Raw genomic sequence first — 85,371 nt, 5'->3', positions numbered from 1 at the left:
TCGAAAGTGACCCTGACGACCAGCCGACCGACGTAACCGAGGAGCACGCCATGAAGGAGAACCTGTCGGGCGCCATCTGGCGCCTGGCCATCTTCTTGGTCGTGTGCACCCTGGGCCTGGTCGCGATGCTGGCGATCTTCGCGCAGCTGCGGTTCGGCAACGAGATGCCGTACAAGGCCAGGTTCAGCAACGTGTCCGGGCTCGAGGTCGGAAACTTCGTCCGCATCGCGGGCGTCGAGGTCGGCAAGGTGAGCAAGATCTCGGTCCAGGACGACGGCACCGTGGTCGTCGACTTCAGCGCCGACAACACGGTGGTGCTGACCGACGGCAGCAAGGCGGTCATCCGCTACCAGAACCTCATCGGCGGCCGCTACCTGGCGCTGCAGGAAGGACCCGGTGGCACACGGCAACTCCGGCCCGGCGACACCATTCCGCTGGGCCGGACGTCGCCGGCGCTGGATCTGGACGCGCTGATCGGCGGCTTCCGCCCGTTGTTTCGCGCGCTGGATCCCAACCAGGTCAACACCTTGTCCAGCGAACTCATCAAGGCGTTCCAGGGCGAGGGCGCAACGATCAGTTCCGTTTTGGCGCGCACCGCCGCGCTGACCAACGCCCTGGCGGACCGGGACCGGCTCATCGGGCAGGTCATTCTCAACCTGCACACGGTGTTGGGCTCGCTCGGAGACCAGAGCGCCCAGTTCGCAAACACCGTCGACTCGTTGTCCCGGCTCCTGGAAACGCTCGCCGACCGTAAGCGAGACATCAGCAGCGGGATCGCCTACGCCAACGCCGCGGCCGGTTCGGTCGCCGACCTGATCGCGAAAGGCCGCGCGCCCCTGGCGAAGATCCTCGGCGAGGGCGACCGGGTGGGCGGCCTGATCATGGCCGACCGAGACTATTTCGACGACTTCCTCAACACCCTGCCGGATGCCTACCAGATGCTGAACCGCCAGGGCCTCTATGGCGACTTCTTCAGTTTTTATCTCTGCGAAATGCTCTTCAAGCTGAACGGCAAAGGCGGGCAGCCGGTTTACGTCAAAGTGATCGGCCAGCCCTCGGGGAGGTGCACGCCGCGATGAAGTACTTCTCCGAACGCAATCCGCTGGCCGTCGGCGCGATCGGTGTCGTGGTCGTCGCAGGCGTGGTGGCGGTGTCGCTGACCTACGACAAGCTGCCCTTGTTCAAATCGGGCAGGCAATATTCGGCATACTTCGCCGAGGCGGGCGGGCTGTTAACGGGTGCCGCCGTGCAGGTTTCGGGTCTGAAGGCGGGCACGGTGGACAGCATCGCGCTCGACGGCCCGCGGGTCCTCGTCACGTTCGAGGTGGACAAGCACATCCGGATCGGGGATCGCAGCGAGGCATCGATCAAGACCAAGAGCCTGCTGGGCGCCAAGATCCTCGAGATCACCACCCGCGGCGACGGCAGGCTGTCCGGGCCTATTCCGCTCGAGCACACCCACGCGCCCTACCAGCTGCCCGACGCGCTCGGCGACCTCGGCGCCGCCATCAGCGGGATCGACACCAACCGGTTGTCCGAATCACTGGCGGTGCTGGCGGACACCTTCTCCGACACCCCCGCCGACCTGAAGATGGCGGTAGCCGGCGTCGCGCGGTTCTCACAAACGTTGAGCGACCGCGACACGCAATTGCGAAATCTCTTGGCCAACGCCAACAAAGCCACCACCGTGCTGAGCGAACGCAGCGACCAGATCGCCCGTCTGGTCACCGACACCAACGCCCTGCTCGTCGAGTTGCAGAGCCAGAGCCGCGCGCTGGACCAGATCTCGGGCAACATCGCGGCGGTGAGCCGGCAGATCAAGGGGCTCATCGCCGACAACCGCCAGACCCTCAAGCCGGCACTGGACAAGCTCAACGAGGTCTTGACCATCGTCGACAACCGCAAAGAACGAGTGCGGCAGGCGATCAGGAAGTTCGATGACTATGCGCTGTCGCTCGGCGAATCGATGTCCAGCGGTCCGTGGTTCAACTTCTACATCGCCAACCTGATCCCCGGTCAGTTCATCCAACCGTTCGTCGACGCCGCGTTCTCCGACCTGGGCCTGGACCCGAATGTGCTGCTGCCGTCGCAACTCACCGACCCGCAGGTCGGTCAGCCGGGAACACCGGCCCTGCCGGTGCCGTTCCCGCGCACGGGTCAGGGCGGCGATCCGAGGCCGAACCTCCCGGACGCGATCACCGGCAATCCCGGTGATCCGCGCTACCCCTACCGTGAGCCGCCCCCCGCGCCGCCGCCGGGCGGACCGCCGCCGGGGCCACCACCGCTCGCCCCGGGGCAGACGGCCCCACCCCCGGCGCCTCCTTCGCCGTCGCCGGTATTCGTACCGGCGCCGGGTGAGTCGCCGTCGCCGCCGAAAGCCGGTGAAAGATGAACCGCCACAACGCCAGGATCGCCCTGGCCGCCGCGCTGATGCTGACCTTCCTCGCCGGTGTCGCGGCGGCCTGGCACTCGTCCGCGGTGAGCCGCACCACCACGGTGGTCGCCTACTTCACCAACAGCAACGGCATCTTCGTGGGCGACGAGGTGCGCATCCTGGGTGTGGCGGTCGGTCACATCAAGAAGATCGAGCCGCAACCCGAGCGCGTCAAGATCACCTTCTGGTATGAGGCCCGATACCAGGTGCCCGCCGACGCCAAGGCCGTGATCCTGTCGCCGTCCCTGGTTACCGCGCGGGCGATTCAGCTGACCCCCGCCTACACCGGCGGACCGCGGATGCAAGACGGCGCCGTGATCCCGCAGACGCGCACCGCGGTCCCGGTGGAGTGGGACGATCTGCGTCAGGACCTCGAAAAGCTGACCCAGATGCTGCAGCCGACACATGGCGGCCTGAGTCCCCTCGGGTCGCTGGTCACGACCGCCGCGAACAACCTGCGCGGCCAGGGAGTGTCCATCCGCGATACCATCGTCAAACTCTCCCAAGCGGTTTCGGCGCTCGGCGACCACAGTGACGATCTGTTCAGCACGGTGAAGAACCTGTCGATTCTGGTTTCGGCGTTGCAGAGCAGTGGTGACCTGATGCGGCAGCTGAACCAGAACCTGGCGTCGGTCACCGGCCTGCTGACCAACGACCCCGACGAGGTCGCCAAGGCGCTCACGGCACTTTCCGACGTCGTCGGCGACGTGCGGACCTTCGTGGCCGACAACCGGGAAGCGCTCGGCACGACGTCGGACAGGCTGGCGTCGGTGTCGACGGCGCTGAACAACAGCCTCGACGACTTGAGGCAGGCCCTGCACATCGCCCCCACCGAGCTGCAGAACTTCATGAACATCTATCAGCCCGCGCAAGGCACGCTGAGCGGTGCGCCGGCGTTCGCCAACTTCGCCAATCCCGTCGCCTTCCTGTGCGGGGCGATACAGGCGGCGTCGCGCCTGGGCTGGGACCAGTCGGCGAAGCTGTGCGTTCAGTACCTGGCCCCGATCATCAAGAACCGTCAGTACAACTTTCCGCCGCTGGGCGAGAACCTGGTGGTCGGCGCCACGGCGCGCCCGAACGAGGTGACCTACAGCGAGGACTGGATGCGCCCGGATTATGTTCCGCCGCAGCCGAATCCCGGCGGAAGCCCGGGCGTCCCGGCCGCGCCGGCCCGGGTGCACCCGACCAATCCCGCCGACGGCTTGCGCGGGTTGATGCTGCCGACCGAGGGTGGATCGTGACGGCCGGGGGCCTGCGTCGCGCCGCGATGGGCTTGCTGGCGGTGCTGGTGATGGTCGCGCCGGCGGGCTGCGGCTGGCGCGGCCTGAACTCGGTCGCGCTGCCGGGAACCGCCGGACGCGGCCCCGGGGCGTTCACGATCCAGGCGCAACTGCCCGACGTGGGCACCCTCGAACAGAACTCGCGTGTGCAGGTCGGTGACGTCACCGTCGGCAATGTCACCAGGATCGAGCGGCAGGGCTGGCATGCGCTGCTGACGATCCGGCTCGACGGCGATGTCGACCTGCCGGCGAACGCGACGGCAACGATCGGCCAAACCAGCCTGCTGGGTTCCCTGCATGTCGAGCTCGCGCCGCCCACCGACGTCCCGCCCCGGGGCAGGCTGCGGGAGGGGTCGCTGATTGCCCTGTCGTCGGCCGGCAGTTACCCGTCGACGGAGCAGACCCTCGCCGCTATCTCGTTGTTGCTCAACGGCGGTGGGATCGGCCAGATCCAGGACATCACCCAGTCGCTGAGCACCGCGCTGGCCGGACGCGCCGACGACCTCCGCAGCCTGATAGCCCAGCTCGACACCTTCACCGGCCACGTGGCCGACCAGACCGGCGACATCATCGCCGCCGCCGAGAGCATCAACGCCCTGGTCGGCCAGTTCGCGGATCAAAAGCCGGTGATGGACAGGGCGCTGACGGCCATCCCGGCCGCGCTTCGCACCCTGGCCGACGAGCGACAGACCCTGGTGGAGGCGCTGGATCAATTCGGCAAATTCAGTGCGCTGGTTGCCGATTCGACACGGCAGACAAAGGATGCTCTGGTCAAAGAGCTCAACGACCTGGCGCCGGTGCTGGAATCGCTGGCCAACGCGGGTCCCGCCATGACCCGCGCGTTGAGCCTGCTCGCCACCTATCCCTTCCCGAAGGAGACCATCAGCAAGTGGGCCCGCGGGGACTACGCCAATCTGACGGCCATCATCGACCTCACGCTGAGCCGGCTCGACGCGTCATTTTTCACCGGCACCCGCTTCGAGGGCAATTTGACGGAGCTGGAGCTGCAGTGGGGTCGCACGATCGGCCAGATGCCGAGCCCGTACACCGCCGGCAATCCGCTTGTCGCGCCGTATCATTGGGATCAGGGCCGTTGACATGCCGCCCTTGTCCAGACGCGTCCTCATCCAGTTGGCGATCTTCGTGATCGTCGCGATGATCGGCGGCGCCGTGATGGTGTTCGGCTACATCCAGGTGCCGGCCATGGTCGGCATCGGACGGTATCGGGTCACCGTCGAGCTGCCGCAGGCCGCGGGTCTATACCCCAGCGGCAACGTCACCTATCGCGGCACCGAAGTCGGCCGGGTCGACAGCGTGCGTCTCACCGATGCCGGCGTCGCGGCGGTGCTCTCCCTGAAGTCGGGGATCGACATCCCGTCGGACCTCGATGCGCAGGTGCACAGCCAATCGGCGGTGGGAGAGCAATACGTCACCCTGCTGCCACGCAGGGATTCGCCCCCGCTGCGGGACGGCGATGTGATCCGGGCCGATCGCGTGTCGGTGCCGCCCGACTTGGACACGATGCTGGATGCGGCGAACCGGGGCTTGGAGTCGGTCCCGCGTGAGGACCTCAAGACCGTCGTCGACGAGGCGTCCACCGCCGTCGGTGGGCTCGGTCCGGACCTGTCCCGGCTCGTGGCCGGCGCCAGCTCGCTGTCCATCGAGGCGCGAAAGAACCTGGGTGCGCTGCTCACCCTCATCGACGACTCCAAGCCGGTGCTCGACACGCAGACCGACACCTCGGACGCGGTGCAGGCGTGGGCCGCGCACCTGGCCGAGCTCACCCGCGGGGTGCAGAAAAGCGACGCCGCCCTCCGGCGCGTGTTGGAGCAAGGCGCGCCGGCCGTCGGGGAAGTTCGTCAGCTCTTGGAACGGGTAAACCCGACGCTGCCGGTCGTGCTGGCCAACCTGATCGGCGTCGGGCAGGTGGCGCTGACCTATCACGCCGGCCTCGAGCAGCTGCTGGTCCTGCTTCCCCAGGCGGTGGCCACGATCCAGGCGATCAACGTCCCCAACAGGAACACCAAGCAGGGCTACAAGGGCGCCTTCCTGAGCTTCAACCTGCGACTGAACCTGCCGCCACCGTGTCTGACCGGCTTTCTGCCGGCACAGCAGCAGCGGGTTCCGTCGTGGGAGGACTACCCGGACCGGCCCGCGGGCGACCTGTATTGCCGGGTGCCGCAGGACTCGGCGCAAAACGTCCGCGGGGTCCGCAACACCCCGTGCGTGGGCCACCCGGGCAAGCGGGCCCCGACGGTGCAGATGTGCGACGGCGACGAAAGCTACGTTCCGCTCAACGACGGTTACAACTGGAAAGGCGACCCGAACGCGACGCTTTCGGGTCAGCCCGTCCCGCAGCCGCGCCCGCAAGCGGCGCAGGCACCGCCCGTTCCGGACCCCGTCCCGGTGCCGATCCCGGCGGCCGAGTACGACCCGGCCACCGGCACCTACGTCGGCCCCGACGGGCATGTCTACACGCAATCGGATCTGGCCACCGCCGGGGGAAAGGAGCGCACATGGCAGACGATGTTGCTACCGCCGAATTGACCGGGCTCCCTGCGGAAGTCGGCGACGGCTCCAAGCACCAGGAGCGGCCACGCGACGCCGCTCCGATCCGGCTGACGCTGACCGTCGGACTTGTCATCGTCTGCGCGCTGATCGGGCTGATCGGGTGGGTTGGGCTGCGTGCTCACCGGGCGCATGAGGACCAGGAGCAGCGCACGCTTTTTCTGCGGGCCGGTCGCCAAGCTGCGGTCAACCTCACCACGGTCGACTTCCGTCAAGCCGACGCCGACGTGCAACGCATCCTGGCCGGTGCGACCGGGCAGCTCTACGACAACTTCTCCAGACGTTCGCAGCCCTTCATCGACGTGGTGTTGCGAACCCAGTCGAGGTCCGTCGGAACGGTGACGGAAGCGGGCATCGAATCGCAGTCCGGCGACCGCGCCGAGGTCCTGGTCGCTGTCACGGTCCGCACGTCGAACGCCGCGGCGGCCGAACAGCAGCCGCACGCCTGGCGAATGCGGCTCTCCGTCGTCAAGGTCGGCGGCGAGGCGAAGGTGTCGAACGTGGAGTTCGTGCCATGAGAAACAACTGGTCTCGGGTGCTGGCATACGGTGTGCTGCCGGGGCTGGCGCTGTCGCTTGCGTCCGGGGCCGGATTGCTGAAGTGGCAGGGTTCGTCGATCGCCGGCGCCGACCGGGGTCGCATCGAGGCCACCCAGGCGGCGCGTGATGGCACCGCCGCCCTGCTGACCTATCGGCCGGACACCGTCGAGCGCGACCTGGGCGCCGCGAGTGAGCGGCTGACCGGGCGGTTCAAGGACACCTACACGTCGCTGACCCGGGAAGTCGTCATCCCCGGTTCGAAGCAGCGGCATATCTGGGCGCTGGCCACCGTCCAGTCTGCGGCTTCGGTGTCGGAGGGGCCCGACCACGGCGTCGTCTTGCTGTTCGTCAACCAGACCACGATCGTCGGCGCCGACGCGCCCGCATACACGGCGTCCAGCGTCCGGGTCACGCTGGACAAGGTCGGGGGCCGCTGGTTGATCTCCGGGTTCGATCCGGTTTAGGGGCGTCAATCTTTGTTCGCGGCAACGGTTCTGGCCGCATCCCACTGCCTCTGCACCGCGCGTTCGCTGGCCGTGGTAATTAGGCCCGACGGCGCGAAGAACTTCGACGGTATCGGTTCATCCTCCGTCAGCGGCCGGCCTCGGCCGCGAATCGCCTGATAAGACACCATGATCCCGACGATTAACACGATGACCACGACCAGCGCGAACAGAACCGACAGGGTGCCCTGGACGAAGGTGTTCCTGATGACGTCGTCGAGCTGATGAACGTTCTTGGCCGAACCGAACGATGTCTTGCCGGCGTTGCGGGCCGCCAGATATCGGAAGTGCTGCGTCCAGTAACCGACATTGGGATCCGAGGAGAAAATCTTCTGCCACGACGCGGTGAGCGTGACGGCCAAATCCCACAGCAGCGGAATACCCGGAATCCAGGCCCACTTCAATAGGCCCTTCTTGATGACCACGACCGTGATGACGGTCAGCGCGACGGCGGCGAGCAGCTGGTTGGCGATGCCGAACAGCGGGAACAGGGTGTTGATTCCACCCAGCGGGTCCGTCACGCCCATCAGCAGGATGCTGCCCCAGGCGGCGGCCACCGCCAGGCTGCAGAGCCAGACGCCCGGGCGCCAGCTCGGGTTTCGCAGCCTGGTCAGCGGACCACCCAGGTTGCCCAGCGCGTCGGACAGCATGAAACGCGCGACGCGGGTGCCCGCGTCGACGGCGGTCAGGATGAACAGCGCCTCGAACATGATCGCGAAGTGATACCAGAACGCCTTGAGGCCCGCCCCGCCGAAGACCCGTTGCAACACCTCCGCCATGCCGAATGCCAGCGTGGGCGCTCCACCGGTGCGTGACACGATCGACTTTTCGCCGACGCCGGCGGCGGCCTGACTGAGTTGAGTTGCGCTGGTGGGGATCCCCGGCAGGCCGAGCCGATTGACGTAGTCCGCGGCGGTGGCCGCGGTGCCGCCGGTTTGAGCGGGCGGGGCGTTGAGGGTGAAGTAGAGGTGCTGGTCGAGGATCGACGCGCTGATCAGCGCCATGACGGCGACGAACGATTCGGTGAGCATGCCGCCGTAGCCGATGAGCCGCATCTGGCTTTCCTTCTCCAGCAGCTTGGGTGTCGTCCCCGAGGAGATCAGCGCGTGGAATCCGGACAGCGCCCCGCACGCGATCGTGATGAACAGGAACGGGAACAGCGACCCGGGGAACACCGGCCCGTCGCCGCGGGCGGCGAACCGCGAGACCGCGGGCGCCTGCATGAGTGGCAGCGAGACACAGATGCCGACCGCGAGCAGGGCGATGGCCCCGACCTTCATGAACGTGGAGAGGTAGTCGCGCGGTGCGAGCAGCAACCACACCGGCAACACCGATGCCACGAAACCGTAGCCGACGATGAGCCAGGCCACCGTGGTCGGTGAGATGCTCAACCACGTTGCCCCCCAAGGTGTTTGGCCGACCCAGTTGCCGGAGGCCACGGCCAGCATCAGTAGCACGAAGCCGATGATCGACACCTCGGCCACCCGTCCCGGCCGCAAGAAACGCAGATAGCAGCCCATGAATAGGGCGATCGGGATGGTCATGGCGATGGAGAACACGCCCCATGGGCTCTGGGCCAGGCCCCGCACCACCACCAGCGCCAGCACCGCGATGATGATCACCATGATGACGAACGCACCGACGAGCGCGGCGGCGCCGCCGGTGGCGCCGAGTTCGTCGCGGGCCATCTGGCCCAGGGAGCGCCCCCGCCGCCGGGTGGAGATCCACAAGACCAGGTAATCCTGCACCGCGCCGGCGAACACCGCCCCGAGGATGATCCAGATGCTGCAGGGCAGGTAACCCATCTGGGTCGCCAGCACCGGACCGACAAGTGGGCCGGCCCCGGCGATGGCGGCGAAATGGTGGCCGAACAGCACCCGCCGGTCGGTGGGCACGTAGTCGCTGCCGTCCTCGAACACTTCGGCCGGGGTGGCGTGGTCGTCGCGGGGGCGGACGATCTTCATCTCGATCAGCCGGGCGTAGAACCGGAAGCCCAGGACATAGGTGCAGATCGCCGCGACCACGAACCAGACGGCGTTCACCGTCTCACCGCGCGCGAACGCGATGATGGCCCACGCGACGGCACCGATCACGGCGATGGCGGCGAAGAAGATCTTGTGCCGGCCGGTGATGGGGGAGCGGTCGACGATCGCGACGGGCGGTAACCCGTCGTCGGTGTGGATGTAGCTGACGTCTTTGTCGTGCTCTTTGACTGCCACGGCCGAAAACCCTACGCGCGCGAGACGAACTCCGCCCTTCTTAATACAGCGCCCGCACGCTGTCGATGGTGTCGGCCTCGGCCGGGCCCTTGTCTTCGCGGTAGCGCAGCACCCGCGCGAACCGCAGCGCCACCCCGCCGGGATAGCGCGAGGACTTCTGGACACCGTCCAGCGCCACCTCGACCACCTGCTCGGGCCGCAGCCGCACCACGTAACCGTCCGTTCCGGCGACCGCGAGTTCGGAGAACCGCGCCGTCTGCCAATCCAGCATGGCGTCGGTCATGCCCTTGAAAGTCTTTCCCACCATGACGAATTCGCCCGTGGCCGGATCGCGCGCCCCGAGGTGGATGTTGGAAAGCTTGCCGGTGCGTCGCCCGGATCCCCACTCGACCGCGAGCACCACCAGGTCCAGCGTGTGCACCGGCTTCACCTTCAGCCACCCCGCTCCGCGGCGGCCCGCCTGGTACGGCGCGTCCGGCGCCTTGGCCAGCACGCCCTCGTGGCCGGCGGCCAGTGTCGCGTCCAGGAACGCGGCCGCCTCGGCGGCGTCCGAGGTGTGCAGCCGATCGACCCGCTGCGCGGCCGGCACCAGCGCGTCCAGGGCGGCCAGCCGCTCGGCGGCCGGCGCGTCGAGCAGGTTGGCGCCGTCGCGGTGCAGGATGTCGAAGAAGAACACCGAAAGTGGTTGCGCCGCACGCGCCGCCGCGACGTCGACCGATCGGCCGAACCGGGACGCGGTGACCTGGAAGCGGTGCGGTGCGTTGTCGGGCCGCAGCGCGATCGCCTCACCGTCGGCGATGAGGTCACGCACCGGCAGCGCCAGGGTCGCCTCCACCACCTCCGGCAGCCGTGCGGTGACGTCGTCGAGGCTTCGGGTGTAGACGGTGACCTGGTCGCCGGACCGGTGGATCTGCACCCGCGCGCCGTCCAGTTTTGCTTCGAAAATCGTTGTGCCGCCGTGGCGTTCCAGCGCATCGGCCACCCCGGTCGCGGTCTGTGCCAGCATCGGGCCGACGGGCCGGCCGACCCGCAGCGCGAACGCGTCCAGCGCCCTAGCCCCGCCGCCCAGGGCGGCGGCCGCCACGGACGGCAAGTCCCCGCCCAGCATCGCGGCGCGCTGCACCGCGGCGACGGGGAGGTCGGCGGCCTTGGCCACCGCGTCGGCCATGATCCCGCTCAGCGCCCCCTGGCGCAGCTCGCCGCCGAGCAACCGCACCAGGAAGGTCTGCTCGGCTTCGGTCGCGGCGGCGAACAGGCCGGCGATCAGCTCGGCGCGCCGCGCCTGCGACCCCTTGCCCGACACCGCGCCGATCTCCGAGAAGCGGGCGTCCACGCCGCCGACGGTCAGCGTCGGGTGCGAGGCGGGCGGCGGCCGCGAGCGTAGCGATGCCCACCCGACCCCGATCTGGCGCTGGGGCAGCTCACCGGAGAGCCAGGACACCACGATCGCGACGCCGTCGGGGTCGGCCGCCGCGCGCCGCAACAGGTCGGCGATGTGGGCGACCTTGCTCAGCCGCGACGACGTGCCGCCCACGTCGAGCGAGGTGGTCGCCACGTCGAGAAGCAGCACGGAATCAGCTTGGCACGGCGCGCCGACAAGGCGGGGTCAACCCTGAAGGACGGACACGCTAGCGTGCCTACGTAACGTTACAGATTGCAAGGAATCTGATAACCCGAAAGGAAGGGTCCGGATGGAGATCAACGGGAAGAAGGTCGTCGTCATCGGCGGCGCATCGGGAATGGGTCGCGCCTCCGCGGAGCTGCTGGCCGAGCGCGGGGCGGAGGTCGCCATCCTGGACCGCGAGGGTTCCGACGGCAAGACGGTCGCCGAAGCCATCGGCGGTGCGTTCTATCCGGTCGACGTCACGGATTTCAAGGGCACCGAGGAGACGCTGCAGACCGCCGTCGACAAGCTGGGCGGCCTGCACGTCATCATCACCACCGCGGGCGGCGGCATCGCCAAGCGGACGATGACCAAGTCCGGTCCCCACGACCTCGAGTCCTTCCAATCCGTGATCGACCTGAACCTGATCGCCACCTTCAACATCAGCCGGCTGGCGGCCGCGCACATGGCCAAGAACGAGCCCGAGGACGAGGAACGCGGCGTCATCATCAACACCGCATCGATCGCGGCCTTCGAAGGGCAGATCGGCCAGGTCGCCTACACCGCGGCCAAGGCCGGCATCGCCGGCATGTGCCTGACCATGGCCCGCGACCTGGGCTCGCTGGGTATTCGTGTGCTGGCGATCGCGCCCAGCCTGTTCGCCACCGGATTGACACAGGGGATTCCGGACGAATTCGCGTCGGCGCTCACCAAGGACGCCGCCTTCCCCAAGCGTCTTGGCCGGCCGATCGAGTACGCCAAGCTGGTGGCGGCCATCGTGGAGAACCCCATGCTCAACGGGCAGTGCCTGCGCCTGGACGCCGGGCAGCGGTTCGCGCCCAAGTAGCCACCCCCACGAGTGGCCCTCCCCGCATTAAGTACACTCTTTAGGCAGCCGCCCCGCTTCCCCTCGAAGCGGGGCAGGCACCCAGCCGGTAGCGAGGAGGGCCCCTCATGGGTATCGCACTGACCGACGACCATCGCGAACTCGCCGAAGTCGCCCGCGGGTTTTTGACCTCGCAGAAGGCTCGCTGGGCGGCGCGGTCCCTGCTGGACGCCGCCGAGGAATCGCGGCCGCCGTTCTGGCAGAACCTCGTCGAGCTGGGCTGGCTCGGCCTGCATGTCGACGAAGAGCACGGCGGTTCGGGGTTCGGGCTGCCCGAACTCGTGGTGGTCGTCGAGGAACTCGGCCGCGCGGTCGCGCCGGGTCCGTTCGTGCCGACCGTCATCGCGTCGGCGGTGATCGCCAAAGACGGTTCGGCCGAACAGAAGTCGCGCCTGCTGCCCGGGTTGATCGACGGGACCGTCACCGCGGGCATCAGCCTGGACGGCCAGGTGCGGGTCGCGAACGGGATCGCCGACGGGGACGCCGGGATCGTGCTGGGCGCCGGGCTGGCCGAACTGCTACTGGTCGCGGCGGGCGACGATGTGCTGCTGCTCGAGCGTGGTCGCGCCGGCGTGTCGGTCGAGGTACCGAACAACTTCGACCCGACCCGGCGTTCCGGCCGGGTCCGCCTGGAAAACGTGGACGTCAGCGCCGATGACGTGCTGGCGGGCGCGCGGGTATCCGCGCTGGCCCGCGCCCGGACGTTGCTCGCCGCCGAGGCGGTGGGTGGCGCCGCGGACTGCGTGGACGCCGCCGTGGACTATGCCAAGGTACGGCAGCAATTCGGGCGCACCATCGCCACTTTCCAGGCGGTGAAGCATCATTGCGCGAACATGCTGGTGGCCGCCGAGTCCGGGGTCGCCGCCGTGTGGGACGCCTCGCGCGCGGCGTCCGAGGACGAAGCCCAGTTCCAGCTGGCCGCGGCGGTGGCGGCGACCCTGGCGTTTCCCGCCTACGCGCGCAACGCCGAGTTGAACATTCAGGTTCACGGCGGCATCGGTTTCACCTGGGAACACGACGCGCACCTGCACCTGCGCCGCGCCCTGGTGATACAGGCACTGTTCGGCGGCGACGCGCCGGCCCGTGATGTCTTCGAGCGCACCGCAGCCGGAGCCCGGCGGGAGAACAGCCTGGATCTGCCGCCCGAGGCCGAAGAACTGCGCACCAGGATCCACGCCGACGCCGCCGAAATTGCCGCCCTGGACAAAGAGGCGCAACGCGACAAGCTCATCGAAACCGGTTACGTCATGCCGCATTGGCCCAAGCCCTGGGGCCGCGCCGCCGACGCGGTGGAGCAGCTGGTGATCGAGGAGGAGTTCCGCGCGGCCGGCATCAAACGGCCCGACTACTCGATCACCGGGTGGGTGATCCTGACCCTGATTCAGCACGGAACCGATTGGCAGATAGAACGATTCGTGGAGAAGGCGCTGCGCCAGGAAGAGATCTGGTGCCAGCTGTTCTCCGAGCCCGAGGCCGGCTCCGACGCGGCGTCGGTCAAGACCCGCGCCATCCGGGTGGACGGCGGCTGGAAGATCAACGGGCAGAAGGTCTGGACCAGCGGGGCCCAGTACTGCGCGCGTGGCCTGGCCACCGTCCGCACCGACCCGGAAGCCCCCAAGCACGCCGGGATCACGACCGTCATCATCGATATGAAGGGCCCCGGCGTCGAGGTGCGGCCGTTGCGGCAGATCACCGGCGGCTCGGAATTCAACGAGGTGTTCTTCAACGACGTGTTCGTTCCCGACGAGGACGTCGTCGGGGCGCCCAATTCGGGATGGACGGTGGCCCGCGCCACGCTGGGCAACGAGCGGGTCAGCATCGGCGGCAGCGGGTCGTTCTACGAGGGCCTGGCGCCCACCCTGGTGCAACTCGCTCAGCAGCAGTCAGATCGCTTGGCGGGGGCGCCCGTTCGGATCGGATCCTTCCTCGCCGACGATCACGCGTTGCGGTTGCTGAACCTGCGCCGCGCCGCCCGCAGCGTCGAGGGCGCGGGGCCGGGTCCGGAAGGCAACATCACCAAGCTGAAGCTGGCCGAACACATGGTCGACGGCGCCGCCATCTGGGCGGCCCTGGCCGGCCCTGAGGTCGCACTGATGGACGGGCCCGGCGCGATCGTGGGCCGGCTGGCGATGGGAGCCCGCGGCATGGCGATCGCCGGCGGCACCTCGGAGGTCACCCGCAACCAGATCGCCGAGCGGATCCTCGGCATGCCGCGCGACCCGCTGATCAACTAGCCGTTCGGTGCCCCTGCGCGAGCGACCGTGTCTGTACAGCGACACGCCGTAAAACCCGGCAATTTGCGGACGCTCGCGCGAAAGGGAAGCGGGATCAGACGGGGGCGAACAACGGCGCCCCGCCGCTGCCCTTCTCCGGCCGGATCTCGACGGGCATGCCGCAGGTGACCGACTCGGGTTCGCAGCCCACGATATTGGCGGCCACCCGCAGGCTTTCCTGTTCGGCGAGTTCGACGATGGCGATCACGTACGGGACGGGAATCTCCGGGTTGTACGGGTGGTGGTTGACCGTGTAGGTGAACACCGTCCCCCGCCCGGAGACCGGCCGCGCGACCAGCGGGCGGCCGCAGGCCCGGCACTTCCCGGTCGCCGGGTGCACCCAGCGCGCGCAATCGTCGCAGTATTCGATGAGCAGCGGCGCGTCCGGCACGACGAATACAGTACACTCAATTGGTTCAACGCATGGTCTGACGGGCGGTGTGCATGACGCATTTCGAGAAGGACGCGATCCTGTCCGGTATCGGCATCTCGCGGATCGGCCGTCGCACGGGCATCGCGGGCCTGGACCTGACCATGGAAGCGGTGCGGTCCGCCATCGACGACGCCGGATTGGTCCCCTCCGACATCGACGGCATCGCGACGCTGGGCGACACCCCCGCCGAAGACGTGAACGCCCACCTGCGGATCGAAGCGGCCGACTGCGGATCCGGATTCGGCACCGGCGGCCTGCTCAGCCCGGTGATGTCGGCGTGCCGCGCGGTCGCCGAGCGTCGAGCCCGCCACGTGGTGGTGTACCGGACCATCCAAATGCTCGGTGGCACGGTCCCGGTGAAGCCGCAGGAGAACGCGCCCGCGCCGCCACTCGCGCGGATGTTCGAGACCCCGGAGGGCGCCGAACGTCCCGCCGTCGGCGCGATGGACGACGTCAACGACCTGGTCGCGGCGAACGCCTACTCCGCGGCGAACTGGTTGGCGCTCAACTGCCGACGTCACATGGAGCTGTACGGGACCACCAAACAACAGCTGGGCTGGGTGGCCCTCAACGGCAGGCGCAACGCCGCGTTGAATCCGCGCGCCGTTTACCGCGACCCGATGACGATGGCCGACTACCTGAGCGCGCGGCCGGTGTCCACCCCGTTCGGGCTGCTGGACTGCGATGTTCCGATCGACGGCTCGATCGCCGTGGTGGTCTCGCATGCGGAGTACGCGCGTGACTGCCCGCACCGCCCGGTGGCGGTGGAGGCGATCGGCGGGGCCGACGGCGCCGGGGGCTGGTTCCATCGGGCCGACTACCCGAAGATGGCGATGTCGGACGCGTCGGCGCAGATGTGGTCGCGCACCGACCTCAAGCCGTCCGATCTCAAGGTCGCCGAGCTCTACGACGGGTTCACCTACCTCACCCTCGCGTGGCTGGAGGCGCTGGGCATCTGCGGCGACGGCGAGGCCGGGCCGTACGTCGAGGGCGGCACGCGGATCGCCCGCGACGGAGCGCTTCCCCTGAACACCTACGGCGGCCAACTGTCGGCCGGGCGCATGCACGGCTACTGGGCGTTGCACGAGGGATGCCTGCAATTGCGCGGCGAGGCGGGGGAGCGGCAGGTGTCCCAGCGCCCGGACGTCGGCGTGGTGTCCGTGGGGGGCGGGCCGGTCGCCGGCTGCATGCTGCTCACATGCTGAAAGCTTTTGCGAGAGAGCATCGTCGGGCCTGACATGAGTACCGGCCTCGAGAACAAACTGGCCGCCAAGATCGCGCGGGACCTCGAGGCGGAGATCGTCCGCCGCGGCTGGGCCACCGGCGAATCCCTGGGATCCGAACACGCCCTGCAGGAACGCTTCGGGGTGAGTCGCTCGGTGCTGCGCGAAGCCGTCCGCCTCGTCGAACACCATCAGGTCGCCCGGATGCGCCGCGGGCCGGGCGGCGGGCTGATCATCTGCGAGCCCGACGCCGGCCCCGCCACCCGCGCCGTCGTCATCTATCTCGAACACCTCGGCACGACCCTGGGCGACCTACTCAACGCGCGCCTGGTGCTCGAACCGTTGGCGGCTTCGCTGGCCGCCGAACGCATCGACGAAGCGGGCATTGCGCGGCTGCGGGCGGTGCTGGCGGGTGAACAAGAGTGGAGACCCGGGCTGCCGACGCCGCGCGACGAGTTCCACATCGCCTTGGCGGAGCAATCGAAAAACCCTGTCCTGCAACTGTTTATCGACGTCCTGATGCGGCTCACCACCCGATACGCCCTACAGTCGCGGACGGACACGGCCGGCGAGGCCGTCGAGGCGCTCGACCGGATGCACATCGACCACTCCGAGATCGTCGCGGCGGTCACTTCCGGTGACTCGGCGCAGGCCAAGACGCTCAGCGAACGACACATCGAGGCCGTGACCGCCTGGCTGCAGCGCCATCACCCGGGCAGCACGGGCCGCCCGCGCAAGCCGCGGCGGCTCACCGCCGAGGTACCCCGCGGCAAGCTGGCCGAGATGCTGGCCGCCACGATCGGTGACGACATCGCGGCCGGTGGCTGGCAGGTCGGTTCGGTCTTCGGCACCGAGGCCGACCTACTGGACCGCTACCGGGTGAGCCGCGCCGTGCTCCGCGAAGCGGTGCGGCTGCTCGAATATCACTCGGTTGCGCACATGCGCCGCGGGCCGGGCGGCGGGCTCGTCATCGCCAAGCCCCAGGCGCAGGCCAGCATCGACACCATCGCCTTGTACCTGCAGTACCGCGATCCGAGCCGCGAAGACTTACGTTGCGTCCGGGACGCGATCGAGATCGACAACGTCGCCAAGGTCGTCAAGCGGCGCGGCGAATCCGAGGTGGCCGCCTTCCTGGCCGCCCATCGATCCGAGGTCGGCGAAACGTCCGGTGATGTGGGCGACGCCGCCGTCGAGGAATTCCGGTTCCACGTCGGGCTGGCGCAGCTGGCCGGCAACACGCTGCTCGATTTGTTCCTGCGCATCATCGTCGAGTTGTTCCGGCGGCACTGGTCGAGCACCGGGCAGGCCACGCCGACCTGGGCGGACGTCGTCGCCGTCCACCACGCTCACCTGCGGATTGCGGACGCCGTCGAGGCGGGCGACGACAGCCTGGCCCGCTATCGCGTGCGCCGTCACCTGGACGCCGCCGCCTCATGGTGGCTGTAGGCAAGTACTGAGTCGCAGATGTGATCTGCAGCGCGGTATAGCGAAGGCTCGCCGCGGGTACTGGGGAGGGAGGAGGCAGACGGCCGGTCCAGCAGGGGGTTGGCGTTAGTGATCGAAAGTGAGCGTGCTGGAGTGACCGCGGGCACAGAGATCGGGAAGCTCGGCTTCGTCCACTCCGCGCTCATCTATCAATCCCAGCAGGAGTATCTGGATTTCGTGACCGGCTTCGTGCGGGAAGGGTTGGCCCTCGACGAGGCCGTCCTCGTCGCGGTCCCGGCCGACATGCTGGCGTTGTTGCACGACGCGCTCGGCGCGGGCGGCACGGCGCCCGGCGATGTGCGCATGGTGGACATCACCGAGGTCGCCCGCAACCCGACCCGCCTGATGGCGATGGAGGGTTCCTTCGTCGACGACCATCCCGACCGGCGCGTGCGAATCGTCAGCCAACTCGCGTGGCCGGGCCGCAGCGACGAGGAGCTGGTCGCCTGCGTGGAGCACGAGGCGCTGGTCAACGGGGCCATGGACGGCTACCAGGTGACCGGATTGTGCCTCTACGACGGCAGCCGGCTCGACGACGACGTGCTGGCGGACGCCCGCGCCACCCACCCCCTGCTGTGGGGCGGCGGCGAACTCCAACGCAGCGCCGACTACGCGCCCGATGCCGCCTTGCAGCGCTGCAACCGGCCGTTACCCGGTAATCCGGGGGCGGTCACCTACGTGGTCAGGAAGTCGGCGGACCTCAGCCCGGCGCGGTCCTTCGCCGTCGACTATGCCGGCTGGGTGGGGCTGTCGCAGGACGGGATCGAGGACCTGCAGCTGGTGGCCACCGAGCTGGCCAGCAACAGCCTGATGTACACCGATGGCGCCTGCCAGCTGGCCTTCTGGCGCGACGACAGGTACCTGGTGTGCGAGGCGCGCGACACCGGACGCTTCGAGGATCCGCTGGTGGGCCGTCTGGACCCGGGGCCGTGCGGTCCGGCCAGCCGCGGGTTGTATCTGGTCAACGCCATCTCGGACCTGGTGCGCACGCACACCACGGCCAGCGGTACGACGATCCAGGCGTACCTGCGGTTCGAGCCGTCGTCCGGCCCGACGGGCTAGACGCCAAGCAGCCCCCGGGAAACCCGTCCCCCACGCACCGGTCCCAGGGGTTGCTCGTCCTAAGCGGCTAGACGCAGAGGCCTGCGACGCTGATTGTGCAGCCGCTGGTGGCCCCGCCGACGAGTCCGCCACTTCCGGCTGCCGATGAAGCACATCCTGTCGGTACTACTAACACCGTGATAAGGCCCGCGGCCGCAGCGGCAGCTTTCAGGGTTTTCATGGTGCGGTTCGCCTTCATGATGAGCCTTCTTTCATCAATCCTTCGAGGGGGTTAATTGCACAGCCGTTGAAGAGCGGTGCTCCCGCCCAATACCCACGGGCTGACACGAGTAAACCAAAATTCTCGATTAATTTCGAGACTGGTTGACGCGATATGCCGCTGGGCCGAAACTTGCACGTCAGGCGGGTAAGCGGCTAATGTCGTCGCTCGTGCGTCTTCTCGAACGTGTCGTAGTAGCTAGCACCCGCAGCGGGGTCTGACCCAGACCGACCCCCCGCTGTGGGTCGGAAGCTACTGCCGTCGGTCACTCCTTAGACCGAAGAAGACCGGCACCATGACCGTCCCCGAAACCTTCCCCGAGCGTCTCGATTCCGACGCCGACCCGGCCAGCCCGTGCCTGGCGACCGAGTGGTTCGCCCGCCAATTCGGCGCGCCGCTACCGCGCGGTCTGCGTGAGCGGGCGGGCGCGATGTCCTGGCAGCGTTTCGTCGCCACCTACGGCCCCACGGCCGGCCCGATCCGCCTGCGCAACTGGGAGTGCATCGACAGCCACCGGCGACCGGGGCCGCAGGCCCGCAACTTCCGGGCCATGATCGCCGTCGGTGAGCGCATCAGCGTGTCGAGCGCCGCGGCCGGCGGTCCGATCGCGGCGCTCAGCGCGATGCTGCACGAGCGCGGCGTCCCGGTGGAGATCCTCCGGTTCCATCAGCTGCGCTCCGCGCAGCACACCGCCACGTTCGTCCGCGGCGGCAACGGCGCCCGCGTCGAATGGGCGATGGGCTGGTCGGAGGATCCGACCCAGTCGGCGTTGCGCGCGGTGATCGCGTGCGCCAACCGGCTGGTCGCGTGACGCGTGTCGGCTACAGCGGGCGCAGCACGATCGGCATGCCGTCCATCGGTATCGGCATGCCGCCGTAGTCCCAGTGCGGCCGGTAGCCCGGCCGGGCCAGCTCCAGCCGGTAGCGGCGCAGCAGCCGATGCACGACGGTCTTGACCTCGAGCTGCCCGAACACCATGCCGATGCACTTGTGCGCGCCGCCGCCGAACGGCGCGAAGGCGTACCGATGCTTCTTGTGCTCGGAGCGCGGCTCGGCGAAGCGTTCGGGGTCGAATTTGTCCGGCTCCGTCCACAATTCGGGCAGGCGGTGGTTCATGCCGGGCCAGATCGTGATGTTGGTGCCGGCCGGGATGTAATGGCCGAGCAGTTCGGTGTCGCGAACGGCCTGCCGCATGTTGAACGGCAGCGGCGTCACCATGCGCAGCGACTCGTTCATGATCAGTTCGAGCGTTTCCAGCTTCTCCAGCGCCTCGATGTCCAGCGGCCCGTCGCCGAGGCGGGCCGACTCCTCGCGGGCCCGCTCCTGCCACTCCGGGTTGGCGGCCATGTTGTAGACCATCGTCGTCGTCGTCGACGTCGACGTGTCGTGGGCGGCCATCATCAAGAAGATCATGTGGTTGACGATGTCGGAGTCGGTGAAGCTGTTGCCGTCCTCGTCCTCGGTGTGGCACAGGACCGTGAGCATGTCGGCGCCGGTGGCGTTGCGGCGCTCCTTGACCCGCTCGGCGAAGTACTCCTCGAGCAGCGTGCGGGCCTTGAGCCCGCGCCACCACTTGAACGGCGGGATCGGCTGCCGGATGATCGCGCCGCCCGCTCGCGTCGTGATCGTGAACGCCTGATTGACCTTCGTGACCAGGTCGTGGTCGGTGCCCGGCTCGTGCCCCATGAACACCAGGGAGGCGACGTCCAGGGTGAGTTCCTTCATTGCCGGGTGGAACAGAAAACGCGCGTCGTTGGTCGGCCAGTTGGCGACGATGTCGCTCGCCACGCGGTCGATGTGCTCGACGTAGCCGGTCAGCCGGCTGCGGGTGAAGGCCTCCTGCATGATGCGCCGGTGGTACATGTGCTCGTCGAAGTCCAACATCATCAGGCCACGGTTGAAGAACGGCCCGATCACCGGGTGCCAGCCCTTCTGCGAGAAGTCCTTGTTCTTGTTCGAGAACACGGCCTGGGTGGCGTCGGGCCCGAGCGCGGTGACGGCCGGCATGATCGGCGAGTCGAGGAAATGCAGGGGGCCCCGGGTGCGATACAGGTGCAGCGCGTAGTCCGGCCCGCCGCGGAACATCTCGATGATGTGCCCAAGGATCGGCAGACCGGCGTCGCCCACCACGGGTTTGAGACCGCTACCGGCGGGCGGCTCGGCCAGGACCTTGGTTTGCCAGTCGTGGGCGAGCAGACGTTTTTCGACCGCACCCATCCCCGGGATGGTGTTCAGCGTCGGGGTGAACCGGCGCCGCGCCTGGTCCAGCAGGTACTGCGGGGTGCTGATCGTGGCGGTCATAAACGCTCCTTTGCGTGCCCTCCGAGGTGACAGCCGTCACTGTCTTATAACCCTCTGAAAAAACTTGACGGCTGTCAAGTTTGCTTTTTGACCGGCGTGGTGCAAGGTCAGGGAATGAGCAGCCACCCCGCCACTGGCGAGCCGGGCGGGCAACGACGCGGCGACAAGCAGCGCCAGGCGATCCTGCAGGCGGTGCGGGAACTGCTGCAGGAGAAGCCATTCGCGGAGCTGTCGGTCAGCACCATCAGCCTCCGGGCCGGGGTGGCCCGGTCCGGCTTCTACTTCTACTTCGACTCCAAGTACGCCGTGCTGGCCCAGCTGATGGCTGAGGCCGCCCAGGAACTCGAAGAGCTCACACAGGACTTCGCCCCCCGCCAGCCCGGCGAGTCGCCGGAGCAGTTCGCCCAGCGCATGGTCGGCAGCGCGGCCGCCGTGTACGCGCACAACGATCCGGTGATGACCGCGTGCAACGAGGCGCGCAACACCGACGTCGAGATCCGCAATCTCATGGACCAGCAATTCGAGGTGGTGCTGGGGCAGATCGTCGCCATCGTCGAGGCGGAGATGAAGGCCGGGACCGCCAGCCCGATCAGCGACGACCTGCCGACGCTGATCCGCACCCTGGCCGGTACCACCGCGTTGATGCTGACCGGCGACCCGATCCTGGCCGGCCGTGACAGCGATCGCGACCGCCGCGTGCGCGTGCTCGAGCGGTTGTGGCTGCACGCGCTGTGGGGCGGGCGTCCGTAGGGCGTTACCGCCGGTATCGTCACGGCAATGGGGCAGCAGGGGTATTACGCAGGCAAACGGTGTCTGGTCACCGGCGCGGCCAGCGGGATCGGCCGTGCCACCGCGTTGCGGCTGGCGACCCAGGGCGCCGAACTCTGTCTGACCGACCGTGACCGGGAGGGTCTCGAGCTCACCGTGGCCGACGCCCGCGCGCTGGGCGCCCGGGTGCCCGCGCACCGGGCCCTCGACATCGCCGACTACGACCAGGTGGCGGCGTTCGCCGCCGACATCCATCGGGAGCATCCGAGCATGGACGTCGTGCTCAACATCGCCGGAGTGTCCGCCTGGGGCTCCGTCGACCGGCTGACGCACGATCAGTGGAGCAAGATGATCGCGATCAACCTCATGGGTCCGATCCACGTCATCGAATCGTTCGTGCCGCCGATGGTCGCCGCCCGCAATGGTGGCCACCTTGTCAACGTGTCGTCGGCGGCCGGGTTGGTCGCGCTCCCGTGGCATGCCGCCTACAGCGCCAGCAAGTACGGCCTGCGGGGGCTGTCGGAGGTGCTGCGCTTCGACCTGGCCCGCCACCGCATCGGGGTGTCGGTCGTGGTGCCGGGCGCGGTGAACACCCCACTGGTGCAAACCGTCGAGATCGCCGGGGTGGACCGCGAAGACCCCAAGGTCGCGCGTTGGGTGAACCGGTTCAGCGGCCACGCCGTCTCGCCGGAGAAGGCGGCCGAGAAGATCTTGGCCGGGGTGGCCAAGAATCGCTACCTGATCTACACCTCGCCGGACATCCGGGCGCTGTACGCCTTCAAGCGGCTGGCCTGGTGGCCCTACAGCGTGGCGATGCGTCAGGTCAACGTCATCTTCACCCGCGCGCTGCGGCCGGCCCCGGCGCCGCTAGTCCGGCATGGCCAGTTCGAGGCGCACCCCGAGCAGCCGGACCGGGCGGTCGAGCTCGAATAGGTCAAGAACGCGCAGCGCCGCGGCGACGATGGTGTCGCGATCGGTGGTCGGCGCCTCCAGCTTGCGGATTTTGGTGCGGGTGTAGAACGTCGCGGTCCGCACGGTGACTGCCACCCGGGTCACGATGCGGCCCGCCGCGAGCACGTCGGTCAACGCTTGTTCGGCCAATCGCGTGACGGCCGAGTCCATTTCGGCGCGTTCGGTGAGGTCGCGCGGGAAGGTGACGACGTGGCTGCGCGAGCGCGGGATCCACGGCTCGGCGCTGACTTGCGCGTCACCGCCGCCCTTGGCCAACAACAGCAGCCACAGCCCGGTGCGCGGGCCGAACGCGGACGTCAGCAGCTCGGCGTCGCTGTGCGCGAGCTCGCGCACCGTCGTGATCCCCAGCGTGGCAAGCTTTTTCGCGGTCTTGGGGCCCACGCCCCACAGCGCGTCGACCGGCCGGTCCGCCATCAGGGTCATCCAGTTCGCATCGGTGAGCGCGAAGACGCCCGCCGGTTTGGCGAAACCCGTCGCGACCTTGGCGCGCTGCTTGTTGTCGCTGATGCCGACCGAGCAGGACAGCCCGGTTTCCGCCGAGATGACCGCCCGGATCTCTTCGGCCACTTCGTTCGGGTCGGCCCCAGAGTCACCTTGCACCCCGACGTACGCCTCGTCCCAGCCCCACACCTCGACCGGGTGTCCCAGGTCGCGCAGCAACCCCATCACCTGTTGGGAGGCTGCGTCGTAGGCGTCGGCGTCCGACGGCAGGAACGTCGCGTCGGGGCAGCGGCGGGCCGCCGCCCGCAACGGCATGCCGGCGTGCACACCGAATTCCCGGGCCTCATAGGAGGCGCAGGTGACGACCTTACGCGGCTCGGACGGATCGCCGTTGCCGCCGACGATCACCGGCAGCCCGGCCAGCTCGGGGTGGCGGCGCAGCTCCACCGACGCCAGAAACTGATCGAGGTCGACATGCAGAACCCAGCTCGGCGTCGACGCGGTCATGTCGGGTCACCGTCCACAAAGCTTGCGCGCCAGGCTTTCCCATGCGTCGCCGAGCGTCTGTAGGGTGTGGCCGCCCTCGGCGAGCTGGTGTTCGATGTAGTCCACGTCCAGCAGCGCCAGCAAGGCGTCGGTCTGCACATCGAGGTCGCCGGTGGACTCGGCGGCCTTGAGCAAGATCCGCACGTGGGTGCGCTGCACCATCGCCGGCGCGTTGTGGCGGCTTTGCGGATCACGATTGACCGCCGACAGCAGCTCGCGGTGGTTGTGCGTGAACCGAATCCGCTCGCGGCCGAACGCCACCAGCCGATCCGTCGGCGGCGCGCCGGGGCCCAAGGGCGGCGGCCCGAACAGAAACGCCTGCTGACTCGCTTGCTCGTCTTCGTCGAGCAGCACCATCATCAGTCCGGCGCGGCTGCCGAACCGGCGGAAGAGCGTGCCCTTGCCGACCCCGGCGGCCGTGGCGATGTCGTCCATGGTGACCGCATCGGCGCCGTGCTCGGCGACCAGATTTCGGGCAGCCTGGAGCAACAGGGCACGGTTGCGCGCCGCGTCGCCCCGCTCTTGGTGAACCACCTGCGGAGCGAACACGGGAAGCCCGCCCAACCGTTCGCTCATGACTGCACTTTAATGCCGCCGGAATAAATCGGACCGTAGTCCGGTTGGCGGGTGCGAGGATGTAGATCAACAACCGAAGGGGACTTTACTGTGGCAACCAAAATCTTGGCGTTGGTGGGGAGCCTGCGGGCGGCCTCAGTGAACCGGCAGATCGCCGAGCTGGCGGCGGACGTCGCGCCGGGCGACGTCACCGTCACGATCTTCGAAGGGCTCGCCGAGCTGCCGTTCTACAACGAGGAGATCGACGACGCGATGAACACCGACGCGCCGCCGTTGGCCCCGGTGACCGCCCTGCGCACCGCGGCGGCCGAGGCCGACGCCGCGCTGGTGGTCACCCCGGAGTACAACGGCAGCTACCCGGCCGTCATCAAGAACGCGATCGACTGGCTGTCCCGCCCGTTCGGCGACGGCGCGCTGAAGGGCAAGCCGCTGGCGGTGATCGGGGGCTCCTTCGGCCAGTACGGCGGGGTCTGGGCGCACGACGAGACCCGGAAGGCCTTCGGGATCGCCGGGGCCCGGGTGGCGGAGTCGATCAAGCTGTCCGTTCCGTTCAAGACGCTGGAGGGCAAGGCGCCCGCGGAGCACGCCGAGCTCTCGGAGAACGTGCGCGATGCGGTCGGGAAGCTGATCGCCGAGGTCGGCTGATTGGCCGAAGTTCACAAGCCGGTCACCGGGTGACCAGCGAGGTTGCGGTGACCGGATAGCCAAAGCCGCCAGCCATTGGCTGGCGGCTTTGCTGGCGGCGCACCGGGCGGGCCGGGAGCGGCGGCTTTGGCGGGTGTCGCCGGGAGATGTCGGTGGCCGGTGATACAACGATTCGCATGGGCGGCTCCATCCAAGAATGTGACCTGCGACACGCCGGGCGCGTGTCGGCCGAAAGGCTTACGACCAGCGAATTTCAGAAATGTTATTCAGAACATCTTGTATCTGGTCATCTTGTCGGCCACTAGGTGTAGTGTTTCGAGCACCGGCAGATCCCAGGTTCACCAGCCCGACCGGGGCCTGGTTCACCACCCGAAATCGGCTCGACGGGTCGTTCGACCCCGACGACCGCACGACGGGAATGTGGGGGCTTGGCGGGCCGCTGAAACACAGCGAAGACGTAGTACCGAGTAGTTGCCAGTCCGTGACAAGTCCCACCTTCCGCAAAGGAGCGGCTTCTATGAGCATCACCGTGTACACCAAGCCGGCATGCGTGCAGTGCAGCGCCACGTTCAAGGCCCTGGACAAGCAGGGCATCGGCTACGAGAAGGTCGACATCACGCTGGACAACGAGGCGCGCGACTACGTGATGGCGCTGGGGTACCTGCAGGCACCCGTGGTGGTGGCCGAAAACGAGCACTGGTCGGGGTTCCGCCCGGACCGCATCAAGGCGCTGGCGGAAGCGGCGCTCAGCGCCTGAGTGGTTGGCGGCAGACGCTAGGTAAGAAGGAGGTTGCGGTGCCATGGACATCACGCGGCGCAGCCTGGTCTATTTCTCCTCCGTGTCGGAGAACACCCACCGCTTCGTGCAGAAGCTGGGTGTTCCCGCCACGCGGATACCGCTGCACGGCCGCATCGAGGTCGACGAGCCATACGTGCTGATCGTGCCGACCTACGGCGGCGGCCGGGCCACCCCCGACCTCAACGCCGGTGGCTATGTGCCCAAGCAGGTCATCGCATTCCTGAACAACGAGCACAACCGGTCGTTGATCCGCGGCGTCATCGCGGCGGGCAACAACAACTTCGGCGCCGAATTCGCCTACGCGGGCAACGTGATCTCCCGCAAATGCGGCGTCCCCTACCTTTACCGCTTCGAACTGATGGGCACCCCGGACGACGTGGAGGCCGTCCGCGCGGGCTTGGAAGAATTCTGGAAGGAACAGACGTGCCACCAACCGTCACTGCAGAGCCTGTAACGTCCGGCGCGCACGCGTTGCCCGGTGAAACGGACTACCACGCGCTGAACGCGATGCTCAATCTGTACGACGCCGACGGCAAGATCCAGTTCGACAAGGACGTGCTGGCGGCGCGCCAGTACTTCCTGCAGCACGTCAACCAGAACACGGTCTTCTTCCACAACCAGGACGAGAAGCTCGACTACCTGATCCGCGAGAACTATTACGAGCGTGAGGTTCTCGACCAGTACTCGCGCAACTTCGTCAAGGAGCTCCTGGACCGCGCCTATGCCAAGAAGTTCCGGTTCCCGACCTTCCTCGGCGCGTTCAAGTACTACACCTCCTACACGCTGAAGACGTTCGACGGTAAGCGCTACCTGGAGCGCTTCGAGGACCGCGTGGTCATGGTGGCGCTGACACTGGCGGCCGGTGACACCGGGCTGGCCGAGAAGCTGGTCGACGAGATCATCGACGGCCGCTTCCAGCCGGCCACCCCGACGTTTCTCAACTCCGGCAAGAAGCAGCGCGGCGAGCCGGTGAGCTGCTTCCTGTTGCGCATCGAGGACAACATGGAGTCGATCGGACGATCGATCAACTCCGCGCTGCAGCTGTCCAAGCGCGGCGGGGGAGTCGCCTTGCTGCTGAGCAACATTCGCGAGCACGGCGCGCCGATCAAGAACATCGAGAACCAGTCCTCGGGCGTCATACCCATCATGAAACTGCTCGAGGATTCGTTCTCCTACGCCAACCAGTTGGGCGCGCGCCAGGGCGCCGGCGCGGTGTACCTGCACGCGCACCACCCCGACATTTACCGCTTCCTGGACACCAAGCGCGAGAACGCCGACGAGAAGATCCGGATCAAAACGCTGAGCCTGGGCGTGGTGATCCCCGACATCACCTTCGAGCTGGCCAAGAAGAACGAGGACATGTACCTGTTCTCGCCGTACGACGTCGAGCGCGTCTACGGCCTGCCGTTCGCCGACATCTCGGTGACCGAGAAGTACTACGAGATGGTCGACGACGCGCGCATCCGCAAGACGAAGATCAAGGCGCGCGAGTTCTTCCAGACGCTGGCCGAGTTGCAGTTCGAGTCGGGCTACCCCTACATCATGTTCGAGGACACGGTGAACCGGGCCAACCCGGTCGAGGGCAAGATCACGCACTCGAACCTGTGCTCGGAGATCCTGCAGGTGTCGACGCCGTCGCTGTTCAACGATGACCTCTCGTATGCCAAGGTGGGCAAGGACATTTCGTGCAACCTCGGCTCGCTGAACATCGCCAAGGCGATGGACTCGCCGGACTTCGCGCAGACCATCGAGGTGGCCATCCGCGCGTTGACCGCGGTGAGCGACCAGACGCACATCACGTCGGTGCCCTCAATCGAGCAGGGCAACAACGAATCCCACGCGATCGGCCTGGGGCAGATGAACCTGCACGGCTACCTCGCGCGCGAGCGCATCTTCTACGGTTCCGAAGAGGGCATCGACTTCACCAACATCTACTTCTACACGGTGCTCTACCACGCGCTGCGGGCGTCGAACCGCATCGCCATCGAACGGGGCAGGGCGTTCGGCGGTTTCGAGCGGTCGAAGTACGCCTCGGGCGAGTTCTTCGACAAGTACACCGACCAGGTGTGGGAGCCGCAGACCGACAAGGTGCGTCAGCTGTTCGCCGACGCGGACATCCGGATTCCGACTCAGGACGACTGGAAGCGGTTGAAGGAGTCGGTGCAGGCACACGGCATCTACAACCAGAACCTGCAGGCCGTCCCGCCGACCGGGTCGATCTCCTACATCAACCACTCGACGAGCTCGATCCACCCGATCGCCAGCAAGGTCGAGATCCGCAAGGAAGGCAAGATCGGCCGCGTCTACTACCCGGCGCCCTACATGACCAACGACAACCTGGAGTACTTCCAGGACGCCTACGAGATCGGCTACGAGAAGGTCATCGACACCTACGCCGCGGCCACCCAGCACGTCGACCAGGGACTGAGCCTGACGCTGTTCTTCAAGGACACGGCCACCACCCGCGACGTGAACAAGGCGCAGATCTACGCCTGGCGCAAGGGCATCAAGACGCTCTACTACATCCGGCTGCGGCAGATGGCTTTGGAGGGCACCGAGGTCGAGGGCTGCGTGTCCTGCATGCTCTGACGCCGGCCCAGGGGCCGCTGGCGCGCAGTCTGCCCAGGTCAGCGGCTCAAACGGTTGTCAGAGGGGTATGGTGCATGACGTGGTGAGAATTCCGCGACCACCCCACCCCAGCGTCAAGCCGCCCGGGGTCAAGGTCGACGCGCGCAGCGAGCGTTGGCGCGAACACCGCAAGAAGGTGCGCGGCGAAATCGTGGACGCGGCCTTTCGCGCCATCGACCGCCTGGGCCCCGAGCTGAGCGTGCGGGAGATCGCCGAGGAGGCCGGCACCGCCAAGCCGAAGATCTACCGGCATTTTCACGACAAGGCCGATCTGTTCCAGGCCATCGGGGAACGGCTGCGCGACATGCTGTGGGCGGCCATCTTCCCGTCGATCGACCTGAAGACCGACTCCTCCCGCGAGGTGATCCGTCGTGCCGTCGAGGAGTACGTCAACCTGGTCGACCAGCATCCCAACGTGCTGCGGGTCTTCATCCAGGGTCGCTCCGCGGCGAGCCCGCAGATCCTCAACGAGGGCCGTGGGATCACCCTGGCCGTGGCCGACATGTTCGACAACGAACTGCGGGAGATGGAACTGGACCACGCGGCTTTCGAACTGGCCGGGAACGCGGCATTCGGGTCGGCGGCGTCGGCCACTGAATGGTGGCTGGGACCCGACGCCGACAGCCCGCGCCGCATGCCGCGCGAGCAGTTCGTCGCCCACCTGACGACGATCATGGTTGGGATGATCGTCGGGACCGCCGAGGCGCTCGGCATCCGTATGGACCCCGACCAGCCGATTCATAGCGTGGTGCCCAGCAACCCCGCGGCAAGCTGAGGACTTTCGGCACGTTGACATCGTTCCGGCGATCGTCGACACTCTTGCCATCCGATACCCTGGGTACTGGGTATTTGCGCAAGCTGACAGGAAGACCGATACACCGTGACCGACGTTGTGACACAAGCCGAACCGGTATCCGCGCACCGGCCCGTCCACGCGCGCGCCATCATCATCGGGACGGGGTTCTCCGGCCTGGGAATGGCGATCAAGCTGCAACAGCAGGGCGTGGACTTCGTCATCCTGGAGAAGTTCGACGACGTCGGCGGCACGTGGCGCGACAACAGCTATCCCGGCTGCGCCTGCGACATCCCGTCGCATCTGTACTCGTTCTCGTTCGAGCCCAAGCCCGACTGGCGCAACCCGTTCTCGTATCAGCCCGAGATCTGGGACTACCTGAAGGGAGTCACCGAGAAGTACGGGTTGCGCCGCTACATCCAGTTCAATTCGCACGTGGATCGGGCCCATTGGGACGACGACGAGCAGCGCTGGCACGTCTTCACCAAAGACGGCCGCGAGTTCGTCGGGCAGTTCCTGATCTCGGGCGCGGGCGCGCTGCACATCCCGGCCATGCCCGACATCGAGGGCCGTGACGAATTCCGCGGTCCCGCTTTCCATTCCGCGGAGTGGGACCACACCGTCGACCTCACCGGCAAGCGGGTGGCGGTGATCGGGACCGGCGCCAGCGCCATTCAGATCGTGCCGGAGATCGTCGGGCAGGTCGCCGAATTGCAGCTCTACCAACGCACTCCGCCCTGGGTGGTGCCGCGCTCCAACCCCGAGATCCCGGTGGCGCTGCGACGGGCGATGGCCAACGTCCCCGGCCTGCGGGCGCTGGTGCGTGCGGTGATCTATTGGGGTCAGGAGGCCTTGGCCGTCGGTATGACCAAGCGCCCCAACGCCTTGAAGTTCATCGAGGCCTACGTCAAATACAACATTCGCCGATCGGTCAAGGATCGCGAGCTGCGTCGCAAGCTGACCCCGCACTACCGGATCGGGTGTAAGCGAATCCTGAACTCCTCGACCTACTATCCCGCGGTCGCGGACCCGAAGACCGAATTGATCACCGACCACATCGAGCGGATCACGCCCACCGGCATCGTCACCGCCGACGGCACCGAGCGCGAGGTCGACGTGATCGTCTACGGCACCGGATTCCACGTCACCGACTCCTACACCTACGTGCAGATCAAGGGGCACAACGGTGAGGACCTGGTGGACCGCTGGAACCGGGAGGGCATCGCCGCGCACCGCGGCATCACCGTCGCCGACATGCCCAACCTGTTCTTCCTGCTGGGCCCGAACACCGGGCTGGGCCACAACTCGGTCGTCTTCATGATCGAGTCCCAGATCCGCTACGTCGCCAGCGCGATCAAGGCCTGCGACAAGCGGGGCGCACAGGCGCTGGCGCCGACGCGCGCCGCCCAGGACGCCTTCAACGACGAGTTGCAGCGCAGGCTGGGGCATTCGGTGTGGAACAGCGGCGGATGCAGCAGCTGGTACCTCGACGAGCACGGCAAGAACACGGTGCTGTGGGGTGGCTACACCTGGGAGTACTGGCGCGACACCCGCTCGATCAAGCCCGAGGAGTATCAGTTCTTCGGGGCGGGATCACGTGCCGGCCGTGAGGTCGCGACCGCCTAGCAGGCTCACGAAGGCCTGCGCGGCCGCGTCGACGCCCGCGTCGTCGTCGGTGGCCACCAGGTCCAGCAGCAGGCCGCGGATCACGGCCAGCCCGAGCCGCGCCATGGCCGGGTCGACCGGACCGTCGGTGACGGCCTCGATCTCCGCGAGCCACTCGTCGACGGCGCCGGGAACCATACGCGCGAAAGCCTTTTCGCTCTGGGCCGCGCGCGCGTAGCACTCGAAGAAGAGGCGCTCCCACTGGCGGAGCTCGGGACGGCGGACGTCGGCCCACATGGCGGCGAAACCTTCCGCCGGTGTCGTGGGGAGGCCGGCCAGGACGCCCATCTGCCGGCGCTCGACCTCTTCGACCACCGCAAGCAGCAGGCCCTCTCGAGATCCGAAGTGGTGCAACAGCATTCGATGGCTGGTGCCCACCGCGGCGGCCACGTCACGCAAGGAGCGGTCGCCGACGCCGCCCGCCGCGAACTCGTCGACGAGCGCGTCGAGCAGGTCTCGGCGCCGTTCGGAATCAGCTCGGGCCATCGGCGCGGCTGAGCCGCTCAGACCGGGCCTTGAGTCCTTGAGCCTCGAGTTTGAGGAATCGCTTGGTCTTGTTGACCATCAGCCGACCAACCAATGCGCCGAGCGCGCCGCCCTGATCCAGTTGCTGGCGCACCAGGGTGCGGCCTCCGGGTTGCGGGATGACGTCGTGCCGGGCGCTCACGCGCACGCCGGGGGAGCGTTGGACCCAGGTCCACGAGGAGCCCGGTTCGATCTCGGTGACCTGCCACACCAGCTTCGCCATGCCGGGCTGCTTGATCGTGAACCGTTTGCCGACCTCGAGCGTGGGCCCGTCCCGCCCAACCAGCGAAGTCACCGAGGCCGTCCACTCCGGCCAGCGCTGCACATCGCTGAAGACGTCCCACACCAGCTGCGGCGGCGCGTCGATCTCGACGCTGTCTTCGGTGAACATGTACCAAATGGTACATCTTCCGCGTCGGGTTGAACAGCACCTCGCGCGGAATCGCGGCTCGCAAAGCGGTTGCGACACGGAAAACACAACTTGTTGTGTTGCCACGGCTTGTCGTACCCCAGGGGTAGTGTTTGAGCTCTAGTCAAACCGCAGGCAAAACGGCGTGTGAAGTGGGGTTCTGGTGACCGAGAACATGAAGCTGATTGACCGCGTTTCGGCGATCAACTGGAACCGGCTGCAGGACGACAAGGACGCCGAGGTCTGGGACCGGCTGACCGGAAACTTCTGGCTGCCCGAGAAGGTGCCGGTGTCCAACGACCTGCCGTCGTGGGGCACGCTGACCGCTCACGAGAAGCAGATGACCATGCGGGTGTTCACCGGGCTGACGCTGCTGGACACCATCCAGGGCACGGTGGGGGCGGTCAGCCTGATCCCCGATGCGCTGACCCCGCACGAGGAGGCCGTCTACACCAACATCGCCTTCATGGAGTCGGTGCACGCGCGCAGCTACAGCAACATCTTCTCCACGCTGTGCTCGACCGCCGAGATCGACGACGCCTTCCGCTGGTCGGAGGAGAACCCCAACCTGCAGCGCAAGGCCGAGATCGTCATGCAGTACTACAAGGGCGACGAGCCGCTCAAGCGCAAGGTGGCCTCCACGCTGCTGGAAAGCTTCCTGTTCTACTCCGGCTTCTACCTGCCCATGTACTGGTCGAGCCGGGCCAAGCTGACCAACACCGCGGACATGATCCGGCTCATCATCCGCGACGAGGCGGTGCACGGGTATTACATCGGCTACAAGTACCAGCGTGGGCTGGCGCTGGTCGACGAGGCCAAGCGCGCCGAGCTCAAGGACTACACCTACGAGCTGCTGTTCGAGCTCTACGACAACGAGGTGGAGTACACCCAGGACCTCTACGACGAGGTCGGGCTGACCGAGGATGTCAAGAAGTTCCTGCGCTACAACGCCAACAAGGCGCTGATGAACCTCGGTTACGAGGCGCTGTTTCCGCGGGACGAGACCGACGTCAACCCGGCGATCCTGTCGGCGCTCTCACCCAACGCCGACGAGAACCACGACTTCTTCTCCGGTTCGGGCAGCTCGTACGTGATCGGCAAGGCCGTCGTCACCGAGGACGAGGACTGGGACTTCTAAAGCCGCACGTGGATTGAGAATCGGGCCGGCCGCACCGTCGGGGGGGAGGGACTGGGGCCGGCCCGATCTTCTATTCATACACCGGCTGAGCCGGTTTTCTTCCCGCAGCATCCTTGGCGCTTCCTGTGGGCGGCGCCACCCAGCCCTGCAAGACCTTACGGCCGATCAATTGGCAGCCGTGGGTGTGCGCCAATTGTTTTGCGGCCCTTGTGAATTCGCGGTTGCTGACCACGATGCTCCTGGTGCACCCGTGGTGGCGGGCGCCGGATACCACCTGCTGCACGGCAGCCACGCCCACCGATTGGCCGTAACGCTTGCACTGGACCGCCACGGAGTGGCCGTCCCTCTCGGCGATCAGGTCCACGCCGTAGTCCCCGACCGGCGGGGTGAACGTCACCCGCCAACCGGCGCGGCGCAGCCGCGCGGCGACATAGCGCTCGAATTCGACCCCGTCCATGGCGTCAACGGTGGCCAGCGTGGCGCGGCCTGCGCGCGGCCATCGGCGGTTGGTTGCCCAGCCGACGAGCGCCTCGAGCAGCACCGTCAGGTAGAACGCCACGAACGCCATCCCCGCGCTGTGCTCGACGATGCCGACCAACAGCCCGCAGGCCAGCGGGATGACCACCAGCGCGTTGAGCACGCCTCGATGGTAGGGATCGACGACGACAAATCGGGCCATTAAGCGCAAGCGCCGGACATGTTCGGGTAATGAACGGCATGTGAATTGTGGGGATCCAGTGACGCCTCGCTAGCGCGGGTGATGCCGCTGCCCGACACTGTTCTGGTGACGAAACCCGCCTCCCCTGAGAAGGATCACCGCCACCATTTCTGCCGCTCAGTGATTCAGTGGCTGCAGGTCGGCTACCCGAACGGCGTTCCCGGCCCGGACCGCGTGCCGTTGATGGCCTTGCTGCGCAGCACACCGCTGACCGAAGACCAGATCCGCGAGGTGGTGCGCCACATCACCGCGAAGGAAGGGTCTCCCGAGACGATCGATCACCCGATCGATCGCGACGAGATCGCCGAATTCATCTCCGACATGACGCAATTCGACGCCGGCAAGGAAAACATCATCCGGGTGGCCGCCACGCTGGCCGCGGCCGGCTGGCCGTTGGCCGGCATCGACGTCAGCGAGGTTGTCCCCGACGACGAGCACGCCGAGGCGGCCGAACTGGTTGCCCGTAACTGCGCGCCCGAAGAACCGTCAGAGGTCGCCTCATAGCTTCGAGATGTCGATGACGAACCGGTAGCGGACGTCGCTCGCCAGGACCCGCTCGTAGGCCTCGTTGATGTAATCCGGCTCGATCAGCTCGATTTCGGGCGTCACGTCGTGCTCGGCGCAGAAGTCAAGCATCTCCTGGGTTTCGGCGATCCCGCCGATGTTGGACCCCGACAGGCTGCGCCGCGCCAGCGCCAGCGGGAACGCCCCGACCTCCATGGGGTGCTCCGGGATGCCCAGTTCGACCAGGGTGCCGTCGACGTCGAGCAGGTTGAGGTAGTCGTTCAGTTTCAGGTTCGCCGAGACGGTGTTCAGGATCAGGTCGAAGCTGCCACGCAGCTTCTTGAAGGTGTCGGGGTCGGCGGTCGCGTAGTAGTGGCTCGCGCCCAGGCGCAGCCCGTCCTCCATCTTCTTCAGCGACTGCGACAGCACCGTCACCTCGGCGCCCATCGCCGCGCCCAGCTTGACGCCCATGTGCCCCAGGCCGCCCAGCCCGATGATCGCCAGCCGGGTGCCCTCGCCGGCCTTCCAGTGCCGCAGCGGCGAGAACAGCGTGATGCCCGCGCACAGCAGCGGCGCCGCCTTGTCCAGCGGCAGCGAGTCGGGGATGCGCACCACGAAGTTCTCGTCGACGACAACCGCCTGGCTGTAGCCGCCCTGGGTCGACGTGCCGTCCTTGTCGATGGAGTTGTAGGTGAAGGTCGCGCCCGGCTTGCAGTACTGCTCGAGCCCGGCCTTGCAACTGCTGCACTGACCGCAGGAGTTCACCATGCAGCCCACGCCGACGTGGTCGCCGACCTTGTACTTGGTGACCGCGGAACCGACCTCGCTCACCACGCCCGCGATCTCATGGCCGGGCACCACCGGGTAATTCGGCGTGCCCCACTCGGCCTTGACGGTGTGGATGTCGGAGTGGCAGATCCCGGCGAACTTGATGTCGATCGCCACGTCGTGCGGGCCGGGCTCGCGGCGTTCGATGGTGGTCTTGGTCAACGGTTCGGTTGCCGACGTGGCGGCATAGGCCGAAACAGTGCTCATGAATATCCCTCTTCGATGTGGTCGCGTCGTAAAAAGTTTAGCTAAGGTAATGTTCCCGGGCCACCGGTGGCCACTCGTCATCACCTTAGGACGGCGGGTGACCGCCCGCCGAGTTGCTAATTGATCGGGGCATTCACCAGGCGCAGGTCGTCGACGATGCCGCGGGCCGCGATCAGGCCCTCGCCGGTCTGCCACACCTCGTCGTTGACGATGTAGACGCGGTTGTCGTGGTTCGCGGACAGCTTGCGCCACGAATTGCTGTCCAGCACCGTGGCGGCACGCTGGGCGGCCGCCGGTGACGCACACGACACGTAGACGACGTCGGCGTCGGCGGCGGACAGGTCCGGGTTCTTGGCCAGGTCGTCGTCGGTCGCCCGGATCTCGATGTACGGCTTGTCGGTGAACCGCTGCGACGCCGGCCGGTCCACGCCGACGGCGCCGAGCACGCTGGCCGGGAAGTTGTTGGTGCCGTAGACCCGGATCGTGTCGGTGGTGAACTGCACGATGGACGCCTGAAAGTGGGACGCGTCATGCCGGGCGCCGACGTCGCCGGCCCGCTGGGAAAAGCCGTTGAGCAGCGCGTCCACCGCGCCACCGCGCGCCGTCGCGCCGCCCACGCCCCGCAGGTTGTCCTCCCAGGCCGCGCCGGGCGCCGCGGTGAACACCGTCGGTGCGATCGCGGCCAGCTGGGGATACAGCTTGGGCGTCAAGCCCTGCGATCCCAGGATGAGGTCCGGGTGGGCCGCCGCGATCCCGGCCAGGTCGGGGTTGCTGCGGCTCCCGACGCCCGGCACGCCGTGCACCGCGCTGCCCAGGTAGGCGGGCTGGCCGGACGACCCGTCCGGCAAGGCCGCCGCCACCACCCGCGATTGCAGCCCGAGCGCGCACAGCGCGTCGAGCTGATCGCCGGACAGCACCACGATCCGCTGCGGCTCCGCGGGCACCTGCACCACGTCCGGGGTGACGCCGGCCGCGTTGTGCGCCTGCCGCGCCTTCGGTCCCGGATCGGCCGCCGCGGCGTCGCGCGCGCACGACTCGTCCGGGCGGCGGTCGTTCCCGAGCACGCCGGCCCCCGCGATCTGAGTGGTCGGCGTCACCAGCGAGGTGCTCGCCTTGGTGCCGGGCTCGCCGGATCCGCAGCCGCTACACGTGACGGCGACCGCCGCCAGCACGGCGGTCGCTCGCGGGAACGCGGGTCGGGTCACGCCGAAAAGCACGCGTCGAACGCTAACACCTGCCGGCCCCGCGCCCGGCACGCCGAAACGACACGCCGCGGTGCCGAGCCGATTACGACAGTTTGTAGGACCAGCCCTGACGTCGGCAGGATCGACGGTTAGTATTCGTGTCAGCTCTGTTTTGGGCCCCTGTCCTATCCGGATGTTTGGAGAAGCTGTTGACAGCCGAAGCGCCCCCCTTGGGAGAACTCGAGGCCGTTCGTCCGTACCCGGACCGGACCGGTCCCAAAGGGAACCTCGTCTACAAACTGATCACGACCACCGATCACAAGATGATCGGCATCATGTACACGGTCACCTGCTTCGTCTTCTTCTTCATCGGCGGACTGATGGCCCTGTTGATGCGCACCGAGCTCGCGGCGCCGGGGCTGCAGTTCCTGTCGAACGAGCAGTACAACCAGCTGTTCACCATGCACGGCACGATCATGCTGTTGCTGTATGCGACGCCGGTCGTGTTCGGGTTCGCCAACCTGGTTCTGCCGCTGCAGATCGGCGCGCCGGACGTGGCCTTCCCGCGGCTCAACGCCTTCTCGTTCTGGCTCTTCCTCTTCGGCGGTCTGACGGCCGCGGCCGGGTTCATCGTCCCGGGTGGGGCCGCGGACTTCGGCTGGACGGCCTACACGCCGCTGTCCGACGCCGTGCACTCGCCCGGCGCCGGCGGAGACCTGTGGATCACCGGCCTGATCGTCGCGGGTCTGGGCACCATCCTCGGTGCGGTCAACATGATCACCACCGTGGTGTGCATGCGCGCGCCCGGCATGACGATGTTCCGGATGCCGATTTTCACGTGGAACATCCTGGTGACGTCGATCCTGATCCTGATCGCGTTCCCGATCCTGACCGCCGCGCTGTTCGGGCTGGCCGCCGACCGGCATCTGGGGGCTCACGTGTACGACGCCGCCAACGGCGGGGTCCTGTTGTGGCAGCACCTGTTCTGGTTCTTCGGCCATCCCGAGGTGTACATCATCGCGCTGCCGTTCTTCGGGATCGTCACCGAGATCATCCCGGTCTTCGCCCGCAAGCCGGTCTTCGGTTACACCACCCTGGTGTACGCGACGCTGTCGATCGCCGCGCTGTCGGTCGCGGTGTGGGCCCACCACATGTTCGCCACCGGAGCCGTTCTGCTGCCGTTCTTCTCGTTCATGACGTATCTGATCGCGGTACCGACCGGGATCAAGTTCTTCAACTGGATCGGCACCATGTGGAAGGGGCAACTCACCTTCGAGACCCCGATGCTGTTCTCCGTGGGCTTCCTGGTGACCTTCCTGCTCGGTGGTCTGACCGGCGTCATGCTGGCCAGCCCGCCGCTGGACTTCCACGTCACCGACACCTATTTCGTGGTGGCGCACTTCCACTACGTCCTCTTCGGCACCATCGTGTTCGCCACCTACGCGGGCGTCTACTTCTGGTTCCCGAAGATGACCGGCCGGTTGCTCGACGAGCGGCTGGGCAAGCTGCACTTCTGGCTGACCTTCATCGGCTTCCACACCACGTTCCTGGTCCAGCACTGGTTGGGTGACATGGGTATGCCGCGCCGCTACGCCGACTACCTGGCCAGCGACGGCTTCCAGGGCCTCAACATCGTGTCCACCATCGGCGCCTTCATCCTGGGCGTGTCGATGTTCCCGTTCGTCTGGAACGTGTTCAAGAGCTGGCGCTACGGCGAGGTCGTGACCGTCGATGACCCGTGGGGCTACGGCAACTCGCTGGAGTGGGCGACCAGTTGCCCGCCGCCGCGGCACAACTTCACCGAACTGCCCCGGATCCGTTCGGAGCGCCCGGCTTTCGAGCTGCACTACCCGCACATGGTGGAGCGGCTGCGTGCCGAGGCGCACGTCGGCCGGGCCCACGGGCCGTCGGACAAGGACGTCACCAGGCTGGACGACGTCCAGGTCCGCAGCTGATGGCCTGATCGGCGGCTATCGCGAGTGAGCACACCGAAGGTGTCGGTGCTGATCACCGTCACCGGAGTGGACCAACCGGGCGTCACGTCGGCCCTTTTCGAGGCGCTCTCCCCGCACGGCGTCGAGTTGCTCAACGTCGAACAGGTGGTGATCCGGCACCGCCTGACGCTCGGTGTGCTGGTGTGCTGCCCGGCGGACGTCGCCGACGGCGCGGAGTTGCGCCGTGATGTCGAATCGGCCATCCGCCGGGTGGGGCTGGACGTCAGCATCGAGCGCAGCGACGACGTGCCGATCATTCGGGATCCCTCCACCCACACCATCTTCGTGCTGGGCCGGCCCATCACCGCGGGCGCGTTCGGCGCGGTGGCCCGGGCGGTGGCCGGCCTGGGCGTCAACATCGACCTCATCCGCGGTGTCTCCGACTACCCGGTGACCGGTCTGGAGCTGCGCGTCTCGGTGCCGCCGGGGTCGGACGCCGCGCTGCGGACCACCCTGAACCAGGTATCGGCCGAGGAACGCATCGACGTGGCGGTCGAGGACTACACCCTGGAGCGGCGGGCCAAGCGGCTGATCGTGTTCGACGTGGACTCGACGCTGGTGCAGGGCGAGGTCATCGAGATGCTGGCCGCCCGGGCGGGTGCCGAGGGCAAGGTCGCCGCCATCACCGAGGCGGCCATGCGCGGCGAGCTGGATTTCGCGCAGTCGCTCGAACAACGGGTGGCCACCCTGGCGGGCCTGCCCGCCTCCGTGATCGACGAGGTCGCCGCTCAGCTCGAGCTCATGCCCGGGGCCCGGACCACGCTGCGGACGTTGCGGCGCTTGGGTTTTCACTGCGGTGTGGTGTCCGGCGGCTTCCGCGGGATCATCGAGCCGTTGGCCGAGGAGCTGATGCTGGACTACGTCGCCGCCAACGACCTGGAGATCGTCGACGGCAAACTCACCGGGCGGGTCCTCGGCCCGATCGTCGACCGCGCCGGCAAGGCCACGGCGCTGCGGGACTTCGCGGAGCGGGCCGGGGTGCCGATGGCGCAGACCGTCGCCGTCGGCGACGGAGCCAACGACATCGACATGCTCGCCGCGGCGGGCCTCGGGGTGGCGTTCAACGCCAAGCCGGCGCTGCGGGAGGTGGCCGACGCCTCGCTGAGCCACCCCTACCTGGACACGGTGCTGTTTCTGCTGGGTGTGACGCGCGGCGAGATCGAGGCCGCCGACGCCGTGGACGGCGAGGTGCGCCGGGTGGAGATACCGCCCGACGCGTAGCGGTCGCCGTACGGCACGATGGTCGGGTGCCCGAAATCGGTACGGAGGCAGCCGACCCCGATCTGCTGATCGACTTCCGCGACGTCTCACTGCTGCGGGAAGGACGGGTCCTCGTCGGGCCGGTGGACTGGCAGGTCGAACTCGACGAACGCTGGGTCATCGTCGGCCCGAACGGGGCCGGCAAGACGTCGTTGCTGCGGATGGCCGCGGCGGCCGAGCACCCCTCGTCGGGCGTCGCGTTCGTGCTCGGGGAGCGGCTGGGCCGGGTCGACGTCTCGGAGTTGCGTTCCCGGATCGGGCTGAGCTCGTCGGCCCTGGCGCAGCGCGTGCCCACCGACGAGGTGGTGCGCGACCTGGTCGTCTCGGCCGGCTACGCGGTGCTGGGTCGTTGGCGGGAGCGTTACGAGGACGTCGACTACCGCCGCGCCATCGACATGCTGGAGAGCCTCGGCGCCGAGCACCTCGCGGACCGTCGCTACGGAACGCTGTCGGAAGGCGAGCGCAAGCGGGTGCTGATCGCCCGTGCCCTGATGACCGATCCCGAGCTGCTGCTGCTCGACGAACCCGCCGCCGGCCTCGACCTGGGCGGCCGGGAGGAGCTGGTGGCGCGGCTGGCCGACCTCGCGGCCGACCCGGACGCCCCCGCGCTGGTGCTGGTCACCCACCACGTCGAGGAGATCCCGCCGGGCTTCAGCCACTGCATGCTGCTGTCCGAAGGAAAAGTGGTGGCCGCCGGCCTGCTGACCGACGTGCTGACCGCCGAGAACCTGTCCACCGCGTTCGGCCAGGCGATCGCCCTCGACCTCGTCGACGGGCGTTATTTCGCCCGCCGCGTCCGTACCCGCGCAGCCCACCGGAGGCAACTATGACGTCAGCGACCGAACCGCCACCGCTGGTCCCGCGCCCGGCGGCGACCGTGATGCTGGTCCGCGACGACCCGGGCGGGATCGCCGTCTTCCTGATGCGGCGGCACGCCAAGATGGAGTTCGCCGCGGGGACCATGGTGTTTCCCGGCGGCGGCGTGGACGACCGCGACCGCAACGCCGACTTGAGCCGGCTCGGGGCGTGGGCCGGCCCGCCGCCGCAGTGGTGGGCGCAGCGGTTCGGCATCGAACCCGACCTGGCCGAGGCGCTGGTGTGCGCCGCGGCCCGGGAGACGTTCGAGGAGTCGGGGGTGCTGTTCGCGGGGCCGGCCGGCGACCCGGACGGTATCGTCGGCGACGCCTCGGTGTACGCCGACGCCCGCCGCGCGCTCGCCGACGGCACGTTGTCGTTCGCGGACTTCCTGCGCCGCGAGAACCTGGAGCTGCGCTCCGACCTGTTGCGGCCCTGGGCCAACTGGGTCACGCCGGAAGCCGAGCGCACCCGCCGCTACGACACCTACTTCTTCGTGGGGGCCCTGCCGCAGGGGCAGCGGGCCGACGGCGAGAACACCGAATCCGACCACGCCGGCTGGACGACGCCGCAGGCCGCCATCGACGACTTCTCCGCCGGGCGCTGCTTCCTGTTGCCGCCGACGTGGACCCAGCTGGATTCGCTGGCCGGGCGGACGGTCGCCGACGTGCTGGCCGTCGAACGGCAGATCGTGACCGTGCAGCCGCACCTGGAGATCCAGGGCGACAACTGGGTGTTCGAGTTCTTCGACTCCGACCGCTACCACCGGGCACGCGAGGCCGGCGGGATGGGATGGCGGCATTGAGCGAGTTCGTCAGCACGGTGGTCAGCGACGGCTCGCAGGATGCCGGACTGGCCATGCTGCTGCTGTCGCGCCCGCCGACCAACGCGATGACCCGCCAGGTCTACCGGGAGATCGTGGCGGCGGCCGCCGAACTCGGCGAGCGCGACGACGTGTCCGCGATCATCCTGTTCGGTGGCCACGAGATCTTCTCGGCCGGCGACGACATGCCCGAGCTGCGCACGCTGACGGCACCTGAGGCCGAGACGGCGGCCCGGGCTCGGCAGCAGGCCATCGACGCCGTGGCGGGGATCCCCAAGCCGACCGTGGCCGCCATCACCGGCTACGCGCTGGGCGCCGGCCTCACGCTGGCCCTGGCCGCCGACTGGCGCGTCAGCGGCGACAACGTGAAGTTCGGCGCGACGGAGATCCTGGCCGGCCTGATCCCCGGCGGCGACGGCATGGCCCGCCTGACCCGCGCGGCCGGGGCGAGCCGGGCCAAGGAACTGGTGTTCAGCGGCCGGTTCTTCGACGCCGAGGAGGCGCTGACGCTGGGCCTGATCGACGAGATGGTGGCCCCCGACGACGTGTACGACGCCGCCGCGGGGTGGGCCCGCCGCTTCCTCGACGGCCCGCGGCACGCGCTGGCCGCGGCCAAGGCCGGCATCAACGACGTGTTCGAGCTGGGCCCGGCCGATCGGGGGGCCGCCGAGCGGCGCCGCTACATCGACGTGTTCGCCGCTGGTCAGACCGGCGACGAGGACCCGGACTCCGGCGCCCGTTAGGCTGCCCTGCATGACGACGAGTTCGACCGATGCCGTTCCCAACCCGCATGCCACAGCCGAGCAGGTGGAGGCCGCCCGGCATGACAGCAAGCTGGCCCAGGTGCTCTACCACGACTGGGAGGCCGAGTCCTACGACGAGAAGTGGTCGATCTCTTACGACCAGCGCTGCGTGGATTACGCCAGGGACTGCTTCGACGCCATCGTGCCCGACGGGGTGCAGCGCGAGCTGCCCTACGATCGCGCCCTCGAATTAGGCTGCGGCACCGGGTTTTTCCTGCTCAACCTGATCCAGTCCGGGGTGGCCCGGCGCGGGTCGGTCACCGACCTGTCGCCCGGGATGGTCAAGGTCGCCACCCGCAACGGGCAGTCGCTGGGGCTGGACATAGACGGGCGGGTCGCCGATGCCGAGGGAATCCCTTACGAGGACAACACCTTCGACCTGGTCGTCGGACACGCCGTGCTGCACCACATCCCCGACGTCGAGCTGGCGCTGCGCGAGGTCGTCCGGGTGCTGCGGCCGGGCGGCCGCTTTGTGTTCGCCGGCGAACCCACCACCGTCGGCGACACCTATGCCCGCACGTTGTCCACCTTGACCTGGCGCCTGGCGACCAACGTCACCAAGTTGCCGGGCCTGCAGGGCTGGCGGCGCCCGCAGGCCGAGCTCGACGAATCCTCCCGCGCCGCGGCGCTGGAGGCCGTCGTCGACCTGCACACCTTCACGCCGGGCGACCTGGAGCGGTTGGCCGGCAATGCCGGCGCGACCGAGGTGCAAACGGCGACCGTGGAATTCACCGCCGCGATGCTGGGCTGGCCGTTGCGCACGTTCGAATGCGCGGTGCCGCCGGGCCGATTGGGTTGGGGCTGGGCCAAGTTCGCGTTCACCAGCTGGAAGACGTTGAGCTGGCTGGACGCCAACGTCATGCGGCACGTCGCGCCGAAGGGCTGGTTCTACAACGTGATGATCACCGGGGTCAAACCCTCCTGACTGAGGGCCTCACTTTCGGCGTCGAGGACGTCCGTTATCTGCGGTCGGAATCGGGCGCCGCGGCGCTGGCCGCGGTCGCCGGACTCGAGCTCTCCGATGCCAGCCGGGTCGCCGACATCGCCGCGGCGCGCGCCCGGTTCGGCGACCGGGCGCCGGTGTTGGTGGAGACGACGCTGCTGCGCCGGCGCGCCGCCGAGAAACTGTGCGGGCTGGGCGCCGAAGTGCCGGTGTCGAACTGGCTGTTCACCGACGAGGCGCTGCAGCAGGCCACCGCGGCCCCGGTGGCCGTGCACCGGGCCACGCGGCTGGCCGAGGCGGGGGTGGTCGTGCACGACGCCACCTGTTCGATCGGCACCGAGTTGGCCGCGCTGCGCGGTGCGGGCGTCCGCGCGCTCGGCAGCGACCTCGATGCGGTGCGGCTGGCCATGGCCCGGCACAACCTGGGGGAGGCGGCCGTGCTGTGCCGCGCCGACGCGCTGGCTCCGGTGACCCGCGACGCCGCGGTCCTGGTGGACCCGGCGCGACGCCTCGGCGGGCGGCGCCGCTTCCGCATCGAGGACTACCGGCCCGGCCTGGGCGCCCTGATCGATACCTACCGGGATCGTGACCTTATCGTAAAGTGTTCGCCCGGAATCGATTTCGACGAATTGAGAAAGCTCGGCTTCGCCGGCGAGATCGAGGTGACGTCCTATCGCGGCTCGGTGCGCGAAGCGTGCCTGTGGCCCGCCGGACTGGCGCAGCGCGGCATCCGTCGGCGCGCCAGCATCCTGGATCGCGGCGAGCAGGTCACCGACAGCGACCCGGACGACTGCCCGGTGCGCCCCGCCGGGCGATGGCTCGTCGACCCCGACGGCGCGGTGGTCCGCGCCGGGCTGGTGCGCCATTACGGCGCGCGGCACGGGCTGTGGCAACTCGACCCCGACATCGCCTACCTGTCGGGGGATGAGCTGCCGCCGGCGGTCCGGGGCTTCGAGGTGCTCGAGCAGCTGGCGTTCGATGAGCGACGGCTGCGCCGGGCCTTGTCGGCGCTCGATTGCGGGGCGCTGGAGATCCTGGTGCGCGGAGTGCGGGTGGACCCCGACGCGCTGCGGCGCCGGATGCGGCTGCGCGGTGGGCGGCCCCTGACGGTGGTCATCACCCGCCTGGGTTCACGGGCCGCCGGAGGGGCGACGGCTTTCGTTTGCCGGCCGTCGCGATAGCGCCCGGTAGGCTGGGGCGATCGCTAGTTCAGGCGCCAGCGCCGCCTAATCCCGCAAGGACATTCGAAGAATGCGTTATCTGATCGCGGCCGTGGTGCTCGCATCGGCGGCCCTGTTGGGTTGGCCGGCGGCCGCCGCGCCACCGTCGTGTGCCGGCCTGGGCGGCACCATCGAGGACGGCCAGATGTGCCGCATCCGCGCCACCGGCCCCACCTACACGCTCAACATGGTGTTCCCCGCCGACTACCCCGACGAGCAAGCGCTGACCGATTACATCACGCAAAACCGGGACGGCTTCGTCAACGTCGCACAAAGTTCGGGGCCCCGCGATCAGCCCTACCAACTGGAGGCCACAACCGAGCAGCGCGCATCCGGTCAGCCCCCGCGCAACACCCGCAGCGTGGTGCTCAAGTTCTTTCAGGATCTCGGGGGAGCGCATCCGTCGATCTGGTACAAGGCCTTCAACTACAACCTCGGGACCAAGCAGCCCATCACCTTCGACAACCTGTTTGCGCCGGGCACCGCGCCGCTGGACAGCATCTTCCCGGTCGTGCAGCGTGACCTGGCGCGCCAAACCCCGTTGGGTGCAGCCATTCTGCCCTCGACCGGGCGCGACCCGACGCACTACCAGAACTTCGCCATCACCGACGATGAGCTGATCTTCTACTTTGCGCCCGGTGAGATGCTGCCGGCGTTTGCCGGGCCGGTGCAAGCCGAGGTGCCCCGCAACACGATCCCGCCGCTGGCCGTCTAGACCGGACCCGCGAGCGTTTCCATCGCCGCGGCGCCGACCGCCAGCGCGACTTGCGCGACGCAGCCGACCAGCGGGACGAAAAAGGCGGTGCGGCGCCGGGCAAGGCGCCGGATCGCGACGATCAGCACTGCGACGAAGACGACGGCGCCGCCGCCGAGTCCCAGGAACATGGCGCGGTCGATCCATGCGGGGTCGCCGCACTTCCGGGAGCCGCACGGGTCGGTGCCCATGACGAACAGGCTCAGCAGGCCTATTGTGACCGCGATCAGGAAGGCGTGGACTGCGAGCAGCACCACGGTCGCCGTGCGGTCCACCGCCACGTTGCGCTCACGTTTTCCGGAGTACGCGGCGACCGCCGCCGGCATCTCGTTGTCATCGGTGGCCATTGGCTCAGTATGGCCGGGTCAGGCAGGCGCGAAACCGTACACCTGGCCGTCGCTGGTGGCGGCCACCACGCGGCGGTCGACGCCCACCGAAACCCCCAGCGGGTAGCCGGTAGCCGCTGGAAGCGGGTAGCTGCCCAGCGTGTGACCGGTGCCCGGATCGAAGACCAGCAGCGACATGCCCGGAGCGCCGTTCGCGACCGGGGCGTTGATGGCCGCGTAGCCGACCCCCGCGCCGGCCAGGCTCGACGACGACAACGGGACGACGTCATCTCGGCGCCACGCCTGATCGGCGTGATCGCCCGCATCCTTGAAGGCCACCAACCGGGTGCCTGGGCCGCCACCCGACACGATGAGGCCCGCGGGCGTGACCGCGGGCGGCGTCTGTGCCAGGAACCCCAGCGGCGCCGACCACTTCACTTTGCCGTCGGCGGCGTGCAGTGCCCACAGTCGTTGGTCGCGGCCGTTGACGTAGACGGTCGACCCGTCCGCGGACAGCACCGGACTGGCGATGACACCCGCGTCGACGGCGTCACTGGTCCATTCCCGGGACACCAGCGGCGTCTGCCCGGGGTGATACTTCAGCCCGACCAGACCCGCCGCGGGCGCGCCCGGCTGCCAGACACCCAGCACCGCCATCTGGCTGGCCGCCGAGAAGGCGGGCGCGGCGGCCACCGGGCAGTCCTGCCGCGCCGGCGCGCAATCGCCCAGCCCGCGCGTCGCGTCCGTGGGGTCGACACCGTCCACCAGATCCATCGGGCTGCCGACCACCGCGCCGCGGTGGGCCTCGAAGACCAGCACCTGACCCAGATGGGTCACCACGAGCAACTGCCCGTGGCCGAGAAACCTTGGTGTGCTTGGCATTCCGATCACCGGCTGCCGCCAGCGCGTCCACTGCGTCACCGGGAAGGAGAGGAACGCGCCGGGCTGGCCGACGTAAACGTTGTCGAACCCGTCAAACAGGGGGCCGGCGTAGCCGCCGCCCTGGAACAGCCGCACACACCAGCGTTGCCGGCCGTTGTTGTCGTTCTCCCATTCCATCAGCGAACATCCGGCCGGCGTCTGCGCGTTGAGGGCCAGATAACCGCGCGCACTCAGCGCCGGACCGGCCGCCAGGCTGCCCTTGACCGAGCGCATCCACCGCAGCGACAGGTTGGTGGCGCCGGCGGTGCCGGTGTAGCCGCTGTTGGCGGAGTCGCCGTATTGCGCGGGCCAGCCGGCCGAGGGCGAGGCCTCCACCCACGAGTCGGTGTTGGCGCATCCGCCGAGTCCGACCGTGATCCCGGCCGCCAGCAGCGCGGATGACCACCGCCGAAGCCCACGCGGGACATGTCGGGCACGCACTTGGGTTCCCCAGATCCTTTCCGCGGACGTCGGCATGGGCAGCGATCGAGTACAGGTGAGGGTAACCCGTGGAGATCTGCGCGCGGTGGATCGCTAGGCTGTCCGGCCATGACGAGCATGTGGGGTGCCCCGATCCATCGCCGCTGGCGTGGATCGAACCTGCGGGACCCGCGGCAGGCCAAATTCCTGACGCTGGCCTCGCTGAAATGGGTGCTGCGCAACCGGGCCTACACGCCCTGGTACCTGGTCCGTTACTGGCGGCTGCTGAAGTTCAAGCTCGCCAACCCGCACATCATCACCCGCGGCATGGTGTTCCTGGGCAAGGACGTGGAGATCCACGCGACGCCCGAACTGGCTCAGCTCGAGATCGGCCGCTGGGTGCACATCGGCGACAAGAACACCATCCGCGCGCACGAAGGCTCGCTGCGGTTCGGCGACAAGGTGGTGCTGGGCCGCGACAACGTCATCAACGCCTACCTCGACGTCGAGCTCGGAGATTCGGTGTTGATGGCCGACTGGTGCTACGTCTGCGATTTCGACCACCGTATGGACAACATCAACCTGCCCATCAAGGACCAGGGCATCGTCAAGTCGCCGGTGCGGATCGGCCCCGACACCTGGGTGGGGGTGAAGGTGACGGTGCTGCGCGGCACGGCCATCGGCCGGGGCTGCGTGCTGGGGTCGCACGCGGTGGTCCGCGGTGTGATCCCCGATTACTCGATCGCGGTCGGCGCGCCGGCCAAGGTGGTCAAGAACCGCCAGCTCGCCTGGGAGAGCTCGGCCGCCCAGCGTGTGGAACTGGCCGCCGCCCTGGCCGACATCGAACGCAAGAAGGCCGCCCACTAGGTAGGGCCACCCCGCTAGCTCGGCGGTTCGGGGTGGTCGTCGACCTTGTAGTCGAAGTTGACGTCGCCGGCGTCGACGCTGGTGACGGTCACCGCAATGCCGTACTTGTCGGTGCCGTCGACGAGTTGGCACCGTAGCGTCGCGCCCTGAGTCCCCTTCAGGTTGTCGGGGCAGGTCACCGCATCCGGTTTCCTGCCCACCTGCTGGGTCAGCTTGTCGCTGATGATGCTGGCCACCTGGTTCTTGTCGACCGTCTCCACCATGTCGAATTTGACGTCGCTGCCGTTGACGCTGGTCACGGTCACGTTGACGTTGAAGGTCTGGTTTTTGACCTTCATCTCGCAATTGAGTTGCGCGCCAACCTTGGCCGGCAGGTCGTTCGGGCAGTTCACCGATTCGGGCTTGTTGCCGGCGGCGTCGGTCATCTTCGCGGTGATCTGGCCGGCGACGTCGCTCTTGCTGACCGCGTGCGACGAGCCGACGGAGCACGAACAGGCGTTGACGCCGGCCAGCAACCCGGCGGCGGCGCCGGAAGCCAGCAAGGTTCGAGCGAGGATGTGTGCCATTGGTGCCTCCCGAGCGGCGTGACAACTCCTGAATCGGCTGATAATTGCATGCCAGACAGCCTCGGGTAGGTGATTGGGCAAACATTCACGCCGGCGACAATTCGTTGCTGAGTCAGGCCGGCGCGCGGGTCAGATGCTCTGGTAGCGCCGCAGCGCCTCGGCACGCTCGGCGCCGTGATCGACGATCGGGGCGGGGTAGCCGGCCGGCCGTTCTCCCTTGCGCAGGTGCGCGTCGTCTACCGAGCGCAACTCGGACACCCATCGCCGGATGTACGCGCCGGACGGGTCGAACTTCTCGCCCTGCGTGGTCGGATTGAACACCCGAAAGTACGGCGCGGCGTCGGTGCCGCAGCCCGCGCACCACTGCCACCCGTGCTGGTTGTTGGCCATGTCGCCGTCGACCAGCTGGTCCAAAAACCACTCTGCGCCCCATTGCCAGGGCAGGTGCAGGTCTTTGACCAAGAACGAGGCGACGATCATCCGCACCCGGTTGTGCATGAAGCCGGTCTCGCGCAGTTGACGCATCCCGGCGTCGACCAGTGGGTAACCGGTCTCACCGGCCTTCCACGACTCGAAACGGCGTCTGGCCTCGGCCCCGGTGTCGGTGTGGATGCCGTCGAACTGGCTGTTCCAGTTGCGCCAGGCGCTCGCCGGCCAGTGATGCAGCACATCGGCGTAGAAGTCGCGAAACGCCAACTCGCGCAGGTATGCCTGGGCCCCGGCCTGGCCCGGGTCGAGGTCGGCGACCATGGTGCGCGGATGGATGGTGCCGAACTTCAGGTGCGCCGACATCCGGCTGGTGCCGTGCAGGTCCGGCCGATTGCGCTCCTCGTCGTAGTGTTGTAACCCGTTGGCCACGAACGACGTCCACTGCTTACGGGCCGCCGCCTCGCCGGCGGCGAGGTCGAGCGGCGCGCCGGGATCGGGGATCTCGGCGCGCTTGGTCCGCAGCTGCGCCGGATCCAGCCAACGCGCGGACTTCGCGCTCGACTTAGCCGGTGCGCGCCAACCTGATTCGCGCCACTGGCGCAGGAACGGGGTGAACACCTGGTAGGGGGAGCCGTCCTTCTTGGTGACCCGGCCCGGCGAGACCAGGTACGGCGAACCCGTGGCCACCAGGGGAACCGAACCCAGCGCGGCGCGGACGCGTTCGTCACGGCGCTTTCCGTACGGCGCGAAATCCTCGGAGACGTGCACCGCCGACGCGCCGATCTCGTTCGCAACGCGCGGGACCAGCTTGTCGGGCTCGCCCCGGGTCACCAGTAGCCGTCCCCCCAGGTCGTCGTGCAGTTGTCGCAGCGAGTCGCCCAGGAACTGAAGGCGGCGCCGGCCGGCGGAGGCCTCGAGCGTCGGATCCAGCACGAAACAGGCGAGCACCTCGCCTTCGTCGGCCGCCGCATTCAGCGCCGGATGGTCGCTCAAGCGCAAGTCGCGACGAAACCACAAGAGGGTCGGCATGATCCGATGGTTTCCTCAGCGGTTGAGGCGCCAAACATGGGTGGCCAGTACGGTTGCGAATGAACACCACAGCGGGTACGCCGACTGGGCCAGCGCGGCCCGCGGGTCGGCTTGCGCGGTGCGACGCGTGAGGTCGGCGCTGCTGGCCGCGAGCAAGGCAGCACCGACGGCCGAGGCGCCGAGTTTGTGGAAGCGGAAGAAAAGCCAACTCCATCCGGCGTTGAGGACCAGGTTCACGCCGAGCGCGGCAGCATAGCGGCGTGCCTGGTCGTGCTGTCCGGCCGCGCGGAAGCGGTCGATGGCCACGGCGGACGTGACCGCGATGTCGCCGTAGAGGGTGGTCCACGCCACCGGGAAGGCGGCGTTGGGCGGCTGGTACGGCGGCTTGCGCAGCCGCGCGTACCAGGCGGGAACGGCCTTGGCACTCGCGATGCTGCCTGATGCGGCGGCGGCGACGACGGCGAGGCTGGTGCCGGCCAACGTGGATTTGTTCACGGGATGCTCCGTTCTCTTTCAGATTGTGCTGCAACGGTTTTGGCAGGCTCGGGTGTGGCGGGCCACCAGATGCGGTCGCCGATGAGGGCGAACAGCGCGGGAATGACCAGAGTGCGGACCACGAAGGTATCGAGCAGGATGCCGAGGCCGACGATGATTCCCAGCTGGGTCAGCACGATCAGCGGCAACACGCCAAGCACGCAGAAGACGGCGGCCAAAACGATTCCCGCGCTGGTGATCACGCCGCCGGTGGCCGACACCGCGGCCACCATTCCGGCGCGTGCGCCGCGCCGTGCCGACTCCTCGCGGGCGCGGGTGACCAGAAAGATGGTGTAGTCCACGCCGAGCGCGGCCAGGAACAGGAAGGCGAAGAGCGGGGTGCTGTTGTCCAGCGCCGGGAATCCGAAGAAATGGCTGCTGGCCCAGCCGCCCATGCCGAGCGCGGCCAGCGCCCCGAGAATGGTGGCCGACAGCAGCGTCGGCGGCGCAAGTGCGGAGCGCAGCAGGATGTAGAGCACCACCAGGATGACCGCGAGAATCGCCGGGATCAACACGTGGCGGTCGCGGGTGGCGGCGTCGCGGACGTCGAGAGCCTGCGCATCAGGCCCGCCGACCAGCGCCCCGGGGCTGGCGGCCTTCGTTGTATCGCGCAGCGCCGCAATGGTGTTGAATGCCCGTCCGGAGGAGGGGGGCGCGTCGATCACCACCGACCACTTCGTCAGCCCGGACGCCGAGCGCCCGGAATCGGTCGCCGACACCACGCCCGGCGTGGCCCTGATGGCTTGTGGCACCCGCGAAGCGGTGGGCGCGATGACCAGCGTGGGGTTGGTCAGACCGGCCGGAAAGTGCGCGGCCACAATGTCATAACCGGAGACCGAATCCGCGTGCACCCGGAACTGCTCGGTCTGCGACAGGCCTATCTGCGTGCCCAGCAGTCCGGTCGCGAGCGCCGCCAGGCCGGTGATCGCCACGGCCGCGACCAGCGCCGGTCGCCGGTTCACCCACTCCCCGACGCGGTGCCAGGCGCCGGAATCCACGGTCGCGGTGTCCCCGGGGTGGGGGATGAAGGGCCAGAACAGTCGACGGCCGCACAAAGCGAGCAGCGGTGGCAGTATCACCAGGGCCGACACCGCGGCGACCAGGAGCCCGCACGCCGCCAGCGCGCCCAGGCTGCGCGTGCTCGGGGTCGAGGCGAACAGCAAGGTGAGCAACGCCAGCACCACGGTGGCATTGCTGGCGACGATCGCCGGGCCGGCCATCCGCACCGCGCGGCGCAAGGCGTCCCGGTGCCCGGGATGGCGACGCAGCTCCTGCCGATAGCGGGAGATCAGCAGCAGCGCGTAGTTGGTGCCCGCGCCGAAGACCAGCACGCTGGTGATGCCGGACGTGGCGCCGTCGAAGCTGAGCCCGGTCAGCGACGCCACGGCGGTCCCCACCGCCGCCGCGACCCGGTCGGCGAACCCGACCACCAGCAGGGGCACCAGCCACAGCACCGGTGAGCGGTAGGTCGCGATCAGCAGCAGCGCCACCACCGACGCGGTCACCGCGAGCAGGGTGACATTGGCATTGGTGAACGCGCCGGCGATGTCCGCGCCGAACGCCGGGCCGCCGGTGACGTGGGCCTGCAGTTCCGTGGGCAGGCCGGTCGAGGCGGCCCCGCGCAGCTTGGCCACCACGTCGGTCAGGTCGAGACCCGACAGGTCGGCGCTGACGGGCACCACCGCGATGGCGGCCTTGCCGTCGGCCGACACCTGCGCCGGCGCCACAACGCCTGGTCCGCCCTGCGGTGCGGCCGCCTGCATGCGGTCGCGGGCCGCCTCGGCGGCGGCGAGGCCGGCGGGCCCGAGCGCGGCGCCGTCGGCGCGGCCGACGACCAGGATCAGGGGAGCGCGGTCCCCGCCGGGAAATTGGCGGGCCATGGCGTCGACGCGGGCCGAATCGGATCCGGTCGGCACCGATAGCGGGGCCTGCCCGCCCGCCGCGTTGGCGCCGACGGCCGCCATGAAGACGACGCCCAACAACAGCGTCCCCAGCGCGTACAGCCACGACCGTCGTCCCGTTACGGCCGCGGCCACGCCATCCCACACCACGAATCGAAGTCTTTCAGTGTGTTAAACATTAATCAACTGAAATTACGCATCGTCACGCAATAGGGCGCCGACGGTACGCAACAAGGGGCACTATGGACATTATGGACGTGAGGGGCCGGGGGTTGGGCGCGCCTGGGGGCCTGCCGTGACGGTCGACCGCGGGCCCATGACCACCCGCAAACGGCGGCACATCGACGTGTGCCTCGGCGAGCAGGTCAACTATGAGCACATCAGTACCGGGTTGGAACGGTACCAACTGCCCTATAACGCCCTCACCCAGACCAGCCTGGGCGACATCGACCTGTCCGCCAAGTTCTTCGGCGCCAACCTGCGGTCGCCGATTCTGGTCGGTGCGATGACCGGCGGTGCCGAGTTGTCGGGCACCATCAACCGGAACCTGGCCACGGCCGCACAACAACTCGGCATCGGGATGATGCTCGGATCGCAGCGGATAATGCTGGACAGCGCGCTGGGGGAGCGGGCCGCGGCCAGCTTCACCGTTCGCGACGTGGCCCCGGATGTGTTGCTGTTCGGCAACATCGGCCTGGCCCAGCTGACCAAGGCCGCGGTGCCCGACCTGGCGAAAGCTCTCGACCGGGTGGGTGCCGACGTGCTCGCCGTGCACACCAACCCGCTGCAGGAAGCGATGCAGCACAACGGGGACACCGACTTCTCCGGCTCGTTGGGCAGGCTGCGGGATGCCGCCGACGCCATCGAGTGCCCGATACTGCTCAAGGAGGTCGGCCACGGCATCGGCGGCGCGGCGGCCGCGGAATTGATTGGGGCCGAAGGCGAATTGCCGGTGTCCGGCATCGATGTCGCGGGCGCCGGCGGCACCTCGTGGTCGCGGGTCGAGCAGTTCGTCCGCTACGGCGAGCTTCGTTACCCGCACCTGGCCGATTGGGGCATCCCGACCGCGAGGGCCATCGTGGAGGTGCGTGAGGTGCTGCCGGACATCCCGTTGGTGGCCTCCGGCGGTATCCGCACCGGGATGGACGCGGCCAAGGCGATCGCGTTGGGCGCCGACGTCGTGGCGGTCGCCCGACCCCTGCTGAGCGCCGCGATCGAATCCGCTGCAGCCGTGGTGGATTGGCTGCAGCCATTCATTGATGAGCTCCGCGTCTGCCTGCACGGCTGCGGCGCCGCGAGCCTCTCGGCGTTGCGCGCGGTCGACCTCACGCCCGCCCCGTAGCCGCGTGTGACATGGCGGTGATACTGGCCTACGGGTCGCCGGCCCTGGGTCACCTGTTGCCGGTCGGGGCGCTGCTGGCCGAGCTCGCGGGCCGGGGTCACGAGGTTCACGCGCGCACGATGGCGGAAGGTGTCGCGACGATGCGCGCGGTCGGCGTGCACGCCGAACCGGTCGATCCCGCCATCGAGGCGATCGTCGGCGAGGATTGGCGGGCGCGAAACGCCTTGGGCGTCTTGAAGTCGACGATCGACGTGCTCTGCCGGCGAGCGGTGCTCGAGGTGCAGGATCTGCGCCGCGCGGTGGATGCGGTCGGGCCGGACGCGATCATCGTGGACGCGAACTGCTGGGGCGCGATGTCGGCGGCGGAGGCCGGGCATACTCCTTGGCTGGTGTTCTCGCCGTTCACGCCGTACCTGCGGTCCCGCGGGGTGCCGCCCTTCGGCCCGGGCTTTCGCCCCCTGCCGGGCGTCCTCGGCGACATCCGGGATGCCTCGGTGCGGCCGATCGTCCGTCATCTCTTCGATCGGCCAGTGGTCCCGCGCGTCAACGCCATTCGCGCCGAGCTGGGCGTGTCGCCGGTCGCTTCGGTCGACGAGTTCATGCGGCGCGCGCCGCTGCTGCTGGCCGTCGGGGGCGAGCCCTTCGAGTACCCGCATCCCGGCTGGGCCGGGTTGGTTCACCACATCGGCGCGTGCGTATTCGAGCCGACCGCGGCCGCGCCGGCCTGGATCGCCGCCATCAAGCGGCCGCTGGTGCTGGTCAACACGTCCTCGATCAAGCAGCCCGACGCCGCTCTGGGGCGGATCGCGTTGCGGGCGCTGGCCGATGAGCCCGTGCACGTGGTGGCGACGTTTCCGGCGGGGATACCGCCGGATCTCCCGCGACCGCCGAACGCGACCATATGCCGCTTCGTCCCGCACGCGGCCGTGCTGGAGCGGGCCCGCTGCGCCATCACGCACGGGGGCATGGGAACGACGCTGAAAGCCCTCGATCGCGGTGTGCCCGTCTGCGTCGTGCCGTTCGCGCGCGACCAGGCCGAAGTGGCCAGGCGCGTCGAGGTCGCCCGCTGCGGTACCCGCCTGGCCGCCAAAAACCTCACCCCGGCCCGGCTGAGGGCGAAGGTGCGCGCGGCGATGACGATGGTGGACGGTGCGCGTCGAGTGGCGGCGGGATTCGTCGCGACCGGGGGCGTGCAGGGCGGGGCCGACCTGATCGAGCAGCGGGTGCTCGGCTCCGCGGCCCGGCGGCCGGTGCGCTAGGCGCACCCGGCCACGCGTCCGCCGTAGGTCGCTGAGGGGCAACTCGATCCGTCGGCGCCACCCCGTTGACTGACGATGTAATCGTGTGTGACGATATCGTCAGTTTGAAGGGAAGGGGCGCATGGACGATTTCACCGGACCCCTCCGACTCCGTGCCCGCGCCGGAACAGTCGTCGGTGCGCGGTTGGGGTGTCCCGTGCGGACCGCGTGATGCCGGGCACGCCCGCCGGCGTCGCGGTCTACCGCCCCGACATCTACACCAGGGCGGCGGTGATCGACCCGTATCCGCACTATCGGCGCCTTCGCCAGCTGGGCCCCGTGGTCTGGTTGCGCCGGCACCGCGCGTACGCGCTGCCGTGCTACGCGGAATGCAAAGCCACGCTGCGCGATGACTCGACGTTCATCTCCGGCAACGGTGTGGCGCTCAATCCGATCAGTAATCGCCTCTCTCGCGGCACGACGCTCAACAGCGACGGCGCCGAGCACGACCGGCGCCGCAAATTGGTTGCGCACCGGCTGCTTCCACGGGCGTTGCGCGACTTCGCCGAAACGGTCGATCGACAAGCGGCCGCCATCGTCGACAGCGCCGTGCGCCGCCACACCGTCGACGCCGTCGAGGACCTCGCCTCGGCATTGCCGCTGGCCGTGGTTCCCGACCTTGTCGGATGGCCGCGCGATCAGCGGGGACGGCTGATCGACTGGGGCGGAGCCACATTCGACGCCCTAGGGCCGCTGAACTGGCAAGCCATCAGATCTGCCCCGCTCACTTTGCGGATGCTCCGATTCGCCCGCCGTGTCGTACGCGACCGCGCCGTGCTCGACGGCAGCATCGTCGACGAGCTGCTGTCAGTGGCGGACGCGGGGGAGCTGACTCGCGAGGAATGCACCGCGCTGATGATCGACTACATCGCGCCCTCGCTCGACACCACCATCAGCGCCATCTCCAACGCGGTGTACCTGCTCGCGGCCCACCCCGAGCAGTGGCGGCTGCTCAAGGAGGACCCGGGCCTGATCCCCAACGCGCTCAACGAGATCGTGAGATACGAATCGCCCCTGCGCGCCTTCGCCCGCTTCGCCCGGGCCGACGCCCAGATCGCCGGGACGCGCATCCCGGCGGGGTCCCGCGTGGTCGTCATGTACGCCTCGGCCAATCGGGACGAGGGCGAATGGAGCGACCCGGACAGCTTCGACATTCGACGGGAGGCGGGACGGCACCTCGGCTTCGGCAACGGTCAGCATGCGTGCGCCGGCCAAGCCCTGGCCCGACTGGAAATGGCTGCGATCCTGCGAGCGCTGATCGAGCGCGTCGACCACATCACCCTGAGGGGGCGCCCCACCTGGGCCGTCAACAACATCATCCGACGGCATGAGTCACTTCCGGTCAGCCTCGAGGGCAAGTGAGCGCCGCTAGGCCGGGCGCTCACCGACCTTGCTCACCGCACGAGCCCGGCCCTTCGCCGGCGGGCGCTTCGCGCCGGTGGCCGGCGGCTGGGGGGCCGCTCCGTCGAGTTGCGATTCGAAGGTGGACATCGCCTCCATCATCGCCAGGAAAACCCGGTGGGCGGCGGCCAGGTCGCGGTCGGAGATGCCGGTCAGGGCCGCGTGCAGTTCCGCCCCGAGGGGGGTGAAGAACGAACGGGCCAGCGCCATGCCCGATTCTTCGTAGCGGAGCAGCGTCTTGCGCCGGTCGTCGGGATCGGGCTCGCGCCGCAGGTGGCCGGAGTCGATCATCCGGTCCACCAGGTAGGTGATCGCCGCGGGCGACACGTCCAGGCGTTGGCGCAGCTGCGCCGGCGTCAACGGCGTCCCGGCCGTTTCGGCAACCATGATGTGCAGCAAGGCATGCAAGTCGGTGCCGCCCACGTCGTTTTGACGGGCGAAGTGCCGGCCGATGCGGTCCGATTGCGCGGTGAGTGCGCGCATGTCGGCCGACATCAACTTCTCGAGTTCGGCTCGGTCCAGTCGCCGATCAGCGGCGCCGCGCTTGGTCACTTACCTGTGTCCTTCTGCAAGATTCGTCGACCAGCGTATCTGCGACCGCCACACGAGCCCCGCGAGCCCCGGCAAGTGTCGCGTATTTCCCTCCGATCGGCCGGTTCGTCGGCGAACTCGAGGGGTTCACGGCATCGACCGATCAGAGCTCCGTCGGGTCGTCGCCTCAGTCGGTCGGGCGCAGCGCGCCCGGTTTGTGCACCGCGTCCGCGCCCGTCTTATCGCTGCGGACGTGGTACTGCGGCTCGTCTTCGGACGCCCGGACGGTACGCCCGGCGGCCTCGGTGTCGGAGGTGATTTCGCCTTCGACCGTTCCGCGGACGGTGTTGCCGTGGCTTCGCCACTCCACCTTGCCGCCCCGGTGGAATCTCTTTTCACCCATGTGGGTCCTCCTCTCAGCAGTGCGACGGGGCCGCCGCCCGGCTCGCGCCGGCGCGTGCGGTGGCCGTGACATCGCGCGCGATCCCGCCGAACACCGCATCGCGGTACGGTGCCGCCGCGGTCCAAAAGAGCTGGCCCGCAAGCCCATACGGCTGGAACAGCGCCCGCTGGCGGTAGCGCGAGCCGACGTCGTCGTGGGGTTTCGCGGACAGCTCCAGCCACAGGCGCCCGGGCAGCGGGATGTCGGCGCGCAACCGGACCAGCCGGGGCGCGTCGATATGCTCCACGCGCCACCAGTCCAGCGCCTCGCCCTCGTGCAACTCCTGCCCGTCGAGTGGCCGGCGCGCCGGCCGGAACATGCCGAGCGCGCCGTTGATCCAGCCGCGCAGTGGCCATTCCAACGGCAACACCGACCAGTTGCGCTCGGCGACGGCGGTGCGGATGGCCTGCCACAGCGTTTCGGGGTCGGAGCGGCTATGGCGTTGGCGCACATCCTCATACAGCGATCCACCCGCCCACCGCGGGTCGGTGGGCAGCGGCTGGGATGGTGCGCCGTTCGTGTCGGCGCGTGACCATCGGGTGCGCAGGTCCTTTTCCCGGACGTGTGCCAGGGCGAGTTCGACCGCCTCCTCGTAATGCGTCAGTCCGCCGTCCGGATCGGGTATGTGGCGGGCGATGTCGTGGTCGGCACACACCACGTCGTTTTCCAGCGACTCCATCAGCGAGACGGCCAGTTGGCGGGGAAGGGGGGTGAGTAGGTCCACCCATGGCGCCGAGAGCCGGGGCGTCAACAACGGCACCGGCACCGCCGGCCGCCTGGGCAGTCCCGCGATCACGCCGTACTTGCGGATCATTTCGGTGTAGGTGAAGCGGTCGGGCCCGCCGATGTCGAATGGCCGGCTGACCTCGGCCGGCAGCTCGGCGGCGCGGACGAGGTAGTAGAGCACGTCGCGAACGGCGATCGGCTGGACGCAGGTGCGCAACCAGCGCGGGGCGACGATCAGCGGCAGCCGCTCGGTGAGGTAGCGCAGCATTTCGAAGCTGGCCGAACCCGCCCCGATGATCGCGGCCGCGCGCAACTCGACGCAGGGAACGCCCGAACTCCCGAGCAGGCGCCCCACCTGGGCGCGAGAGGCCAGATGGTCGGAGAGCCTCTGCCCGTCGGGCGTGATGCCCCCGACGTAGACGACGCGGGACAGGCCGGCCTGCGCCGCACCCTTGGCGACGGTGCGGGCGGCGCGTTCGTCGAAGTCGACGAAGTCGGAGCGCAGCAGCGAATGCACCAGGTAGTACAGGACTTGCCGACCTTCCAGTGCCTGGCGCACCGTGGTCGCGTCGACGACGTCGCCCTGGACGACCTCCACCCGGCCGCGCCAGGCGACGTTGTCCAGCTTTGCGGGATCACGGGCCAGCACCCGCACGGTGTGCCTGTGCGCGAGCAGCTCGGGGACGAGTCGCGTGCCCAGATATCCGGTGGCGCCGAACACGACGCAGTGCATCAGGTCACTCCTTCGCCGAGTGGTCGTCGGGGCCGGCGGTATGGGCCGGGTGCGCGGGTGTGCGCCTGCTCTCTTTTAGCTGCGCTTCGTAGACGTGCCGGCGGCCGCCGGTGAGGCGGTCTCGCACCAGGCGTTCGACTTCTCGGAAGCATCGGTAATAGCCGTCGTCGTATTCGTCGATGACCTGAAAGGTCCATCGGCCCGGCAACACGTTGCGCCCGACGAGTTCGTCGCTGATGTATTGCGCCAGGTCGGTTCGTCCGACGTCGCGCAGGTGGGCGACGGCGGCGTCGAGTTGCAAGTCGGCGTGTCCGGTCAGCTGATGAAACGAGTAGAGGTGTCCCCGGGCCCGCTCGACGGTCTCCAGGGCCTCGGTGACTTTGCCGACGGCCTCCGCGACGTCATCCTTGGTTTCGCCCATGATCTCCCCCGACTGGTCGTTGCGGCATTCCCGCCGGAATCCGGGCCGAACCCTCCGGCGCACCCGGATAAGTTAACTGAGTTGATATTTAAGTTACTTGAATAAACTGGGTATAACCATCATCACGAATCGGGAAACGCCTGCCCGATAAGGGCTTTGCGCGCAGGCCCGCAGCCGGGTGAGGATCAGAGGGCCCTGAGTTGCCTCTTGGCTGCCCGGCGCAGCTGGATGATCCGCGCGGCACCGACGAGCACCGTCGTGGTCGCGCCGGCCACCGCTGACAGCAGGTAACCCACGCCGACGGGCAGGTTCCAGCGGAACACGAGGAAGTGCACCGCGACGGATTCGGTGTTCTGCGCGACGAAGATCAGCAGGACGATGAGGATCACCAGTCCCACGACAAGCGCCCACCACGCGGCCGCCAGCCGGGTGAACGATCGCGATGACGGCTCGGGGGAAACGCGCGGCTCGGTGCTCATGCTGGTGACTAGCCCGCACGGTCGCGCGCGAAACACGCGGAGTCCGCGAAATGTCGCCGCGTTCTGCCGTTTAAACGTCTGCGTCCGGGGTATCTGGCGTCCGATGACTCTCAAAGAGGTGCCGCAGCGGGTCTGGCGCGGGCGACGTAAGGTGGTGCGGCTCCAGCGCGATCTGTGGCTTGCCCAGTTGGCCCTCTGGCCCGCGTTGATACTGTCCGCCGTTCTGCTTGCGGCGGCCGGTTGGGCTTTGTGGCAACGCAACTCTCGCGGGGCTCAACCCCGCGCGGTGCCGCCCGTCACGGATTCGTCGGTGGCCGGCGCGCCGGGGGTACAGGCCGGCCGGGGCGGCTGACGCGCCCCGCGAACAGGGCCCAGGAGACGGCGGCCGACACAAACGCGAAGAATTGTGCGGCGCCGACGCGGCCGGAGGGGACCAGCAAGCCCGCGACATAACGGTCGACGAACCCGGTGGCGGGTAAGGGGTCCATGGCCGCGCGGCGGCGCGCCCACGATTCCAGTGCCGTCAACGGGCAGGGCAGTTCGAGCGTGACGACGGCGACGCCCCAGGCGACCGCGGCGCGGTGCAGCGCGATGGTGCGTGGCCAGCGCAGCGCGAGGAAGCCGCCTACCGGTACGTACGCCAGGTAGGCGAGGTGCGCGCCGACCGTGAGGGCGACGGCGACGACATACCCTTTTCGCACGGTGGACCCGTCAGCCGAGGCCGCTGCGGACCTGGTACCGGCGCTCGGCGTAGGCGAGGTCGTCACGCCAGAGCCTGTTGGCGGCGAAGCGCATCAGCGGGGTGATCACCGGCGCGGCCCGGGATGCCCGCTGGAACCCGGGACGGTCCGAATGCGCGATGGTGGCTTCCAGCACCGCGGTGCGGGGGCGTCCGTCGGGGTCCAAACCGATTGGGGTGGCATGGGTTTCGACGGTGCTGCCGGTTCCCTCGCCGTCCACGATGCGCATCACGATGGTGCGTGCCTCCGGGCAGCTGAATTCCGCGACGACGGGAACGCCCAGGCGGCCCATCCGGAAAGTCACCGCCACCAAGAAGCGATCGACGTGTTCGGTTGGCGTGGTGAGCACTTCGAGCCGAGCGAACGAGTAGGGGTGGAACCACGCACCGTGCCAGGGGTCGAGCCGATTGGCGATGATGTCTTCGGGCTCGCACACGCCCGCCATGCGGGCCACCGCGGCCAAGGTCTCGCCCGTCGGTCGGGCCGGAATCACCGGTTCATCCAACGGCGTTTCCCCGCCCGCTTCGTCGAGTCGCACCCACACCAGCGTGCCGTCGTCGTGACTGGGCAAGGGGCTCCACCCGAACTCACGAGAATGGCCGTCGAGCGCCAACCCGTGCCATCGGCAGATCAGCGTGCCGCGGTGCACGGCCCCGGTGGCCAGATCGGCCCCCAGGTGTGGGCAACTGCGGGGGCCGACGCAGAGCCGGCGTTGTTCGTCGCGCCAGGCGACGACCTCGACCCCGGCGACCCGTGCGCCCAATGGCCGGCCGGGCCGCACGTCGGCGGAGCCCGCGAACGCGAACCAGTTCCCGGTGGGTCGTAGCCGGGCCCGCTCCAGCGCGGCGTCGATGATGGCGGGCTGCGCATCCCGGTAGGTCGGTCGCTGGTCGGCCCACGACGCACGTGGGATCACCTGCAGCGGCCAGTCTTTGGACCGCGTCGCCGGCCACAGGTGTTGCAGCTGTTCGCGAATGTTCATCGTCGGGCACGTCCTTCGCGGGTGGCGAGCCATCGCAACAGGGGTGACCGGCCTCGGGTGGGTACGGTGACCAACGGGTGTCCGGCCAGTCCCCATTTTCTCAGCAAATGGTTCGCGGCGCACCACCCCGTGGTGGCGGCGCGCTCCATCAGCGCGACGGGCAGGTCGACGCGGACGGCGTCGCCGGCCAGCAGCAGTCCGGGCTGCGGCGTGACGACGGCGGGCCGGTCCGCATAGGACCCGGGCGAGAACAGCGGGCAATCGCTGCGATGCAGCAGTCGCTCGCAAACGACCTGCGCCGCCGCGGTTTCCGGGTAGACCTTGTGCAGTTGACGCAGCGCCGCCGCGCGGGACGGCGCGGCGTCGAGGGCGTAGGAGTGCAACTCGACGACCGACCCGTGGTGCGCGCTCGACCATTGTGCGGCCTCGCGTTCGTAGCGTTCCAGCACGCTGATGTTGTCCAGTGGCTCGTGGCCGGCGGTGCCCAGGAACGCCGGTCGCTCGTCGGCGACGGGCCGATCGAGCCACAACCGGTGCACGGCGAACGGCGGCGCGGTGCGCAGCCGCGCGATCTGCCCGCGCCAGTCATCGGTGGCCAGCTCGGTCGATGCGGCCACCACACGCTGCAATCCCGCCACGTCGGTGGCCAGCACCACGGCGTCCGCCTCGACCTGCTCGCCGGAATCGGTCTGCACCCGGAAGGGCTTCGTCTGGCCCGGGTCGATGCGCGCGGCGCCGGTGCCGAGCCGGAAGTGCACGTCGCGCGCCTCCAGGTAGGCCCGCAGCGGCTGCCACAGGGCGCTGTCGTAATTGGACGTGGGGACGTCGAAGATGAGGCCTTCCGACGACCCGAGGAAGTAGATGTGGAACATGGTCGCCAACTCGGCCGCGGACAGCTTCGACGGGTCGGCGAAGAAGCTGCGGGAGAACACCTCGAACGCCAGATGCCTTGCCGCCTGCGGGAACCGGATGTCCTTGAGGAAGGTCGCGGCGTCGATGTGGTCGAGGCGTTCGTAGATGCCGGGCACCGACACCGCCGCCAGCGGCGCGGCTGCGCGCGCGTCGATCTCGAGGAAGTCGCGAAGCCGGAACGTGGGGCTGCGCGCGGCGAAGGCCACGGCGTTCCACGGTGGCGTACGCGGCAGTCCCCGGAAGGTGTCGCGTCGGCCCGCCCCGTCGATGAGCGGATAGTCGTCGACGGGCGTGAGCATCCGCAGCTGGGGGTCGATGCGGCCGAGCAGGGCCCGCAGGTTGTAGTACTGCCGGAAGAACGCGTGGAAACCGCGATTTATCGCGAGGTCGGCCCCGTCGTGGTGCTCGGTCCAGCCGCCCACCCGACCGCCGAGGTAGTGCTCGCGCTCGACGACCTCGACCGCGACGCCGCGTTCGGCCAGCCCGGTCGCAGCGGTCAACCCTGCGATGCCGCCACCCACGACGACCGCCCGGGGCCTTGACGGCAGCGCACCGGTGTCCGGCAATCCTGTTGGCGCGGGCAGCGTTTCGCGCCGGGGATCGGCGCGGTCGGCGTTTCCCGGGCCGATCATGACGGCGTGTCCGCCAGGAACGTGTGGACGATGTTGGCCTCCCAGCCGGGCATCGTTTCGCTGTGCACCGCCGTGAAGCCCGCGTCGGCGAGGCGGGCCCGGAAGCGCGCCGCGCCGTCGAACTCCAGCACGCTGCGCCACAGGTAGCGGTACAGCGCCGCGTCCCGGGTGCGCCACCACCCGGCGGGAATGATGATCCCCCAGCACACGGCGTGCCAAATCACGGTGGCGGCGGCGGAGTCGCGCACCGAGTATTCGTGCACCGCCAGGGTGGCGCCGGGCCGCAGCAGCGTCCGGAACTTTCGCAGTTGGCCGTCCCGGTCGGCGAGGTTACGGATCAGGTAGGCGGCCAGGATCCCGTCGAAGGGTCCGGTGATGCCGTGCTCGGCCAGCCGCTCGACGGGGGTGTGCACGAACCGCACCGACGGGGGCCAGTCCTTCGCGGCCGCCGCGTCGAGCATGCCCCGTGAGGCGTCGACGGCGACGATGTCGGCCTCGGGGGCCGCGGCCAGCAGTGCGGCGGTCGAGGCCCCGGTCCCGCATCCGAGGTCGAGCAGTCGTAAGCCCTTGCCGCGGTCTGGGATTCGCATGCGACGAGCGGAGAGAAGCAGTTGTTCGTGGTATCCGGGGCTGGCGCCGACCAGCCGGTCGTATGCCGTCGCCCCTGCGTCGAACGCGGCCGACAATTGGCCTGGGGAGGGCCGGGCCTCACCGACGCGCACGTTGGCGTTCCCATCCCAGCAACACCGCGGTGGCCAGCGCGAAACCGAACAAGAAATCCTCGACGGGGATGTCGAACGGAAAGCGCAGTCCGGTGACCTGGCGAGGGTCATAGCTGACTATCGGAGAGCTGAGTTTGGTCAGCCAGCCATCGACCGGAACCTGGAAGCCGAGAATGATCAGCATCGACAGCCAATAGGCCGGCCGCCGGAACAGTCTGGTGCGCAACACCGCCAATTCCAGTGCGCACACGGTCAACACGGCCGCTACGGCCGGAACCGTGTAGCCCAGCCCGGTCATCGGCGGTTGACCCTTTCCAGGATGGTGTTCACGGCGTTGTAGGTCAGCAGTGCGCAGATCGGAATGACGATGAAGAACAGCACTTCCTCGATCGGCACCCGGAACGGGATGCTGAGGCCGGTGATGTAGGCGCGGTTGTACGTCCACACGTGCGCGGCGATGGCGATCTCGTCCCACACCAGAAACACCACTGCGACGGGGAAGACCGCCGTCACGAGCCGGCGCCATTGCCGGTAGACGCCGGGGCCGAACATCTCCAGGGGCGCGGTGATCGCCAGGCATGCGGCCAGGACCAAGAGATATTGCCAGCGATCGGTCATGCGGCCCCCGGAGGATCCGAAACACCGGGCGAACTGATGCGCGCCCGCCACGACCGTAGCAGCCCGATTCCGCCGACCTGCAGTCGTCGCGCCGTGCCGACTGTGGCCCGGTGAGCGAACACGGCGAAGTCGCTTTGTTCGATGCGGTCCAAGATTTCGGAGTACAGCGTCGCCGCGGCCGCGACGCACGGTTGCGAGCGGGGGCTGAGCATGGCGATGCCGGCTTCGGCGAATCGGTAAGTCTCCCGGGTTATCTCGTGCTGGGCGGTCAGCGCCTTGCGGACCCGCGGGTCGGTACGCCGGTTCTGGTGACACCAGGCCAACAGCTCGCGGTCGACCCCGTGGGCGGCGAGTTCGTCGGCGGGCAGGTAGACGCGCCCGCGCAGCAGGTCTTCGTCGATGTCGCGCAGGAAGTTGGTGAGCTGAAACGCCCTGCCCAGCGCGGCGGCGTAGGGCGCGGCCTCCTCGACCGGCGCCACGGTGCCCAGCACCGGAAGCACTTGCAGCCCAATGGCTTCGGCGGACCCCCGCATGTAGAGGTTGAGGGCTGTGCGGTCGGGATAATCGGTGACCGTGAGATCCATCCGCATCGAGGCGAGGAAGTCGTCGAACAGCCCGGTGTCGATCCGGTAGCGGCGCGCGGTGTGGGTGACCGCGGCGAGCACGGGATCCTCGAGATGCTCTCCGCCCGCGAAGAACTTGTCGGCCAATTGCTGCAGCCGCGTGCCGCGAATGTCGGTGCTCAGCTGGGGATCCAGGTCGTCGAGGATGTCGTCGGCGTAGCGCGCGAAACCGTACAGGGCGTGCACCGCCGGCCGCTGATCGGGCGCCAGCAGCCGGGTGGCCAGAAAGAAGGTGCGGCCGTGCGCGGCGTTGAGTTCGCGACAGCGGCGGTATCCCTCGCGCAGCCGCGGATCGTCGATTCCGGCGGCGTCCAACTCGCTGCGGATCATCTCAGCCCGGCTCCCATGTCGTGATGCGTCGAAGTCCGGTTGGCCCGCCCGGCACCGGGGCCGGTGATGCGGTCGGCGGCGAGCCGGCCCGAGATCAGGGTGGTAGGTACACCGACGCCGGGCACCGTCGACGACCCGGCGAGCACCGCGTTGTCGACGCCGCGCACCAGGTTGGCCGGCCGGAACGGACCCGTCTGCGCGAAGGTGTGGGCCAGCGCGAAGGGGCTGCCCGCGGCCATGCCCTGACGGGCCCAGTCGGCCGGCGTGACCACGTCCAATACCGTTGCGCTGTCGGGCAGATCGGGTAGCAGCCGCGCCGCGACGTCGTCGATGAGGTTGTCGACGTACGGGGGGCCCACGCTGCCCCAGTCGATGTTCCCGCGGGCCAGATTCGGCGCCGGGGCAAGCACGTACAGCAGGTCTTGCCCGTCCGGGGCGAGCGTCGGGTCGCTGGCCGTGGGGCGGGTGACCAGCAAGGACGGATCCTGCATCAGCCGTCCGTCGCGGATGATGTCGGTGAAGGTCTGGTCCCAGGAATCACCGAACAGGATGGTGTGATGCGCCGTGTCGGACGGAACCCGGCGGCAGCCCAGGTGGGCGACCACCGCCGACGGTGCCGGCCGCAGCCGCAGGGGCCGACGCGGAGTGCGGCCCAATAGCGCGTAGGTTTGCGGCAATTCGGTGGTCAGCACCACCGCGTCGCACGCGATGGGGTCCAGGCGATCCGTTCGCACCGCGCTGACCCGCGACCCGACGCGATCGAGTCCGGTAACCGTCGCGTTGTAACGGAATTGGACCCCAGCCTCGGCGGCCGCCCCGGCCAGCGCGTCGGGAAGCGCGCGAACGCCGCCGCGCGGAAAGAACACCCCCGCGATGGTGTCCATGTAGGCGATGACCGCGTATACCGCCAGCGCGTTTCGCGGCGCCACCCCGGCGTACAGCGATTGAAACGTGAAGACCCGCTGCAGCCGGGGGTCGCTGATGTGGCGCTTGACCACCCGATCCCACTTGCGGAACCCGCCGATCGCGGCCAGCCGCGCCAATTGCGGGGTGAGCAACGACAGCGGGGAATCGAAATTCGCGGCGATGAAACCGTCGAATTCGATTCGGTACAAACGGTTCAGCCACTCGCGCAACCGTCGGTAACCCGCTGCCTGCCCGAAGCCAGCGAACTCTTCAATGGCGGTTGCCATCCGATCCGGATCGGTGTGCACGTCGAGCGCGCTGCCGTCGGCGAACACCGCCCGGTAGGCCGGATCCAGCGGCAGCAGCTCCAGCCGGCCCGACCGGCTGCGACCCACTGCCGCGAACGTCTCGTCGATGATGTCGGTCATCGTCAGCACCGTCGGCCCGGTGTCGACGCGGTAGCCGTCGATGTCGAGCCGGCCGGCGCGGCCGCCCGGCCACGGCTGGCGCTCGACCACCGTCACCGCGCGTCCCCGGCCGGCCAGATGCAAAGCGGCGGACAGCCCCGCCAGGCCTGCGCCGATCACCACCACGTGCTCGCTGCGTCCTTCGATAGTCCGCATGTCAGCATGCTCCCAGACTTGTCGCACTCATTCGGCGCGATCCGTACACGCGGTCGCCATGTCGTTCAGCGTCGTGCGGACCTGCTCGTCGATCGAGGCGTCGTCGAGGTGTTCCCGTGCGGCTGCGACCCGGTCGGTGATCATCTCCTCGATTATGTCGACGGCCCCGGTCGAGACGATCAACGTTTTCCACCGGTCGAGGGCGCCGGCGTCGAGGACCCGGCCGTTCATCAGCTTCGTCAGCTCGGCGCGGGTCACGGAATCCGCCAGCTGGTGCGCGGTCACCACGAGGCTGGTCGCCTTGCGTTCCAGCAGGTCCCCGCCACAGGGTTTCCCGGTGGTCGCCGGCGAGCCGAAGACACCGAGCACGTCGTCGCGAAGCTGGAACGCCTCGCCGACGGCCGCCCCGTACCGGCCGAGCTGCGTCACCGTTCGATCGTCGCAATCGGACATCGCCGCGCCGATCTCCAGTGGTCGCCGCACGGTGTAGTTGCCGGACTTGCGGCGCGCCACGTCCAGTACGGTCTCCAGGGACGGCATGTGCCGGACATCGCTCGTCAGGTCCGCGAACTGACCCACTGCCAGCTCGGTTCTCATCGTGTCGTAGCGCGGCCAGGCCCGCTGCAGCCGCCTGGGTTCGACACCGCTTTCGCGCAGCATCTGCTCGGACCAGATCAGGCAGAGGTCACCGAGCAGGATGGCGGCCGATTCACCGAACCGCCGTGATGAGCCGGACAACCCCCGCCGGCGGTGCCATCGGGCGAATTGCAGGTGCGCCGCCGGCCGCCCCCGCCGCTCGGTCGACCCGTCCATGACATCGTCTTGCAGCAGCGCGAACACGTGCAGCAACTCAAAACTGGCCGCTGCCCGCAACGCGGCGTCGTCGGGCGGGGCGCCGCAGAGCCACCCCAGGTAGACGAACGTCGACCGCAGGCACTTCCCGCCGGACACGAACGCCGTCAAGATGTCACCGGCGGCATGGATCCGCGTGTCGTCCAGTTCGGTGCGCCGCGGGCCGACGAAGTCGGCGAGGTGGGCGAGAACGGCGTGCCGCACCCTGGTTCGCCACTCGGTGAAGTTCGCCGTGCCGGTCGATTGCTTCGCGATCACCGGCGACTCGGTGGCGGGTGTCAACGACAAAGCACCCATCTTGGCCACACGCTCCCTCCTGGACGGCTTGGCATTCCCAGGCTGGAACCGCTCAAACACGCGCGGTCGCGCCCGTCGACCCCATGCCGGGATGCCACTACCTTCAATAACTTAAACTTTAACTTACTGAACTTCATCGTTCTTGACCAGCCGCGGCGCACGAGTCGGTGACTTGCTTGCGCGGCCCGCCGTGCCCTCACGCCCGTTGCAACGAGGCAGCCCCACGGGCGGTTCACTCAATTAACCATTAACCAACTGAATGATCCGCCGTTTTGGGGATATGCTGCACACCGTTATGGACGCTGACGAACAGCGGCGGCGCCGAGACGCGCTGGAGTCGCTGATCTCGGCCGATCTGCGGCAGATCACGACCGAATCCGACCAGATCGGCCGACAGTTCGCGACGTCCCATCGATTGCGGCCCAATGACTTTCGTGCGTTGATGTACATCATGGTGGCGGAGATGGCGGGGCGGCCGATGACCTCGGGTGACCTCAGCCACCGGATGGGACTGTCCGGCTCGGCCATCACCTACCTGGTGGACCGGTTGATCGATTCCGGCCACATTCGCCGAGACTCGCACCCCGACGATCGTCGCAAGGTGATCCTGCGTCACGGCGAATCGGGCCTGGCCACCGCCCGGTCGTTCTTCAGCCCGCTCGGCGCCCACACCAGTGTCGCCCTCGAAGACTTACCCGATGCCGACCTGATGGCAGCACATCGCGTGCTCGGCGCGCTGATCTGGGCGATGCAGCGATTTCAGGGCGAGCTGGAAGCCACCGGGCATTGATCGGCGATCTGGACGGGCGGTATATCGGGATATCGGAGTCGCGCCGGGGCGTTTTCCTCGCCGGGAAAGGGGAACCCGCCGCCGGTGAGCGTTTCCGATCTTGTCGCGCTGCCCTTCCAGTGGGGCTCGGCCCTCCGGGGCAAAAGGTTGTTCCATCCCATCGGGGTCTTGGCGGAAGGCTTCATCGAGCGCGCCTCGCCCGCGGGGGAGGGTTTGCCGATCCCGTCCTGCGATGTCGTCGCGAGAATGTCGAAGGCCACCGGCACCCCCGGGGCATTGCCCGACTTCATCGGGCTGGCCTTCCGGTTCGCACCGCCGCGGGCCACGGGGCCATGGGACATCCTGGTCGTCTCCTCGGGGTCGGGGGTGCTGTCCCGGGCGCTGGCGCTGCGGCCGGCCATCTCGTGGAGCGGGCAGACGCTGACCACGCTCATGCCGCTGCACTATGGGGGAGCCAACTGGTGGCTGCGGGCCCGGATCGAGGGCCGGATCGATGGTCCGGGTCTGTCGCTGGGCAGCGTCCGCAGGCGGCTGCAGCACGACACGATCGACGTCTCACTCGACCAGGCCTGTGGCCGAGGCGTTTTCACCCCGCTGGGCCGGCTTACGCTCACCCGCGTCGTCGACCCCGAACGCGCATCGGAGGTGTCGTTCGATCCCGTTGTCAACGCCGCGCCCGGCGTGAGCCTGCATCCACGATGGCTCGCCGATCTGCGCGCCCGCGCATATCGACGCAGCCGGCGCGGCCGAGACGCGGACTAGCAGGCACCGTGCGGTCGCAGGGCCGGAGCTCAGGTGCCGCTGACCATGCGGCGGTGCCGTGACTCGTCAGGGCAGCGTGGTGATGGTGCCGGCCGCCTCGAGTTCGGTGTAATAGCTTCCGCCCGGGTAGAAGTCGGGTGTCGTCGTTCCCGCGACCATGTCGGCGATCCAGCCTCGGGTCAGGCCCCACACCGCCTCGATGTTGCCCGGCTTCGGACGACCACACACCAGGTTTTCGTAGAGGGGCGACGAGGGGCCGAGCGCGTCACCGTGTGCTCCGGTCGTGATCTTCACCCCGTGAAACGGCCGGTCCGGCAGATACCGTTCGATCGCCTTGGTGCCGCGTTGGAAGTAGTTGCAGAGAAGATGCGGCGACGCCGTGGCGTAGATCGGCAGCGTGGTGCTCGCCAGACCCGCCAGCGCTTCATCGGTGTTGGAACCGATGAACGACTTCACGCCGTCTTCGCTGACGATGCCGCGCAGTTGGGCGAAGGCGGCCGGGTAGGTGCTGTGTAGGCGTTCGGCGACGTATTCGACGGCTTCGGCCCCGGCCGAATGTCCCACGAACACCAACTTGTCGGGCAACGGCGTCACCGGTCGGCCGACGTCGGCCGCCGCCCTCGCGAAGGACGTCGCCAGCGCGCCGTTCGGATCGTCTTTGTGGGCGAAGACGTCGGCGATGTTGTCCAGGAAGCCCCTGTTGTCGATCAGGTGCTCCACCGTGCAGCCGAAGGCGCTGAGGGTGGGCAGCGTGGTGGCCACGACGAGGTACCCGCTGCCGGCGACCTCGGCGGCGAACGCCGACCATACCTTTTTGCCCTCGACGAAGCCGTGCTGTAGCCAGACCAGTCCCCGGGGCGGCGTGCTGGGGAAATACCACGTCGTCGGCACCGCCTGGGTCGTGCTCGCGCAGGCGACGTCGGTCGCGCTGTCCGCCTCGGTGGATTCGGCCCGGGCCTGGCGCGCGCCGAGCACCATCGCGGCCACCGCGACCATGCCCAGCGCGACCCCGCCGATCCGGCGGGCATGCCGGGCCGGCGCTCCTGAGATCATTAAGAAATTGAATCATTTATGGGCGCGGATCGGGCTTGATCAGGCGCGATTGCCGCAGATCTTCCGATCAGGCCTCGCGCCCGAGCAGGTGCCGCAGCGCCTGCTCGAGCTCGGGATGGCGGAACCGGTGTCCGGCCGCGGTCAGCTTCTGCGGAGCCGCCCGCTGGCTGGCACACGCGAGCTCGCGGGCGCCCTGCTCGCCGAGCAGCACCCGGGGCCCGAGCGACGGCACCGGCAACACCGCGGGCCGATGCATCACGCGGGCCAGGGTGGCGGTGTACTCGCTGTTGCGAACCGGGTGCGGCGCAACGGCATTCACCGGACCGGACAGGACGGTGTCCCACAGTGCGCGGTGATACACGTCGACGAGGTCGTCGATCCCGATCCACGAGAGCCATTGCCGGCCGTCGCCCAGCCGGCCACCCAACCCGGCGCTGAACAGCGGGCGCATCAGCTTCAGCGTGCCGCCGCGCGGGGACTGCACGATGCCCGTGCGCACCGGCACCACCCGCACCCCGGCCTGTTCCGCGGGCGCGGTCGACGCCTCCCAGTCGGCAACGACATCGGCGAGAAAGCCGTCGCCGCGTTCGCTATCCTCGGTGAGGACGTCGTCGCCCCGGTCGTACCCGTAGTATCCGATCGCCGATGCGGTGACCAGCACCGCCGGCTGCTGCCGGGCGCGAGCCACCGCCTCGGCGAGCCGACTGGTCGGGCCAATCCTGCTGTCGCGGATCGCTTTTCGATGCTTCTCGGTGAACCGGCCGGCGATCGAGGCGCCGGCCAGGTGGATGACCGCGTCGACCCCCTCGAACAGGCCCGGGTCGGGATCGTCGGGATTCCACTCCCGCTCGTCCCCTCCGGCGGGGCGGCGGACCAACCGGATGACGCGATGGCCGCCGGTGCTCAGAAACGCCGTCAACGCCGAACCGACCAGGCCCGACGCCCCGGTGACGACGACGGTCGCCGGCGCCAGCCCGCTCTCCGCGGCCAGCCGGTGCGCGGCCAGATCGTCGGCCAGCTGGCGGTGCCGGTAGGTGAACATGGGGCGCAGTAACGCGCTCGGCACCGGCGTTTCCACCCGGTCGATGACCCTGGTGCGGCCGTCGCCGACATCCTCGAAATCGTGGGTGTGCCGCCAGCGCACCGCGGTTCGCGCCGGCAGCGCGGCCAGCCCGTCACCACCGATGGCGTCGACGAAGCGCCGCGGCGGGTCGTAGCCGTCCGGCTGGTGCACGGCGACCCAGCGCAGGCCGCCCGGTAGCGCCAACGTGGCCCGGCCGTCCCTGAGCGAGGTGGCCTCGGTGACCAGCCGCATGGGCTGCCACGGTGGCGAGAGTCGGGTAAAGGCGCCCGGTCTGGTGTGCCAGGCGAAGACGTCGGCGATCGGCGCGTCGACAACGCTCGAATATTCCAGCCCCATACTGCAGGTTAGCGGTTCGGCAGGGCGTGTTCGACGATAGGCATGCGCGCGTGGGGCTGGCGCTCGCCGCGCTTGGCCGCCACATACACCTGCGCCGTCTCCTGCGCCACGGTGTTCCAGTCGAAGGCCGAGGTGAGCCGTTCGCGGGCGGCGCGGGCGCGTCGCTGGGCGGCGTCCGGATCGTCGAGCACCACCCGCACGGCCGCGGCCAGCCCGGCGACGTCGCGGGGCGCGCACGACATCCCGGTCCGGCCGTTGATCACGGCCTCGCCCAGGCCGCCGATGTTGGAGGTCACCAGCGGGGTGCCCGCCGCGGCGGCCTCCAGCGCGACGATCCCGAACGGCTCGTAGTGGCTGGGCAGCACCGCGGCGTCGGCCCGATGCAACACCGGGAGCAGCGCCGCGTGGTCGAGGTGCCCGGCGAACCGGATTGCCTTGAGCACCCGATGCTTTCGGGCCTGCTCGACGAGCCACTCCTGCTGGGTGCCCTCCCCGGCGATGGTCAGAGTGGTCCCCGGATGGGTGCGCCGGATCCGTGGCAGGGCGGCGATGACGTCGTGCACGCCCTTCTCGTACTCGAGCCGCCCGAGGTAGAGCAGCTCGGCGGGCCCGGTGCGCGGCCGACGCTCGGCGAAGGGCCAGCGCGCGGCGTCGATACCGTTGCGGATGACCGTGATTCCGGCCAGCCCCGGACCGAACAGCTCGGTGATCTCGTCCGCCATGGACGCCGAACACGTGATCAGCGAATCGGATTCGCGCACCAGCCACGACTCGACGGCGTGCACCTGCCGGCTGGTCGCGCCGGACACCCAGCCCGAGTGCCGCCCGGCCTCGGTGGCGTGGACGGTGGAAACCATTGGCACGTCGTAGAACTGGGCGAGGGCGATCGCGGGATGCGCCACCAGCCAGTCGTGCGCGTGCACCACGTCGGGGCGCCACGGCCGGGTACTGCCGCGCTTCTTCAGCGACAGCCCGGCGCGGATCATGGAATGACCCATCGCCAGTGTCCACGCCATCATGTCGGCGCCGAAGGAGAACTCGTGCGGGTCTTGCGCGGCAGCGATTACCCGGACACCATCGACCACCTCGTCGGTCGATGGATGCGTGCTGGGGTCGGTGCCCGACGGGCGGCGGGACAGCACGACGACCTCGTGACCGGCCGCGGCCAGCGCCGTCGACAGGTGGTGCACGTGGCGGCCGAGGCCGCCGATCACCACCGGTGGGTATTCCCACGACACCATCAGGATTTTCACGCGGCCAGCCACCTCATCGGGGCAGCCTGCGCGCGTCCAGCGCGCCGAACAGGCCGTCGGCGCGGTTCCAGCCCTCGGCCAACCGGCCGGCGGTGTCCCGCCGCCCGGACGCCAGAGCCCCGGCGATCTCGCGGGTGGCGTGGGCGTGCAGATGCGCGCGGTAGCGCGCATAGTCGGCGGCCGAGTCCTTGCTGACCATGAACGGCCAGTCGCTGGACACCGTGAGCAGGGTCTCGCGCAGGATCTGATCGGCCACGTGGTCGCGGGGGAGCGGCCCGTCCAGCGACGCCCGTTGCGACAGCGCCTTGTCCACGGTGCTCAGCGCCGTGTCGACCACTTCGGCGTTGAGCTGGACCAGATCGGCCACCTTGTCGCCGGCCCACACCTGCCAGTCCTTGCCCGAACCCCACGAACTGGGCGGCAATGCCACTGCGCGCCCGACGAATCCGTCGGCGATGGCGTCGCTCAGCGTGCCCACCCGTACACCCGCGGCGGGCAGGGCGCGCAGCACCCGGGCCAGCCACGTCGGGCCCTCGTACCACCAATGGCCGAACAGTTCGGTGTCGAATGCAGCCACCACGTGGGCGGGCCGCCCGATCCGTTCGGATTCGCTCGCCAGCCGGTCGCGGACCACGTCGACGAAGTCGGCGACATGGACGTCGACCGCATGATCGGCGCGCTCGGGATCGTAAGGCGCCTTCGCCTCCGACGGCACGTTGCGGCCGGTCACCCGCGCCGGCTTCAACCCGGTGAGGTGGTCGTAGGTGTGGAAGTCGCGGTAGGCGGCGTGCCCCGGGTAGCCCGATTTCGGCGACCAGACCCGGTAGCTGACCTGCAGGTCGCGCCCGAACGCGACCACGTCGGTGTCGCCGACGGGCCGGCCCAGCGCGGTGTCGCCGTGCAGCGACGGGCCGTCGACCATGAAGTGGGTGACGCCCGCGGCCGCGTAACCGTCCTCCAGGCCGGGGGCGTAGGCGCATTCGGGCGCCCAGATGCCGCTCGGGCGGTGCGCCATCCGCTGCTGAGGGTCGGCCAGCCCCTCGCTCAGGGCGAACTCGCGAAGCCGCGGCGCGAGCAGCGGCTGGAACGGGTGAGCCAGCGGTCCGCCGAGCAACTCCACCGCGCCGGCGTCGATCAGGGCACGCAACAGCGGGCTGCCGCCGTGCCGCCACTGGGTGGCGAATTCGTCCAGCGCCCGATCCGCCTCGGCGCATTCGCGAATACCCAACTCGCGCAACGCTTCCGGCGTGCAGGACTGAAAGTCGGCGGACTTCGACCGGGGCGCGGACCGCACGCTGGCGGCCTCGGCCGCCCGCAGCCGCCAGTTGGCCAGCCAGTGGTGCATGCCGTCGAGGCAGTACGGATCGTCGAGCTGCGCGTTCACCACCGGAGTGACGCCGAGTGTCACCACCCCGCGGCGATCCTCGTCGGCCAGCGCGGTCAGCACCCGCATCAGCGGCAGGTAGGCCGCCGCCCACGACTGGTAGAGCCACTCCTCGCCGACCGGCCACCGGCCATGATGGGCCAGCCACGGCAGGTGGGTGTGCAGGACCAGGGTGAACATGCCGGGCACCCGGTCGAGCGAATCGCTCACGGCGCTACCGCGATTGCGATCAGATCCAGGCTGTCGTCGATGTTGCGGCGGCCGCCCTCGACGATGTCGAAGTCGTCGGTCCTCACCGCGGCGACGTCGGCGGCAAGTTCGGGCGGCCAGGGGGCGCCGGCCATCGCGAGCTCGATCTGCGCGTCGATGATGGAGCCGCCGTGGCGGGCGTCCAACTCCCGCAGGCGCGGACCGTGGAACAACCCGGAGACCGATACGTCGCGAAAGCCGGCGTCGACCAACAACTGGGTCAGCTCGCCGGCGTTGAGTTCGCGGGTGTGGAACGGGTTGATCGGGGTGTCGCGGCCCGGGGAGAACGTGATCCGGTTCGGTGTGGACACCATCAGCAGGCCGTCGCTACGCAGCACCCGCGCGCATTCGGCCACGAATTGTGCCTGATCCCACAGATGCTCGATGACTTGGAAGTTGACCACAATATCCACCGACGCGTCGGGCAGCGGAAGCTCGGCCAGGTTCGCCCGCATGACCTCGACGCGGGGGTACCGCGCGCGCACGTGGGCCACGGCAGCCTCGTCGTAATCCACGGCCACGACCCGGCGGGCGACGCCGGCGATCAGGTCGGCGCCGTACCCCTCGCCGCACCCGGCCTCGAGCACCTCACGGCCCGCGCACAGCCCGGCCAGTCGCTGGTAAACCACCTGGTGGCGGCGGAACCAGTAGTTTTCGACGTCCAGGTCCGGGATGGTGCGCTCGCCGGTCAACGTCAGGACGGGGTCAGCCGCCGGCGTCGGATCGCCGAGGCTGTGCCGGGGTACGTCGGGGACGGTTGCGCTCATCGCATAGGCAGGCTAACGCGAAGTGTCGGATTCGCGAACCGGGAACGAGGCGGCCCCCGGTCGCCGACGGTAGACACGCCGCAAGAACGTGCAGTACGACCCGCTATGGTGTGAATGCAGGCTGCACAAAGTTACCCGGTAGTAACACGACCGTGCGCTGCGAAACGCGTACTGAAAAGTCTCGTGGTCGACTGCTGCGAGACTCCTTCGAGGAGGACGAACCACACTCATGACGAACATCGTGGTCCTGATCAAGCAGGTCCCAGACACCTGGTCGGAGCGCAAGCTGAACGACGGCGACTACACGCTGGACCGCGAGGCCGCCGACGCGGTACTGGACGAGATCAACGAGCGCGCCGTCGAAGAGGCCCTGCAGATCCGTGAGCGGGAAGGCGGCGAGGGTTCGGTGACGGTGCTGACCGCGGGCCCCGAACGCGCCACCGAGGCGATCCGCAAGGCGTTGTCGATGGGCGCCGACAAGGCCGTCCACCTCAAGGACGACGGCATGCGCGGTTCCTGCGTGGTGCAAACCGCCTGGGCGCTGGCGCGCGCGCTGGGCACCATCGAGGGCACCGAGCTTGTCATCGCCGGTAACGAGTCCACCGACGGCTCGGGCGGCGCGGTACCGGCGATCATCGCCGAGTACCTGGGACTTCCGCAGCTGACCCACCTGCGCAAGCTGTCGATCGAGGGCGGCAAGGTCACCGGCGAGCGGGAGACCGACGATGGCGTGTTCACGCTCGAGGCGTCGTTGCCGGCGGTCGTGAGCGTGACCGAGAAGATCAACGAGCCGCGCTTCCCGTCCTTCAAGGGCATCATGGCCGCGAAGAAGAAAGAGGTGACGGTGCTGACCCTCGCCGAGATCGGGGTCGAAAGCGACGAGGTCGGCCTCGAGAACGCCGGGTCGAAGGTGCTCTCGTCGACGCCGAAGCCGCCGAAGACCGCGGGCGAGAAGGTCACCGACGAGGGCGAGGGCGGTAATCAGATCTCCCAGTACCTGGTCGCCCAGAAGATCATCTAGTCGAGCACCCATCCCACAGACGAGAAGAGCGAAGAAACCATGGCTGAAGTTTTGGTGCTCGTTGAGCACGCCGAAGGCGCCCTGAAGAAGGTCACCTCCGAATTGATCACCGCCGCCCGCGCGCTGGGCGAGCCGGCCGCCGTCGTAGTCGGCAAGCCCGGCACGGCCGCGCCCCTGATCGACGGTTTGAAGGAGGCGGGCGCCTCCAAAATCTACGTCGCCGAGTCCGACGACGCCGAGAACTACCTGATCACCCCGGTGGTCGACGTGCTGGCCTCGCTTGCCGAGTCGAACGCACCGGCGGCCGTGCTGCTGGCCGCCAACGCCGACGGCAAAGAGGTCGCTGGCCGGCTCGCCGCCCGGATCGGATCCGGCCTGCTGGTCGACGTGGTCGGCGTCCAGGAAGGCAACAAGGCGGTGCACTCCATCTTCGGTGGCGCGTTCACCGTCGAGTCGCAGGCCAACGGCGACACCCCGGTCATCACGGTGCGCGGCGGCGCCATCGACGCCGAGCCGCAGGCCGGTGCGGGCGAGCAGGTCACCGTCGAGGTACCGGCGCCCGCCGAGAACGCCACCAAGATCACGGCCCGCGAGCCGGCGGTCGCCGGTGACCGGCCGGAGCTCACCGAGGCCTCGATCGTGGTGTCCGGTGGCCGCGGCGTGGGCAGCGCGGAGAACTTCAGCGTGGTCGAGGCGCTGGCCGACTCGCTCGGTGGCGCCGTCGGTGCATCGCGCGCCGCGGTCGACTCCGGCTACTACCCGGGCCAGTTCCAGGTGGGTCAGACCGGCAAGACCGTGTCGCCCCAGCTCTACATCGCGCTGGGCATCTCCGGAGCCATCCAGCACCGCGCGGGCATGCAGACGTCGAAGACCATCGTCGCCGTCAATAAGGACGAAGAGGCGCCCATCTTCGAGATCGCCGACTACGGCGTGGTGGGCGACCTGTTCAAGGTCACCCCGCAGCTGACCGACGCCATCAAGGCGCGCAAGGGCTGAGTTCCTCGGCCTGAGAGCCCCCGGCACCGCGGTGCCGGGGGCTCTTGCGCACATCGGGGCTGGGTTCGCAGCAGTCGGGAGTGGTCCTAAAACCGGCCACCGCGCCCCGGTCAGCATCGCGTCCACGCGCCGCAACGCGATCGTTCACACCGCCAAATGCGCTGCCGCCCAACACGGAACGGCCAGGCAGGGTGTCAATCGGACGTTGATCGTTGACGCGCAATCCTCTATCGGCGAGTTTCGCCGGCGCCCGAACGTGCCAGTGCGGCAAGCGTTTTCGATACTTCGCTGCGCGTGTTCTCGGCCTGTCCGCGGATGGCCCGGGCCGCCTGACGGGCTTCTTGCGCGCGGGCAACCGCGTCTCCCCCGCGAGGCGCACGCACCACCTGGGCGGCGGCGCGGCGGCGGACTCGGGCGCGGTGGGCTTTCTGTCGGCACGCCGCGCTGCAGTATCGTGCGTCGGCGCGACCATAAAAGGCGGTGCCGCATTCCCAGCAGAGCGACCGACAAGCGGTCATAACGCTATGTTACGGCTACCCGTCACACATAGCAACACTTGCGCGATATTTTCCGCTCGCTGGTAGGGTGGCTTCTACCGGCAAATAAAGGCTAAACCCCGCACGGTAGTTCCCCTCGTCAGCAAACATTATTCGCATCCGGGTTCGCCTTCATTACCTGGCCACCGGGCATCAGTCTGAAGAGAGTCGGGAGATGCGCGAAGACGAGTGTGGATCGGCTTTCGGGCTCCGCCGCCCCGACTTCCTGAGCCGGATGCATGAGCAGCTCGACGAATTGGCCGCCGAACGCCAGCAGATGGCGCAGCTGCTCCAAGTCGCGATCGAGATCGGCTCCGATCTCGAGCTGGACGCGATACTGCACCGCATCGTGGCCGCCGCGATCGGCATGACCGGTGCCCGCTACGGCGCCATCGGGGTATGGGGGCCGGAGGGAACTCTTGCATCCTTCGTGCACAGTGGGATGGCCGCGGAGACCGTGCGGCGGGTCGGTCATCTGCCTGTGGGCAAAGGGCTGCTCGGCGCCCTGCGCGACCGCACCGAGCCGCTACGCCTTGCCGAGCTGTCCGACCATCTCACGGCCGTGGGATTCCCGGAGCACCACCCGCCGATGCGGGCCTTCCTCGGCATGCCCATCATCATCCGCGGCGCGGTGTTCGGCAGCCTGTACGTCACCGACGACCGGCCCGGGCGCTGCTTCTGCGAGGCCGACGAGGTCACCGTGCGCGCGCTCGCGTCCGCGGCCTCGGTGGCCATCGACAACGCCCGCCTGTTCGACCGGGTCCGTGCGGGCGCCCGGTGGACCGACGCCAGCCGCGAGATCAGCACCGCCCTGTTGTCCGAGTCGCGCCCCGACCTGGGGCCGCTGCAACTGATCGTCGAACGCGCCGCGGAGCTGACGGACGCCGAGCAGGCGATCGTCCTGGTTCCGACCGACCCCGACCGACCCAACGACGACCGCCTCGTCGTGTCGGCGGCGGTCGGCCTGCACGCGGACCAGGTTCTGGGGCAAGAGATCCCGGTCCACGGGTCCACCACCGGCGAGGTGTTTCGGTCCGGCCGGCCGGTGATCACCGAGACATTCCGGCGTCCCATCCCGGCGTTCACCGACGTGGGTGAGCGGCCCGCGATCCTCGTGCCGCTCAGATCCGACCAGCAGACGCTGGGCGTTATCGTGGTGGCCCGCAACACCGATGCCGAGCCCTTCGACGAAACGCATCTCGACCTTGTTCGCGACTTCGCCGACCACGCCGCGATCGCCCTCACGCTGGCCACCGAACGACGCAACGCACGGGAGTTGAACGTGCTGGTCGACCGGGAACGCATCGCCCGCGATCTGCACGACCAGGTGATCAGCCGCGTCTTCACCGTCGGGATGGACCTGCAAGGCGTCGTCGCCCGGCTTCGCTCACCGCAACTCGCTTCGCGGCTGACCAGATCCGTGAACGAGTTGCAGGAAGTCATCGACGACATCCGGCGCACCGTCTTCGATCTCCAGCGCCCGCAGGCCCCGCGGCGCACTCTCGCCGAGCGCGTCCAGGACGCGTTCGCCAGCCTCACCGACGACGACAACCAGGGGACGACGCTGCGCATGGCCGGGACGATGACCGCGGTCAGCGACGAACTCGCCGAACACGCCGAAGCCGTCGTCAACGAAGCGCTCGGCAACGCGGTTCGGCACTCGCGGGCGGGGACCATCGCCGTCGAGGTCACCGTCACCGACGAGCTGCTCCTCGAGATCACCGACGACGGGTGCGGGCTGCCCGCCGACGGCCACCGCGCCGGCGGTCTGGACGACATCGTCCGCCGTGCCAAGGACCTCGGCGGCGACTGCGCGATCACCAGTCCGCCCGGCGGCGGCACACGCGTCCGCTGGAGCGCGCCGCTGCGGACTTCCTGACCCGGGCTCTGGAGGGGGAGCCCGGGTCAGCCGCCCTCGCAACCACATTTCGTCACCTGACGTGCACGGACACGTCACAGCCGCGATGCCGACTCGCTCATCGACTACGCAACGTTGGTTGACATGAGCATTGCTTCTGTCCTGATTCCCAGCGACAAGGCCGAAGGCGCGACGACGGCGTCGCCCGCCGGGCCGCACTACTCGCTCCTGCTGTCCACCGACGCCAGCATGATCGAGGCGGCGCAGCGGCTCCGGTATGACGTCTTTTCCAGTACCCCCGGCTTCGCGCTGCCGACCAACGACGACGAACGCCGCGATGTCGACAGGTTCGACGAGCACTGCGACCACCTCCTGGTCCGCGACGACAGCACCGGCGAACTGGTGGGTTGCTACCGGATGCTGGCGCCCGCCGGCGCGATCGCCGCAGGCGGGCTCTACACCGCGACGGAGTTCGACATCCGCGCTTTCGACCCGCTCAGGCCGTCGCTGGTGGAGATGGGACGCGCCGTGGTGCGCGAGGGCCACCGCAACGGCGGCGTCGTCCTGCTCATGTGGGCGGGCATCCTGGCCTACCTGGACCGCTACGGCTACGACTACGTGACCGGCTGCGTGTCGGTGCCGGTCTGCGGGGACTCCGACGACCCGGAGAATCGGGTTCCGGGCCGCCAGTTGCGGGGCGTCCGCGACTTCATCCTGGACCGCCACGCCGCGCCGCCGCAGTACCGGGTGCGCCCGCACCGGCCGGTGGTCGTGGACGGCAAGGCCCTCGACGACATCCCGGCGCCCGCGCGCCCGTCCGTCCCGGCGTTGATGCGCGGTTACCTGCGGTTGGGCGCGCAGGTGTGTGGTGAACCCGCGCACGACCCCGCCTTCGGGGTTGGCGACTTCTGCGTCCTGCTCGACAAGGGACGCGCCGATACCCGATATCTCAAGCGGCTGCGGTCGGTATCGGCGGCCTCGCAGATGGCCGGCGGCGACCGATGACTACCCCCGCCCGCACCGGCCACCCCTGGCTGCCGCGCGCGACGTGTGACGCCGGTTGTGTGGGCCTCGGCGACGTGGCCGCCTCATCAAGGCTTCTGGTGGCGCTGCGGGTGACGCTTCGGGTCATGCTGGCCCTGCTGCTGGCGCCGGGGGTGGCGCTGCTGGCGGTGCCGCTGCCCGGCCGCACGCGCGTGCAGCGCATTTACTGCCGGATGGTGTTGCGCTGCTTCGGCATCCGGATCACGGTCACCGGCAGCCCGATTCGCAACCTGCGCGGGGTTCTGGTGGTCAGCCCGCACATGTCCTGGCTCGACGTCTTCGCCATCGGCTCGGTGTTGCCCGGGTCGTTCGTCGCCCGGGCCGATATGTTCACCGGGCCCGCAACGGGCATCGTGGCCCGCATCCTGAAGATCATCCCGATCGAGCGGTCCAGTCTGCGGTTGCTGCCCGCGGTGGTCGACACCGTCGCCCGCCGGCTGAGCGGCGGCCAGACCGTCGTGTGCTTCCCGGAGGGCACCACCTGGTGTGGTCGGGACGGCGGGGCGTTCTATCCCGCGATGTTCCAGGCGGCGATCGACGCCGGCCGGCCGGTGCAGCCGCTTCGGCTGACCTACCACCACGTCGACGGCAGCGTCTCGACCGTGCCGGCCTTCGTCGGCGACGAGACCCTGGTCGGATCCATCCGCCGGCTGCTAACCGTGCGACGCACGCTGGCGCGGGTGCACGTCGAATCCCTGCAGCTCCCGGGGACGGATCGGCGAGCGCTGGCGAGCCGCTGCCAGTCGGTGGTGGGCGGCAAAGCCGCCCGGCCCGCCGGTCGCGGACGCGTGCTGCTGGTCTCCTAGCCAAATGGTGGCGACCCGCCGCGCCCGGCTACGCCGCGCTTGCGATCGCCACTAGGCCGACGGTGGCACTTTCACCTGCCGGTATCCTGGGTCGCGTCATGGTCTACCTCGATCACGCCGCTACCACGCCGATGCACCCCGCCGCCGTCGAGGCGATGGCGGCGGTGCTCGGCACCGTCGGCAACGCCTCCTCGCTCCACACCAGCGGCCGGACGGCGCGGCGGCGCCTCGAGGAATCCCGCGAGCTGATCGCCGACCGGCTGGGCGCCCGCCCGTCCGAGGTCATCTTCACCGCGGGCGGCACCGAAAGCGACAACCTGGCGGTCAAGGGCATCTACTGGGCCCGCCGCGACGCCGAACCGCGCCACCGCCGCATCATCATCAGCGAGGTCGAACACCACGCCGTGCTGGATTCGGTCAACTGGCTCGTCGAACACGAGGGCGCCGAGGTGACCTGGTTGCCGACCGCCGCCGACGGTTCGGTCTCGGCCACCGCGCTGCGCGAGGCGCTGCGCATCCACGACGACGTCGCGCTGGTGTCGGTGATGTGGGCCAACAACGAGGTCGGCACCGTCATGCCGGCCGCCGACCTCGCCGCCGTCGCGGCCGAGTTCGGGGTTCCGATGCACAGCGACGCCGTGCAGGCGGTGGGGCAGCTGCCGGTGGACTTCGCCGCCAGCGGGCTCTCGGCGATGAGCGTGGCCGCGCACAAGTTTGGTGGCCCTCCCGGCGTGGGTGCACTGCTGGTGCGCCGCGACGTGGCGTGTGTGCCGCTGGCCCATGGTGGCGGACAGGAGCGTGACATCCGTTCCGGCACCGCCGACGTCGCCGGTGCGGTCGGCATGGCGGCCGCGGCCCGGATCGCGGTGGACGGCATCGAGTCGAACAGCGCGCGGCTCCGGGCGTTGCGTGACCGGCTGATCGAAGGGGTGCTCGCGGGCATCGAGGACGTCAGCCTCAACGGCGCCCGCGACCCGCTGCGGTTGCCCGGCAACGCACACTTCACGTTCCGCGGCTGCGAAGGCGATGCGTTGTTGATGTTGTTGGACGCCAACGGCATCGAATGTTCGACCGGGTCGGCGTGCACCGCGGGGGTCGCGCAGCCGTCGCATGTGCTGGTCGCGATGGGTGCAGACCCCACCAGCGCCCGCGGATCGTTGCGGATGTCCTTGGGGCACACCAGCGTCGACGACGATGTGGAGGCGGTGTTGCAGGTGCTGCCCGCGGCGGTGGACCGCGCCCGCCGCGCCGCGCTGGCCGCCGCGGGGGCCCCCTAAGTGAAGGTCCTCGCCGCGATGAGTGGTGGCGTCGACTCGTCGGTCGCCGCCGCCCGCATGGTCGACGCCGGACACGAGGTGGTCGGTGTGCATCTGGCGTTGTCGGCCACGCCCGGCACGCTGCGCACCGGTTCGCGCGGGTGCTGCTCGAAAGAGGATGCCTCGGACGCGAGCCGCGTCGCCGATGTGCTCGGAATCCCGTTCTACGTCTGGGATTTCGCCGAGCGGTTCCAAGCCGACGTGATCGACGATTTCGTGTCGTCCTACGCGCGCGGCGAAACGCCCAACCCGTGCGTGCGGTGCAATCAGCGGATCAAGTTCTCGGCCCTGTCGGCGAAGGCGCTTGCGCTGGGCTTCGACACGGTGGCCACCGGCCACTACGCCAGGCTGTCCGGTGGGCGGCTGCGCCGCGCGGTCGACCACGACAAGGACCAGTCCTACGTGCTCGCCGTGCTGACCGCCGAGCAGTTGCGCCACGCCACGTTTCCCATCGGGGACACTCCCAAGGCGCAGATTCGTGCCGAAGCGGCCCGCCGCGGCCTCGCGGTCGCGGAGAAACCCGACAGTCACGACATCTGTTTCATCCCATCGGGAAATACCCGAGCCTTCCTCGGCGAGCGCATCGCGGTCCGCCGCGGCGCCGTCGTCGGCGCTGACGGCACGGTGCTCGCCGAGCACGACGGCGTGCACGGTTTCACCGTCGGACAGCGCAAGGGCCTGGGCATCGCCGGCCCGGGGCCCGACGGCGGCCCGCGCTACGTGACGGCGATCGACGCCGACACCGCGACCGTACGGGTCGGTGAGGCGGCCGATCTCGAGGTGCGCGAGTTGCGCGGGCGTGAACCGGTCTTCACCGCCGGACGGCCGCCATCGGGCCCCGTCGAGTGCGCGGTCCAGGTCCGGGCCCACGGTGAAACCGCCGACGCGGTCGCGGAATTGGTCGGCGACGAGCTGGTCGTGCGGTTGCGTGTCCCGCTGCGCGGCGTCGCCCCGGGCCAGACGCTGGTGCTGTACCGCCTGGGCCCAGACGGTGACGAGGTGCTCGGCAGCGCCACCATCGCCGCTACCGCACGCTAAGCCGGTAGGTTCGCGACGATGTTCGTCATCACGATGTCGGACACCGATTGCGCAAAGCCGCAGAACGTGACCTCCAGGATGGCCACCGACCGCAGCCGGTAGTCGCGGCCGCAGCCACCGGGCCGCAGGTGCAGCGAGCCGGCGTCGGCCTTCCAGTCGCCGACATATTGCTGGCCGCCCGAGCCGTCGGCGCAATCCCCGACCGTGGTCACCAACGCGCCGAAGGCGCGCCGTGCGGTGTCGACGTCCCGGTAGGCCGCGGCGCCCTCGGAGATCAGCGCCCCATCGGGCGGATCTTGGAACGTCGTCTTGTGGAACTCTTCGACATCGGGGCCGAACGTGGCCGTCTCGGCGTAGATGAACCGGCATTCGCGCGGCGTGGTCTCGGCGAGGGCGTCGATGTCCACGGGGCTGGTGCCGTCCATGGACGGGATGATGGTCAGGTGCTCCCCGGCGCCGGTGATCGCGCGCATCCGCGACTGGTCCAAGAGGATCGTGTCGACGTTCACGCCCTGCACGGCCCTGCGTGGGGAACCGAATCCGGCCACCGCCGCGCCGTCCACCACCCGGGTGCACGCGGCAGCCAGCACCACTACCGCCCACAGCAGCAGCGGCCGCGCCCATCTCGCCATCCGCGACACGTTTCGTACCCTTCTCGCGATTGAACCTACCCGTGCGGTGGCGCGACAGACACCCCTGGTGAACGGCGTGGCGGGTCAGGTCGAATACGGTTGGGCGGGTGAGTGTTATCCCGCATTCCTTCGCGAGGGCCAGCGGCATCGGGTCGTGGCCCGGCATCAAGCCGCGGGAGGCCGCCGAGGTGGTCGTCGGTGAGTTGGCCGACGGGTTGTCGCACATCGTCGAGCTGCCCGCCCGGGGAGTGGGCGCCGACATGCTCGGGCGGGCCGGCGCGCTGCTGATCGACGTGGCCATCGACACCGTGCCGCGCGGCTATCGGGTCGCCGCGCGGCCGGGCGCGGTCACCCGCCGCGCCGTCAGTCTCCTCGAGGAGGACATGGACGCGTTGGAAGAGGCCTGGGAGGTGGCCGGCCTGCGCGGTGGCGACCGCGTGGTCAAGGTGCAGGCTCCCGGGCCGATCACCCTGTCGGCGGAGCTGGAGCTCGCCAACGGCCATCGGGCGATCACCGATCCCGGCGCCGTGCGCGATCTGGCGGCGTCGCTGGCCGAAGGGGTCGCCGCCCACCGCGCGGTGCTGGCGCGCCGGCTCGAGACGCCGGTGGTGGTGCAGTTCGACGAGCCGTCGCTGCCGAGGGCATTGGGCGGGCGGCTGACCGGTGTGACGGCACTGAGCCCGGTGGCGCCGCTCGACGAAGCGGTGGCCGTCGCCCTGCTCGACGCCTGCGTCGCCACGGTGGGGGGCGCGGCGATGTTGCACAGCTGCGCCGCGGA

General features: G+C 68.9%; 81 protein-coding genes and 1 pseudogene. 45 read left to right on the top strand and 37 right to left on the bottom strand.

Annotated elements, in window-relative coordinates; translation table 11 throughout:
• Window positions 1–50: 50 nt before the first annotated feature.
• The 7 genes from A5692_RS16435 to A5692_RS16405 are packed head-to-tail and all read left to right on the top strand — an operon-like array spanning window position 51 to window position 7,285.
• A complete protein-coding gene (locus A5692_RS16435; RefSeq protein ID WP_068057683.1) occupies window positions 51–1,079 on the top strand; it encodes a virulence factor Mce family protein in 1,029 nt (342 codons plus the stop codon).
• Entirely contained in the window at window positions 1,076–2,392 is a 1,317-nt protein-coding gene (locus tag A5692_RS16430) for an MCE family protein (RefSeq protein WP_068057704.1), read from the top strand. Before A5692_RS16435 ends, A5692_RS16430 begins: the two co-directional genes overlap by 4 nt.
• Window positions 2,389–3,675 carry a virulence factor Mce family protein gene (locus A5692_RS16425; RefSeq protein ID WP_068057681.1) on the top strand — a complete coding sequence of 429 codons (1,287 nt, stop codon included), beginning with the start codon at window positions 2,389–2,391 and terminating at the stop codon, window positions 3,673–3,675. The genes A5692_RS16430 and A5692_RS16425 overlap by 4 nt, the downstream gene beginning before the upstream one ends.
• Window positions 3,676–3,701: 26 nt before the next feature.
• Window positions 3,702–4,811, top strand: coding sequence for a virulence factor Mce family protein (locus tag A5692_RS16420; RefSeq protein ID WP_068057702.1), 1,110 nt, complete (start codon window positions 3,702–3,704; stop codon window positions 4,809–4,811).
• Window position 4,812: 1 nt separating this feature from the next.
• Window positions 4,813–6,261, top strand: coding sequence for an MCE family protein (locus A5692_RS16415; RefSeq protein ID WP_068057679.1), 1,449 nt, complete (start codon window positions 4,813–4,815; stop codon window positions 6,259–6,261).
• Window positions 6,231–6,800: a mammalian cell entry protein gene (locus A5692_RS16410; RefSeq protein WP_068057676.1), complete on the top strand. Its 570-nt coding sequence runs from the start codon at window positions 6,231–6,233 to the stop codon at window positions 6,798–6,800. The genes A5692_RS16415 and A5692_RS16410 overlap by 31 nt, the downstream gene beginning before the upstream one ends.
• The gene (locus A5692_RS16405) at window positions 6,797–7,285 is read left to right on the top strand and encodes a hypothetical protein (RefSeq protein ID WP_068057674.1); all 489 of its coding nucleotides are present in this window, start codon (window positions 6,797–6,799) and stop codon (window positions 7,283–7,285) included. The genes A5692_RS16410 and A5692_RS16405 overlap by 4 nt, the downstream gene beginning before the upstream one ends.
• 5 nt (window positions 7,286–7,290) lie before the next feature.
• Here A5692_RS16405 and A5692_RS16400 read toward each other — a convergent pair whose 3' ends face one another.
• Both A5692_RS16400 and A5692_RS16395 read right to left on the bottom strand, forming a co-directional pair.
• Window positions 7,291–9,543: a carbon starvation CstA family protein gene (locus tag A5692_RS16400; protein WP_082962788.1), complete on the bottom strand. Its 2,253-nt coding sequence runs from the start codon at window positions 9,541–9,543 to the stop codon at window positions 7,291–7,293.
• Between the two features lie 40 nt (window positions 9,544–9,583).
• A complete protein-coding gene (locus tag A5692_RS16395) occupies window positions 9,584–11,113 on the bottom strand; it encodes an ATP-dependent DNA ligase (protein WP_068057671.1) in 1,530 nt (509 codons plus the stop codon).
• Between the two features lie 121 nt (window positions 11,114–11,234).
• Between A5692_RS16395 and A5692_RS16390 the strand changes: the two genes are divergently transcribed.
• Together A5692_RS16390 and A5692_RS16385 are read left to right on the top strand one after the other, a co-directional pair.
• Window positions 11,235–11,993, top strand: coding sequence for an SDR family NAD(P)-dependent oxidoreductase (locus A5692_RS16390; protein WP_068057670.1), 759 nt, complete (start codon window positions 11,235–11,237; stop codon window positions 11,991–11,993).
• A gap of 107 nt (window positions 11,994–12,100) precedes the next feature.
• Window positions 12,101–14,266, top strand: a complete 2,166-nt coding sequence (locus A5692_RS16385; RefSeq protein WP_068057668.1) for an acyl-CoA dehydrogenase — start codon at window positions 12,101–12,103, stop codon at window positions 14,264–14,266.
• 94 nt (window positions 14,267–14,360) lie between these two features.
• Here A5692_RS16385 and A5692_RS16380 read toward each other — a convergent pair whose 3' ends face one another.
• Entirely contained in the window at window positions 14,361–14,696 is a 336-nt protein-coding gene (locus A5692_RS16380) for a Zn-ribbon domain-containing OB-fold protein (protein ID WP_068057666.1), read from the bottom strand.
• 53 nt (window positions 14,697–14,749) lie between these two features.
• On the opposite strand from A5692_RS16380, the gene A5692_RS16375 reads away from it, so the two are divergent.
• From A5692_RS16375 to A5692_RS16360, 4 genes are all read left to right on the top strand, one after another.
• Window positions 14,750–15,943, top strand: coding sequence for a thiolase family protein (locus A5692_RS16375; RefSeq protein WP_068057664.1), 1,194 nt, complete (start codon window positions 14,750–14,752; stop codon window positions 15,941–15,943).
• Window positions 15,944–15,976: 33 nt separating this feature from the next.
• A complete protein-coding gene (locus A5692_RS16370) occupies window positions 15,977–17,407 on the top strand; it encodes a FadR/GntR family transcriptional regulator (RefSeq protein WP_068057662.1) in 1,431 nt (476 codons plus the stop codon).
• 108 nt (window positions 17,408–17,515) lie between these two features.
• Entirely contained in the window at window positions 17,516–18,508 is a 993-nt protein-coding gene (locus A5692_RS16365; RefSeq protein ID WP_068057660.1) for a sensor histidine kinase, read from the top strand.
• A gap of 554 nt (window positions 18,509–19,062) precedes the next feature.
• Window positions 19,063–19,578 carry a homocitrate synthase gene (locus A5692_RS16360; protein WP_068057658.1) on the top strand — a complete coding sequence of 172 codons (516 nt, stop codon included), beginning with the start codon at window positions 19,063–19,065 and terminating at the stop codon, window positions 19,576–19,578.
• A gap of 10 nt (window positions 19,579–19,588) precedes the next feature.
• Here A5692_RS16360 and A5692_RS16355 read toward each other — a convergent pair whose 3' ends face one another.
• Window positions 19,589–21,067, bottom strand: coding sequence for a cytochrome P450 (locus A5692_RS16355; protein ID WP_068057656.1), 1,479 nt, complete (start codon window positions 21,065–21,067; stop codon window positions 19,589–19,591).
• Between the two features lie 114 nt (window positions 21,068–21,181).
• On the opposite strand from A5692_RS16355, the gene A5692_RS16350 reads away from it, so the two are divergent.
• On the top strand, window positions 21,182–21,817 hold the full coding sequence (locus tag A5692_RS16350) for a TetR/AcrR family transcriptional regulator (protein ID WP_068057654.1): 636 nt from the start codon (window positions 21,182–21,184) through the stop codon (window positions 21,815–21,817).
• Between the two features lie 27 nt (window positions 21,818–21,844).
• On the top strand, window positions 21,845–22,768 hold the full coding sequence (locus A5692_RS16345; protein ID WP_068057652.1) for an SDR family oxidoreductase: 924 nt from the start codon (window positions 21,845–21,847) through the stop codon (window positions 22,766–22,768).
• Here A5692_RS16345 and A5692_RS16340 read toward each other — a convergent pair.
• Both A5692_RS16340 and A5692_RS16335 read right to left on the bottom strand, forming a co-directional pair.
• Window positions 22,703–23,755, bottom strand: a complete 1,053-nt coding sequence (locus A5692_RS16340) for a DNA polymerase IV (RefSeq protein WP_068057651.1) — start codon at window positions 23,753–23,755, stop codon at window positions 22,703–22,705. The genes A5692_RS16345 and A5692_RS16340 overlap by 66 nt on opposite strands.
• A gap of 6 nt (window positions 23,756–23,761) precedes the next feature.
• A complete protein-coding gene (locus tag A5692_RS16335; protein ID WP_068057650.1) occupies window positions 23,762–24,370 on the bottom strand; it encodes a TetR/AcrR family transcriptional regulator in 609 nt (202 codons plus the stop codon).
• Window positions 24,371–24,460: 90 nt separating this feature from the next.
• Here A5692_RS16335 and A5692_RS16330 point away from each other — a divergent pair, with 90 nt between their 5' ends.
• The 6 genes from A5692_RS16330 to A5692_RS16305 all read left to right on the top strand — a co-directional run bounded on the left by A5692_RS16330 (window position 24,461) and on the right by A5692_RS16305 (window position 30,861).
• The gene (locus A5692_RS16330; protein ID WP_068057649.1) at window positions 24,461–25,015 is read left to right on the top strand and encodes an NAD(P)H-dependent oxidoreductase; all 555 of its coding nucleotides are present in this window, start codon (window positions 24,461–24,463) and stop codon (window positions 25,013–25,015) included.
• 517 nt (window positions 25,016–25,532) lie between these two features.
• Window positions 25,533–25,772, top strand: a complete 240-nt coding sequence (nrdH, locus tag A5692_RS16325; RefSeq protein ID WP_068057647.1) for a glutaredoxin-like protein NrdH — start codon at window positions 25,533–25,535, stop codon at window positions 25,770–25,772.
• 43 nt (window positions 25,773–25,815) lie between these two features.
• On the top strand, window positions 25,816–26,268 hold the full coding sequence (gene nrdI, locus A5692_RS16320; RefSeq protein WP_068057645.1) for a class Ib ribonucleoside-diphosphate reductase assembly flavoprotein NrdI: 453 nt from the start codon (window positions 25,816–25,818) through the stop codon (window positions 26,266–26,268).
• Window positions 26,238–28,403, top strand: coding sequence for a class 1b ribonucleoside-diphosphate reductase subunit alpha (nrdE, locus tag A5692_RS16315; protein ID WP_068057643.1), 2,166 nt, complete (start codon window positions 26,238–26,240; stop codon window positions 28,401–28,403). Before nrdI ends, nrdE begins: the two co-directional genes overlap by 31 nt.
• Before the next feature lie 79 nt (window positions 28,404–28,482).
• Window positions 28,483–29,217, top strand: a complete 735-nt coding sequence (locus tag A5692_RS16310; protein ID WP_156766116.1) for a TetR/AcrR family transcriptional regulator — start codon at window positions 28,483–28,485, stop codon at window positions 29,215–29,217.
• A 105-nt stretch (window positions 29,218–29,322) separates the two neighbouring features.
• Window positions 29,323–30,861, top strand: coding sequence for an NAD(P)/FAD-dependent oxidoreductase (locus A5692_RS16305; RefSeq protein ID WP_068057641.1), 1,539 nt, complete (start codon window positions 29,323–29,325; stop codon window positions 30,859–30,861).
• Here the strand turns inward: A5692_RS16305 and A5692_RS16300 are convergent.
• Window positions 30,829–31,386, bottom strand: a complete 558-nt coding sequence (locus A5692_RS16300; RefSeq protein WP_068057640.1) for a TetR/AcrR family transcriptional regulator — start codon at window positions 31,384–31,386, stop codon at window positions 30,829–30,831. The two genes, A5692_RS16305 and A5692_RS16300, sit on opposite strands and share 33 nt — an antisense overlap.
• Window positions 31,373–31,816, bottom strand: a complete 444-nt coding sequence (locus tag A5692_RS16295; protein WP_068057639.1) for an SRPBCC family protein — start codon at window positions 31,814–31,816, stop codon at window positions 31,373–31,375. The genes A5692_RS16300 and A5692_RS16295 overlap by 14 nt, the downstream gene beginning before the upstream one ends.
• Window positions 31,817–31,997: 181 nt before the next feature.
• Here A5692_RS16295 and nrdF point away from each other — a divergent pair, with 181 nt between their 5' ends.
• On the top strand, window positions 31,998–32,972 hold the full coding sequence (gene nrdF, locus A5692_RS16290; RefSeq protein WP_197514482.1) for a class 1b ribonucleoside-diphosphate reductase subunit beta: 975 nt from the start codon (window positions 31,998–32,000) through the stop codon (window positions 32,970–32,972).
• Between the two features lie 70 nt (window positions 32,973–33,042).
• Here the strand turns inward: nrdF and A5692_RS16285 are convergent, their stop codons facing one another.
• Window positions 33,043–33,612 carry a restriction endonuclease gene (locus A5692_RS16285; protein WP_231984342.1) on the bottom strand — a complete coding sequence of 190 codons (570 nt, stop codon included), beginning with the start codon at window positions 33,610–33,612 and terminating at the stop codon, window positions 33,043–33,045.
• A 198-nt stretch (window positions 33,613–33,810) separates the two neighbouring features.
• Here A5692_RS16285 and A5692_RS16280 point away from each other — a divergent pair, with 198 nt between their 5' ends.
• Window positions 33,811–34,194: a DUF3349 domain-containing protein gene (locus tag A5692_RS16280; RefSeq protein WP_068057635.1), complete on the top strand. Its 384-nt coding sequence runs from the start codon at window positions 33,811–33,813 to the stop codon at window positions 34,192–34,194.
• Here the strand turns inward: A5692_RS16280 and A5692_RS16275 are convergent.
• Window positions 34,189–35,229 carry an NAD(P)-dependent alcohol dehydrogenase gene (locus A5692_RS16275; RefSeq protein ID WP_068057634.1) on the bottom strand — a complete coding sequence of 347 codons (1,041 nt, stop codon included), beginning with the start codon at window positions 35,227–35,229 and terminating at the stop codon, window positions 34,189–34,191. The two genes, A5692_RS16280 and A5692_RS16275, sit on opposite strands and share 6 nt — an antisense overlap.
• 116 nt (window positions 35,230–35,345) lie before the next feature.
• Window positions 35,346–36,446, bottom strand: a complete 1,101-nt coding sequence (locus tag A5692_RS16270; RefSeq protein ID WP_068057633.1) for an iron-siderophore ABC transporter substrate-binding protein — start codon at window positions 36,444–36,446, stop codon at window positions 35,346–35,348.
• A 176-nt stretch (window positions 36,447–36,622) separates the two neighbouring features.
• Here A5692_RS16270 and ctaD point away from each other — a divergent pair, with 176 nt between their 5' ends.
• The 8 genes from ctaD to A5692_RS16230 all read left to right on the top strand — a co-directional run bounded on the left by ctaD (window position 36,623) and on the right by A5692_RS16230 (window position 45,026).
• Window positions 36,623–38,368 carry a cytochrome c oxidase subunit I gene (gene ctaD, locus A5692_RS16265; RefSeq protein ID WP_068057691.1) on the top strand — a complete coding sequence of 582 codons (1,746 nt, stop codon included), beginning with the start codon at window positions 36,623–36,625 and terminating at the stop codon, window positions 38,366–38,368.
• Between the two features lie 24 nt (window positions 38,369–38,392).
• Window positions 38,393–39,628: a phosphoserine phosphatase SerB gene (serB, locus tag A5692_RS16260; protein ID WP_068057632.1), complete on the top strand. Its 1,236-nt coding sequence runs from the start codon at window positions 38,393–38,395 to the stop codon at window positions 39,626–39,628.
• 26 nt (window positions 39,629–39,654) lie between these two features.
• Window positions 39,655–40,497, top strand: coding sequence for an ABC transporter ATP-binding protein (locus tag A5692_RS16255; protein ID WP_068057630.1), 843 nt, complete (start codon window positions 39,655–39,657; stop codon window positions 40,495–40,497).
• Window positions 40,494–41,327: an NUDIX hydrolase gene (locus A5692_RS16250; protein ID WP_068057628.1), complete on the top strand. Its 834-nt coding sequence runs from the start codon at window positions 40,494–40,496 to the stop codon at window positions 41,325–41,327. Before A5692_RS16255 ends, A5692_RS16250 begins: the two co-directional genes overlap by 4 nt.
• Window positions 41,324–42,088, top strand: coding sequence for an enoyl-CoA hydratase (locus tag A5692_RS16245; protein WP_156766113.1), 765 nt, complete (start codon window positions 41,324–41,326; stop codon window positions 42,086–42,088). Before A5692_RS16250 ends, A5692_RS16245 begins: the two co-directional genes overlap by 4 nt.
• 10 nt (window positions 42,089–42,098) lie before the next feature.
• Entirely contained in the window at window positions 42,099–43,073 is a 975-nt protein-coding gene (locus A5692_RS16240; protein WP_068057625.1) for a class I SAM-dependent methyltransferase, read from the top strand.
• Window positions 43,070–44,272: a class I SAM-dependent methyltransferase gene (locus A5692_RS16235; protein WP_197514484.1), complete on the top strand. Its 1,203-nt coding sequence runs from the start codon at window positions 43,070–43,072 to the stop codon at window positions 44,270–44,272. The genes A5692_RS16240 and A5692_RS16235 overlap by 4 nt, the downstream gene beginning before the upstream one ends.
• A gap of 70 nt (window positions 44,273–44,342) precedes the next feature.
• Window positions 44,343–45,026 (top strand): esterase, encoded by a 684-nt coding sequence (locus A5692_RS16230; protein ID WP_068057621.1) that lies wholly within the window; start codon window positions 44,343–44,345, stop codon window positions 45,024–45,026.
• Here A5692_RS16230 and A5692_RS16225 read toward each other — a convergent pair.
• Window positions 45,023–45,412, bottom strand: coding sequence for a DUF6264 family protein (locus A5692_RS16225; RefSeq protein ID WP_068057619.1), 390 nt, complete (start codon window positions 45,410–45,412; stop codon window positions 45,023–45,025). The two genes, A5692_RS16230 and A5692_RS16225, sit on opposite strands and share 4 nt — an antisense overlap.
• An 18-nt stretch (window positions 45,413–45,430) precedes the next feature.
• Window positions 45,431–46,789, bottom strand: a complete 1,359-nt coding sequence (locus A5692_RS16220; protein ID WP_068057617.1) for a PQQ-binding-like beta-propeller repeat protein — start codon at window positions 46,787–46,789, stop codon at window positions 45,431–45,433.
• A gap of 72 nt (window positions 46,790–46,861) precedes the next feature.
• Here A5692_RS16220 and A5692_RS16215 point away from each other — a divergent pair, with 72 nt between their 5' ends.
• Entirely contained in the window at window positions 46,862–47,599 is a 738-nt protein-coding gene (locus tag A5692_RS16215; RefSeq protein ID WP_068057615.1) for an acyltransferase, read from the top strand.
• 14 nt (window positions 47,600–47,613) lie between these two features.
• On the opposite strand, the gene A5692_RS16210 is transcribed toward A5692_RS16215, so the two are convergent.
• The 4 genes from A5692_RS16210 to A5692_RS16195 all read right to left on the bottom strand — a co-directional run bounded on the left by A5692_RS16210 (window position 47,614) and on the right by A5692_RS16195 (window position 52,208).
• The gene (locus A5692_RS16210) at window positions 47,614–48,165 is read right to left on the bottom strand and encodes a DUF4333 domain-containing protein (protein ID WP_068057611.1); all 552 of its coding nucleotides are present in this window, start codon (window positions 48,163–48,165) and stop codon (window positions 47,614–47,616) included.
• A gap of 129 nt (window positions 48,166–48,294) precedes the next feature.
• Complete coding sequence (locus A5692_RS16205; RefSeq protein WP_068057609.1) at window positions 48,295–49,623, bottom strand: deoxyribodipyrimidine photo-lyase; 1,329 nt, start codon at window positions 49,621–49,623, stop codon at window positions 48,295–48,297.
• Between the two features lie 15 nt (window positions 49,624–49,638).
• Window positions 49,639–50,118 carry a TspO/MBR family protein gene (locus tag A5692_RS16200; protein ID WP_068057607.1) on the bottom strand — a complete coding sequence of 160 codons (480 nt, stop codon included), beginning with the start codon at window positions 50,116–50,118 and terminating at the stop codon, window positions 49,639–49,641.
• Entirely contained in the window at window positions 50,115–52,208 is a 2,094-nt protein-coding gene (locus A5692_RS16195) for an MMPL family transporter (protein ID WP_068057605.1), read from the bottom strand. The genes A5692_RS16200 and A5692_RS16195 overlap by 4 nt, the downstream gene beginning before the upstream one ends.
• Before the next feature lie 166 nt (window positions 52,209–52,374).
• Here A5692_RS16195 and fni point away from each other — a divergent pair, with 166 nt between their 5' ends.
• From fni to A5692_RS16180, 3 genes are all read left to right on the top strand, one after another.
• The gene (gene fni, locus A5692_RS16190; protein ID WP_082962786.1) at window positions 52,375–53,400 is read left to right on the top strand and encodes a type 2 isopentenyl-diphosphate Delta-isomerase; all 1,026 of its coding nucleotides are present in this window, start codon (window positions 52,375–52,377) and stop codon (window positions 53,398–53,400) included.
• Window positions 53,401–53,411: 11 nt separating this feature from the next.
• Window positions 53,412–54,659, top strand: coding sequence for a glycosyltransferase (locus A5692_RS16185; protein ID WP_068057601.1), 1,248 nt, complete (start codon window positions 53,412–53,414; stop codon window positions 54,657–54,659).
• A 210-nt stretch (window positions 54,660–54,869) separates the two neighbouring features.
• On the top strand, window positions 54,870–56,060 hold the full coding sequence (locus A5692_RS16180; protein WP_068057599.1) for a cytochrome P450: 1,191 nt from the start codon (window positions 54,870–54,872) through the stop codon (window positions 56,058–56,060).
• A gap of 6 nt (window positions 56,061–56,066) precedes the next feature.
• On the opposite strand, the gene A5692_RS16175 is transcribed toward A5692_RS16180, so the two are convergent.
• From A5692_RS16175 to A5692_RS16110, 14 genes are all read right to left on the bottom strand, one after another.
• Complete coding sequence (locus A5692_RS16175; RefSeq protein ID WP_068057597.1) at window positions 56,067–56,651, bottom strand: MarR family winged helix-turn-helix transcriptional regulator; 585 nt, start codon at window positions 56,649–56,651, stop codon at window positions 56,067–56,069.
• A gap of 166 nt (window positions 56,652–56,817) precedes the next feature.
• The gene (locus A5692_RS16170) at window positions 56,818–57,033 is read right to left on the bottom strand and encodes a DUF2945 domain-containing protein (RefSeq protein ID WP_068057595.1); all 216 of its coding nucleotides are present in this window, start codon (window positions 57,031–57,033) and stop codon (window positions 56,818–56,820) included.
• Window positions 57,034–57,046: 13 nt separating this feature from the next.
• The gene (locus A5692_RS16165) at window positions 57,047–58,531 is read right to left on the bottom strand and encodes a DUF2867 domain-containing protein (protein WP_068057593.1); all 1,485 of its coding nucleotides are present in this window, start codon (window positions 58,529–58,531) and stop codon (window positions 57,047–57,049) included.
• A gap of 4 nt (window positions 58,532–58,535) precedes the next feature.
• Window positions 58,536–58,952, bottom strand: coding sequence for a hypothetical protein (locus tag A5692_RS16160; RefSeq protein ID WP_068057689.1), 417 nt, complete (start codon window positions 58,950–58,952; stop codon window positions 58,536–58,538).
• Window positions 58,953–59,137: 185 nt separating this feature from the next.
• Complete coding sequence (locus A5692_RS16155) at window positions 59,138–59,431, bottom strand: lipopolysaccharide assembly LapA domain-containing protein (RefSeq protein ID WP_068057590.1); 294 nt, start codon at window positions 59,429–59,431, stop codon at window positions 59,138–59,140.
• Window positions 59,432–59,727: 296 nt separating this feature from the next.
• On the bottom strand, window positions 59,728–60,132 hold the full coding sequence (locus A5692_RS16150) for a DUF2784 domain-containing protein (protein WP_068057588.1): 405 nt from the start codon (window positions 60,130–60,132) through the stop codon (window positions 59,728–59,730).
• Between the two features lie 10 nt (window positions 60,133–60,142).
• The gene (locus A5692_RS16145) at window positions 60,143–61,153 is read right to left on the bottom strand and encodes a DUF5914 domain-containing protein (protein WP_068057585.1); all 1,011 of its coding nucleotides are present in this window, start codon (window positions 61,151–61,153) and stop codon (window positions 60,143–60,145) included.
• A complete protein-coding gene (locus A5692_RS16140) occupies window positions 61,150–62,697 on the bottom strand; it encodes an FAD-dependent oxidoreductase (RefSeq protein ID WP_068057583.1) in 1,548 nt (515 codons plus the stop codon). The genes A5692_RS16145 and A5692_RS16140 overlap by 4 nt, the downstream gene beginning before the upstream one ends.
• A complete protein-coding gene (locus tag A5692_RS16135; RefSeq protein ID WP_068057581.1) occupies window positions 62,694–63,419 on the bottom strand; it encodes a class I SAM-dependent methyltransferase in 726 nt (241 codons plus the stop codon). Before A5692_RS16135 ends, A5692_RS16140 begins: the two co-directional genes overlap by 4 nt.
• Window positions 63,406–63,717, bottom strand: a complete 312-nt coding sequence (locus A5692_RS16130; protein ID WP_068057579.1) for a lycopene cyclase domain-containing protein — start codon at window positions 63,715–63,717, stop codon at window positions 63,406–63,408. The genes A5692_RS16135 and A5692_RS16130 overlap by 14 nt, the downstream gene beginning before the upstream one ends.
• Window positions 63,714–64,037, bottom strand: coding sequence for a lycopene cyclase domain-containing protein (locus A5692_RS16125; RefSeq protein ID WP_068057577.1), 324 nt, complete (start codon window positions 64,035–64,037; stop codon window positions 63,714–63,716). Before A5692_RS16125 ends, A5692_RS16130 begins: the two co-directional genes overlap by 4 nt.
• Window positions 64,034–64,990, bottom strand: coding sequence for a phytoene/squalene synthase family protein (locus A5692_RS16120; RefSeq protein ID WP_068057575.1), 957 nt, complete (start codon window positions 64,988–64,990; stop codon window positions 64,034–64,036). Before A5692_RS16120 ends, A5692_RS16125 begins: the two co-directional genes overlap by 4 nt.
• Complete coding sequence (crtI, locus tag A5692_RS16115; protein ID WP_068057573.1) at window positions 64,987–66,519, bottom strand: phytoene desaturase family protein; 1,533 nt, start codon at window positions 66,517–66,519, stop codon at window positions 64,987–64,989. Before crtI ends, A5692_RS16120 begins: the two co-directional genes overlap by 4 nt.
• Window positions 66,520–66,546: 27 nt before the next feature.
• Window positions 66,547–67,668 (bottom strand): polyprenyl synthetase family protein, encoded by a 1,122-nt coding sequence (locus A5692_RS16110; protein ID WP_068057687.1) that lies wholly within the window; start codon window positions 67,666–67,668, stop codon window positions 66,547–66,549.
• A gap of 280 nt (window positions 67,669–67,948) precedes the next feature.
• Here A5692_RS16110 and A5692_RS16105 point away from each other — a divergent pair, with 280 nt between their 5' ends.
• Together A5692_RS16105 and A5692_RS16100 are read left to right on the top strand one after the other, a co-directional pair.
• Window positions 67,949–68,458, top strand: a complete 510-nt coding sequence (locus A5692_RS16105; RefSeq protein WP_068057570.1) for a MarR family winged helix-turn-helix transcriptional regulator — start codon at window positions 67,949–67,951, stop codon at window positions 68,456–68,458.
• Window positions 68,459–68,542: 84 nt separating this feature from the next.
• Entirely contained in the window at window positions 68,543–69,220 is a 678-nt protein-coding gene (locus A5692_RS16100) for a phosphodiesterase (RefSeq protein WP_068057568.1), read from the top strand.
• Window positions 69,221–69,286: 66 nt separating this feature from the next.
• Here A5692_RS16100 and A5692_RS16095 read toward each other — a convergent pair whose 3' ends face one another.
• The 5 genes from A5692_RS16095 to A5692_RS16075 all read right to left on the bottom strand — a co-directional run bounded on the left by A5692_RS16095 (window position 69,287) and on the right by A5692_RS16075 (window position 75,346).
• The gene (locus A5692_RS16095; protein WP_068057566.1) at window positions 69,287–70,273 is read right to left on the bottom strand and encodes a hypothetical protein; all 987 of its coding nucleotides are present in this window, start codon (window positions 70,271–70,273) and stop codon (window positions 69,287–69,289) included.
• Between the two features lie 67 nt (window positions 70,274–70,340).
• Window positions 70,341–71,693 (bottom strand): TIGR01777 family oxidoreductase, encoded by a 1,353-nt coding sequence (locus A5692_RS16090; RefSeq protein WP_068057564.1) that lies wholly within the window; start codon window positions 71,691–71,693, stop codon window positions 70,341–70,343.
• Window positions 71,694–71,701: 8 nt separating this feature from the next.
• Window positions 71,702–72,946 (bottom strand): glycosyltransferase family 4 protein, encoded by a 1,245-nt coding sequence (locus tag A5692_RS16085; protein WP_068057685.1) that lies wholly within the window; start codon window positions 72,944–72,946, stop codon window positions 71,702–71,704.
• Window positions 72,947–72,959: 13 nt separating this feature from the next.
• A complete protein-coding gene (locus A5692_RS16080) occupies window positions 72,960–74,510 on the bottom strand; it encodes a glycoside hydrolase family 57 protein (protein WP_156766117.1) in 1,551 nt (516 codons plus the stop codon).
• Between the two features lie 26 nt (window positions 74,511–74,536).
• Window positions 74,537–75,346 (bottom strand): bifunctional 2-polyprenyl-6-hydroxyphenol methylase/3-demethylubiquinol 3-O-methyltransferase UbiG, encoded by an 810-nt coding sequence (locus A5692_RS16075; protein ID WP_068057561.1) that lies wholly within the window; start codon window positions 75,344–75,346, stop codon window positions 74,537–74,539.
• A 229-nt stretch (window positions 75,347–75,575) separates the two neighbouring features.
• Between A5692_RS16075 and A5692_RS16070 the strand changes: the two genes are divergently transcribed.
• The 7 genes from A5692_RS16070 (at window position 75,576) to mnmA (ending at window position 83,961) form a co-directional block, all read left to right on the top strand.
• On the top strand, window positions 75,576–76,367 hold the full coding sequence (locus A5692_RS16070; protein WP_068057559.1) for an electron transfer flavoprotein subunit beta/FixA family protein: 792 nt from the start codon (window positions 75,576–75,578) through the stop codon (window positions 76,365–76,367).
• Between the two features lie 39 nt (window positions 76,368–76,406).
• Window positions 76,407–77,363: an electron transfer flavoprotein subunit alpha/FixB family protein gene (locus tag A5692_RS16065; protein WP_068057556.1), complete on the top strand. Its 957-nt coding sequence runs from the start codon at window positions 76,407–76,409 to the stop codon at window positions 77,361–77,363.
• Window positions 77,364–78,134: 771 nt separating this feature from the next.
• On the top strand, window positions 78,135–79,778 hold the full coding sequence (locus A5692_RS16060) for a GAF domain-containing protein (protein ID WP_231984343.1): 1,644 nt from the start codon (window positions 78,135–78,137) through the stop codon (window positions 79,776–79,778).
• 123 nt (window positions 79,779–79,901) lie between these two features.
• Window positions 79,902–80,762, top strand: coding sequence for a GNAT family N-acetyltransferase (locus A5692_RS16055; protein WP_068057551.1), 861 nt, complete (start codon window positions 79,902–79,904; stop codon window positions 80,760–80,762).
• Window positions 80,759–81,607, top strand: coding sequence for a 1-acyl-sn-glycerol-3-phosphate acyltransferase (locus tag A5692_RS16050; protein WP_068057549.1), 849 nt, complete (start codon window positions 80,759–80,761; stop codon window positions 81,605–81,607). The genes A5692_RS16055 and A5692_RS16050 overlap by 4 nt, the downstream gene beginning before the upstream one ends.
• A gap of 98 nt (window positions 81,608–81,705) precedes the next feature.
• Window positions 81,706–82,884 carry a cysteine desulfurase family protein gene (locus tag A5692_RS16045; protein ID WP_068057547.1) on the top strand — a complete coding sequence of 393 codons (1,179 nt, stop codon included), beginning with the start codon at window positions 81,706–81,708 and terminating at the stop codon, window positions 82,882–82,884.
• The gene (gene mnmA, locus A5692_RS16040) at window positions 82,885–83,961 is read left to right on the top strand and encodes a tRNA 2-thiouridine(34) synthase MnmA (protein WP_068057546.1); all 1,077 of its coding nucleotides are present in this window, start codon (window positions 82,885–82,887) and stop codon (window positions 83,959–83,961) included.
• Here mnmA and A5692_RS16035 read toward each other — a convergent pair.
• Entirely contained in the window at window positions 83,958–84,593 is a 636-nt protein-coding gene (locus tag A5692_RS16035) for a sensor domain-containing protein (RefSeq protein WP_068057544.1), read from the bottom strand. The genes mnmA and A5692_RS16035 overlap by 4 nt on opposite strands.
• Before the next feature lie 116 nt (window positions 84,594–84,709).
• Here A5692_RS16035 and A5692_RS16030 point away from each other — a divergent pair.
• Window positions 84,710–85,371 (top strand): annotated as a pseudogene (locus A5692_RS16030) (methionine synthase); the annotation flags it as partial.

The sequence above is a fragment of the Mycobacterium sp. E342 genome (assembly GCF_001667665.1).
Classification (GTDB): Bacteria; Actinomycetota; Actinomycetes; order Mycobacteriales; family Mycobacteriaceae; genus Mycobacterium.
Note: the sequence above shows the minus strand (reverse complement) of the source record. Positions and strands in the feature narration are given on the sequence as shown.

Excerpts from the sequence above, each read along its gene's own strand:
- A5692_RS16435 (WP_068057683.1), top strand. The coding sequence starts at position 51 with ATGAAGGAGAACCTGTCGGGCGCCATCTGGCGCCTGGCCATCTTCTTG.
- A5692_RS16430 (WP_068057704.1), top strand. The coding sequence starts at position 1,076 with ATGAAGTACTTCTCCGAACGCAATCCGCTGGCCGTCGGCGCGATCGGT.
- A5692_RS16425 (WP_068057681.1), top strand. The coding sequence starts at position 2,389 with ATGAACCGCCACAACGCCAGGATCGCCCTGGCCGCCGCGCTGATGCTG.
- A5692_RS16420 (WP_068057702.1), top strand. The coding sequence starts at position 3,702 with ATGGGCTTGCTGGCGGTGCTGGTGATGGTCGCGCCGGCGGGCTGCGGC.
- A5692_RS16415 (WP_068057679.1), top strand. The coding sequence starts at position 4,813 with ATGCCGCCCTTGTCCAGACGCGTCCTCATCCAGTTGGCGATCTTCGTG.
- A5692_RS16410 (WP_068057676.1), top strand. The coding sequence starts at position 6,231 with ATGGCAGACGATGTTGCTACCGCCGAATTGACCGGGCTCCCTGCGGAA.
- A5692_RS16405 (WP_068057674.1), top strand. The coding sequence starts at position 6,797 with ATGAGAAACAACTGGTCTCGGGTGCTGGCATACGGTGTGCTGCCGGGG.
- A5692_RS16390 (WP_068057670.1), top strand. The coding sequence starts at position 11,235 with ATGGAGATCAACGGGAAGAAGGTCGTCGTCATCGGCGGCGCATCGGGA.
- A5692_RS16385 (WP_068057668.1), top strand. The coding sequence starts at position 12,101 with ATGGGTATCGCACTGACCGACGACCATCGCGAACTCGCCGAAGTCGCC.
- A5692_RS16375 (WP_068057664.1), top strand. The coding sequence starts at position 14,750 with ATGACGCATTTCGAGAAGGACGCGATCCTGTCCGGTATCGGCATCTCG.
- A5692_RS16370 (WP_068057662.1), top strand. The coding sequence starts at position 15,977 with ATGAGTACCGGCCTCGAGAACAAACTGGCCGCCAAGATCGCGCGGGAC.
- A5692_RS16360 (WP_068057658.1), top strand. The coding sequence starts at position 19,063 with ATGACCGTCCCCGAAACCTTCCCCGAGCGTCTCGATTCCGACGCCGAC.
- A5692_RS16355 (WP_068057656.1), bottom strand. The coding sequence starts at position 21,067 with ATGACCGCCACGATCAGCACCCCGCAGTACCTGCTGGACCAGGCGCGG.
- A5692_RS16350 (WP_068057654.1), top strand. The coding sequence starts at position 21,182 with ATGAGCAGCCACCCCGCCACTGGCGAGCCGGGCGGGCAACGACGCGGC.
- A5692_RS16345 (WP_068057652.1), top strand. The coding sequence starts at position 21,845 with ATGGGGCAGCAGGGGTATTACGCAGGCAAACGGTGTCTGGTCACCGGC.
- A5692_RS16340 (WP_068057651.1), bottom strand. The coding sequence starts at position 23,755 with ATGACCGCGTCGACGCCGAGCTGGGTTCTGCATGTCGACCTCGATCAG.
- A5692_RS16335 (WP_068057650.1), bottom strand. The coding sequence starts at position 24,370 with ATGAGCGAACGGTTGGGCGGGCTTCCCGTGTTCGCTCCGCAGGTGGTT.
- nrdH (WP_068057647.1), top strand. The coding sequence starts at position 25,533 with ATGAGCATCACCGTGTACACCAAGCCGGCATGCGTGCAGTGCAGCGCC.
- nrdI (WP_068057645.1), top strand. The coding sequence starts at position 25,816 with ATGGACATCACGCGGCGCAGCCTGGTCTATTTCTCCTCCGTGTCGGAG.
- A5692_RS16300 (WP_068057640.1), bottom strand. The coding sequence starts at position 31,386 with ATGGCCCGAGCTGATTCCGAACGGCGCCGAGACCTGCTCGACGCGCTC.
- A5692_RS16295 (WP_068057639.1), bottom strand. The coding sequence starts at position 31,816 with ATGTTCACCGAAGACAGCGTCGAGATCGACGCGCCGCCGCAGCTGGTG.
- A5692_RS16275 (WP_068057634.1), bottom strand. The coding sequence starts at position 35,229 with ATGAGCACTGTTTCGGCCTATGCCGCCACGTCGGCAACCGAACCGTTG.
- A5692_RS16250 (WP_068057628.1), top strand. The coding sequence starts at position 40,494 with ATGACGTCAGCGACCGAACCGCCACCGCTGGTCCCGCGCCCGGCGGCG.
- A5692_RS16240 (WP_068057625.1), top strand. The coding sequence starts at position 42,099 with ATGACGACGAGTTCGACCGATGCCGTTCCCAACCCGCATGCCACAGCC.
- A5692_RS16230 (WP_068057621.1), top strand. The coding sequence starts at position 44,343 with ATGCGTTATCTGATCGCGGCCGTGGTGCTCGCATCGGCGGCCCTGTTG.
- A5692_RS16225 (WP_068057619.1), bottom strand. The coding sequence starts at position 45,412 with ATGGCCACCGATGACAACGAGATGCCGGCGGCGGTCGCCGCGTACTCC.
- A5692_RS16220 (WP_068057617.1), bottom strand. The coding sequence starts at position 46,789 with ATGCCGACGTCCGCGGAAAGGATCTGGGGAACCCAAGTGCGTGCCCGA.
- A5692_RS16215 (WP_068057615.1), top strand. The coding sequence starts at position 46,862 with ATGACGAGCATGTGGGGTGCCCCGATCCATCGCCGCTGGCGTGGATCG.
- A5692_RS16210 (WP_068057611.1), bottom strand. The coding sequence starts at position 48,165 with ATGGCACACATCCTCGCTCGAACCTTGCTGGCTTCCGGCGCCGCCGCC.
- A5692_RS16205 (WP_068057609.1), bottom strand. The coding sequence starts at position 49,623 with ATGCCGACCCTCTTGTGGTTTCGTCGCGACTTGCGCTTGAGCGACCAT.
- fni (WP_082962786.1), top strand. The coding sequence starts at position 52,375 with ATGACCACCCGCAAACGGCGGCACATCGACGTGTGCCTCGGCGAGCAG.
- A5692_RS16185 (WP_068057601.1), top strand. The coding sequence starts at position 53,412 with ATGGCGGTGATACTGGCCTACGGGTCGCCGGCCCTGGGTCACCTGTTG.
- A5692_RS16180 (WP_068057599.1), top strand. The coding sequence starts at position 54,870 with ATGCCGGGCACGCCCGCCGGCGTCGCGGTCTACCGCCCCGACATCTAC.
- A5692_RS16170 (WP_068057595.1), bottom strand. The coding sequence starts at position 57,033 with ATGGGTGAAAAGAGATTCCACCGGGGCGGCAAGGTGGAGTGGCGAAGC.
- A5692_RS16165 (WP_068057593.1), bottom strand. The coding sequence starts at position 58,531 with ATGCACTGCGTCGTGTTCGGCGCCACCGGATATCTGGGCACGCGACTC.
- A5692_RS16160 (WP_068057689.1), bottom strand. The coding sequence starts at position 58,952 with ATGGGCGAAACCAAGGATGACGTCGCGGAGGCCGTCGGCAAAGTCACC.
- A5692_RS16155 (WP_068057590.1), bottom strand. The coding sequence starts at position 59,431 with ATGAGCACCGAGCCGCGCGTTTCCCCCGAGCCGTCATCGCGATCGTTC.
- A5692_RS16145 (WP_068057585.1), bottom strand. The coding sequence starts at position 61,153 with ATGAACATTCGCGAACAGCTGCAACACCTGTGGCCGGCGACGCGGTCC.
- A5692_RS16140 (WP_068057583.1), bottom strand. The coding sequence starts at position 62,697 with ATGATCGGCCCGGGAAACGCCGACCGCGCCGATCCCCGGCGCGAAACG.
- A5692_RS16130 (WP_068057579.1), bottom strand. The coding sequence starts at position 63,717 with ATGACCGGGCTGGGCTACACGGTTCCGGCCGTAGCGGCCGTGTTGACC.
- A5692_RS16125 (WP_068057577.1), bottom strand. The coding sequence starts at position 64,037 with ATGACCGATCGCTGGCAATATCTCTTGGTCCTGGCCGCATGCCTGGCG.
- A5692_RS16120 (WP_068057575.1), bottom strand. The coding sequence starts at position 64,990 with ATGATCCGCAGCGAGTTGGACGCCGCCGGAATCGACGATCCGCGGCTG.
- crtI (WP_068057573.1), bottom strand. The coding sequence starts at position 66,519 with ATGCGGACTATCGAAGGACGCAGCGAGCACGTGGTGGTGATCGGCGCA.
- A5692_RS16110 (WP_068057687.1), bottom strand. The coding sequence starts at position 67,668 with ATGGGTGCTTTGTCGTTGACACCCGCCACCGAGTCGCCGGTGATCGCG.
- A5692_RS16105 (WP_068057570.1), top strand. The coding sequence starts at position 67,949 with ATGCTGCACACCGTTATGGACGCTGACGAACAGCGGCGGCGCCGAGAC.
- A5692_RS16095 (WP_068057566.1), bottom strand. The coding sequence starts at position 70,273 with ATGATCTCAGGAGCGCCGGCCCGGCATGCCCGCCGGATCGGCGGGGTC.
- A5692_RS16090 (WP_068057564.1), bottom strand. The coding sequence starts at position 71,693 with ATGGGGCTGGAATATTCGAGCGTTGTCGACGCGCCGATCGCCGACGTC.
- A5692_RS16080 (WP_156766117.1), bottom strand. The coding sequence starts at position 74,510 with ATGTTCACCCTGGTCCTGCACACCCACCTGCCGTGGCTGGCCCATCAT.
- A5692_RS16075 (WP_068057561.1), bottom strand. The coding sequence starts at position 75,346 with ATGAGCGCAACCGTCCCCGACGTACCCCGGCACAGCCTCGGCGATCCG.
- A5692_RS16070 (WP_068057559.1), top strand. The coding sequence starts at position 75,576 with ATGACGAACATCGTGGTCCTGATCAAGCAGGTCCCAGACACCTGGTCG.
- A5692_RS16065 (WP_068057556.1), top strand. The coding sequence starts at position 76,407 with ATGGCTGAAGTTTTGGTGCTCGTTGAGCACGCCGAAGGCGCCCTGAAG.
- A5692_RS16060 (WP_231984343.1), top strand. The coding sequence starts at position 78,135 with ATGCATGAGCAGCTCGACGAATTGGCCGCCGAACGCCAGCAGATGGCG.
- A5692_RS16055 (WP_068057551.1), top strand. The coding sequence starts at position 79,902 with ATGAGCATTGCTTCTGTCCTGATTCCCAGCGACAAGGCCGAAGGCGCG.
- A5692_RS16050 (WP_068057549.1), top strand. The coding sequence starts at position 80,759 with ATGACTACCCCCGCCCGCACCGGCCACCCCTGGCTGCCGCGCGCGACG.
- A5692_RS16045 (WP_068057547.1), top strand. The coding sequence starts at position 81,706 with ATGGTCTACCTCGATCACGCCGCTACCACGCCGATGCACCCCGCCGCC.
- A5692_RS16035 (WP_068057544.1), bottom strand. The coding sequence starts at position 84,593 with ATGGCGAGATGGGCGCGGCCGCTGCTGCTGTGGGCGGTAGTGGTGCTG.